Annotated in this window: 129 protein-coding genes, 1 tRNA gene and 3 pseudogenes (2 of these 133 cut by a window edge); 78 read left to right on the top strand and 55 right to left on the bottom strand. The window is 59.5% G+C overall.

Features of this window, described 5'->3' with window-relative positions:
- From AB8B33_RS05715 to AB8B33_RS05700, 4 genes are all read right to left on the bottom strand, one after another.
- Positions 1–1804, bottom strand: partial view of a bifunctional diguanylate cyclase/phosphodiesterase gene (locus AB8B33_RS05715; protein WP_310382949.1) — the 5' portion only. 323 nt of this gene lie to the left of the window's left edge; 1804 of the gene's 2127 nt are visible here — the first part of the coding sequence; the start codon lies at positions 1802–1804; its stop codon lies beyond the left edge, outside the window.
- Positions 1805–1953: 149 nt separating this feature from the next.
- Positions 1954–2298: a cupin domain-containing protein gene (locus tag AB8B33_RS05710; protein WP_439014665.1), complete on the bottom strand. Its 345-nt coding sequence runs from the start codon at positions 2296–2298 to the stop codon at positions 1954–1956.
- Between the two features lie 2 nt (positions 2299–2300).
- Positions 2301–2918: a LysE family transporter gene (locus AB8B33_RS05705; RefSeq protein WP_310382947.1), complete on the bottom strand. Its 618-nt coding sequence runs from the start codon at positions 2916–2918 to the stop codon at positions 2301–2303.
- Positions 2919–3106: 188 nt separating this feature from the next.
- Entirely contained in the window at positions 3107–5956 is a 2850-nt protein-coding gene (locus tag AB8B33_RS05700; protein ID WP_439014664.1) for an ATP-binding protein, read from the bottom strand.
- 251 nt (positions 5957–6207) lie between these two features.
- On the opposite strand from AB8B33_RS05700, the gene AB8B33_RS05695 reads away from it, so the two are divergent.
- The 4 genes from AB8B33_RS05695 (at position 6208) to AB8B33_RS05680 (ending at position 9398) form a co-directional block, all read left to right on the top strand.
- Positions 6208–7533, top strand: a complete 1326-nt coding sequence (locus tag AB8B33_RS05695) for an epoxide hydrolase family protein (protein WP_439014663.1) — start codon at positions 6208–6210, stop codon at positions 7531–7533.
- 70 nt (positions 7534–7603) lie between these two features.
- Positions 7604–8149: a hypothetical protein gene (locus AB8B33_RS05690; protein ID WP_439014662.1), complete on the top strand. Its 546-nt coding sequence runs from the start codon at positions 7604–7606 to the stop codon at positions 8147–8149.
- Positions 8150–8167: 18 nt separating this feature from the next.
- Complete coding sequence (locus AB8B33_RS05685; RefSeq protein WP_113324460.1) at positions 8168–8815, top strand: isochorismatase family cysteine hydrolase; 648 nt, start codon at positions 8168–8170, stop codon at positions 8813–8815.
- A gap of 154 nt (positions 8816–8969) precedes the next feature.
- Positions 8970–9398: an organic hydroperoxide resistance protein gene (locus AB8B33_RS05680; protein ID WP_310382943.1), complete on the top strand. Its 429-nt coding sequence runs from the start codon at positions 8970–8972 to the stop codon at positions 9396–9398.
- A 192-nt stretch (positions 9399–9590) separates the two neighbouring features.
- Here the strand turns inward: AB8B33_RS05680 and AB8B33_RS05675 are convergent.
- Positions 9591–9746 (bottom strand): annotated as a pseudogene (locus tag AB8B33_RS05675) (type 1 glutamine amidotransferase domain-containing protein); the annotation flags it as partial.
- 15 nt (positions 9747–9761) lie between these two features.
- Positions 9762–10706 carry an NADPH:quinone reductase gene (locus AB8B33_RS05670; RefSeq protein ID WP_439014661.1) on the bottom strand — a complete coding sequence of 315 codons (945 nt, stop codon included), beginning with the start codon at positions 10704–10706 and terminating at the stop codon, positions 9762–9764.
- 152 nt (positions 10707–10858) lie between these two features.
- On the opposite strand from AB8B33_RS05670, the gene AB8B33_RS05665 reads away from it, so the two are divergent.
- Positions 10859–11188, top strand: a complete 330-nt coding sequence (locus AB8B33_RS05665; protein ID WP_310382941.1) for a winged helix-turn-helix transcriptional regulator — start codon at positions 10859–10861, stop codon at positions 11186–11188.
- A 179-nt stretch (positions 11189–11367) separates the two neighbouring features.
- Here AB8B33_RS05665 and AB8B33_RS05660 read toward each other — a convergent pair whose 3' ends face one another.
- Together AB8B33_RS05660 and AB8B33_RS05655 are read right to left on the bottom strand one after the other, a co-directional pair.
- Positions 11368–12651, bottom strand: a complete 1284-nt coding sequence (locus AB8B33_RS05660) for an O-acetylhomoserine aminocarboxypropyltransferase (RefSeq protein WP_439014659.1) — start codon at positions 12649–12651, stop codon at positions 11368–11370.
- Between the two features lie 117 nt (positions 12652–12768).
- Positions 12769–13197, bottom strand: a complete 429-nt coding sequence (locus tag AB8B33_RS05655; protein WP_310382939.1) for a CoA-binding protein — start codon at positions 13195–13197, stop codon at positions 12769–12771.
- A gap of 119 nt (positions 13198–13316) precedes the next feature.
- Here AB8B33_RS05655 and AB8B33_RS05650 point away from each other — a divergent pair, with 119 nt between their 5' ends.
- Positions 13317–13640, top strand: coding sequence for a hypothetical protein (locus tag AB8B33_RS05650; protein ID WP_113324465.1), 324 nt, complete (start codon positions 13317–13319; stop codon positions 13638–13640).
- Between the two features lie 481 nt (positions 13641–14121).
- Positions 14122–14958, top strand: coding sequence for an EamA family transporter (locus AB8B33_RS05645; protein WP_439014657.1), 837 nt, complete (start codon positions 14122–14124; stop codon positions 14956–14958).
- On the opposite strand, the gene AB8B33_RS05640 is transcribed toward AB8B33_RS05645, so the two are convergent.
- Positions 14959–15792: an enoyl-CoA hydratase gene (locus tag AB8B33_RS05640; RefSeq protein WP_439014656.1), complete on the bottom strand. Its 834-nt coding sequence runs from the start codon at positions 15790–15792 to the stop codon at positions 14959–14961. It lies immediately after the preceding gene.
- Between the two features lie 349 nt (positions 15793–16141).
- Between AB8B33_RS05640 and rplM the strand changes: the two genes are divergently transcribed.
- Together rplM and rpsI are read left to right on the top strand one after the other, a co-directional pair.
- The gene (gene rplM, locus AB8B33_RS05635; protein WP_007819858.1) at positions 16142–16606 is read left to right on the top strand and encodes a 50S ribosomal protein L13; all 465 of its coding nucleotides are present in this window, start codon (positions 16142–16144) and stop codon (positions 16604–16606) included.
- Positions 16607–16608: 2 nt separating this feature from the next.
- On the top strand, positions 16609–17082 hold the full coding sequence (rpsI, locus tag AB8B33_RS05630; protein ID WP_007819867.1) for a 30S ribosomal protein S9: 474 nt from the start codon (positions 16609–16611) through the stop codon (positions 17080–17082).
- A gap of 54 nt (positions 17083–17136) precedes the next feature.
- Here the strand turns inward: rpsI and AB8B33_RS05625 are convergent, their stop codons facing one another.
- Positions 17137–17514 (bottom strand): VOC family protein, encoded by a 378-nt coding sequence (locus AB8B33_RS05625; RefSeq protein ID WP_439014655.1) that lies wholly within the window; start codon positions 17512–17514, stop codon positions 17137–17139.
- A 280-nt stretch (positions 17515–17794) separates the two neighbouring features.
- On the opposite strand from AB8B33_RS05625, the gene cml reads away from it, so the two are divergent.
- From cml to ubiA, 9 genes are all read left to right on the top strand, one after another.
- Complete coding sequence (gene cml / locus AB8B33_RS05620) at positions 17795–18982, top strand: CmlA/FloR family chloramphenicol efflux MFS transporter (RefSeq protein WP_439014654.1); 1188 nt, start codon at positions 17795–17797, stop codon at positions 18980–18982.
- Between the two features lie 91 nt (positions 18983–19073).
- Positions 19074–19442, top strand: coding sequence for an antibiotic biosynthesis monooxygenase family protein (locus AB8B33_RS05615; protein WP_310382935.1), 369 nt, complete (start codon positions 19074–19076; stop codon positions 19440–19442).
- Entirely contained in the window at positions 19432–20385 is a 954-nt protein-coding gene (speB, locus tag AB8B33_RS05610) for an agmatinase (protein ID WP_037096181.1), read from the top strand. The genes AB8B33_RS05615 and speB overlap by 11 nt, the downstream gene beginning before the upstream one ends.
- Positions 20386–20465: 80 nt before the next feature.
- Complete coding sequence (argC, locus tag AB8B33_RS05605) at positions 20466–21389, top strand: N-acetyl-gamma-glutamyl-phosphate reductase (RefSeq protein ID WP_310382933.1); 924 nt, start codon at positions 20466–20468, stop codon at positions 21387–21389.
- Positions 21390–21492: 103 nt separating this feature from the next.
- Positions 21493–22266: a sulfite exporter TauE/SafE family protein gene (locus tag AB8B33_RS05600; RefSeq protein ID WP_439014653.1), complete on the top strand. Its 774-nt coding sequence runs from the start codon at positions 21493–21495 to the stop codon at positions 22264–22266.
- A 62-nt stretch (positions 22267–22328) separates the two neighbouring features.
- A complete protein-coding gene (locus tag AB8B33_RS05595; RefSeq protein WP_439014652.1) occupies positions 22329–23093 on the top strand; it encodes a hypothetical protein in 765 nt (254 codons plus the stop codon).
- A 221-nt stretch (positions 23094–23314) separates the two neighbouring features.
- Complete coding sequence (locus AB8B33_RS05590) at positions 23315–25135, top strand: ABC transporter ATP-binding protein (protein WP_439014651.1); 1821 nt, start codon at positions 23315–23317, stop codon at positions 25133–25135.
- 204 nt (positions 25136–25339) lie between these two features.
- Positions 25340–25693, top strand: coding sequence for a VOC family protein (locus tag AB8B33_RS05585; RefSeq protein WP_310382929.1), 354 nt, complete (start codon positions 25340–25342; stop codon positions 25691–25693).
- A gap of 124 nt (positions 25694–25817) precedes the next feature.
- Positions 25818–26732, top strand: a complete 915-nt coding sequence (gene ubiA / locus AB8B33_RS05580) for a 4-hydroxybenzoate octaprenyltransferase (RefSeq protein WP_439014650.1) — start codon at positions 25818–25820, stop codon at positions 26730–26732.
- Positions 26733–27049: 317 nt separating this feature from the next.
- On the opposite strand, the gene AB8B33_RS05575 is transcribed toward ubiA, so the two are convergent.
- Positions 27050–28153 (bottom strand): COX15/CtaA family protein, encoded by a 1104-nt coding sequence (locus AB8B33_RS05575; protein WP_439014649.1) that lies wholly within the window; start codon positions 28151–28153, stop codon positions 27050–27052.
- Between the two features lie 115 nt (positions 28154–28268).
- Between AB8B33_RS05575 and AB8B33_RS05570 the strand changes: the two genes are divergently transcribed.
- Both AB8B33_RS05570 and AB8B33_RS05565 read left to right on the top strand, forming a co-directional pair.
- A complete protein-coding gene (locus tag AB8B33_RS05570; protein ID WP_037071678.1) occupies positions 28269–28478 on the top strand; it encodes a DUF2842 domain-containing protein in 210 nt (69 codons plus the stop codon).
- A 125-nt stretch (positions 28479–28603) separates the two neighbouring features.
- Entirely contained in the window at positions 28604–29839 is a 1236-nt protein-coding gene (locus AB8B33_RS05565) for a GNAT family N-acetyltransferase (protein ID WP_439014648.1), read from the top strand.
- Between the two features lie 65 nt (positions 29840–29904).
- On the opposite strand, the gene AB8B33_RS05560 is transcribed toward AB8B33_RS05565, so the two are convergent.
- The gene (locus tag AB8B33_RS05560; protein ID WP_439014647.1) at positions 29905–32055 is read right to left on the bottom strand and encodes a GumC family protein; all 2151 of its coding nucleotides are present in this window, start codon (positions 32053–32055) and stop codon (positions 29905–29907) included.
- A 187-nt stretch (positions 32056–32242) separates the two neighbouring features.
- Here AB8B33_RS05560 and AB8B33_RS05555 point away from each other — a divergent pair, with 187 nt between their 5' ends.
- From AB8B33_RS05555 to AB8B33_RS05530, 6 genes are all read left to right on the top strand, one after another.
- Positions 32243–32818 carry a polysaccharide biosynthesis/export family protein gene (locus tag AB8B33_RS05555; protein WP_007819909.1) on the top strand — a complete coding sequence of 192 codons (576 nt, stop codon included), beginning with the start codon at positions 32243–32245 and terminating at the stop codon, positions 32816–32818.
- 3 nt (positions 32819–32821) lie between these two features.
- Positions 32822–33991: a glycosyltransferase family 4 protein gene (locus AB8B33_RS05550; RefSeq protein ID WP_007819912.1), complete on the top strand. Its 1170-nt coding sequence runs from the start codon at positions 32822–32824 to the stop codon at positions 33989–33991.
- Positions 33992–34046: 55 nt separating this feature from the next.
- Positions 34047–35609 (top strand): undecaprenyl-phosphate glucose phosphotransferase, encoded by a 1563-nt coding sequence (locus AB8B33_RS05545; RefSeq protein WP_439014646.1) that lies wholly within the window; start codon positions 34047–34049, stop codon positions 35607–35609.
- On the top strand, positions 35606–36880 hold the full coding sequence (locus AB8B33_RS05540) for an O-antigen ligase family protein (protein WP_439014645.1): 1275 nt from the start codon (positions 35606–35608) through the stop codon (positions 36878–36880). The genes AB8B33_RS05545 and AB8B33_RS05540 overlap by 4 nt, the downstream gene beginning before the upstream one ends.
- Complete coding sequence (locus AB8B33_RS05535) at positions 36877–37170, top strand: helix-turn-helix domain-containing protein (protein WP_113325260.1); 294 nt, start codon at positions 36877–36879, stop codon at positions 37168–37170. Before AB8B33_RS05540 ends, AB8B33_RS05535 begins: the two co-directional genes overlap by 4 nt.
- A 62-nt stretch (positions 37171–37232) precedes the next feature.
- The gene (locus tag AB8B33_RS05530; RefSeq protein ID WP_310382923.1) at positions 37233–37382 is read left to right on the top strand and encodes a hypothetical protein; all 150 of its coding nucleotides are present in this window, start codon (positions 37233–37235) and stop codon (positions 37380–37382) included.
- 48 nt (positions 37383–37430) lie between these two features.
- Here AB8B33_RS05530 and AB8B33_RS05525 read toward each other — a convergent pair whose 3' ends face one another.
- The gene (locus tag AB8B33_RS05525) at positions 37431–37643 is read right to left on the bottom strand and encodes a hypothetical protein (protein ID WP_037096147.1); all 213 of its coding nucleotides are present in this window, start codon (positions 37641–37643) and stop codon (positions 37431–37433) included.
- Between the two features lie 187 nt (positions 37644–37830).
- Between AB8B33_RS05525 and AB8B33_RS05520 the strand changes: the two genes are divergently transcribed.
- Complete coding sequence (locus AB8B33_RS05520; protein WP_439014644.1) at positions 37831–38064, top strand: DUF982 domain-containing protein; 234 nt, start codon at positions 37831–37833, stop codon at positions 38062–38064.
- 27 nt (positions 38065–38091) lie between these two features.
- Here AB8B33_RS05520 and AB8B33_RS05515 read toward each other — a convergent pair whose 3' ends face one another.
- From AB8B33_RS05515 to AB8B33_RS05430, 18 genes and pseudogenes are all read right to left on the bottom strand, one after another.
- Positions 38092–38313, bottom strand: coding sequence for a hypothetical protein (locus AB8B33_RS05515; protein WP_439014643.1), 222 nt, complete (start codon positions 38311–38313; stop codon positions 38092–38094).
- 573 nt (positions 38314–38886) lie between these two features.
- Complete coding sequence (locus tag AB8B33_RS05510; protein ID WP_439014642.1) at positions 38887–40044, bottom strand: tyrosine-type recombinase/integrase; 1158 nt, start codon at positions 40042–40044, stop codon at positions 38887–38889.
- Between the two features lie 23 nt (positions 40045–40067).
- Positions 40068–40271: pseudogene (locus AB8B33_RS05505) on the bottom strand (helix-turn-helix domain-containing protein); the annotation flags it as partial.
- Positions 40237–40599 (bottom strand): HNH endonuclease signature motif containing protein, encoded by a 363-nt coding sequence (locus AB8B33_RS05500; RefSeq protein WP_439014641.1) that lies wholly within the window; start codon positions 40597–40599, stop codon positions 40237–40239. The gene AB8B33_RS05500 and the pseudogene AB8B33_RS05505, both read right to left, overlap by 35 nt.
- On the bottom strand, positions 40596–41129 hold the full coding sequence (locus tag AB8B33_RS05495; RefSeq protein WP_439014640.1) for a hypothetical protein: 534 nt from the start codon (positions 41127–41129) through the stop codon (positions 40596–40598). The genes AB8B33_RS05500 and AB8B33_RS05495 overlap by 4 nt, the downstream gene beginning before the upstream one ends.
- Complete coding sequence (locus AB8B33_RS05490) at positions 41122–41517, bottom strand: hypothetical protein (protein ID WP_439014639.1); 396 nt, start codon at positions 41515–41517, stop codon at positions 41122–41124. Before AB8B33_RS05490 ends, AB8B33_RS05495 begins: the two co-directional genes overlap by 8 nt.
- On the bottom strand, positions 41514–41690 hold the full coding sequence (locus AB8B33_RS05485; protein WP_439014638.1) for a hypothetical protein: 177 nt from the start codon (positions 41688–41690) through the stop codon (positions 41514–41516). Before AB8B33_RS05485 ends, AB8B33_RS05490 begins: the two co-directional genes overlap by 4 nt.
- A gap of 216 nt (positions 41691–41906) precedes the next feature.
- Positions 41907–42671: a hypothetical protein gene (locus AB8B33_RS05480; RefSeq protein ID WP_439014637.1), complete on the bottom strand. Its 765-nt coding sequence runs from the start codon at positions 42669–42671 to the stop codon at positions 41907–41909.
- On the bottom strand, positions 42668–42937 hold the full coding sequence (locus tag AB8B33_RS05475; protein WP_439014636.1) for a hypothetical protein: 270 nt from the start codon (positions 42935–42937) through the stop codon (positions 42668–42670). The genes AB8B33_RS05480 and AB8B33_RS05475 overlap by 4 nt, the downstream gene beginning before the upstream one ends.
- Entirely contained in the window at positions 42934–44040 is a 1107-nt protein-coding gene (locus AB8B33_RS05470; RefSeq protein ID WP_439014635.1) for a hypothetical protein, read from the bottom strand. The genes AB8B33_RS05475 and AB8B33_RS05470 overlap by 4 nt, the downstream gene beginning before the upstream one ends.
- Positions 44037–44573, bottom strand: a complete 537-nt coding sequence (locus AB8B33_RS05465) for a hypothetical protein (protein ID WP_439014634.1) — start codon at positions 44571–44573, stop codon at positions 44037–44039. Before AB8B33_RS05465 ends, AB8B33_RS05470 begins: the two co-directional genes overlap by 4 nt.
- Positions 44573–45154 (bottom strand): DUF1643 domain-containing protein, encoded by a 582-nt coding sequence (locus tag AB8B33_RS05460; RefSeq protein ID WP_439014633.1) that lies wholly within the window; start codon positions 45152–45154, stop codon positions 44573–44575. The genes AB8B33_RS05465 and AB8B33_RS05460 overlap by 1 nt, the downstream gene beginning before the upstream one ends.
- Positions 45154–46314, bottom strand: a complete 1161-nt coding sequence (gene dnaN, locus AB8B33_RS05455; protein WP_439014632.1) for a DNA polymerase III subunit beta — start codon at positions 46312–46314, stop codon at positions 45154–45156. The genes AB8B33_RS05460 and dnaN overlap by 1 nt, the downstream gene beginning before the upstream one ends.
- A 3-nt stretch (positions 46315–46317) precedes the next feature.
- Positions 46318–46488, bottom strand: a complete 171-nt coding sequence (locus AB8B33_RS05450; RefSeq protein WP_439014631.1) for a hypothetical protein — start codon at positions 46486–46488, stop codon at positions 46318–46320.
- Positions 46489–46492: 4 nt separating this feature from the next.
- The gene (locus AB8B33_RS05445; protein ID WP_439014630.1) at positions 46493–46864 is read right to left on the bottom strand and encodes a hypothetical protein; all 372 of its coding nucleotides are present in this window, start codon (positions 46862–46864) and stop codon (positions 46493–46495) included.
- A gap of 5 nt (positions 46865–46869) precedes the next feature.
- The gene (locus AB8B33_RS05440) at positions 46870–47001 is read right to left on the bottom strand and encodes a hypothetical protein (protein WP_439014629.1); all 132 of its coding nucleotides are present in this window, start codon (positions 46999–47001) and stop codon (positions 46870–46872) included.
- A 72-nt stretch (positions 47002–47073) separates the two neighbouring features.
- A complete protein-coding gene (locus tag AB8B33_RS05435; protein ID WP_439014628.1) occupies positions 47074–47280 on the bottom strand; it encodes a hypothetical protein in 207 nt (68 codons plus the stop codon).
- Between the two features lie 245 nt (positions 47281–47525).
- Positions 47526–47765, bottom strand: coding sequence for an Arc family DNA-binding protein (locus AB8B33_RS05430; protein ID WP_439014627.1), 240 nt, complete (start codon positions 47763–47765; stop codon positions 47526–47528).
- Positions 47766–47919: 154 nt separating this feature from the next.
- Between AB8B33_RS05430 and AB8B33_RS05425 the strand changes: the two genes are divergently transcribed.
- Positions 47920–48258, top strand: coding sequence for a hypothetical protein (locus AB8B33_RS05425; protein WP_439014626.1), 339 nt, complete (start codon positions 47920–47922; stop codon positions 48256–48258).
- Here AB8B33_RS05425 and AB8B33_RS05420 read toward each other — a convergent pair.
- Together AB8B33_RS05420 and AB8B33_RS05415 are read right to left on the bottom strand one after the other, a co-directional pair.
- On the bottom strand, positions 48255–48599 hold the full coding sequence (locus AB8B33_RS05420; protein ID WP_439014625.1) for a helix-turn-helix domain-containing protein: 345 nt from the start codon (positions 48597–48599) through the stop codon (positions 48255–48257). The two genes, AB8B33_RS05425 and AB8B33_RS05420, sit on opposite strands and share 4 nt — an antisense overlap.
- On the bottom strand, positions 48596–49102 hold the full coding sequence (locus AB8B33_RS05415) for a hypothetical protein (RefSeq protein ID WP_439014624.1): 507 nt from the start codon (positions 49100–49102) through the stop codon (positions 48596–48598). The genes AB8B33_RS05420 and AB8B33_RS05415 overlap by 4 nt, the downstream gene beginning before the upstream one ends.
- A 102-nt stretch (positions 49103–49204) precedes the next feature.
- On the opposite strand from AB8B33_RS05415, the gene AB8B33_RS05410 reads away from it, so the two are divergent.
- The 41 genes from AB8B33_RS05410 (at position 49205) to AB8B33_RS05210 (ending at position 80395) form a co-directional block, all read left to right on the top strand.
- Entirely contained in the window at positions 49205–49672 is a 468-nt protein-coding gene (locus AB8B33_RS05410; RefSeq protein ID WP_439014623.1) for a phage regulatory CII family protein, read from the top strand.
- Positions 49669–49887: a hypothetical protein gene (locus tag AB8B33_RS05405; protein WP_439014622.1), complete on the top strand. Its 219-nt coding sequence runs from the start codon at positions 49669–49671 to the stop codon at positions 49885–49887. The genes AB8B33_RS05410 and AB8B33_RS05405 overlap by 4 nt, the downstream gene beginning before the upstream one ends.
- Positions 49884–50081 (top strand): hypothetical protein, encoded by a 198-nt coding sequence (locus AB8B33_RS05400; RefSeq protein ID WP_439014621.1) that lies wholly within the window; start codon positions 49884–49886, stop codon positions 50079–50081. Before AB8B33_RS05405 ends, AB8B33_RS05400 begins: the two co-directional genes overlap by 4 nt.
- Positions 50082–50119: 38 nt before the next feature.
- On the top strand, positions 50120–52459 hold the full coding sequence (locus AB8B33_RS05395) for an MT-A70 family methyltransferase (RefSeq protein WP_439014620.1): 2340 nt from the start codon (positions 50120–50122) through the stop codon (positions 52457–52459).
- Positions 52456–52749, top strand: a complete 294-nt coding sequence (locus AB8B33_RS05390; protein WP_439014619.1) for a hypothetical protein — start codon at positions 52456–52458, stop codon at positions 52747–52749. Before AB8B33_RS05395 ends, AB8B33_RS05390 begins: the two co-directional genes overlap by 4 nt.
- A gap of 34 nt (positions 52750–52783) precedes the next feature.
- Positions 52784–52993: a hypothetical protein gene (locus AB8B33_RS05385; RefSeq protein WP_439014618.1), complete on the top strand. Its 210-nt coding sequence runs from the start codon at positions 52784–52786 to the stop codon at positions 52991–52993.
- On the top strand, positions 52990–54192 hold the full coding sequence (locus AB8B33_RS05380; RefSeq protein WP_439014617.1) for a helix-turn-helix domain-containing protein: 1203 nt from the start codon (positions 52990–52992) through the stop codon (positions 54190–54192). The genes AB8B33_RS05385 and AB8B33_RS05380 overlap by 4 nt, the downstream gene beginning before the upstream one ends.
- Entirely contained in the window at positions 54176–54832 is a 657-nt protein-coding gene (gene nusG / locus AB8B33_RS05375; RefSeq protein WP_439014616.1) for a transcription termination/antitermination protein NusG, read from the top strand. Before AB8B33_RS05380 ends, nusG begins: the two co-directional genes overlap by 17 nt.
- Positions 54833–55083: 251 nt before the next feature.
- Positions 55084–55308, top strand: coding sequence for a hypothetical protein (locus AB8B33_RS05370; RefSeq protein WP_439014615.1), 225 nt, complete (start codon positions 55084–55086; stop codon positions 55306–55308).
- A 224-nt stretch (positions 55309–55532) separates the two neighbouring features.
- Positions 55533–55736, top strand: coding sequence for a hypothetical protein (locus tag AB8B33_RS05365; RefSeq protein ID WP_439014614.1), 204 nt, complete (start codon positions 55533–55535; stop codon positions 55734–55736).
- Between the two features lie 5 nt (positions 55737–55741).
- Positions 55742–55933, top strand: a complete 192-nt coding sequence (locus AB8B33_RS05360) for a hypothetical protein (protein ID WP_439014613.1) — start codon at positions 55742–55744, stop codon at positions 55931–55933.
- A 78-nt stretch (positions 55934–56011) separates the two neighbouring features.
- Positions 56012–56497: a hypothetical protein gene (locus tag AB8B33_RS05355; protein WP_439014612.1), complete on the top strand. Its 486-nt coding sequence runs from the start codon at positions 56012–56014 to the stop codon at positions 56495–56497.
- Positions 56484–58190 (top strand): terminase large subunit domain-containing protein, encoded by a 1707-nt coding sequence (locus AB8B33_RS05350; protein WP_439014611.1) that lies wholly within the window; start codon positions 56484–56486, stop codon positions 58188–58190. The genes AB8B33_RS05355 and AB8B33_RS05350 overlap by 14 nt, the downstream gene beginning before the upstream one ends.
- 8 nt (positions 58191–58198) lie before the next feature.
- Complete coding sequence (locus tag AB8B33_RS05345) at positions 58199–59476, top strand: phage portal protein (protein WP_439014610.1); 1278 nt, start codon at positions 58199–58201, stop codon at positions 59474–59476.
- Complete coding sequence (locus AB8B33_RS05340) at positions 59454–60308, top strand: head maturation protease, ClpP-related (protein ID WP_439014609.1); 855 nt, start codon at positions 59454–59456, stop codon at positions 60306–60308. The genes AB8B33_RS05345 and AB8B33_RS05340 overlap by 23 nt, the downstream gene beginning before the upstream one ends.
- Before the next feature lie 10 nt (positions 60309–60318).
- The gene (locus tag AB8B33_RS05335) at positions 60319–61737 is read left to right on the top strand and encodes a phage major capsid protein (RefSeq protein ID WP_439014608.1); all 1419 of its coding nucleotides are present in this window, start codon (positions 60319–60321) and stop codon (positions 61735–61737) included.
- Between the two features lie 69 nt (positions 61738–61806).
- Positions 61807–62247, top strand: a complete 441-nt coding sequence (locus AB8B33_RS05330; protein ID WP_439014607.1) for a hypothetical protein — start codon at positions 61807–61809, stop codon at positions 62245–62247.
- 66 nt (positions 62248–62313) lie between these two features.
- The gene (locus tag AB8B33_RS05325; protein WP_439014606.1) at positions 62314–62862 is read left to right on the top strand and encodes a Rho termination factor N-terminal domain-containing protein; all 549 of its coding nucleotides are present in this window, start codon (positions 62314–62316) and stop codon (positions 62860–62862) included.
- 12 nt (positions 62863–62874) lie between these two features.
- Entirely contained in the window at positions 62875–63171 is a 297-nt protein-coding gene (locus AB8B33_RS05320) for a head-tail connector protein (protein WP_439014605.1), read from the top strand.
- 24 nt (positions 63172–63195) lie between these two features.
- The gene (locus tag AB8B33_RS05315; protein WP_439014604.1) at positions 63196–63606 is read left to right on the top strand and encodes a hypothetical protein; all 411 of its coding nucleotides are present in this window, start codon (positions 63196–63198) and stop codon (positions 63604–63606) included.
- Positions 63607–63609: 3 nt separating this feature from the next.
- The gene (locus AB8B33_RS05310; protein ID WP_439014603.1) at positions 63610–63993 is read left to right on the top strand and encodes a head-tail adaptor protein; all 384 of its coding nucleotides are present in this window, start codon (positions 63610–63612) and stop codon (positions 63991–63993) included.
- Entirely contained in the window at positions 63990–64445 is a 456-nt protein-coding gene (locus AB8B33_RS05305) for an HK97-gp10 family putative phage morphogenesis protein (RefSeq protein ID WP_439014602.1), read from the top strand. The genes AB8B33_RS05310 and AB8B33_RS05305 overlap by 4 nt, the downstream gene beginning before the upstream one ends.
- Entirely contained in the window at positions 64442–64858 is a 417-nt protein-coding gene (locus tag AB8B33_RS05300; RefSeq protein WP_439014601.1) for a DUF3168 domain-containing protein, read from the top strand. Before AB8B33_RS05305 ends, AB8B33_RS05300 begins: the two co-directional genes overlap by 4 nt.
- Before the next feature lie 269 nt (positions 64859–65127).
- Positions 65128–65571 (top strand): phage tail tube protein, encoded by a 444-nt coding sequence (locus tag AB8B33_RS05295; protein ID WP_439014600.1) that lies wholly within the window; start codon positions 65128–65130, stop codon positions 65569–65571.
- Positions 65571–65975 (top strand): gene transfer agent family protein, encoded by a 405-nt coding sequence (locus AB8B33_RS05290; protein ID WP_439014599.1) that lies wholly within the window; start codon positions 65571–65573, stop codon positions 65973–65975. Before AB8B33_RS05295 ends, AB8B33_RS05290 begins: the two co-directional genes overlap by 1 nt.
- A gap of 143 nt (positions 65976–66118) precedes the next feature.
- A complete protein-coding gene (locus AB8B33_RS05285) occupies positions 66119–68272 on the top strand; it encodes a tape measure protein (RefSeq protein WP_439014598.1) in 2154 nt (717 codons plus the stop codon).
- Positions 68265–68987 (top strand): hypothetical protein, encoded by a 723-nt coding sequence (locus AB8B33_RS05280; protein ID WP_439014597.1) that lies wholly within the window; start codon positions 68265–68267, stop codon positions 68985–68987. The genes AB8B33_RS05285 and AB8B33_RS05280 overlap by 8 nt, the downstream gene beginning before the upstream one ends.
- The gene (locus tag AB8B33_RS05275; RefSeq protein ID WP_439014596.1) at positions 68987–69559 is read left to right on the top strand and encodes a hypothetical protein; all 573 of its coding nucleotides are present in this window, start codon (positions 68987–68989) and stop codon (positions 69557–69559) included. The genes AB8B33_RS05280 and AB8B33_RS05275 overlap by 1 nt, the downstream gene beginning before the upstream one ends.
- A 4-nt stretch (positions 69560–69563) precedes the next feature.
- On the top strand, positions 69564–69962 hold the full coding sequence (locus tag AB8B33_RS05270; RefSeq protein WP_439014595.1) for a DUF6950 family protein: 399 nt from the start codon (positions 69564–69566) through the stop codon (positions 69960–69962).
- The gene (locus AB8B33_RS05265) at positions 69950–71998 is read left to right on the top strand and encodes a hypothetical protein (RefSeq protein ID WP_439014594.1); all 2049 of its coding nucleotides are present in this window, start codon (positions 69950–69952) and stop codon (positions 71996–71998) included. The genes AB8B33_RS05270 and AB8B33_RS05265 overlap by 13 nt, the downstream gene beginning before the upstream one ends.
- A 55-nt stretch (positions 71999–72053) precedes the next feature.
- Positions 72054–73580 (top strand): hypothetical protein, encoded by a 1527-nt coding sequence (locus tag AB8B33_RS05260; RefSeq protein WP_439014593.1) that lies wholly within the window; start codon positions 72054–72056, stop codon positions 73578–73580.
- Between the two features lie 4 nt (positions 73581–73584).
- Positions 73585–74379, top strand: coding sequence for a hypothetical protein (locus AB8B33_RS05255; RefSeq protein WP_439014592.1), 795 nt, complete (start codon positions 73585–73587; stop codon positions 74377–74379).
- On the top strand, positions 74376–74975 hold the full coding sequence (locus AB8B33_RS05250; RefSeq protein ID WP_439014591.1) for an SGNH/GDSL hydrolase family protein: 600 nt from the start codon (positions 74376–74378) through the stop codon (positions 74973–74975). Before AB8B33_RS05255 ends, AB8B33_RS05250 begins: the two co-directional genes overlap by 4 nt.
- A gap of 58 nt (positions 74976–75033) precedes the next feature.
- Positions 75034–75741: an SGNH/GDSL hydrolase family protein gene (locus AB8B33_RS05245; protein ID WP_439014590.1), complete on the top strand. Its 708-nt coding sequence runs from the start codon at positions 75034–75036 to the stop codon at positions 75739–75741.
- 16 nt (positions 75742–75757) lie between these two features.
- Positions 75758–76192, top strand: coding sequence for a hypothetical protein (locus tag AB8B33_RS05240; RefSeq protein WP_439014589.1), 435 nt, complete (start codon positions 75758–75760; stop codon positions 76190–76192).
- Positions 76193–76296: 104 nt separating this feature from the next.
- A complete protein-coding gene (locus AB8B33_RS05235) occupies positions 76297–77265 on the top strand; it encodes a glycoside hydrolase family 19 protein (RefSeq protein WP_439014588.1) in 969 nt (322 codons plus the stop codon).
- A complete protein-coding gene (locus AB8B33_RS05230) occupies positions 77265–77561 on the top strand; it encodes a hypothetical protein (RefSeq protein WP_439014587.1) in 297 nt (98 codons plus the stop codon). The genes AB8B33_RS05235 and AB8B33_RS05230 overlap by 1 nt, the downstream gene beginning before the upstream one ends.
- A 156-nt stretch (positions 77562–77717) precedes the next feature.
- On the top strand, positions 77718–78173 hold the full coding sequence (locus tag AB8B33_RS05225; RefSeq protein ID WP_439014586.1) for a hypothetical protein: 456 nt from the start codon (positions 77718–77720) through the stop codon (positions 78171–78173).
- Positions 78157–78480, top strand: coding sequence for a hypothetical protein (locus tag AB8B33_RS05220; protein WP_439014585.1), 324 nt, complete (start codon positions 78157–78159; stop codon positions 78478–78480). Before AB8B33_RS05225 ends, AB8B33_RS05220 begins: the two co-directional genes overlap by 17 nt.
- 28 nt (positions 78481–78508) lie before the next feature.
- Entirely contained in the window at positions 78509–78700 is a 192-nt protein-coding gene (locus tag AB8B33_RS05215; protein ID WP_439014584.1) for a hypothetical protein, read from the top strand.
- A gap of 9 nt (positions 78701–78709) precedes the next feature.
- Complete coding sequence (locus tag AB8B33_RS05210) at positions 78710–80395, top strand: hypothetical protein (protein WP_439014583.1); 1686 nt, start codon at positions 78710–78712, stop codon at positions 80393–80395.
- Positions 80396–80444: 49 nt separating this feature from the next.
- On the opposite strand, the gene AB8B33_RS05205 is transcribed toward AB8B33_RS05210, so the two are convergent.
- The 3 genes from AB8B33_RS05205 to AB8B33_RS05195 all read right to left on the bottom strand — a co-directional run bounded on the left by AB8B33_RS05205 (position 80445) and on the right by AB8B33_RS05195 (position 81878).
- Positions 80445–80777: a hypothetical protein gene (locus AB8B33_RS05205; RefSeq protein ID WP_439014582.1), complete on the bottom strand. Its 333-nt coding sequence runs from the start codon at positions 80775–80777 to the stop codon at positions 80445–80447.
- Positions 80778–80879: 102 nt separating this feature from the next.
- On the bottom strand, positions 80880–81188 hold the full coding sequence (locus tag AB8B33_RS05200; RefSeq protein WP_439014581.1) for a hypothetical protein: 309 nt from the start codon (positions 81186–81188) through the stop codon (positions 80880–80882).
- 375 nt (positions 81189–81563) lie between these two features.
- Positions 81564–81878, bottom strand: coding sequence for a hypothetical protein (locus tag AB8B33_RS05195; protein ID WP_439014580.1), 315 nt, complete (start codon positions 81876–81878; stop codon positions 81564–81566).
- Here AB8B33_RS05195 and ligD point away from each other — a divergent pair.
- Positions 81877–82920 (top strand): non-homologous end-joining DNA ligase, encoded by a 1044-nt coding sequence (gene ligD / locus AB8B33_RS05190; protein WP_439014579.1) that lies wholly within the window; start codon positions 81877–81879, stop codon positions 82918–82920. The two genes, AB8B33_RS05195 and ligD, sit on opposite strands and share 2 nt — an antisense overlap.
- Here ligD and AB8B33_RS05185 read toward each other — a convergent pair.
- Together AB8B33_RS05185 and AB8B33_RS05180 are read right to left on the bottom strand one after the other, a co-directional pair.
- Positions 82917–83792: a tyrosine-type recombinase/integrase gene (locus AB8B33_RS05185; protein WP_439014578.1), complete on the bottom strand. Its 876-nt coding sequence runs from the start codon at positions 83790–83792 to the stop codon at positions 82917–82919. The genes ligD and AB8B33_RS05185 overlap by 4 nt on opposite strands.
- A gap of 148 nt (positions 83793–83940) precedes the next feature.
- On the bottom strand, positions 83941–84480 hold the full coding sequence (locus AB8B33_RS05180; RefSeq protein ID WP_439014577.1) for a hypothetical protein: 540 nt from the start codon (positions 84478–84480) through the stop codon (positions 83941–83943).
- Positions 84481–84712: 232 nt separating this feature from the next.
- Here AB8B33_RS05180 and AB8B33_RS05175 point away from each other — a divergent pair.
- A tRNA-Pro gene (locus AB8B33_RS05175) sits at positions 84713–84789 on the top strand.
- A 62-nt stretch (positions 84790–84851) separates the two neighbouring features.
- Here the strand turns inward: AB8B33_RS05175 and AB8B33_RS05170 are convergent.
- Positions 84852–85094 carry a hypothetical protein gene (locus tag AB8B33_RS05170; RefSeq protein ID WP_439014576.1) on the bottom strand — a complete coding sequence of 81 codons (243 nt, stop codon included), beginning with the start codon at positions 85092–85094 and terminating at the stop codon, positions 84852–84854.
- Positions 85095–85140: 46 nt separating this feature from the next.
- Between AB8B33_RS05170 and AB8B33_RS05165 the strand changes: the two genes are divergently transcribed.
- A complete protein-coding gene (locus AB8B33_RS05165) occupies positions 85141–85452 on the top strand; it encodes a hypothetical protein (RefSeq protein ID WP_439014575.1) in 312 nt (103 codons plus the stop codon).
- A gap of 206 nt (positions 85453–85658) precedes the next feature.
- Complete coding sequence (locus tag AB8B33_RS05160; protein ID WP_439014574.1) at positions 85659–86291, top strand: outer membrane protein; 633 nt, start codon at positions 85659–85661, stop codon at positions 86289–86291.
- Positions 86292–86428: 137 nt separating this feature from the next.
- On the opposite strand, the gene AB8B33_RS05155 is transcribed toward AB8B33_RS05160, so the two are convergent.
- The 6 genes from AB8B33_RS05155 to bcsN form a co-directional block, all read right to left on the bottom strand.
- Positions 86429–87097, bottom strand: a complete 669-nt coding sequence (locus tag AB8B33_RS05155; protein WP_405049716.1) for an HAD family hydrolase — start codon at positions 87095–87097, stop codon at positions 86429–86431.
- A 174-nt stretch (positions 87098–87271) separates the two neighbouring features.
- Positions 87272–89707 (bottom strand): cellulose synthase, encoded by a 2436-nt coding sequence (locus AB8B33_RS05150; protein WP_439014573.1) that lies wholly within the window; start codon positions 89705–89707, stop codon positions 87272–87274.
- A complete protein-coding gene (locus tag AB8B33_RS05145) occupies positions 89704–90750 on the bottom strand; it encodes a glycosyl hydrolase family 8 (protein ID WP_439014572.1) in 1047 nt (348 codons plus the stop codon). Before AB8B33_RS05145 ends, AB8B33_RS05150 begins: the two co-directional genes overlap by 4 nt.
- Positions 90747–93260: a cellulose biosynthesis cyclic di-GMP-binding regulatory protein BcsB gene (locus AB8B33_RS05140; protein ID WP_439014571.1), complete on the bottom strand. Its 2514-nt coding sequence runs from the start codon at positions 93258–93260 to the stop codon at positions 90747–90749. The genes AB8B33_RS05145 and AB8B33_RS05140 overlap by 4 nt, the downstream gene beginning before the upstream one ends.
- Positions 93257–95455 (bottom strand): UDP-forming cellulose synthase catalytic subunit, encoded by a 2199-nt coding sequence (gene bcsA, locus AB8B33_RS05135; RefSeq protein WP_439014570.1) that lies wholly within the window; start codon positions 95453–95455, stop codon positions 93257–93259. The genes AB8B33_RS05140 and bcsA overlap by 4 nt, the downstream gene beginning before the upstream one ends.
- A 55-nt stretch (positions 95456–95510) precedes the next feature.
- Positions 95511–96494: a cellulose biosynthesis protein BcsN gene (bcsN, locus tag AB8B33_RS05130; RefSeq protein WP_439014569.1), complete on the bottom strand. Its 984-nt coding sequence runs from the start codon at positions 96492–96494 to the stop codon at positions 95511–95513.
- A gap of 335 nt (positions 96495–96829) precedes the next feature.
- Here bcsN and AB8B33_RS05125 point away from each other — a divergent pair, with 335 nt between their 5' ends.
- Positions 96830–97150 carry a DUF1236 domain-containing protein gene (locus AB8B33_RS05125; RefSeq protein ID WP_439014568.1) on the top strand — a complete coding sequence of 107 codons (321 nt, stop codon included), beginning with the start codon at positions 96830–96832 and terminating at the stop codon, positions 97148–97150.
- 34 nt (positions 97151–97184) lie between these two features.
- On the opposite strand, the gene AB8B33_RS05120 is transcribed toward AB8B33_RS05125, so the two are convergent.
- Positions 97185–98822 (bottom strand): response regulator, encoded by a 1638-nt coding sequence (locus tag AB8B33_RS05120; protein ID WP_439014567.1) that lies wholly within the window; start codon positions 98820–98822, stop codon positions 97185–97187.
- 190 nt (positions 98823–99012) lie between these two features.
- Between AB8B33_RS05120 and AB8B33_RS05115 the strand changes: the two genes are divergently transcribed.
- Entirely contained in the window at positions 99013–99354 is a 342-nt protein-coding gene (locus AB8B33_RS05115; RefSeq protein ID WP_310382910.1) for a response regulator, read from the top strand.
- Positions 99355–99452: 98 nt separating this feature from the next.
- Here AB8B33_RS05115 and AB8B33_RS05110 read toward each other — a convergent pair whose 3' ends face one another.
- The 6 genes and pseudogenes from AB8B33_RS05110 to AB8B33_RS05085 form a co-directional block, all read right to left on the bottom strand.
- Positions 99453–99995, bottom strand: a complete 543-nt coding sequence (locus tag AB8B33_RS05110; RefSeq protein WP_113324265.1) for a MerR family transcriptional regulator — start codon at positions 99993–99995, stop codon at positions 99453–99455.
- A 150-nt stretch (positions 99996–100145) separates the two neighbouring features.
- Positions 100146–100484 carry an integration host factor subunit alpha gene (locus tag AB8B33_RS05105; RefSeq protein ID WP_007819963.1) on the bottom strand — a complete coding sequence of 113 codons (339 nt, stop codon included), beginning with the start codon at positions 100482–100484 and terminating at the stop codon, positions 100146–100148.
- A gap of 106 nt (positions 100485–100590) precedes the next feature.
- Positions 100591–101562 (bottom strand): beta-ketoacyl-ACP synthase III, encoded by a 972-nt coding sequence (locus tag AB8B33_RS05100; protein ID WP_439014566.1) that lies wholly within the window; start codon positions 101560–101562, stop codon positions 100591–100593.
- Between the two features lie 19 nt (positions 101563–101581).
- The gene (gene plsX, locus AB8B33_RS05095) at positions 101582–102628 is read right to left on the bottom strand and encodes a phosphate acyltransferase PlsX (protein WP_007819967.1); all 1047 of its coding nucleotides are present in this window, start codon (positions 102626–102628) and stop codon (positions 101582–101584) included.
- Positions 102629–102729: 101 nt separating this feature from the next.
- A complete protein-coding gene (locus AB8B33_RS05090; RefSeq protein WP_439014565.1) occupies positions 102730–103284 on the bottom strand; it encodes a YceD family protein in 555 nt (184 codons plus the stop codon).
- A gap of 11 nt (positions 103285–103295) precedes the next feature.
- A pseudogene (locus AB8B33_RS05085) lies at positions 103296–103887 on the bottom strand (ubiquinol-cytochrome C chaperone family protein).
- A gap of 188 nt (positions 103888–104075) precedes the next feature.
- Between AB8B33_RS05085 and AB8B33_RS05080 the strand changes: the two are divergent.
- Positions 104076–104609 (top strand): outer membrane protein assembly factor BamE, encoded by a 534-nt coding sequence (locus AB8B33_RS05080; protein WP_310382907.1) that lies wholly within the window; start codon positions 104076–104078, stop codon positions 104607–104609.
- Between the two features lie 72 nt (positions 104610–104681).
- Here AB8B33_RS05080 and AB8B33_RS05075 read toward each other — a convergent pair whose 3' ends face one another.
- The 3 genes from AB8B33_RS05075 to ribH form a co-directional block, all read right to left on the bottom strand.
- Positions 104682–106820 carry a sodium-translocating pyrophosphatase gene (locus AB8B33_RS05075; RefSeq protein ID WP_310382906.1) on the bottom strand — a complete coding sequence of 713 codons (2139 nt, stop codon included), beginning with the start codon at positions 106818–106820 and terminating at the stop codon, positions 104682–104684.
- Positions 106821–107015: 195 nt separating this feature from the next.
- Positions 107016–107498 (bottom strand): transcription antitermination factor NusB, encoded by a 483-nt coding sequence (nusB, locus tag AB8B33_RS05070; protein ID WP_439014564.1) that lies wholly within the window; start codon positions 107496–107498, stop codon positions 107016–107018.
- A 3-nt stretch (positions 107499–107501) separates the two neighbouring features.
- Positions 107502–107957 carry a 6,7-dimethyl-8-ribityllumazine synthase gene (gene ribH, locus AB8B33_RS05065; protein ID WP_007819979.1) on the bottom strand — a complete coding sequence of 152 codons (456 nt, stop codon included), beginning with the start codon at positions 107955–107957 and terminating at the stop codon, positions 107502–107504.
- Positions 107958–108300: 343 nt separating this feature from the next.
- Between ribH and AB8B33_RS05060 the strand changes: the two genes are divergently transcribed.
- Together AB8B33_RS05060 and AB8B33_RS05055 are read left to right on the top strand one after the other, a co-directional pair.
- The gene (locus AB8B33_RS05060; protein WP_113324270.1) at positions 108301–108660 is read left to right on the top strand and encodes a hypothetical protein; all 360 of its coding nucleotides are present in this window, start codon (positions 108301–108303) and stop codon (positions 108658–108660) included.
- A 123-nt stretch (positions 108661–108783) separates the two neighbouring features.
- Positions 108784–109132: the 5' portion of a cupin domain-containing protein gene (locus tag AB8B33_RS05055; protein ID WP_113324271.1), read on the top strand. The gene runs 146 nt beyond the window's last position; only the first 349 of its 495 coding nucleotides appear in the window; it begins with the start codon at positions 108784–108786; its stop codon lies beyond the right edge, outside the window.

The raw sequence follows: 109132 nt of genomic DNA, 5'->3' as shown, positions 1-109132 counted from the left end.
CCTGTTTGAGGTGATCTATCGACCTGCGGGCCTGTTCCGGATTTGTCATCAGGACGCCTTCCGTGATCTCCAATGTCAAACGCTTCGGATCGAAATCGAGCTCCTGCAGAAGCGAGATCACTTCGGCGGCGAATTCCGGATTGCAGAGTTGGACCGGCGAAACGTTCACCGACAATGACAGGCCAGGCCAGTTCTTGGCATGCCCGATCGATGTTTTCAGCATATGAGCGCCGAGCGCATCGATGAGGCCGCACCTTTCGGCGAGCGGGATGAAAATCTCAGGGCTTATGTTCCCTGTTGGAACTCGCCAACGCGCTAGCGCTTCAAGACCAGTAACAGCACCTGTCGCAGCAGAGACGAGAGGCTGGAAAAAGGCTTCGATCGCACCATTGCTAATGGCGCTCTTCAACAAAGCTTCCATTTCGGCGACCCTCTGGCGTTCCAGATCCAGCTCCGGGTCGTATTCGATCGCCCGGCCTCTGCCGTTTGCCTTGGCACGATAGAGCGCCATATCCGCCCTGCGGAGAAGCTCCAAAGGCGGTACGTCTCCGTCACGTGCGGCAGCTCCGATGCTTGCGCCAACTTCGATCGTTCGCCCTTCGATTTTGAAGGGCTCGGTGAACAGCGCCAGAATAGTCTCTTCTATCTCCCCACGCGCGGCGGTTCCAATCTGCACCAGCGCAAACTCGTCGCCTCCCAGCCGGGCGGCCGCAACGACTTCAGGGTGACAGGCGATCAGGGCGTTCGAGACGATCCGGATCAGGTCATCCCCTACCGCATGCCCCCAGGCGTCGTTGACAGCCTTGAATCCATCGAGATCGACCAGATAGAGCCGGGGTGGCGCAACATCGGTATCTTCCAGCTCTTCCAGCAGTGCGAGAAGCCCGTGCCTGTTCAACAGGCCGCTCAGGCTATCGTGGTTCGCTTCGAAAATCGCCGCTTGCGCCAATTGGCGCAGGCGGCGCGCCTCTGCTGCACCCACCAGCAGAACACCACCCAGAAACATCGCAAGGATGATGACAGCAGCCGCGACGTAAGGATAGACTTCGTGAAACACGGCGGTTCCGGGCGCTTTGCTGGGCCAGACAAGATGGCCTATGACGCCACCTCCTATGTCCGTGATCGGTGTGTTCAGCAGGCCCGACTCGGGCGCGGCGGCGAGGCGCAGCCCTTCGAGTTCATGCTCGTCCGAAAAAGTGTCGAGAACCTCCGACGTGAGATCCTTGTAGAGGCTCAGCACACTCAGCTTCGGAAGCTCGCCTTCTGCGGTGAAAGGCTGGATTGCCTGTGACACGATCAGCGCGATGCCCGTTTCGGTTCGGATGAAATTGACCACCGGCGCCTGTCCGGATTCAGCAGCTTTGTCGATCTGCTGGTAAAAAGCTTCGCCGAAAGAAGCACTAGGCTGGAAGGGCTTGCCTTTGGCATATGCGGAGATGACCGAAGAGCGGTCGGGGCCGATCACGACCGCGCCGTCATAGAGCGGATAATCCGCTGTGGTCTTGCCCCAGTTCTCATAGGCCCAATCCGTGGCGTCAGGAGATGAGATCGCTTTATAGGCATCATCCCATACGGCGTTGTCCGTGGTTGTCGCGCTCAAACGATTGGCAAAGGCCGAGATCGCTGCACGGGCAGCGCGCGTGGCCCTGGCATCATCGATCTTGTTTGCAGACCGGTTCATCGTGGCGACGACATGGGCCATGAGGCCCGTCAGCACGAGAGCGACGACGAGGAAGAAGATGGTTGTCGCAATGATGGAAGACGTTTGGGTTCGAACGTGCCTACCTGCAAGATTCGACGACATGCCAATCCCGAAAAGATGAATTGCAAGGCCATGTCTATGGTGACGGCAGGAGACATCATGTCCGCAATGCGCTGCAGATAAGATCTATCATTTGATGATGTAGACACTATTAACGAGAATGATCAAAAGCCATCCATCCGGGCAGCTTTTTAGACCTTGATCACATAATCCTTGCGAGTCGTTTCAACGACTTCCCAGGTTCCTTTAAAGCCTGGCCTGAGGATTATCCGGTCGCCCGCCTTCAGATGAACCGGCTCACCGCCATCCTCGGTCACGATCGAATGGCCGGAGAGCAGGCTGAAATATTCCCACTCCTCATAGACGATCCGCCACTTGCCAGGCGTTGCCTCCCAGATGCCGGAATATAGGCCGCCCTCGGCCTCCTCCAGGTTCCAGGTGCGGAATTGCGGATTGCCGGAAATGATGCGCTCGGCGGCGGGAGCGCCGACTTCCGGTTCGACGCTGTCGATATCGAAGGAGATCATGTTTGCCATGGTTATCGCGCTGAGGTCAGAAGTTTCAGGCCGAAGCCCATGAAGATGACGCCGGCCGCGGCGTCAAGTGTTCTACGGCCGCGCGCATAGACGCCTGCAACGGCAGGGTTGCGCAATACTGTCAGCACGAACGAGTACCAGAGCGAGGAGACCAGAACCATCGTGGCGACGGCAGCAGCACCCTGCATCCAGCTATGCTCGGCCGGCAGCGTCGCCGCAAAGAGCGAGGCGACGAAGAAGGCCGATTTCGGATTGGCGAGGTTGGTTGCGAGCCCCGAATAGAAAGCCTGCTTCGGGCCGATCCCTGCCCGCACGGCTTGCGGCTCTCCACTGCCCGCCTTGCGCCAGGTGCTCCAGACGAGCTTTGCACCGAGGAAGCAGAGATAGAGCCCGCCGGCGACCTTCAGGAACAGATAGGCGAAAGGTGCGGCCGCAAAGAGTGCGCTGATGCCGAGCCAGCCGGCGAGCCCCCAGCAGAAGGTGCCTAGGATGACGCCAGCGATGACGGCCACTGCCGCGCTTCGCGAACCCTCCAGCGCCGTCCGGACGACGATGAGGAAGTTCGGACCTGGCGTGATGGCGGCCACCGCCCAGATGGCGGCGACGGAAAGCAAAAACATGAAGGCTTTTCCTCAGGTGTAGTCCGTCACATAGCTTTGACAGACTTCTCATTGAAATCAAACGATTTTAGGGATGATAGCAGCCACCATGTCCGGCAATTTCCGCGAATGATCGGCTTGGCCGCCTTCACGCCAAATCCGTCACCACCAATAAAAGATCGCTGCAATTACAGCGCGCTCCGTGCCTCTCAGCCGGCTTGCGCGAGCGCGTGCGCGGCCGCACGAAGAGCGGGCGTGTCCCTCCCCTCCGTCAGCCGCTCATAAACGGGTCGAAGCAGCCCATCGGCTTCCTCGGTCCGCCCATGCTCCGTCCAGAGCCTCGCCAGATCAGTTGCCGCCCGGATTTCCCAGGCGCCAGCGCCTTGCCTGCGGCTCACGTCCAATGACAACGTAAAACAGGTCTCTGCATCCATGTGGCTCAGTCCTGGTGCAGCCAAAAGAATGCAGCCCCTCAGCCGCAGAAGCTCCGGAAGGTAGGAATAGTAGCCCTTTTCCTCGATCAGCTGCTCGGTTTCCTCTGCGAGTTCCCATGCTTCGGCAGATCGCCCGCCGGCCAGAAGGCCCATGATGAGAACGAAGTGGAACCGCACTGTGAAGAGTTCGAAGCGTGTGGCGTGAAGATCCTCCAGCTGTTTACGCAGCGCCGTAACGCCGGCTTCGAAGTCACCCCGCCGTATCGCGATCTCGGCCTTGTAAGCATGCCCCATGGAGAGATATGGGCCGAAAGCCTGGGTCTCCGCGCGGGCGATGAAGGAAACCAAGTGTTCCTCCGCCACGTCGAAATCGCCGATCCACAGAAGCGTCGCGATCGAACTCAGCGAGATCGCGAAGGATACGGGATGGCGCATCGTCTCCGCATCCTTGAAGCATTGGCGGATCACCGCGCGAGCCCGGTCGGTATGGCCTTCCAGCCAGAGATTTGTCGACCAGCCTATCCTGGCCCAGGTGTAGTGATCGAAGCCGTAATGCATCTGCTTGCTGGCTGGCGAAAGAGCGGGCTCGACAACGGGTTTCAGCGTCGCATGTGCTTCAGCGAGGCGCCCGACCAGACAGTAAGAGAGGCCGAGAAGAGCCCTGGATAGCGTGGTCGCCGCAGGATCGCCTATTCGATCGGCGATCTCGGTGCAGCGCTCGGCGTATTCCACGCATAGCCTGAACTCGCCGCTGCGCAGATGGAAGAAGTGGATCGGTCCCAGCAGTCTTGCGGCATTGAGGTCGTCGCCGCGCGCTTCGGCTATCTCCAGACTCCTGTTCAGCGCGGCAGCCGACATCTCGTTGTGGCCTCGCATGAACATCATCGATACTCCGAATGCCGCCTGGAGCTGCATCTCCTCGCTCGTGCCACGGGTGGCATCGTCCAGCGACTGGAGTGCGCGCTCCGTCCATCGTTGGCACTCCGGCAGCAAGCCCATCGCACGGAAGACAGGAGCAACGGAGGCGACAAGGCCGACCCCGAGCGATGTGTCGCCGTTCTCTCCAAAACACCATTCAAGTGCGCTGCGAACGTTATCGACTGCATTGAAGTGCGGCGCTCGCTCCAAGGGGGTCGAGAGCGACGTCCACTCGCTGCCGTTCTGTTCGAACCAAAGGCGGCAATAGGCTGCGTGCCGCCTCGCCAGTTCCTGCCACTCGTCGTCCCTGCCGAGTTCGATCACGTAGGCGCGCGTGGTGTCGAGAAGCCGGTAACGCATCATGGCACCGATCGGGCGGGCGGCCACCATCGACTTTTCCACTAGATTGTCGATAGCCGCAAAAACCGAAGCACGATCGAGCGTGTCGTTCGTCACCACCTCCAAAGCAGCATCGAGTGGAAAATTTCCCACGAACACCGCGAGCCTGCGCAGCACCGCACGTTCGGTTTCGGACAGAAGCCCATAGCTCCAGTCGAGGGTGGCCTGCAGCGTTTGCTGGCGCGGCGGGGCTGTCCGCAAACCCTGCCACAGGTGTGTCAGCCTTTGATCGAGCAATGCTGCGGTCTGCTCCAAACCATAGGCCTCGACGCGTCTGGCGGCGAGTTCGATGGCCAGGGCGACCCCGTCGAGCTTTCGGCATATGTCGCAGACAATTGCAGCTTCGGCCTCGTTTCCGTCGAGTTGGGCACCGCTGGCTATCGCACGTTCGACGAAAAGCTGCGCTGCCGGATATTGCTGAACGGCTGCGGACGGCGCTTCATTGACTTCCGGTGGATATCCCAAAGCATCCAACCTGTAGATGCGCTCGCTGTCGATGCGCAGCGCCTCACGGCTCGTCGCAATGATATGCACCTGTGGTGCGGCGTCCAGAATGGACGAAGCAATGGTGGCGACCGTTTCCACCAGGTGCTCACAGGTATCGAGGATCAGGAGAAGGCGTTTGTCCCTGAGAAACCGCATCACATCGGGTGTCGCGTCTTCGGCCTGGACCGGAAGTCCGAGCAGGGCAGCGATCGTCGTCGCAGCAAGTTTCGGATCGGCGACCACGCCGAGATCAACGAACAGCACGTGTCCGGCAAAAACCTCGGCGGCCTGATGGGCTGCAGCAATCGCGACGGTCGTCTTTCCCACTCCGCCCGGGCCGACGATCGTGACGAGCCGGGAATCCGTCAGTTGTGCGCCCAGCTTCATGACATCGACGTCACGGCCGACCATTCGGGCGAGCCGTGGAGGAAGGTTCGCATGCGGAAACACGTCCTCGACGAGCGGGCTATCGCGATGATCGGGCAACACGGCGACAGTGGGTGCGACGAAGCAGTAGCCCCTCCCCGCAATCGTGGTGATGTAGCGCGCGCCGTCCTGGCCATCGCCGAGGGCCTTGCGTAGCCCGGCCATATGGAAGCGAAGGCTGCCTTCCTCGACGAGGGCGTCGGGCCAGACCCTGTCCATCAGCTCCTTCTTGCTGACGATTTCATTTGGGGATGTCACGAGCGCTACAAGAATGTCGAGGGCACGTCCGCCCAGTTCCACAGGGACACCCTCCCTGCTCAGAAGCCTTTCGCCTACCGCCAGCTTGAACGGTCCGAAGCGAATTCCCTTGATATCCCCGACTGCTACGATCGCCATGGCTCATCCCTCTGGCCGACGTCTGTGCGCTGGCGGACATTAGTCCAGCAGTTCGATCCGTGCCACTACCCGAAGGTATTGAAACGGGAGAAAAACAGTCGATGCGCGAATATCGGCTGTTGTTAACATGCTCCGCTTTCGTCTCCTGACAACAGCTAACAACGCATAACGGGCGCTTCTCGGCATACGGCAGTAGGTTTCGGTCAGCACAAACGTGCAACTGCAACATCCTGATCCCCGAGGAGAAAGCCATGATCAAGACCGAAGTCGCTGATGCAATCGACCAGGACCGCCGCCGTTTTCTCGCCGCCGCCTCCCTGGGCGTGGCGGTTGCAAGTTCAGGCGCGCTTCTGCCTTCCCATCTGCTTGCTGCCACAGCCGATGAGGCGATCAAGCCGTTCCACGTTCATTTTCCGAACGAAACCCTCAAAGACCTCCATCGCCGCGTCGCCGCCACACGCTGGCCGGATCGCGAGACGGTGAGCGACCACTCGCAGGGCGTTCAGCTCTCCACCATCAAGAAGCTCGCCGACCACTGGGCCAAGAACTACGATTGGCGCAAGGTCGAAGCGAAGCTCAACTCCTACCCGCAGTTCATCACGAAGATCGATGGGCTGGACATCCACTTCATCCATGTGAAGTCCAAGCACGAGAATGCGCTGCCGATCATCATCACCCATGGCTGGCCGGGATCGATCATCGAGCAATTGAAGATCATCGGGCCACTGACCGATCCGACAGCGCATGGCGGCAGCGCCGAAGACGCCTTCCATGTCGTCATTCCCTCGCTTCCCGGCTATGGTTTCTCCGGCAAGCCGACTGAGCCGGGCTGGAATCCGCCGCGCATCGCCAAGGCCTGGGCCGCGCTCATGCAGCGTCTCGGTTACACGAAGTATGTCGCCCAAGGCGGTGACTGGGGCAATGCCGTCACCGAACTGATGGCGGTGCAGGAACCGGCCGGCCTTCTCGGCATCCACACCAACATGGCGGCCACCGTACCTGCCGATATTGCCAAGCTGCTGTCGTCAGGCGCCCCCGCACCCGACAGCCTCTCGGCCGATGAAAAGCGCGCCTATGAGCAGCTCGACGATTTTTACAAGAACGGCCTCGGTTATGCGATCGAGATGAACAACCGGCCGCAGACGCTCTATGGCATCGTCGACTCCCCGATCGGCCTTGCCGCCTGGATGCTCGATCATGACATCCGCAGCTATGACATGATCGCCCGCGTCTTCGACGGAAAACAGGAAGGGCTTTCGAAGGACGATATCCTCGACAACGTCACGCTCTACTGGCTGACGAACACCGCAATCTCTTCCGGCCGGCTTTATTGGGACAACGCCCACTTCCCCTCCGGCGGTTTCTTCGATCCGCGCGGCATCAAGATACCGGTCGCGGTCAGCGCCTTCCCCGACGAGATTTACCAGGCTCCGAAGAGCTGGGCCGAGAAGGCCTATCCGCAGCTCATCTTCTACAACCTCCCATCCAAGGGTGGCCACTTCGCAGCCTGGGAGCAACCCATGTTCCTGACCGAAGATCTGCGCGCCGCGTTCAAGCCGCTTCGCAAATCGATCTGACAACAGGGCGGCGCGGTGCGCGCCGCCCGACACAGCGATCTCAACCCCTTATCGAAGAAGGAGACAGACAATGCGCGACAATCAGATCGTCGACTCCAGCTTCACCGCCATCATCAATGCGCCGATCGAGAAGATCGACATTCCCAACTGGTGCTTCACACTGCCGGAGAAGGAATATCAGTCCTGCTCGCCAGCCCATATCGCCGCCGGCTTTACGACCGCGCCTGACGGCACGCGCATGTCGATCAACGTCGAGACGATCGGCGGCAGCCTGATGGTCCAGCACTATGTCGAGACGCTCGGAGAGAAGGATCATCTGATCCTCGATTCAGACTCCGACGTCTTCACGCCGACCGGCCGCGTGACCATCCATGTGACCTGGGAATTGAGCGTCAAGGCAATCGACAAGGACCGCTGCGAGTTCACCAACCGCGTCCAGTCCTTCGCCACCGACGAAATGTTGGCGAACCTGGATCGGCAGGGCATCCCCTTCGAGGTGTTCCGCACGCAGCGCCAGCCGATGTCGATCGCCCATAACAAGGGTGAGACGCCGCTCTTTGCAGCGAGCATCGAGCGCTTTGCGCTTCGTAACCAGTCATCGTCGAGAGCCGCCTAAGCGCCAAAGGAGGATGCGATGACCGAACTGTCCTACGAACACGGCATTACCGGGCTTCTGGTGGTCGACCCGTATAACGACTTCATTTCCGAAGGAGGCAAGATCTGGCCGCGCATACAGGCGGTCGCCGAGGCCAACAATTGCGTCCCGCACATGGAGCAGATTCTCAAGGCGGCACGGCAGGTCAAACTCCCCGTCTTCTTCGCGATGCACCACCGCTTTCGCGAAGGCGACTATGAGAACTGGAAGTATATCGCCCCTATTCAGAAGCTGGCCTGGAAGCGCAAGACCTTCGAGTTCGGCACCTGGGGCGGAGAATTCAAGGCGGAGTTCGTTCCTGCTGCGGGCGAGGTCGTGGCATCGGAGCATTGGTGCTCCAGCGGCTTTGCCAACACCGACCTCGACAACCAGCTCAAAAGGCGGGGCATCCACAGACTGATCGTCATCGGCCTGATCGCGCATACCTGCATCGAGGCAACGGTCCGCTTCGCAGCCGAGCTTGGATACGACGTGACGGTCGTGAAGGACGCGGTCGCCGACTATTCCGACGAGATGATGCATGCGGCGCTGGAAATCAACATGCCGAACTACGCCAGCGCCATCGTGACGACCGAGCAAATCCTCGGAGCATTGGCGGCCATGCAGAACATGGCACCGGCGGCGTAACCGGCCGTATCGAGAGCTGAAGGAGGTCGGCCGAATGGCCGTCCTTGGCGCCCACGGCATTCGCCAGCGGTCATAGACGTCGCCGACGCCTGACCGAAGAAGTAAACACCCGCCCAACAGGGGCATCCGCAACGAAAGCAAAAAGGAGTGCGTCATGGACCAGAAAATGAACCCCAAAGTCCTCTACACCGCAAAGACACACGTCACCGGCGGTCGCGAACACGGTGTCGCCCGCAGTTCCGACGGGCGTCTCGATGTAAGGCTCGGCGTACCGGGCACGGCGCGCATCGGCACCAATCCCGAGCAGCTCTTCGCAGCAGGCTGGTCGGCTTGCTTCGAGAGTGCCATCGGGCTCATCGTGAAGAAGAAGCACATCACGCTCGGCGGTGACGTCACGATCGATGCCGAAGTCGATCTCAACCTGTCCGACACTGACGGCTACTCGCTGACCGCTCGCCTTAACGTCGGCATTCCAGGCGTAGAGCGCGACGTCGCCCAATCGCTGATCGACGAGGCGCATCAGATTTGCCCGTACTCGAAGGCAACGCGCGGAAATATCGACGTCACGATCAAGCTGGTCTGACGAGGCCGACTGGCCGCGACCGGTGCCAAGAAGGAGCGCCTGCAGTAACGTCAGGCCTTCGTGATCGCGTTAACGCAGTCGCTCAACAAGGACAGTCTGGAAGCGGTCCACGCTTCCAGACTGTCCTCCGAACAACTCGATTGCCCGCCTGCCACAACGGATCGACGTACTGGCGCCGTCTACTTCATCGGCTTACGCCAGCTTTTTCAAGGCGGCGACCGGTTCCTTTGCCAGCGGTCTCGCCGAGGCAGGGTTCTGGCCGGTGATGAGGCGGCCATCAACGACGACATGGGGCTCCCAGTTGGCCACGGACGAGTACTGGGCACCCTCCGCCGTTAAGGCGTCCTTGGCCCAGCCGGCAGATCAAAAGCCGATCAGAATCTTTCCGACAATCTTGCCGCTTTCCTGCAGTTCATGCGCCTCGGCGATCTGATCCAGCACGAGCGTCACCGCGATCTTCGGAACGTAGGCTCCCGAAGCCGCGCAGGCAGAGACTTCCTCGGCCGCTTCCCGCATCGCTGGTTCCGGCATGGTGTAGACGTAGACGAAACGGAAAGCGAAGCCACCGAGCAGCGCGGGGAAGAAGGGGATCGAGAGCGTGGCTTGCGGCGACTCCGTGGAATAGGCCGAGACAACGCCGTCACGCGCGAGACAAGCGACTGCGGTGTCAATATTGGCGGTGATGTCCACGTCGACAATACGGTTGACGCCCCGGCCGTCGGTTGCCGATCTCACCGCCTGCGCGACATCCTCCCTATACCTGTTGATGACGAGATCGGCCCCTGCCGCACGCGCGACGTCCGCCTGTTCGTCTCGACTGACAGTCGCCGCCACCCATGCCCCGGCCCACTTGGCGAGAAGAATGGCGGCGTTGCCAACCGAACCCGCGCCTCCCTGGACGAGAACCCGCTTGCCGCGCAGGTCCCCATCGGCGAACAGGCATCGATGCGCAGTCATCGCAGGGACTCCGAGCGATGCTCCGGTCTCGAACGACACGTTGGCAGCAAGTCCGACAGCCTGCCCGGACGGTACCAAAACGAACTCCGCCGCGGTACCAAACGCCCTGCCCGTCTGCGCCATATAGACCCACACCCGCTCGCCGATACGGGCGTCGGGCACGCCGGGACCGACGCGGTCGATGATGCCCGCTCCATCCTGGTGCGGGACGATCCTCCGGAACGGCATCGCCTTTCCGCCAAATCCGGTTCTCGTCTTGATGTCGGAAGGATTGATGCCCGACGCGAGAACCCTGACCCGGACTTCCCCGGCCCCGGGTTGCGGATCGGGAAGTTCGCCGATGGTCAGCACTTCTCTCGCAGTCCCTTGTCTTTCGTAGAACGCAGCTCGCATAACGCACCTCTCACAAAAAGCTCGCTTCCAGCTAGGTGCGACACACGCGAACTTGCAAGTAGGCAATAGTTTTGCTTATAGGGATACAAAGTACACTATTGGAGCGCAGGATGGACGTCGATTATAAATGTCCGGTCGAGATCACCGTGGATGTCACAGGCGGCAAGTGGAAGCCGATGATCATCTACCGTCTCCTCGACGGCCCGCGTCGGTTCGGCGAGCTACGCCGCCTGGTGGGAGACCCGAGCCAGCGTTCGCTCACGATGCAGCTGCGCGAACTCGAGGCCGACGGGATCGTCACCCGCAAGGTCTTCGCGGAGGTCCCTCCCCGTGTGGAATATTCCTTGACCGAGTTCGGGCAGACCCTCGCGCCCGTGCTGATGGCGATGCGGGATTGGGGCATGTCTTTCCGGGACCAGCGCCGTTCGACATCAAGGTGACCTACCCCGTCCGCGACTACAGCTGTGGCCTGCAATGATCTGTTTCGCCCGTCCTGTCTTCTTTCCATGTTGAAGTCTCTCATCTCTACGATACGCAAACCAATAGAGGCGATGTCGATGATGTTCGATGGAAGTCAGGCAATTGACTGGATGATGAGCGAATATGAAGCGATCCGCAGTCAGATCTTCGACAGCGACTGTTCGAGATCGGCGATGATATCCTTAACGTCTTCGATGCCGACGGAGAGGCGCACGACATCAGGCCCAGCGCCGGCCGCAATCCTCTGCTCATCCGTCAACTGCCGGTGCGTAGTGGACGCCGGGTGGATCACCAGGGAGCGCGTGTCGCCGATATTGGCAAGATGCGAGAAAAGCTCCAGCCCTTCGACCAGCGCCTTGCCGGCCTCGTAGCCGCCCCTGACGCCGAAGGTGAAGACCGAGCCTGCTCCCTTGGGCGAGTAGCGCTGCTGCAGGGCGTGGTTCGGGTCATCCTCCAAGCCGGCATAATTCACCCAGGCGATCTTGGAATGGGCCTTCAGCCATTTGGCCACATCAATCGCATTGTCGCTATGGCGCTGCATGCGCAGCGGCAGCGTCTCGATGCCGGTCAGGATCAGGAAGGCGTTGAAGGGCGAGAGGGCCGGGCCGAGGTCGCGCAGGCCGAGCACGCGGCAGGCGATCGCGAAAGCAAAATTGCCGAAGGTCTGGTGCAGGACAACGCCATTATATTCCGGCCGCGGGCTGGAGAGCATCGGATAGTTGCCGGTCTTCGACCAGTCGAAGGTGCCGCCATCGATGATGATGCCGCCCATGGAATTGCCATGACCGCCGAGGAACTTGGTCAGCGAATGCACGACGATATCGGCGCCATGTTCGATCGGCCGGATGAGATAGGGTGTCGCCATGGTGTTGTCGACGATCAGCGGCAGATCGTGGCGATGGGCGATTTCGGCGATCGCGGCGATATCGACGAAGGTGCCGCCGGGATTGGCAAGGCTCTCGATGAAGATCGCCCGCGTCTTGTCATCGATCTTGCTCTGGAAATCATCAGGGTCGTCGGAATCGGCCCAGCGCACCTGCCAGCCGAAATTCTCGAAGGCATGGCCGAACTGGTTGATCGAGCCGCCATAGAGGCGGCGGGCGGCGACAAAATTCTCGCCGGGACGCATCAGCGTGTGGAAGACGATCATCTGCGCGGCATGGCCTGAGGCGACGGCGAGCGCTGCCGTGCCGCCTTCAAGGGCCGCGACGCGTTCCTCCAGAACCGCCTGGGTGGGGTTCATGATGCGGCTATAGATATTGCCGAACTGCTGCAGGCCGAAAAGGGCTGCGGCATGGTCGGAATCGTTGAAGACGAAGGCCGTCGTCTGGTAGATCGGTGTAATCCGCGCGCCGGTCGCCGGATCGGGCTGCGCGCCCGCATGGATTGCCAGCGTGTTGAATCCCGGATCGTTTTTGGCCATGTCGTCCTCCCGTACAATTGTTGACGGGCGCGATCATAGCCGCTCGAATGTGAAAGTTAACCGCGATCTTTTTCAACCGCGGCGCGTTCCGAGGAAAATCCGTTCTGCCCGACCGCGTCAACCAAAAAGACGCGGATACTCGATCGCCGGGCAACGGTTCATGACGACCTTGATGCCGCCGGCTTCGGCCTTGGCGGCGGCCGCGTCGTCGCTTACGCCGAGCTGCGCCCACACAACCTGCGGGCGGGGCTCGAGTGCCAGCGCTTCGTCCACCACCCCATCAAGATATTCGGATGCGCGGAAGACATCGACCATGTCGACCGGTTCGGGAATGTCGGCGAGACGTGCGTAAACGGTCTGGCCCTGGATCTGCTTGCCCGCCTGCCCCGGATTGACGGGAATGACCTTGTATCCGCGCGACAGGAGATAGCCCATGACACCATTGCTCGGCCGGGCCGGATTGGGCGAAGCCCCCGTCAGCGCGATGGTTTTGACGGATTTCAGAATGCCGGAAAGATAGTCGTCGGCGTAGGCATCATGATCCATATCTGGTGTCTCCGGTCTGGTGCCGCAGGAGGCGGATTTGACAGTCGCGATTCATTGAAACCGGGCGGCTCGTTTCGACGTATATATAGGTGCCGGAAATATCAGGGAGAAATTATGCCATGAAAAAAATAATCCTTGCGCTCGCGCTCGTGCTAGCTGCCTCGCCGACGCTTGCGATCTCACGCTACAATCCGCTTGCCATGAGCTGCCAGAGCGTGCGGGCGGCGATCCACAACGAAGGCGCCGTCATCTTTCGCTATACCTCGCCGCGCGGCCTTCCTCTCTACGACCGCTATGTCCGCAACAGCTACTATTGCGACGCGACCGATTATGCGGAATGGACGAGCATTCCTTCCAAGGACAACCCCAAGTGCCGGGTGCTGAACTGCCAGAATATCGACAACCTGGACGGGATGCTGTTCATTCCACACTATAGTCTCTAACTCTGCATTTATTCGGAATTGTGAATATTATCGATCCTTTCGCACCTGCGAAAGGATCGGACGATCAATCTAGGGATACAAAATATCGGCGACACCTCTCCCGGTTGTTAATTTATAATCATTTCAAAGTTATAGAATAATGTCTATATTTCAGCATCATAGGATTGTCGACACTCTCTTTCTACAGATGAATTTCACCTTTCATACATAATTTGATCACGATATGTTCATGCGTCCATTAGCGACATCTCATAGTTGTGTGAGCTGAGCGTAATTGAACGTATTTCGAGCGCACGCAGAAATTGCTACAACGATGGGCAATTGTTCACCTGATCAATCCATGCTATTGAAAATTCGACCGTGCGGAGTACACCTTCCGGGGCAAATCACGCAAACCCAGGTTGTTATTTCAAGGCAGGTTCAAACGGGAAAGCTGTGATGTTTTCCCCAATTTTGTTGCACTGCTCCTGGACCATCCACCTTGCCCCTCGATGTTCTTCTTCTCGTCCTTTTCGGTGCTCTTCTGCATGCGACATGGAATGCCATCATCAAAGCCGGCAAGGACAAATCGCTTGATGCGGCGCTGATCTCTGCAGGCGGCGCGGTCGCCTCGCTACCTTTCCTACCGTTGCTCCCCCTGCCGCAGCCACAGGCCTGGCCCTTCATCGGCGCTTCCGCCATCCTGCAATTTGCCTATTTCCAGCTGGTCGCCGCCGCCTACAGGGCCGGCGATATCGGCCTGGTCTATCCGCTGATGCGTGGCGGCGCGCCCCTGCTCATCGTCGCCACCAGCGGCTTCATCCTGGGAGAGCATCTGACGGGTGGAGCGCTTGTCGGAACCATGACGATCTGCGTTGGCATCCTGACGCTCGCCTTCGAAGCCCGCCACGGCAGCCGTCACGCGATCATGCTGGCGCTCATCAACGCCTGCGTCATCGCCACCTATACCTATGTGGACGGCATCGGCGCACGGCTTTCGGGCAATGCGATTTCCTACACGCTGTGGATGTCGCTTCTGCCGCCGGTTCTGCTCTTTGCCTGGGCGCTTTCACAGCGCGGTCTGTTGACTGTCGCCACTCACGTCAGGCGCAACTGGTGGCGCGGGCTGATCGGCGGGGCGGGCTCGATTGCCTCCTACGGGTTGGCGCTCTGGGCGATGACGAAGGCTCCGGTTGCGACGGTGGCGGCGCTGCGGGAAACCGCCATCCTGTTTGCGCTTGTCATCTCGGTTCTGGTGCTGAAGGAAAAAGCCAGCATCTGGCGTTACCTCGCCGGCATCATCATCGCGCTCGGCGGGCTGATCCTGAAACTTGCCTGATCACTCGCCCTTCCATTCGGGCGTGCGCTTGCCAAGGAAGGCGCCGATGCCCTCTTGCGCATCATCGGTCAGCATGCTGTCGACCATCACGCTTGCGGCATAATCATAGGCTTCCGCGACGGGCATTTCGAGCTGCTTGTAAAAGGTTTCCTTGCCGATCCTCAGCGCCTGCGGCGACTTCGAGGCGATGACGGAAGCGTATTTGTTGACCACCTGCGTGAGGTACTGCTTCGGCACGATACGGTTGACCAGACCGAAATCCTTTGCAGTTGAGGCGTCGATCGTCTCGCCCGTCAGCAACATCTCCATCGCCTGCTTGCGGTGGGCGGCGCGCGAAACGGCGACAGCCGGCGTCGAGCAGAAAAGCCCGATATTAACGCCTGGCGTGCAGAAGGTGGACGTATCCGTGCAGATCGCGAGATCGCAGCTCGCGACGAGTTGGCAGCCCGCTGCGGTCGCGAGTCCGTCGATCTCGGCGATGACCGGCTTTGGCAAGCGATTGATCTCCAGCATCAGATCGGCGGCCAGCGCAAAGGCCTCTTCGAAGAAGGCGACACCTTCGTCCTCGTCGGCGCGATGAGCGGTCAGCTCCTTGAGGTCATGACCGGCGGAAAAGACATTGCCGGTCGAAGCGATGACGACGATGCGGACGTCCTCGTCCTCGGCTGCACCCTGCAGCTCGCCCATCAGCGTTTCCATTGTCGATATCGACAGAACATTGGCCGGCGGATTGTTGAGCGTCAGGCGCAATATGCCGCCGGAAAGCTGACGGAGCACGAGGGCGCCCTCGCCTGAATTGTTGTTGTCCTTGCGGAAGGATACGATCTCGGCCATTGCATGTTCCTGTGTGCTGTCTAAATCCCGCTTTTGTGCCACAAGGGTGGGGCGATTTCGAGCCGAATACCGCAATGCGACGGCCTTGAAGGGCGAAACTTCCTGTTTTCAGGCACCCTAAGATGGGGTATTCACATACCGCACTGTTAAGATATTGTTTTTATTTACTTATTTTTCCGATCGTCAAAATGGCTTGTATTGACCGGCTAATCGATTGTCGCTATAAGCCGCGCCGGAAATGCAGCCTTTGCGGGCTGCTTTCTTTTTGGTCTGTCTTACGGCCGACCAACCAAGCAACAAGAAACGCCCCTCGCCTTCGGGCATGGGGATCCAAGAGAGAGTAACAATTATGGCAACCTTCTCCCAGAAGCCTGCAGAGGTGGAGAAGAAGTGGGTCGTCATCGACGCCGAAGGGCTCGTCGTTGGCCGTCTCGCTTCCGTTATCGCTATGCGTCTGCGCGGCAAGCACAAGGCAACTTTCACGCCTCACGTTGACGACGGCGACAACGTTATCGTCATCAACGCCGACAAGGTCGTTTTCACCGGCAAGAAGTATTCCGACAAGGTTTACTACTGGCACACCGGTTATGCCGGCGGTATCAAGGAGCGTACGGCTCGCCAGATCATCGAAGGCCGCTTCCCGGAGCGTGTCCTCGAGAAGGCTGTTGAGCGCATGGTTCCCCGCGGCCCGCTCGGCCGTCGCCAGATGAAGAACCTGCGCGTCTACTCCGGCCCGAACCATCCCCACGAAGCCCAGCAGCCGTCCGTCCTCGACGTCGCCTCGCTGAACAAGAAGAACGTAAGGAGCGCCTGATAGTGGCTGACCTCTCTTCCCTGAAGGATCTCGGCACGTCGTCTGAAGTAGCTGCTGCTGCTCCGGCTCACGTCCGCAAGGTCGACTCGCTTGGCCGCTCCTACGCGACCGGTAAGCGCAAGAATGCTGTTGCCCGCGTCTGGGTCAAGCCGGGCTCCGGCAAGATCATCGTCAACGGCAAGGAATTTGCGGAATACTTCGCTCGTCCGGTTCTGCAGATGATCCTGCGCCAGCCGATCGTTGCTGCTGCCCGCGACGGCCAGTTCGACATCGTAGCAACCGTTGCCGGCGGCGGTCTTTCCGGCCAGGCCGGTGCCGTTCGCCACGGTCTTTCGAAGGCCCTCACCTACTTCGAACCGGGCCTGCGCTCGGTGCTGAAGAAGGGTGGCTTCCTGACCCGCGACAGCCGCGTCGTCGAACGTAAGAAGTACGGTAAGGCCAAGGCCCGCCGTTCGTTCCAGTTCTCGAAGCGCTAATCGCTTTCGGACATGCTTTCATGGAAAGGCCGGGTTTTCGCCCGGCCTTTTCGTTTATTCGGGCTTGTTGAAGAAAGCCTCAAGCCGATATCCATCAGGATCGATGATAAAGGCGGCATAATAGAACTGGCTGTAGTCGGGACGGATGCCCGGCGCACCATTGTCCTCTCCGCCATTGGCAAGTGCTGCGGCATAAAAGGCATTGACGGCCTCCTCACTCGTGGCGACGAAGCAGAAATGCAGTCCAGAGCCGCGATCGGCCGGCACCGGGCGCTCTACTTCACTCACCCAGAAGGCAGGCCTCTCGGCGCCGTATCCCATCGTTCCGTCGAAATTCGACAGACGCTCATAGCCGAGCGGCGCAAGTACCGCATCGTAAAACTGGCGCGATCTATCGAGGCTTTTTACCCCGATTGAAATGTGGTCGAACATTGCCCGTGGCTCCTTCCTGGTTCCGTCGGCGCAGCTTCTTGGAAGCGGTTTGCGAAGTCAACGCGCCACACTCACCTATTGTCGCCGGTACTGCCGGCTGCTAAAGCCGCATCAGGTTTCAAATCGGACAAGACAGGACCTCACATGGGAGCCACCCCGTCCGCAGACAGATAGGCCGCAGCAACCTTTTGAAGTTGTTGCGGCATCTGTCCGATCAATCCAGACTGCGATGAGAAGGCAGATCGCCGACGGATGAACTCATTCGAGCGGATGAATACCTATGCCTTCCCAAAACAGGAACTGGACTTGCTCCCTGCCGGCAGCGCTGCTGCTTCTGGCGCCCTTCGATATCCTGGCCTCGCTTGCCATGGATATCTATCTCCCCGTCGTCCCGACGATGCCTGAAGCACTCGGCACATCGGCGACAGTCGTTCAACTGACGCTCAGCCTCTACATGCTGATCCTCGGCGCCGGACAGATGCTCTTCGGCCCTCTGTCTGACCGGATCGGCCGCCGCCCGGTGCTGCTTGGCGGCGCGCTGCTGTTTGCGGCCTCTTCGCTGCTGCTCGCAGCCACGTCGTCGGCCGCACTGTTCGTCGTGCTGCGTCTGCTGCAGGCGGCCGGCGCGTCGGCAGCACTTGTGGCGACCTTTGCAACGGTTCGCGATGTCTATGCCGTAAGGCCGGAAGGCGCCGTCATCTACAGCCTGCTTGGCGCGATCCTCTCCTTCGTGCCGGCGCTCGGACCGATCGCCGGTGCATTGATTGCCGATCATGCCGGGTGGCGTGCCATCTTCCTGCTGCTCGGCGGACTGATGCTTGCGGCAACCCTCAATGCATTTAGAGGCTGGCACGAAACGAGACCTGCGGCGGCGGCCAATGTCACGATCAGCATGCGCGCGATCCTGACGAATGCGCATTTCTGGACCTACACGATTGGCTTCAGCGCGGCGATGGGAGCCTTCTTCGTGTTCTTTTCCACTGCACCTCGTGTGCTGATCGATCATGCCGGCTTTTCCGGTCTCGCCTTCAGCCTTTCCTTCGCAACGGCCGCAGCGGTGATGATCATGTCCGCACGCTTCGCCGGCCGCTTCGTCGCGCGATGGGGAATGGCCGGCAGCCTTGCCCGCGGCATGGGCCTGCTTCTTGTGGGCGCATTGCTCCTCGGTCTCGGTGACGTGTTGCTTGCTCCCTCATTCGCCAGCTTCGTCCTGCCGATGTGGGTGATTGCCGTCGGCATCGTGCTGACGACCGCAGTCACAGCGAACGGTGCGCTGGCGGCCTTTGGCCAAACAGCCGGAACGGCGGTTGCGCTCTATTTCTGCATCGAAAGCCTGATCGTCGGCTGCGTCGGTACGCTCTTCGTGCTGCTATTGGATGGCAATACGGCATGGCCGCTCGCCGGCTATTGCGCGTTGATGGGTATCGTCACTCTACTTGCGTTGCGCCATATCCGCGCTCACTGCTGAGATCAAAGGGCGGCGGAGAAGATCCGCCGCCTTAGCTTGAAATCTGTCGGAAGCTCGCCTACCCCTTCCTATAGAGACAAGGAATCCGAGCATGTCCTCCACCCAGCCCTCGCCCTTCGCCACCACGCCCGAACCGCCCTATTACGTCGTGACCTTCTCCTCTGTTCGTACCGAGGGCGACAATGGTTACGGCGCGATGGCCGACCGGATGGCGGAACTGGCGCTGCAGCAGCCGGGCTGTCTCGGGGCCGAAAGCGCGCGGGATGCCGATGGCTTCGGCATCACCAATTCCTACTGGGCCGACGAGGAAAGCCTGAAGGCGTGGAAACAGGTGGCAAACCATCTTGCCGCCCAGCAGCTCGGCCGCAAGCGCTGGTACAAGCAATATAAGGTTCGCATTGCGCGGGTAGAACGCGCTTACGAATTTACCGCAGAGGAAGGAGCCTCCCATGGCGAATAAGACCATCGACCATGCCTTCACGGCACAGAGCCTGACATCGGCTGCCTCCGACCCGACCTTTGCCGGCGCGCTTTCCTTCATGCGCCGCCGCTTCACCAAGGATCTGACAGGAGCCGATGCCGTCGTATGGGGCATTCCTTTCGATGCCGCGACCTCCAACCGGCCGGGCACGCGTTTCGGGCCGCAGGCGATCCGCCGGGCTTCCGCAATCTTCGACAATGATCCGCAATATCCGTTCCAGCGCGATCTCTTCGCCGAGATGGCCGTCATCGACTACGGCGACTGCCTGCTCGACTACGGCAACCATCAGGACACGCCCGCAGCCATCGAGCGGCAGGCGAGCGCCATTCTCGACAGCGGCGCCTTCCTGCTGACCCTCGGCGGCGACCACTATGTCACCTGGCCGCTCTTGAAGGCGCATGTCGATCGCCACGGCCCGCTGGCGCTCGTGCAGTTCGACGCGCATCAGGACACCTGGCTGGACGACGAGCGCCGCATCGACCACGGCTCCTTCGTGGCCCGTGCGGTCCGCGCCGGTCTCATCGATCCTGACCGCTCGATCCAGATCGGCATCCGCACTCATGCGCCAGAGGATTTCGGTATCCATCTTCTCTACGGCCATCAGGTCGAGGAAATGAGTGCGACGGACATCGCATCGATGATCATCGCGCATACGAAGGGTTCGCCTGCCTACCTGACCTTCGATATCGACTGCCTGGACCCGGCCTTTGCGCCCGGCACCGGCACCCCGGTCGCCGGCGGTCCTTCCAGTGCGAAGATCCTCTCCGTGCTGCAGCGACTGAAGCAACTCGACATCCGCGGCGCCGACGTCGTCGAAGTCTCTCCGCCCTATGACCATGCCGACATCACCGCCATTGCGGGGGCGACGGTCGCAATGTATATGCTGGGCCTCCACGCCGAACGGCGCGCGACGGCAGGATGACTGCTGTTATCAAATTGATTCAACTTCATGGCAAACTGATTCCGGAAACAACCAGAACTCACTGAAAGTGCAGGATAATCATGGCAGCAAAGATCTTCATCGATGGCGAGGCTGGAACGACGGGTCTGCAGATCCGCGAGCGTCTGGCGGAGCGCCGCGATCTTGAGCTGCTGTCTATCCCGACCGAAAGCCGGAAGGACAAGGCGGTGCGTGCTGCACTGCTCAACGAGGCCGATATTGCCATACTCTGCCTGCCTGACGATGCGGCCAAGGAAAGCGTCAGCCTGATCGAGAACGACGGTACGAAGGTTATCGACGCTTCTACGGCGCATCGCGTCGCCGAAGGCTGGGCCTATGGCTTTCCGGAAATGAGCAAGGAGCAGGCCGGCGCCATCGCCTCGGCCAAGCGCGTCGCCAATCCCGGCTGCTGGCCGCAAGGCCCGATCGCCACGCTGCGCCCGCTGATCGAAGCCGGCCTCGTACCGGCCGATTTCCCGGTCACGGTCAACGGCATTTCCGGTTACACCGGCGGCGGCCGCACGATGATCGAGGATTATGTCGCCAAGGGCGAGGATGCGCCTGAATACATGCCCTATGGGCTGAGTTTCAAGCACAAGCACCTGCCAGAGCTGCAGCGCTACGCCAAGCTTGGACGCGTGCCCTTCTTCCAACCAGTCGTCGGCAATTTCGCGCAGGGCATGGTCGTGACCGTGCCGCTGCAGCTCTCGCATCTGCCCAAGGTGCCGAAGGGTGCTGACCTGCATGCCGCGATCGCCGACTATTATGCCGGCATCAAGGGTTTCGTCGAGGTCGCTCCCTTAGAGGTATCGGAGCGCACGCCGGAACTCAACCCGGAAATCTACAACAACACCAACCGCATGCGCCTGCACGTCTTTGCCAATGACGATATCGCGCAGGCGCTGCTCGTCGCCGTCTATGACAATCTCGGCAAGGGCGCTTCGGGCGCCGCCGTGCAGAACATGGACCTGATGCTTGGCGTATAACGCCCAGCAATTGCCTGTTATCAGGCGCCTGCGTTAAGACAGGGCCTTCCGCCCTGTCTCTTCCCGAGATACGGAGCCCCGATCGATGACGCTGTAAGCGCTGATGGCCGGCCTGCGCGCCTGGTTTGATGCCGCTCTCCCCGATCACGGCATCTCCTCGCTGATCATATTTGCTTTCGTCGCCGGGCTCGCTCGCGGCTTCTCCGGTTTCGGCGCAGCACTCATCTTCATTCCGCTTGCCGGCGCCGTCATCGGGCCGAAGCTCACCTCCCCTGTGCTGCTCGTCATCGACGGGCTTGCGACGCTCGGCATGATCCCCGCCGCATGGCGCGGGGCGGACAGGCGCGAGGTCTTCACGATGGCAGCAGGTGCCGCCCTCGGTGTTCCGGCCGGAACGGCGGTTTTGGCGCTTATGGACCCGCTTTTGTTGCGCTGGATCATCTCGGCGATCGCCATCTGCCTATTGGTGCTGCTTGTCTCCGGCTGGCGCTATCATGGCAAGCCGGTCGCTCCGCTCAGCGCGGCGATCGGCCTCATTGCCGGTCTCTTCAGCGGCGCGGCACAGCTCGGCGGGCCGCCTGTCGTCGCCTACTGGCTCGGTGGCAAGAGCAATTTCACGCGCGTGCGCTCGAACGTCATCCTCTACTTCTCGATCTCCACCGTCTTCAGCTTCGTGGGCTATTATTTCGGCGGGCTGTTCGTCTCCACGGTCTTCGCGCTCACCATCGTCACGCTGCCCGCCTATGCCGTCGGCCTCTGGGGCGGCTCAAAGCTCTTCGGCCTCGCCAAGGAGAGCACCTTCCGCATGACCTGCTACATCCTGATCGCGGCCTCGGCGATCGGTGGCATGCCTGTCTTCGACAGTCTGCTTCGTTAGTCCCCGACACGATTGCCCGCCTGCTATGAAAGCCTTACACTCCCCCATGTGAGGGGAGCTAAATGGCGTCGGTTCTGATCGGCATTGCCATCATTGGAGGCACGACCGCAACGGTGCTTGCGGCCTATTATTTCATGCATCTGCTCATGGGCGGTGACCCGGGCGGGCGCGACAGGGAGCTGGCAAGTTCAGTCATCACCCGCATCGCCAGCCTGCATGCCCTCATCCTCGCTCTCGTTTTTGCGCAGGAAATGATCGAATACCAGGCGCTGCGAACGGAAAGCGCGGTGGAAAGCAATGCGGTCGGCGATGTCTTCTATGATGCCGAGCGCTATGGCCCGGAGGCGCAGGCGCCAATCCAGAAAGCCCTGAAAGATTATGTGCGCATCGTCATCGAGCAGGAATGGAACGAACTCGGGCGAACCGGCGAACTCTCTTCGGCGGCCTGGGATCAATGGAACAACGCCTATCTGAAAATTCTCGAACTGGCTCCCGTCAGTGCCAAACAGCAGAGCCTGCGCGGCCACATGCTCGATGAAATCCATACGATCTCGGAATCCCGAGACCGGCGGGAAAACAGCGGTACCGATTCCATCAGCCTGATCTTCTGGTTTGCGGCGGTTTCGGGGGTGATCTTTACCGCCATCGGTTACTACCCTTATCCGCCTGATGGCCGCAACCTGCTGCTATTATCGATCTTCGGTGTTTTTACCGGCATCATCCTCTTCTTCATCTACGCCTTCTCCAATCCCTACAGTCCGCCCGCCACGCTATTTCCAACAGCTTTCGAGCGCTTGCAGGAGGAAATCAGCGGGCCGGATCCGTAAGTGGAAATGGCCCGAAGACCTCGCCCAAGCCTATTGCCGTCATGCGCCAAAGCAAAAGACTGTCGCTTTTCGCTGCGTTTTGCGGTAAAAGCGGCACGCTGTCAGCAAGGCCGTGCTGCTTGAACGGCGCGCAGCCCCTGTTTCACGCCGATGGGAGGCACTCATGAAAACGATCCTGAGCAACCAGAAGAACAAGATCAACACTCAGGATATCCGTCTTCATGTCCAGTTTGCTTTCACGCGCGAGGAAAAACCCGCCGCGTCTTAACCGCAGCTTCTCAACAGCATCGCAATCCCACGACAGGCGCCGGCTGCGCCTGCGCAAGTTCCTGTCCTACTTCCGGCCGCATCTTCCGCTGCTCATGGCCGATACTGCCTGTGCCGTCGTCGTTGCTGCTGCCGCAGTAGCGTTGCCGCTCTGCGCCAACATCGTCATGAGCCATCTCATCGGGCTCGCCGATTCGGCTTCGGCCTATTGGCAGATCCTCGGCATGGGCGGCGTCATGCTGGCCATCGTGGCAGCCGAGACAGGTGCGATCTTCTTCGTCGATTATCGCGGCCATATGATGGGTGCGCATATCGAGGCGCATATCCGGCAGGAACTGTTCGACCACTGCCAGAAACTCTCCTTCGGCTTCTACGACCGGCACCGCACCGGCCAATTGATGAGCCGCATCGTTGGCGATTCGTTCTGGCTGGGAGAACTTTTCCATCACGGGCCGGAAGACCTTCTGATCGCTATTCTCAAATATAGCGGGGCGATGGCAGTCCTGTTCTTCATCGACCCGCAACTGGCATTTCTGATCCTCCTGCTGACGCCTTTTGCCGTGGCTTATGCGCTGCACTTCAACAGGCGCATGAACCGTGCCCTCGAGGCGAGCAAGCAGGAAATCGCCGCCGTCAACGAAAGGGTCGAGGATGCGCTGGCCGGCATCCGCGTCGTCCAGTCCTTCGCCAACGAGGATCTGGAGCGGAAACGCTTTGCCGCCCTGAACAGGCGCTTCCTCGAAAGTCGCGCCGATGGCTACCGCAGCGAAGCCTGGTTTTCCGCTGGTGCCGAGACCTTCGCCCAGATCATTACGCTTCTGGTCGTCATCCTCGGCGGATTGCGCATCCTTGCGGCGGAACTCACCATTGCCGATCTCCTGACCTTCCTGCTCTGCGTCGGCGTCCTCGTCGATCCGGTCAAGCGGATGGCCAACCTCGCCCGGCTCTGGCAGGAGGGCTATACGGGCTTCGTGCGGGCCATGGAGATACTGGAGATCGACCCAGACGTCGTGGATCGACCTTCGGCTCATGCGTTGCATACCCCGAAGGGAGAGATCCGGCTCTCGAATGTCGATTTCAGCTATGAGGACGGAGCGGACGTGCTCAGCAACCTGTCGCTGACCATCCGCCCCGGCGAATTCGTGGCACTCGTCGGCCCCTCCGGCGTGGGGAAAAGCACGCTCTGCGCGCTGCTGCCCCGCTTCTATGATGTCACCGGCGGCTCGATCGAAGTCGATGGCACCGATATCCGTGATGTGACGCTCGCCTCGCTGCGCCGGCACCTCGGCGTGGTGCAGCAGGATGTCTATCTCTTCGCCGGAACTGTGGCGGAAAACCTGCGTTACGGCCGACCGGATGCGACAGACGAAGAGGTGGAGGCCGCAGCCCGTGCTGCCCATGCGCATGAGTTCATCATGGCGTTGCCGCAGGGCTATCAGACCGATATCGGCCAGCGCGGCGTGAAGCTGTCTGGCGGGCAGCGCCAGCGGCTGACAATCGCTCGCGCCTTCCTCAAGAACCCTGCCATCCTCATTTTCGATGAGGCGACGAGCGCGCTCGACAATGAAAGCGAGCGGGCCGTGCAGAAGGCCTTCCTGACGCTCGCCAAGGGACGCACGACGTTGGTGATCGCCCATCGCCTTTCGACGATCCGCCACGCCGACCGCATTCTGGTGCTCACCGGCGACGGTATCGTCGAAGAAGGCAATCATGACAGGCTGATGGAGAGCGGCGGCATTTATGCCAATCTCTATGGGCTGCAGGCGAGCATCTGAGGTCCTGGGATTATGAGATGCGGAACAGTTCGGCAGACAGGGCCTGAACTGTTCCGCAGATCGACCAAGTGCTATTTCTCTTCACGCCTACAGCATCGGCCCGAAAATCGGAACGATTTTCGGAAAGCCTGATGCGTAGATTCCAAGAGTTAGAGCGTCCTTAGTGCGTCCGAATGGACGCACGGCGCTCTAGGGAGGAACACCATGACAGTGCTGCGCATCGTTCCGAATATCGCCGCCGCTTCCATCGAAGACGTGCGCAATTTCTATTCCGGGCTGTTCGATCTCGACATCGTCATGGATCATGGCTGGATCGTCACCCTTGCATCCGACAGGCGCGCAATCACCCAGATCGGTATTGCAACGGAGGGTGGATCGGGAACCGCAGTGCCCGACATTTCGATCGAGGTCGATGATGTGGACGAGGTCCATCAGCGCGCTGTGACGGGTGGGCATCGGATCGTCTACGGGCCAGCCGACGAGCCCTGGGGCGTACGGCGTTTCTATATTCGCGACCCCACCGGCAAGCTGCTGAATATCCTCTCTCACGCAGGCTAAATGGGTTTGCCTGAGACGGGACGATCATTGCAATGCCACCGAAAGCCTCTATTCTGCGACAGCCAATCCAAGGCACGAAATAACTGCTTTCATTGAGAATTTTCGAAAATATCCGGATCACGCCATGAACACATTAAACCGCCCGGACTTGAGCGATATTCATCAGGGTGACTGGGTGGACCGGCTGTTGCCGGGCGCATGGCGACCTTACACAAGGCTCGCGCGGCTCGATCGTCCAGTCGGAATATGGCTGACGCTGTTTCCATGCTGGGCGGCGCTGTTTCAGGCCGCCCATGGCCTGCCCGATATCCGGCAGCTAGCCGTCTTCACGCTTGGCGCCCTGCTGATGCGAAGCGCCGGCTCCACGATCAACGATATCGCGGACCGGAAATTTGACGGCCATGTCGAGCGAACCCGTTTTCGGCCTCTGGCGAGCGGGCAGATCGGCGTCAGTCAGGCGTTGACCTTTCTGGCCGTCGAGCTCGCCTTGGCGGCGTCTCTCCTGTTGTTTCTGACACCCTATACGCGGCTGGTCGCCCTCTGCGTTCTGCCGCTTGTGTTCGTCTATCCGCTCTGCAAACGCTTCACCCATTGGCCGCAGGCAGTGCTGGGCGCAGCGTTCAACTGGGGCATGCTCATGGCCTGGGCCGAAATTGCCGGCCATATTCCGGCCGGAGCCGTGCTTATGTGGGCTGGAGCCATCGCGTGGCAGATTGGCTACGATACCGTCTATGCCTATGTCGACGTGAAGGACGACAGAAGCCTCGGCCTGAAATCTACTGCGATCCTGTTCGGTCGGCATGGCAAGCTCATGATTGACCTGTTCTACGCTTTGACGATCGCCGCATGGTCGCTCGGCGGCTGGCTGTCGGGCATGTCCTTGCCTTATGCGTTCGGAATGCTCGTGATTGCCGCACACCTTGCCTCGCAGACCTGGCGCATCGATCTCGCCCGTCCTGAGGTGAACTACCGCCTGTTCCTGGCAAACATTCTGACCGGGCTATTACTGGCGGCCTCTGCGCTCACCGGAACTTGGTGAGCCCTATTGGCTCAATAAGAGCAGGGCCGATTATCGCTGGGACGGAAACCGCCGGCGCAGGCCGGATTCAGGGACGTATCCTCGCCATAATCATATCTCCCCGTCGATGTACAGCCCGAGGCGATTGCGGAAAGCGTGATCAGAGCGCCGGCCATTACGAATGTACGAAATCTGTTCATGTGAACATCCCCCTTCATAGGATCGCCCATGCGCCAAGCCGACAATCTAGCATGTCACGGCAAATCCATGCGAGGAGCATCGCATTGATCCCATTCACTCTTCCGCGAGCCAGGGGATAAGGACGTCTCTATTCCTGCTCAGTCGCGCTCGGCGATAACAGTTGCGCGGGGATATTCGCCGTAATAGCCGCGCCAGTTGGCGACCGCAAAACCGAATACCACCAACGCACCTGCCTGATGCAACAGGGCCCAATGCAACGGCACCTCGAGCAGCAGCGTGGTGATGCCGATTGCCGCCTGGATCGTGACGAGCACGAAGAGCACCACGGCGCGGCGTGCATGGGTGGTCGAGGCAGCCGCGCGCAGCGTGATCACCATGTTGATGAGGGCCAGGGCGAACAGCGTGTAGGCGCCGAAGCGGTGGATGAACTGCACCGTCTTCGGGTTCTCGAAGAGGTTGATCCAGAAGGGCTGCTGGATGAAGAGATCGCCGGGCACGACGGCGCCGTCCATCAGCGGCCAGGTATTGTAGGCAAAGCCGGCATCGAGGCCGGCGACCAGTGCGCCGAGATAGATCTGGAAGAGGGAGAAGATGGCGATCGCTGCCGCCCAGCGGTGGGAATTCTTCGTCGGGGCAGCATCATCGGAATGCGGCGAAAGCCCGCGCATGATCCACATGCAGGAGGCAAATATCAGGCAGGCCATGACGAGATGGGTGGCAAGCCGGTACTGGCTGACATCCGTGCGCACAGACAGGCCGGAGGAGACCATCCACCAGCCGATGAAGCCCTGCAGGGCCCCCAGAGCCAGGATGCCGGCAAGCGGCCAGCGCAGGCGCTTCTCGATCCTGCCCGTCACCCAGAAAAAGACCAGCGGCAGCGCGAAGATCACGCCGATGCCGCGCGCAATCAGCCGGTGCGCCCATTCCCACCAGAAGATGCTCTTGAACTGATCGACCGTCATGTCGCTGTTCAGCTGCTGGAACTCGGGAATGCGCTGGTAGAGCTTGAATTCCTCTTCCCATTCGGCGGCATTCAGCGGCGGGATGACGCCGTGGATCGGCTTCCATTCGGTGATGGAAAGGCCGGAATTGGTGAGCCGCGTGGCACCCCCCACAAGCACGAGACAGAAGAGCGCCAAAAGCACGAAACCCAGCCAGATGCGCACGGCGCGGCGATTGTTATCCTGCCTGCGCACTTCAGTGCGGATCGCCTGCTCCGGGCTCAAGTTCGCGACGGCCATGATGTCTCCTTTTATCCGGCAGTTGATTTGCCCCAGCGGCTGATGCAAAACAAGCCCCGAACCTTTGCGGCATGCCGTCGCGCCGGCTCAGTCCCATCCGTTCGAAAGTTATACGATGCCCGTCCGCCTTCGCAAATTCATCGGCACGATCCTGATCATCATCCTCGTGCTTTTCTATGCGATCGTGGCGAATACGATCGCGGTCGCGACGCTCGGCAATGCGCCCTGGTGGGGGCATCTCCTTTACTTCGCGCTCACCGGCCTGCTCTGGGTGCTGCCGGCGATGGTCATCATCAAGTGGATGGCCGGTCCGAGACAGCGGTAGGGGCCGATTAACGACGGAATAACCCTGATTTGTGGAAATCCTCACTGAGGGGCGGCGGTTAAACCAAATATACGTCTGGCCGCCTTACCTTCCTCTGCAGCAATCTCTCGATCGGAGAAAGATACGTGCAGACGCAGAGGCTCGATGCTCCTGAACAAAAGTTCGACGCTGTGGCGCAAGCTGAAGCCGGCATTTCCCGGCTGCGGCAACTCAGCGTGAAACTTGCCATGGCCGAACTCGATATCCAGCTTTTCGACAGGATGGAGCCCCTGGAAGAGGAATGGCGCGCGCTGGAGCGTGACAACCTTTCCTCGCTGCACCAGAGCTATGATTGGTGTGCCGCCTGGGTGGCGGCTTTCCGCCGTCCGCTCGCCATCCTGCGTGGCAGCAGCGGCAACCGCACCGCCTTCATCCTGCCGGTGGAAATTGTCGCTTCACGCGGCATGCGGATCGCCAAATTCATCGGCGCCGACCACAGCAACATCAATACCGGCCTGTTCTCACAGGACTTTGCCGCAGACAGCGATACGGTAGACAGCCATCATCTTGCTGCCCGCCTTCGTGCAGCACTCGCCGGCAAGGCCGATCTGCTTCTTCTGCAAAATATTCCACTGGAATGGCGCAGCCGTCGCAACATGCTCTCGGGCCTGCCCATGGTGCAGAACCAGAACCACGCCTATCAGCTTCCGCTCTTCGATACGTTCGAGAAGACGCTGCAGCAGTTGAACGCCAAGAGCAGGCGCAAGAAATTCCGCGCGCAGAGCCGGCGGCTGGAGGCGGTTGGCGGCTTCGACTATATCGCGCCTGAAGCATCCTCGGAGCAACACGAACTGCTCGACATGTTCTTCCGTCTGAAAAGCGCCCGCTTCGCCTCGCTCGGCCTGCCCGATGTCTTTGCGGATGCGGAAACCAAGGCCTTCCTGCACGGCCTGATCGACAAGCGGAATGGCGACAATTTCGGCCTGCAGATGCGCGTCCTGCGCCTGAAGGGCGACTATGAGGGACGCATCGCCGCGCTGTCGGGGATTTCCCGCAAGGGCGACCACGTCATCTGCCAGTTCGGCGCGATCGACGAGGATCTGGTTGCGGATGCAAGCCCCGGCGAATTCCTCTTCTGGCAGATGATATCAGGTCTGCACGGCCAGGGAGTTGCGCTCTTCGATTTCGGTCTCGGCGACCAGACCTACAAGCGCTCCTGGGCGCCAGTCGAAACTGACCATTACGATGTGGTCCTGCCAATCTCCGGCATCGGCATCGCAGCCGGCACGGCGCACCGGGCAATCACTCGTGGCAAGGCCTTCATCAAGGCCCGCCCTGGCCTTTATAAATTCGCCCAAAATATCCGTGCCAAGGTCGGGTAAGCATGTCGCGCAAAAGTGTGCAGCGGTTTTGCGACAATGACATGCGTAAAACAAAGATTTAAAGATCAGGCGGCGTGACGCGCGGGGCTGCGCATGGCAGCCTCTTCGCCACCCGACATCAGGACGACGCGCTCGTAGCCGGCGCTCTGGAAATCCTGCATCATGCCGACGAAAGTAGCCTCGTCGATCTCGGGCAGCGACAGGATGATCTCGATTTCCTTGCTGCGCGTCAGCCGCGAAACACCGGCGACATCGGCCGCGCCACATTCGACAATGACGATATCATAGGCCGAAGTCAGAGCATCGAGCAGTAGCGAAAGCCTGTCGACGCCCCGCATGGCGTGGCGCACATCGCTCACACCCTGCGGGATCAGATGTGCATCGGACATACGGTCGCCATGGATCGTCTCGCCGAAGGCGGCCTCACCGCAGAGAAGATCGGTGACGCCCAGTGCCTCTTGGTTCTCGGCCATCAGTTCGCTTGGATAGCCGGAGCCGGTCATGTCGATCACGATTACGCGGCGTCCGGTATCGGCGAGCACGCGCGCCAGGGCAACGGTCGCGGCCGAACCATTGTCACCAGTCGGAGATATGGATACGGCAAGCGGAGCGCGGCAGTCGGTGAGATAACGCGCGACTGACGAAACGGAGAATTCGTTGTCGTCGGCAGGCGCTTCCCCTACCAGCTCGGCTTCCGGCTCCTCATCCTCATCAATGGCAGCCGTCAGCATGCTCGGTTTGGCGACCTTCAAGGCGGGAACGGGTGCTGCGTCGCCCTGCCCTTCTTCCTCGACCCTGTCCTCGACATCGGGGGCTTCCACCGGGCGCAGCGCACGGCCGCTGAAGAGTTCGGAGAGCATGATGACAATCGCGCTCATGATGAGTGTTGCGACTGCGGCAACGACGACGATCGGCACGACCTTCGGGAAATAGGGATCGACCTGCTCGATCGCCTTCGAAACAATGCGGGCGTCCGCAGGACTGGAATTCCGGTCGGCGCGGGAAGCGGCCTCGCGGTAGCGGACGAGGTAGGTTTCGAGAAGCTGGCGCTGGGCATTCGCCTCCCGCTCCAGTGCGTTGAGACCCACTCCGTCCTCACCTGCTCTGGCGCTGTTGGCCTGCAGCGTATCGGACTGCTGTTCCAATTCCTGTTCGCGCAGATCGGCAACCTTCGTCTCGTTCTCGATGCTGGCAAGGATCTTCTGCGTTTCCTGGCGGATTTGCACGCGGATATCGGCAAGCTGAGCGCGCAGGCTCTTCAGCCGCGGGTGGTTGTTCAGCAGGCTCGTCTGCAGGTCGGAGATCTGCGATTGGAGGCCGGATTCCGTCGCCTTCAGCCGCTGGATCGCCTGCGACGACATAATATCACTTAGCGTGTCTGAGGCTTCGCCCGAAGAGAGCGCGTTGCGCACGGCCTGCGCCCTCGCCTCGGCATTCGCCTTGTCGGTGCGCACGCGGGTCAGCTCGACGGAGATGTCGTTGAGCTGCTGCGCGGTAAACGTCGTGGTGCCGTTGGTCTGCAGCAGGCCATGGGTGGTGCGGTAATCGGCGACCTTCTTCTCGGCCTCGCTCACCTTCTGGCGCATGCTGTCGATCTCCGGCTCGAGCCAGCGCGTGGCTTCGGTGTTGGAGTCGAGCTTGGCGCCACTCTGGATAGCCAGGTAGACCTGCGCCATGGCATTCGGAATGCTGGCGGCGAGTTTTGGATCCTTGGAGGTGAAGGTGATGCCGATGACGCGCGAGCCCGGCACCTGATAGACTTGCAGGCGCTGAGTGAAGGCGTCGATAACGCGCTCTTCCGGCGGATTTTCCAGCGGGTTTTTCTTCAGGTGCAGCGCCACGAGGATATCGGTGAGCGCAGAGCCGTTCGCAGCCGCATCGAATTCCGGCAGATTATAGAGCTTCAGATTGTTGATGACCTGCTTGATAAGGTCCGCCGACTGCAGGATCTGCACCTGGCTCGCGATATTCAACTCGTCGAGCAGTGGCCCGGCACTGGCGTCGTTTGTCTGGGTATTGGCGAATGCGGGAGCGCGCGGCTCGATAAGGAGACGCGTCTCGCTGCGATATTGCGGTGAAACTATCTTGGCGCCGGCAAAAGCGACAGCCGCACCCAATGCGGTGATCGTCAATATTCTCAGACGACGGGCCCAGACCGCGCGCACAAGCTGGCCGAGGTCGATGTCCACATCCTGATCACTCGCTACGCGGGACATACTCATTACTCCAATACGAACTGCCCCAAGCGTAAACGACCATGGTAACTCAACGGTTAATGGCAATTCCCTCGCAAACAAGACGCTCCTGATAAAGGAATTGCGGAAATCGGCGGATTTTTTACCGGGCATTAACCCTAATAGATCGATAACGGCTCGACCGATTTATCTTCCTGTGAGCAAGCGGATGCCCTTCGTCCAGCCCAAGACCTTGATGGCTATGAGCCTTGTCGCCATGATGGCTGCACTGGCGGGCTGCACGACCTATCGGCCGGCGCCGAAGGCCTTCAACCAGGCGACGATCCAGCCCTATTCGCTCGATAGCGGCGACCGCCTGCGCATCACCGTCTTCGATCAGGCAACGCTGACCAATACCTATACGGTGGATCAGGCCGGTTACATCGCGTTCCCCCTTATCGGCCAGGTCCCTGCCCGCGGCCGCACCCTGCAGCAGCTTTCCGGCCAGATCGCGCAGAAGCTGCAGCAGGGATATCTTCGCGATCCTGATGTCACGATCGATGTCGACCGCTATCGCTCCGTCTACATCATGGGCGAAGTCGGCCAGCCCGGCCAATATGCCTATGTTCCCGGCATGACCGTGCAGAACGCCATCGCAGTTGCCGGCGGCTTCACCAGCCGCGCCAACCAGAGCATGGTCGACGTCACGCGCAAGATCAACGGACAGGTGCTGACGGGCCGCGTCAATATTTCCGGCCCGATCATCGCCGGTGACACGATCTATGTTCGTGAACGGCTCTTCTAGCTTATGGAAGAACAAAGGCCCCTCCGCATTCTTCACTGCTTCCGGTCGCCGGTCGGCGGAATTTTCCGCCATGTCCGCGACCTGGTGGAGGAACACAGCCGGGCGGGCCACGAAATCGGCATCATCTGCGACAGCTCGACCGGCGGCGAATATGAAGACCGTCTCTTCGACGATATCCGTCCTTATCTTTCGCTCGGCCTGACGCGTATTCCGATACGGCGCTCCATCAGCCCGGCTGATGCCATGGTACTCTGGAACACATTCAAGGAAATCAGGAGTTTGCGGCCGGATGTGCTGCACGGACACGGCGCCAAGGGCGGTGTGCTTGCGCGACTTGCCGGCTCAGCCTTGCGGGTCAATAGGTATCGCGTAGCCCGCCTCTATACCGCGCATGGCGGAAGCCTGCATTATTCCCGCGCCTCCATGCTCGGCCAGTTCGTGCTGCGCATGGAGCGGCTGCAGGAATATTTTACCGATGCGCTCGTCTTCATCTGCGAATATGAACGCCAGACCTATGCGACCAAGGTGGGGCGGCCGCGGGTCACCAACCGTCTGATCTATAACGGCATCGGCGCGCGGGACTTTTCAGACATCCCGACCCGCTCCGATGCCGTGCACTTCATTTATGTCGGCATGCTGCGCGACCTCAAAGGCCCGGATCTCTTCATCGATGCCTTCGCCAAGACCGAGCGCCTGCTCGGCCGACCGCTTTCGGCGCTGATGATCGGCGACGGGCCGGAACGCGACCGTTATCGCGAGATGATGGTGGAGCGCGGCCTCGGCAAGCGCATCGGCATGCTGCCGGCCATGCGCGTGAAGGATGCCTTCTCCATGGCGCAGAACCTCGTCGTTCCCTCCCGCGCCGAAGCCATGCCCTATATCGTTCTGGAGGGCCTCGGCGCCGGCAAGACCGTCATCGCGTCGCGCGTCGGCGGTATTCCCGAGGTGCTCGGTGCCGATAGTCCCGCACTGGTGGCACCGGGAGATTCCGACGATCTGGCGCGGGTGATGGCGGAAGCACTGACGGTACCCGGCTGGCACGACAAGGTCATGCCCTCTCCCGACACGGTCAAATCGGTCTTTTCCGCGTCGGTCATGGCGCGCGAAGTGCTGAAACTCTACGGCGAACTCGTCAATCCCGCTGCGGCACAGGCGATCCCGGCCGCCTCGTAAATGTTTCTTAGGGGCTTTCTGTTATCCCGCTCACATCAACGAGCGATGAAGCCCCATGAACAAGCTGGAAAAGAGCGGACAGTTCGACGTCGAAGCCCTGCGCAAGCAGGTCTCCGATACGGAGACGCGCAACGACGCCTCCAGACATGCTGCCGGCGAGACGCCTGGTATCAATCCCTATGCACGTCAGATCGCCGAACAGTTCCGAGACGGAACCTATTCGCCGACGATCATCATCGGCCAGTTGCGGCTGCTGGAATTCCTGACACAGTTCGTCATCGGCCTTGCCGCCTTCTATTTCGCGCCTGGCGACGGCAGCGACAGCATACTGATGCGGGCCGTCATGGCGGCAATCGTTTCGGCGTTGACCGTCGTAGCGCTTCAGCTTGCCGATACCTATTCCATTCCGGCTCTCAGAGCTCGCGTCCGGTATCTGCCGCGTGCCTTCGCAGCATTCGCCATCATCTTCGTGCTGACAACAGGCGCTTTCTCGCTTCTGCGCGGTCTCAGCGCTGCAACCGCGGAATCCTACGGCATCTGGTTTATTGCAGGAGCGCTCTTTCTGGTTATCGAGCGTTTCCTCGTGGCACAGGGCATGCGCAACTGGGCGCGCAACGGTATCATGGAGCGCCGCGCCGTCATCGTCGGCGGCGGCGAGCCGGCCAAGGAACTGATCCGTATGCTGGAGCAGCAGGCGGATAACGACATCCGTGTCTGCGGCATCTTCGACGACCGTGGTGAGAAGCGCTCTCCGATCATGGTCGCCGGCTATCCGAAGCTCGGCACGGTGAGCGAACTCGTCGAATTCGTGCGGATGACGCGCATCGATATGCTGATCATCGCACTGCCGCTTTCTGCCGAAGCGCGCATCTTCGAACTTTTGAAAAAGCTCTGGGTGCTGCCAGTCGACATCCGCCTTGCCGCACATGCCAATCGCCTGCGTTTCCGCCCGCGTGCCTATTCGCATGTCGGCGCGGTGCCGATGCTCGACATCTTCAAGAAGCCGATCCGCGACTGGGATTCCGTTGCCAAACGCGCTTTCGACATCTTCTTCACCATCATCGCACTCTGCCTGCTCTGGCCCGTCATGGTCGCGACGGCGATTGCCGTGAAGGCGACGTCGGAAGGACCTGTTTTCTTCAAGCAGAAGCGCCATGGCTTCAACAATGAAGTCATCAATGTTTTCAAATTCCGCTCCATGTACACCAACATGAGCGATCCGACGGCGAAGGCCGCCGTCACCAAGGGCGATCCGCGCGTCACCCGTGTCGGCCGCTTCATCCGCAAGACCTCGATCGACGAGCTACCACAGCTCTTCAACGTGCTGAAAGGCGAGCTTTCGCTGGTAGGCCCGCGTCCGCACGCCGTGCTCGCCCAGGCGCACGACCGCGCTTTCGCCGATATCGTCGACGGCTATTTTGCCCGCCACCGCGTCAAGCCCGGCGTTACCGGCTGGGCGCAGATCAATGGTTGGCGCGGCGAAGTCGACAATGACGAGAAGATCAAGTTCCGCACGGCTTACGACCTTTACTACATCGAGAACTGGTCGCTCTGGTTCGACCTCAAGATCCTGTTCCTGACGCCGATCCGGCTGCTCAACACGGAAAACGCCTATTGAGCGCGATCGACGCCTCCCCTGCGCGCGTGGCCCAGCCGCAACGGCTGACGCTCCGCCTCATCGGTTCGGCGGCGGTCGCTTTCGGGGTTTTTCTTTCCGGCTTCGTCATCGACGAGCCCGCGCCTTATGAATTGTGGATGGCAGGGCTGATCGGCCTGTGGTTCATACTCGGCCTAAAGATATCCCGCACCACCGCGCCGTTGCTGACGCTGCTGCTGACCTTCAACATTGGCGGCATGCTGTCGCTCACCCAGATGCGGGATCTGGCGACCGGCCCGATGTATATCGCCGTCTCGACGTTCCTGGCGCTGACCTCCATCTTCTATGCCGCGATCATCGAGGACAGCCACAAGCGGCTGCCGCTGATCTTCAATGCCTGGAGCTTTGCGGCTGTTATCACCTCCCTGCTCGGTATCCTTGGCTATTTCCACGCCTTTCCCGGCTCGGAAGTCTTCACGCTTTACGACCGCGCCAAGGGCGCCTTCCAGGATCCGAACGTTTTCGGCCCCTTCCTCGTGCCGCCGGCGCTTTACCTCGTGCACGGCATTCTCGCCGGAAATCTCAAGACGTCACCGATCAAGGCGGGAGCACTGCTCATCCTGGCGCTAGGCATCTTCCTCTCTTTCTCACGCGCCGCCTGGGGTCTCTTCGCCTTTGCCGTGGTGGTGCTGATCTTCATCATGCTCTTGAAGGAGCGCAGCGGCGCCTTCCGGCTCAGGGTGCTGATCCTGTCGCTAGGCGCGATCATCCTGATGGTGGCCTCGCTGCTGGTCGCGCTGCAGGTTCCCAAGGTCAGCGAGCTCTTCTCCGCCCGCGCCCAGCTCGTGCAGCAATATGACGGTGAGCATCTCGGCCGCTTCGACCGCCATCGCATCGGCTTCCAGATGATGATGGAACGGCCGCTCGGCATCGGGCCGCTGGTCTTCGGCACCATGTTTCCAGAAGACGAGCACAATATCTGGCTGAAGTCGCTGACCACCTACGGCTGGCTGGGTTTCATCAGCTATGTCGGCATGCTGTGCTGGACGCTCTATCTCGGCTTCCGCAACATGCTGCTCGACCGGCCATGGCAGCCTTTCCTTATGGTCGCGTGGATCTCCGTTCTCGGCCATGCGGCGATCGGCAACGTCATCGATATCGACCACTGGCGCCACGTTTACTTGCTGTTCGGCATCGTGTGGGGCTGCGCGGCGCTGGAAGTTCGCCACAAGCGCTCGACCCGCTCACAAACACTTGAGAAGTTCCGCAAAGGCGCTAGATTTCAGGCATGATTACAGGGACACAGATACGCGGCGCACGCGCCATGATCGGCATGAGCATCGAGGAACTCGCAGCTCATGCCGGACTTTCCGTCGAAACAGTCCAGGCGCTGGAAAATGGCGAATGGGCCGGCGAGACGCGCGCCACGATCGACGTGCGCAACACGCTGGAAGCCCACGGTATCATCTTCATCGCCAGCGGCAATCAGGATGAGGGCGGCCCCGGCATACGCATGCGCGCCCGCAGCTCCAACGATGACGGCATCCGGCCGGAAAATCTCAACGCTGCGAACGACGATTGACGGAACCAAGCGCCATCTCAGGCGTTTGGCCTGTCCTGTCAATGTGTTGGGGGTAGCCTATCTTGAATCGCAATAGCGGTCTTTATCTTGTCATCGGCGCGCTCGTCGTCGTGGTCGTCGGCCTCGGCGCCTACATCTTCCATGAGGAGAGCAAGCCTGAGGGCATCGAGATGAGCATCGGAAAGAACGGTGTCTCGATCGAGCAGAACTGAGCTTAGAGCCCTTTCTGCTCAGCGCAAAGCACTCTGGATCGGGGAGCTTTAGAGATAGGTCTTGGCGAGAATGGTCAGCTTGCCGCTGTCCTTCACGCCTTGCTTGTAAAGCTGAATGATGGCTGCGCCGATCCTGTCGGCCTCCGGCGTGCGGGGGGCGATGCCGCTGTCATCGCAAATCTGGCTCAGAACCTGCGACAGCAGGTCGATATCTTCCGAAAAGAGCGGTAGATCCTGGGGATGAACTGACGATTTCAACATCGCGCCGCATTTCCCTCAGAGGGCAATAACGCATCGTTCTGCGCAGCCGACGCCCTCCCTGCCAGCCATGTTCTTATTATGCGCGTGGCCCAAAACTTTAGCAACTGCGCAAATCAAAATCGTCGGGAACAATCTCTTGTCTCGCGCGTTACAGGGCCGTTTGGAATTCATATGGAATGAGAGAGCCGTGAGCGAAAAACGCTTCCCCTCGCCCGTGAGGGTCAAATCTCCAAGCAGCAGCTTCATCGTTTCAACTGCCTGGGAAGCTGTCGAATATCTCAAGCGCTGGCCGGCCAAGCGCGGCCGCGAATATCGCATAGCACTCCAGCACTGCCTCGACGCAACGGACGGGCTGAGAAGCCCGCGCGCGGCACAGGTGTCTTTCGCGATGGCTGCCAGGACAGCTGGGCTGCTGCTATGAGGATTGATAGGCCGGTCAGAATTCAGCTCAGAATTTCAGCCGGCCGCTCGCCTGATGAAACTGATACTGACTGAAGCCTTCGACAATCACCTTGGCGCCAACCTCGGCGACATGCTCTTCGGCAAGCTCCGCGAGCGCAAGGGCAACATCCCCTTCCGGCCAGCCGGCTTTCACGGCTTCGTCAGCGAGAGCCTTGAATGCAGCGGTAAGGCTCTGCCGGCAATCCTGTGTCTTATTGTCGATCGTCATAAGCCCGAAACTACACTTTTCTACGATTTCTCTTCACTACACCCTCAGCAACAAAATTGCGAATAAATTTCAATTTTCAGATAATCCAAAATTGGGACGATCGCGTAGATCAACTTCAATCATAGGTAGATTTCGTCCCGATATGAAATAAATCCCCCGCTCCACGCGGGGATATTTGACAGAAATATTAAAGAAATAGTTTACCGAAAATTTAGTATATCAAAAATTACAACCTAAACCTCATATTATTCCGGCAAAGGTCGACGCAGCTTGTCGTCGCGTTGCTTATGGGCGGGAGGATTTCCATGCTGCTCCGTCGTATGCAAGGATTTTTGCCGCTTTGCGCGGACTTTTTTCAACAGTCAGCGGCGAGTTGTGTGGCCTCTGGACGGCTCCAGCGAGGCAGGACACAAGCTCCTCAGAAAACATTCCCCAGGACAAGTTCCGTTTTATGATCACGGCGGCATTTTTCCCTTGCGTCCAAAAACCGAAAAGTCTAACAGAAGCAAGCCGTTTCGGCAGGTCGGGGCGTAGCGCAGCCCGGTAGCGCACTTGACTGGGGGAACGATTCCCTCACTCCTGATTTCCCTTCTTCTTCAATACATTAGCTCCATGCTGCCCGATGTCCGTGGGATTTTTGGTGGGACTCGATGTCGCCTCCAAAGCTGCCCTCAGGTCATCGTCGAGCGCGTGGGCATACTTCGCCGTGGTGGCAACATCGGTATGTCCGAGCAGCCGTTGGGCAACGCGCAGGTTCGATTTCCGAAGCACTCGCGTGGCCGCCGTGTGGCGTGTGTCGTGGAACCGGAAATTGACGACGCCCGCCGCTGGCACGGCTCTACGCATAGCGCTCTTCAGTCCGGATTCCGTCAACGGATACCTTTTCCCGCGTACCTGCTTAATCGTCTTTCGCGTGCGCCAGGCAACGAAGGTGAAAACCTTGACCGGGTGGTTATGGCGCTGCGCCCAGAGGATTTCATAGGTTTCCTCCGACATCGGTATCGTCCTGGATTTGCCGCCCTTCCCAGTCACCGTGAAGCGGCGGGAAAAGAAGTCGACGTGCGGCCATTCGAGGCCAAGGATCTCCATGCGTCGGCAACCGTTCAGGAAGGCAAAGCGCACCGCGTCTTCGTAGCCGCGCCCGAGCTGCTCCATGATCGCGCTTTCCTCGTCGGCCGACGCCTCCCGCACACGCTCCTGCGGCTCCTTCAGCATGTGCTCGCCGAAGCTCACCTCTCCTACCTGAATTTTCCAGACGTTTTTGGCGCGGAGGATGATCTCGCGCAGCGGCTGCGTGCAGGTTCGGTTGACGGTTGCGGGGCTGACGAGCTTGCCTTCGTGGATCTTGCCGTCTTTGTGCTTGCGGCGCACCCGTTCGCCTCGTCGCTTCGCTACCAGGCTCGCAACGCGCGGATCGTCGATCGCGCGCAGATCGGTGGCTCCGCCGATGTTCTGCTGTAGCCAGTCAAGATTTTTGAGAACAGTGTCACGGTTCTTGTGGTGCTGACCGATCTCGTGAAACCAGCGCAGCGCAGCCATTTCGAACGACATAGTGTTGGCTTCGACGGTCGAAGCCGCAGCCATCAACGCCTTGGCTGATGCCCGTTCCCGCTCTTCGAAGGCTTTTGCGTCTCTCTTCTTAGTTTCTCCCGTATCGCCAGAAAATCGACGGCCCCCGACGATGAAATCGTAGGAGTATGTTTCCTTACCGGGACGTTTGTAGACGGACATGATGTCTTAGCCTGCCGTTCCTTAAATTCGTTCAGATCATCCTGGGTGTAGCGGCGGGTCGCGCGTTTTGTACCGCGCCCGACGTTAATCCACCGCACAAGACCGTCATCGGTCAAGTCCCGCAGCTGGCGCACGGAGATCTTGAGTTGCGCTGCTGCCTCATCTGGGGTGAGAAGATCGAGCGGGCTCACGTCACGCCTCCTCGCACACGAGCACCGGGCCGCCATTGTGGCCGAGCATGCCTCGCCTGGCCTTCTCGCGCCGCCTGGCGTTCTCCTTGCGGGTCACCATCTCCACGTGACGAGGCTCCGGACGGATGCAAAGACGGTTGCGGCATGAGTGGTCCAGTTCCTTCTTGCCGGGAACATAGCCGTGCTCGTTGGTCCACATGACGATGTGCACCGCTACGGTCTGCCCCCCCAGGCTCATGCGCGGATAGCCAGCCCCGCGACCTTTCGTTCCTGAGGTAGGACCGGTCCAGATCCAGCACCCGGTCTCCTCGTCGACACGGACGCGCGCCATGATCTTTTCGCGGATCTTGTCGCGACGGCTCATGCTTTCGACCTCGCCCGATACCGCGCTTCGGCCTCACCCTTCAGTTTAAGGCCAGCTGCGCAGGTGCAGAACCAGTAGTCATCTCCGTCGAAAACCTCGCCGTCGCCGACGCAGGATCTGCAGGCCGCGTCCTCCGGCTCGTAATCGTCGCGATCGTCGTAATAGCCCATGGCGTCGAGTTCTGACTCGGCTTCGTCGTTGACGCGCTTGATGCAGGCACCACAGACGCGGTAAACGGGCCCGCACATGCCTTCCTCGTAATCACGAGCGTCGCGGAGATCATCGGCATGGCCCTTGCACCATTCGCAGGTTCCGATCCGCATTTCCTTCGCTTCGTCGGAGTTGCGCCATGCGCGAAGCTCGTCCAGGCACTCCTGGCACATGTCGAGCATTTCGCAGCCGAATGAATCGGTCTCGCCTTGTATGCGGGCAACGGCGGCGCGTTCCGGATGGTCATCGCACATCATGCCGTCAGGAACTTCATGCGACGTGCCGGCTAAAGTGGAGATTGGTCCGGTAACATCAGCCATCGCTACCCGCCTCCGCACCCTGAACCGATGAGATGCTGTCCAGCATGGACAGCCTACCCCGCAGAAAGGTGAACTCATCTTCGAGCGGACGCATATGGTCTGAACAGTATCCTTCGTCGCGCATCTCGTTGAGCACTTCGATAATCTGCTCCATGCGAAGATGTATCCACGTGCACTCGTCGACCATCCCAAATACAATAGGGTTCTCTGCGGCGGACGGCATCTGATCTGCCGTGCATGCCGCGATCAGCGCGACCCGAACGATTGACATTCGTATCCGCCGCTGCTCGTCGCTGGACACCTTGAAGTAATTTTCAGGCGGGCTGTATCGTTCGAAAACTTCGTGGGCCGCCACGACAGCGGCAGCTGTGATGCGAGGCTTGCTCATCTCCCCACCTCCTGAGGTGGCCGCGCCGCTTTCGTTCTCGCGGAATGGATTTCGTACGCCTTGGGCAGCGAGTAGCCCAATGCCTCGATCGTCTCCTCGTCCCACTCCGGACCAGCGAACATGACGATCCACTGCTCTTTCGTGAGAGGCCTGTTGTCGATCTCGTGCGTCATCACGACCCCACCTCCCCCTGTGAGGGCGGTGGGGACAGCGCGGCGCGGCCAGCTTCCGTGATAACCCATCGGATAGTCACTTCCGCTCGGACGTTTTTGATGCGTCGGGCAAACCCGCGTTTTTCCAGTGCCAGCATGGTCCGGTTACCCATGGGGAGGACGTCGCCGACTTCTCCACGACGCCTCAAGAGATCCAAGGCTTTTTTCATGGCTGGACTAAGCATCGCCGCTGCCCTCCGTTGCGGAGGCGGCAAAGATCGGCGTCAAAGCATCAATGTCGAATTGATCGACGCCGGAAGCCTTCAACTCATCGAGCGTGGTGAACCCGGCCGTGGTGAGGATTTCATGGGCATAAACTTCTTGTCCCCACACACGCATGATGATGCCGGCGGCAATCGCCATGCCTATACCAATGCCGCGCTCTTCGGTCCCAACCACATGATCGGCGGGAGCGGGATTTTTGTTCTGGCTCTGGAGCAGGCTGATACTTTCCCACGCCGCGAACGGGTCGTCTGGCTCACCGACATCACTGGCAATTTTGATCATCTCACAGGCAAGAGCGGTGACCTGTTCGGGTGTCGTGTGGCCCTGGCCTTTGCAGACACCACACAGCAGCGAGGGATAGCCAACCGGGCAATCCTCATCCTGCTCTATCAGGGTGCAGGGGCAAGGCACGGTCACCACCAATTGTGGTGAGGGCGATGGGATGTCTGCCAACCGGATCCGGTCGCACATGATGGCAAAGACTTCCTGCGCCGTGCGGTTCTCGATTCCGATGATTGGCCGTGTCAGGGCCTCCGCATTATCGCAGACCTTGCGAGGGCTGAGTGTGGTGTGCGGGATGAGCGCGACAACAGATGCCCCGGCAGTTACCCATTGCTTCGCCTGTCGCTCGTCCATGGTTATATGTTCGCAACCGGTCGAGTCGGTGAACGTCCATGCTACTGCGGCATCCAAGCCGCGCTGTTCGTTGCTGGTCATGGGCGGGGCTCCTTCACACCTAGAACTTCGCGGATTTCGCGTTTTGCAGCGGATCGGCCCAGTTCGTAGACCTTCTCAAGGAAGGAGATCAGGGCGGCCATCCGGTAATTATCCTGGTCGGTATTCGCGAAGGTCTGCTCGCCGTATGTATAGGCACCAAGCGGCGTAACCTTGCACTCGGTCCAATCCTCGTCGGCTTTTGCTGCGGAGTGATCCGTCCAGTAGGAGACGCGGCAGAAATCGTAGCGTTGATCGTGGGTGCTCATTGGCCGCTGCCCTCTGTTGCGGTCAGGGCGCGGTAGCGGTTTAGAAACGCGAGCTTCGCGCCAGCCGGTGACAGGCCGATGATCCGCACGCCAAGCGGCGGCTCCGGCAAAATCCAGTCTTTCGGCTTAGTCCCCATGATCTGCGCCGCCTCGTCTGCGAGGATGGCGTTGTCGGCGCGCTTGACGCTTGGCGGCTCGATGTAGGGCAGATCGAAAGCGCCACAGACGGCGGCCATGATGTTGGCCTCCATCTGCTTGTAGCCGTCGATGAACCGCTTTGCCGGGCGAACGATGTCCGCGATGTATGCTTCGGAAGCATCATGCAGCAGAGCCCAAAGGGCATCCTCCGGCGGCACGTTCTCGCTCACCAGGACGCTATGCTCGGCGACCGAATAGAACCGCTCGCAGTGGCCGTTAAACCGACACATCATCGAAAGCGAGTGGGCGATATCCTCAATGAAGACATCTTCCGGGCGAGGATCTAGCGGCCAGAACTGCCGGCCGGAAACGGTCTGCATCCAGTCGCCGCGCCGCCCTTCAGTCCCAAGCACATGTGATGAGGGCGATGGGGTGACGGCCTCCGGCAACGGAGAATGCTTCGGTTTCGCTGCCTGCTTAGCCCTTATCTGCGCGACCTTCGTCCATATGCGAGCCAATTCGGTTTCCGCCGCATGGTGCATGTCGAGCCCGTTCGCGAGACATAGCGCCGCAAGCGTTACCATGACGCCACCGACCTCCTGATGAGGCTCGCCGACCGCGCGTCCATAAACATAGTTGACGAGCTGGTGGGCCTCGCCGATGGTGCAGCCGGTGGATTGGACAAGTTCCAGCGCCTCTTCAAGGAAGCGGTGGTTTCGTTCTTCCCGATCGCCGGCGATCATCTCGCCGAAGCAAGCCATCATCCATGGCTGAACACGCTCCTGAAAAGGCGCTAGTTCCGTAGGTGGTGAACTGTCGCCGTGGTCTATGACCGCAATCTCACCGGCACAGAAGGCGCGGATCATCTGCTTGTGCTCATAGAGCGGCTTGCCCGAGACACGGGTATGAACAGGCTGGCGGGACACATAACGCTCCGCCGCCTCGACAACCTTCGGTGTGGTCATGCGTAATCCCTCCAGGCTTCGAAATCCGCCCGCAGCGAAATCCATCGCTGGCGGGCATTTTCGTCTGTGTTCAGATCTGATCGTGACTTGATGTTGAGGATCGACCGGACGCGCGAGGCGATCCGGATGTTGTCGCCGGCATCCTCAAGACCGTGCTTCTCGATGAGGTAACGCCGGAAGACCTGCTCGTTGCACTTCATCGCGCATTCGGCGGCGTGATCCTTCGGCTTCTGCTGCTCCTGCTGTCGCTGCTGCCGGCGCGGATCTTGCGGCGGCTTGAGGCGGCGGATCTCGGCGAAGGCTTCGCGCAGGAGCTGGAGCAGGAAAGCAACATCGTCGTGGGCATGACTGACGAATTCGAGATCCTGCCAGCCGCAATCGTCCGTCGAATTGAGCACGACAAGGACCGGCGTTCCGGGCACCACGCGCGCAAGGATCTGCAGACCGTTCTCAGACAGAGACCAATCGGTGCTGGCCTCATCGTGGCGCTGGCGGATCTTCTGGAGACGGGTGGCGTCGGCAGGGGTAGCCATCAGCGCGCCACCTCGATCGCCCGTTGAAACATAATTGGCTGCTGGTCGCGCGGGACGCGGTGAACGCCGCGCGCCATAGGGTGCTTCGGGAACCCTTCTTTGGTCTTGCCGAGGCACACAAGGTCGACGAGGTGGTGCGCGGCTCGACCGCGAAACCAAGCGTCACGGTCCAGATGGCCGCCGTCTCTTCCCCACGCGACAAGCACAGGTGTGCCCTGCGAGCGCGCAAAGGTAAGCGCTTGGTCGATATACTGCAGGCATTTGCCGCTGAGAGGATCGGCGCATTTCATCATTTCTTTCGGAGACGATGTCCGGCGATCGAAGAGATTGACGACGATCAGGCCGCCATAGCCCCAGAGCTTTGCGAAACCGATCAGCATGAGGATCGTCGGATCGTTTCTGCGGTGATCGGCTGTCGATGGGTTCAGCATGCAGACGACGAGCAGGCGCTTTGTCTTGTCCCAGATGCGTCGCAGCTCAGGGCGGAATAGCGGCTCGGGCTGCTCGTCGGAAAGAACGGCGGTCATGAGCATCTCGGGGACGCTCATCGACGGCAGTTCGCCAGACAGAGACACCTGCATCACGCGGCCTCCCCTTCCGGCTGACTGTTAGCAGCGACACCACGCATCGACATCACGCCGATCATCATCACGGTCCTGTCATCTCCAACGGAGCGGATGAAGGCCGGGTTCCGCGCGTCGCCGATCGATATTTCGATCTCGTCGCGGTCCAGATGTTCCAGAGCCGCAATGACGAACCGGCCATTGTAGCCCTGGCGGATCTCACCGCTGCAGCTAATGGCGATCTCGTCGTCGGCCTCGCCATTGGCGTCATCGCGCGAGTTGAGAACAAGGCGATTGACGCCGAAGTCAAAGACGACACCGCTCATCTTATCGGAGTTGACGGCAAGTACCCGCGCCAGCGCAGCTGACAGCGCCTGAGCACTCAGTGTCGCGGTGACCGCGTTCGGGCTTGGCCGCAGACCCTTGTAGGCAAGGAACCTCTCGTCGATCAGCTTCGAGGTGAGTACGACATCGCCGCTGCTGACGCGGATGCAGTGCGTCGATAGATCAATGGTCACGTCTTCCTGCTTGTCGAGGAGGCGTACGATGGCCTGAACGGCTGCGTTCGGGACAGTCACCGCCGGAATGCCGGCCAAGTCATCGTCGAATTCGATCGCAGGGAGGAAGCGGCGCGCCAATCGGTTCGTGTTGGTCGCGACAACCGAGAGGCCGTCTTCGTCGGGATCGAGCCGAACGCCGCAGTTCGCCGGACGCTGCTCGTTGGTCTCTGCAGCGAAGGCAACTGTCTTGAGCGCCTTGGCAAATGCCGGCGCATTCAGGCTCATCTGAAACGGCAACTCGGTCTGCGGCAGAACCGGGAAATCCTTCGCATCAAGAATGGGCAGCTTGGTCTGGAAGCTGCCCGCCCTGATCCGGATATCGTTGAAGCGCCCGGCGCTACGAACCGCCTCGAACCTGATATCGAGGCCATCGGAAAGGGCCTTGATCACATCGACGAGCAACTGCGCGGGACACGCGAAGGCCTCGAAATCGCGGCCGATCTCCGCATCGAAGCGGGCGCAGATCTCCTGATTGAGGTCAGTTCCGGTGATCGTCATGCGGTCACCATCCCGATCGAACAGGACATGCGTCAGGAGTGGGATCTTGGATTTGCCGTCGACTGCATCCTTGGCGATCGACAGTGCGGCGAAGATGGCGGGCTTTTCCGTGACGAACATCGATCAAGCCCCCGCCTTCGGTTTGCAACGATCGGCAAGCCGGATCTCCGCCGAGGGGGGGCGCAGATCAGAATGAACCGCAAACAGGTCGTAGATCATCGTCAGCACGTCTTCGCGCGGCCGCTGGTCGGCAACAGCTCGATAGATCGCCTGAATTTCTTGTGTTGCGTCCATGCTCCTATGCATTGGTCAACTCCGTAATCTTGAGCTTCCGGTCGACGAGCGCCGCCAGGTGCATGCTGTTGCGGGGAAGCGAGAGCGGCCGGATTTCCATGCCGCCGGATTCGAGCGTGCGCTCACGCACGAAAATGAGGCGGTCCTCCTTCAGGAGGATGCTGCGCTTGCTGCGGATGCGCGGTCCCGGCCCCTTGCCGGCCATATCAACCGGCACCTCTTTCGGCCTTACCGGGATGAGGCCGAGCGCCTGCAGGCGATGGCGAACGCTGTCGCTCTGGCATTCATAGGTTTCAGCGATGTGATCGATGGTCATGCCCGACGCGCAGTGAGACGCCAGCGTATCGCGATCAGGAAGTTTGCGGCGAAACGGCATGGCGGTCACCGGCAGAAGGTGACGACGGCGGCCCACATGGCGGCCAAGTCGATGAAGGCGAGGATACCAACGACCCAAACGAGGAAGACCACGTCTGGCGTGTTGCGCTGCGTGCGCAAATGCAGAACATTTCTCATGGGAAAGCGACCTTTCGTCCGTTTCGGAACCCGCCGCGTTCCTGGTCGCGGCGGTGACCGAAATCGGACCAGTCAGGCCGCTTCGCGGAACTTCACTTGCTCGGCGACCCACGCCACGTTACGCGCTTGGCTTTCAAGGCTGATGCCAGCAGCAAGCAGGGTGTCCTTCGTCTGCGGCCCACGCTCTTCGAACAGCTTCACCATGACGGCGCGGTCGAACGCGTCAGCGACGCTGATGGTTTCATCGGTGGCGGGTGCGGTGATCTTCTTCTTCGGCATGTTGCTCTCCTCGCCTCCCTCCGCGGCTGTCTCGGGAGGAGGTGAGACAGCCGCGCGCCCTCATGGCGATCCGGCATGGGAGGAGGAGAACCGGACGAGGGAAAGCGTTGCATATCATGCAACTTCCGTCAACGGCCAAAATTGCAAGTAATGCAACAAACATGTTGCATGAAACGAATCGTCTCTGCACCAGATAGGGAAATTCGTGGGGTAAGTTGGACTGCGCGGCTAATGGCCAGCTGCCGCTATAGCGATCCGGAACCTGCTGTGTCGTCTTCGAAGGTTTTCAACAGTGCGCTCGCGCGATTGATTATATCGCGTAGGACAGCTGCGGGTTCTCCACCCGTCGAATGCGCGAAGGTCGATTCGAGCCGCGACTTGATTTCAGCATTCATCGAACGCCTGTTGGCCCTGGCAGCTTCCAGGACCTTTCTTTTCAGATCAGGGGTAATTCGAAGCTTAAAAGTGGGGTCATCGCGGGACATAATTCATTGCTGACATAAAAATTGATAGCCTCAAATGACCCACAATGACCCCACGGTCGACTTGCGCGTGACCGGATATCTAGTAATAGTTGATTAAGGTCGGGCTGATCTGCCTAACCTAAAATGGTTAGGCCTGGGTGGGGAATCTGTTGAGTTGGTAAAGGAAATGGTTGAAAATGCGGGCTCATCCGTCAGAAAAGACGAGAATATCCGCTGTGCCGATCCGATCTTGGAGGCCGTGAATAGACTTCAAGCAGCAATGGCGGATTACAACAGCAATGCGCCTATGCACAGCAACGACGCCGCGAACGCCTACGCAATGCTGACATACGCGGAGCCGCTGATGATTATCCGAGAGTGGCGTCTGCCGGCGCGCTCCATGGAAGGAGCGATCGCCGCTTTGAGAATGGCGAAGCAGGCCGACGAGGATGGTGATTACACGATCGTCGGGCCCATGCTAACGGCTGCCTTGGCTTACCTCGACGAGCTTTAATCGTTCGTTCCGGTTTTGTCGTCGTTTTTGAAAAGAAGACGCAACATCTCGATTGCTCGTTCTTTTTGCTGGTCACTTTTGTCACGAAAGAACCTGGCTAGCCAGTCCTCGTCGGGGTGACGAAAGATACCGTGAACGTCAGTTCCGAACAGTGCCGCGAGCTTCTCCAGGTAGTCGGGCTTTGGAACGGTGCCCTGAAACCATCGTGACACCAAGCCCTTATCAGCACCCACCTCTCGAACGATGTCGGCCTGTTTCAAGTTCCGCTTTTCCGCCCACTCGACGATGAAGTGCACGCGAATCGGCGTCTTGTCAGTGTGGATCTGCGTCACGTTGTTCATTTCGCAACCATACAAGCGAGCGGACTTATTTTCGTTAGTGCATCGTACAGCATTTCCGCTTGCCATAAGTTGCAAGTTATGCAACCACTGGCGACATGCGCAAGAAATCGGAAATCACCAGATATCGCGAAGAGCATGATCGGATGTCCCTTGAGGATTTCGGCAAGCTCTTTTCGCCGCCGGTTGATAAGTCGACTGTCATGCGATGGGAGCGAGGCAACATAACGCCGCGCCGCGCTATACAGGTCGAGGCCGTGACTGGTATCGAGCGCCGAAGGCTCCTTCCGGAATTCTTCGAGGTTTCGGAGGCTTCGCCATGATTTCACGAGTCGGGATGGCGATAAGCCTGATCGCGCCACCCCGATCCGCGCCGGGCGCAGCCGCATGCGTCCGGCGCAATCGTTCCACACGCTGCCTGTCTCATCGATCGGGCCGCGTAACTTCGCGCCGGGCTGGCGGACTGCGTAATTCGCCCGGCGCGTCTTTTCTTCTGTTGCGTTCATGCGGACCTCCGTTGTGACCGCAGTCTGAGTAAGGCGCCGGGGCGCGCCTGACACCGAATCCAATTCCGTTCTTGTTTCCTTGCTTTTCGAGGGGGGTTTCGCATGCGCACAATTTCCGAGGTCGATATCCGCGCCATCAAGGCCGCGACGGAGGCGGCCTACACGCTTGGCGGCGGCGTCACCGCCTTCCCAGACCTGACGCGCGTCAATGTGTCGACGCTGTCGAAATACGCATCATTCAACGACGAGTACCGGGAAAGCGTGATCCCCTGCGATATCGCAGTTGAGGCTGATCGGCGCGCGAAAAGCCCCGTGATTGTCTCGGCAATGGCGCGACAACTTGGTTTCCGCCTGGTGCCCGACGCGCCGGAGATCGCAGAGACCGGATCACCATCCGAAAACGATGCTCTTCGCGTCATGTCCGAGGCGAGCGATGTGCTCAAGGAGATCCTGAGGGCGCGCGAGGACGGGAACGTTGATGCGCTGGACAAGAAGCGCATCGCCAAGGAGCTGCATGAACTGATCCGTGCGGCCGAAAGCGTTCTTGCAAAGGTCGAGGTGACGGCATGAGCAATGAACCCGCAATCGGGCCGTCTGGCCGCGCCATTCTTCGCCATATCCGCCTTTGCGGCATGGGCTGCGTGGCAGGTGAAATCGAAGATCGCCCCACTCTCCTGCAACTAGTGGCGCTCGGACATGTCCGCCGCTTCGGACCTGCGCACTCTTTGCTCAGTCTGACGGCCAAGGGCGAAAGGCATCTTGATAGCCTGATGAGGTGCGAATGATGGTCGCCTCCCCAACTTCATCCGTTCAACGCATGCAGGCGTTCGACAGCCTTCCCGCCGCACTGCGCCGCGCCATCGCCTTCGGCCAGCGCGTTTACGATCCCGCCGAAATCGCAGCGCGGATCGCCAACGGCCGAAATCCCGAAACGATTTTGCGCGGGCTTGTACGATATGACCGGAGGGCGCACCGATGAGCACTCACGCCAAATCCCGCGCGACGGAAGAGCGCGTTATGGAGATCGCGGCGCGCGACGGGTTCGTTATCAGCCAGACGAAGGCGGAGCAGAACGCGTGCATCCGCATGAATGTCACCGGGCAACTGCGCCGCGACCCCAAGCAAGGCACGAAATGGTGGTTGCCGGAACGGTTCCCGGCGGCCCCGCCGAAAACGGATTGGCACAGTCCGGAGCTGGTCGCCCGGATCGCCAATGGCAGCGCGAGCTATTTCGAAGAAAAGACTGGCAGCACCGATCTGCCGGTTGCTCTGCGGGTGGATCAGATCGACGTTTCCAACCGTTTGCGCACAGTTGACCAAGACAAGGTCTCAGCTCTGAAGGCGTCGATCGAGTTGATGGGATTGCGCACGCCGATTTCCGTCTACGGTGACTGGCGGGCGCACAATGATCCATCTGTTCGGGTGCGGCTGTCTGCCGGCGCGCACCGGTTGGAGGCCATGCGCCAGCTCGGGCGCGAGCATATTACCGCGATCATTCGGAGCGAAGACGAGGTCGACGCCGAGCTTTGGGAGATCGACGAGAACCTGATCCGCGCCGAGCTTACACCAGCAGATCGGGCGATATTCATTCATCGCCGCAAGCAGCTTTATGAGCTGAAGTTTCCGGAGACCGTGAACGGCGCAACTGGCATCGGGCGGCCAAAGCTTCGCCAAGTTGGCGAAGCTATTTCGGAAGAACCGAAAAGATTCAGCGCAGCAACGGCAGAGGCGACCGGCCAGAGCGAACGGGCCGTGCAGCGCGATGCCGAGCGCGGTGAGCGAATATCCGACAAGGCGCTGCGCATGCTTCGCGGCACGCGGCACGACAAGGGCACGGTGCTCGATCGACTGAAGACGCTCTCGGAGGAGCAGCAACAGGTCTACGTCTCCGCCCTCTTCGAAGCGGACAAGGCGACAGAGCAGCAATCAAAGCAGATCCGCACCGATAAGCTGGCAACCAAGCGCCTTGTGCGGATGGACATGATCAACGCCATTGCCGATCGCGGAAAGCTCGTCACCGGCAGGATGCCGATTGCGGCCGCGCCGGTGGGTTATTGCGATTGCCCATGGGAGCAGGAAGCGTGGAGCGACGAGACCGGCCAAGACAAGGGATTGCCGTATCCATCCATGACTGTCGAGGAGTTGAAGGCCCTCTGCGCTGGGTCGAACAGCCCCTTCACGCCAGATGCCATCTTGTACTTCTGGTCGACCACGAACCGGCTGCGCGACGCGATGGCGATCATCGAGGCGTGGGGCTTCAAGTTCGTGACCATGATGACGTGGGACAAGGTCAATATCGGCATGGGCCGGTGGGTGCGAGACCGGACCGAACATCTTCTGATCTGCAAACGCGGCGATTTCCCCGGTATCGATCTCTATACCGAGAAGCCGGAAAGCCTCTACAGCGAGGTCAAGAGCGAGCATAGCCGCAAGCCGGCGTGGTTTGCCGAGCAGATCGACCGACTGTACCCAACCATGCGTAAGCTTGAGCTTTTCCAGCGCAAGGAGAGCCTTGCCGAGGGCGATATCCGGCTGAACGGCAACTGGATATTCTGGGGCAACCAAGCGGGCGAGCCGGAGGCGGAAGAGACGCCACCAGCTTCATCAATCCTTGCTCGCGAATTCTTCGGCGACGAGCCGCCGGAACCTATCGAGGATCCGGCGAAAAAGGCTGTCTTGGATGCAGGTCTGGCGCATAACAATTATCTGCTGGAGCTCGACAGGAGCTTTAACAACGGCCCCGCGCTCGATACCCCGTCGCGGTTGCTGCGGAACCCTATCGAATTTTTCGACAGGCAAAGGTTCGGCGGTATCGCAAGTGAATTGCGACTAAGGCACCCTCGTCTGCGGGAGCACCCCCAAATTGCCGCCTATATCGCGGAGGTCGAAGAGCGGACCGGATTGCCGGTTGTGTGGAAGCCAGAGGATGAGTTTGGCCGCGATTTTGGAAGAGACTATCGCTACTTCCACGCCCTTGATCTGGCGACCGACAAAGACTGGCAAGTCCTGATCGAGACGGACTTTCTGACAGATCGGGAAGCGATTTGCAGCGGCGTCCTGTTCGGTCTTCAGTACAAAGGCATCTCAGTCAAAAATGCCCGCGCCTTGATGGCACACATCGGCAGCAGCGAGCCCGAAGACCGCAGCGGAACTCTGTTGATGTCGTCGGGGCTCAATCCGTTCAGGAACGGGAAAGAAAAACTCTGCAGCCCCAACATCAGTCCGCGCGGCGAGGCCGGAGCGTGGGTCGCTATCCATGGGCTTGAGGATGGGTGGCTGAATTATGCAGGCCACTTCCTGAGCGTGACTAGCAATGGGCTTCAGCGTCGTTCCGGTAATCCTGCGGAGGCCACATGATCTCCGATCTCCGCGATGACTTCGACGAATGCGCCAACGACGCCGAACGAGCGCGGTGGCTGCTAACCTCGTCCATCGAGTGCCTTTTACAAAACCAGAGTTTCATCCGCATTGTTTCGCGTCAGTCGGGGTTTCTGGCCGGTATCGAATATCTCGATGCCGAGCTGGCGCATTTCCGTGCGCCACGAACTGACGACGGCGAGACCGTCGATCTCATCACCATCAAGACCGCCAGAGGGCGGATGGATCGAATTGCATGCGGCCTCGCGCCGCGAAGACTGGGGATATAACGGCGTGGATTGGCGGCAGGAAACTTATAGATCCGTGCTGCAGCGTGGAAAGGTCGATATCGGGGCGATCTATCCACCAGCTGCGGGCGGACGCATGTGGCGTTGGCGCATATGGGTGACTACTAGCGGCCACCCGAACGCCGGGCGCGATGTTAGCGAGGAAAAGGTCAAGGCGCACGTCGAGCGCCGTTTTCAGGCGTTCATGGACGCTGCGCGGCTGATTCCCGCAGGCGGTGATGCATGATTGAGCCGGAACGCCACAACAGCTCGCGTGCATGGTCATGGCGGCACGCGGTCAGCATGTCCGGCCTGCAGCCGATCACGCGCCTGGTGCTGCATACGCTTGGCCTGAAAATGGATGAGACGGGTGGCTCCTGCTATCCGTCTGTCGCGGATCTCGTATCCATGACCGGCCTCGATAAGAAAACCGTCATGAAGCACCTCGATATCGCCGAGGAAAAAGGCTGGATCGAGATCACAGAACACGGCTTCCGAGGGCAGAAATGGAAGCGCGCCGAATACGTCGCTCGCTGGCCGGGACGCGATCTTACCGGAGCTGTTGCCGTCGCCACCGACGAGGAAGGTGGTGGAGCAGTTCCACCACCTTCTGAGGCGAAGGTGGTGGAAATGGTTCCCGAAGGTGGTGGAAATGGTTCCCAGAAGGTGGTGGAGCAGCTCCACCAAGATAAGAATCTTCCAGCTAATTCTTCCACTCATCTTCCAGCGGCTGGCGCCGCAGAGGGAGTGATTGGAAAAGCTGATCGGAAAAAGATTGAGGCCGCTTTCGTGCTCTGGTTCGCCAGCTGGAAGAAAGGCGATATCGATTTTGCTCGCAATGCCTGGTTCGCCCTCTCGGCGGAAGAGCGTGCCGAGTGCATCGAACGGACGCCGGACTATCTGCGCTGGGCCAAGCCATCCGACATTATGGCGGCTGCCGTCTATCTCAAACAGCGGCACTGGCGGGACATCCCGGCCGAATTTCTGGAGCGCGAACGAATGGTGGTTCACAACCCGTTCAGTCGCGCTTGGACTGCACTTGCGCTCTTCGAGCTGCTGAAGCCTGTCGCAACGGCAATGCCTGCGCCATCCCGCTTTCAGCAGATGCAGATCGACCAAGGAGGCGCGGTGGGTGCTGTGATCGTACGTGAGCGCCAGCAGACATACGGTTGGCCGAAGGTAGCCACGATGTTCCAGCGAGCGCAGATGGCGCAGGGCATGACCGTACCGGCCTCGCTGGTTTTGATCTCCGAAGGCTTCACGAGGGTGCGACGTGGCAGCGCCGACGAGGCTGCGTGGAAGGCGGCGTTCGATCGGCGCAATTGGCCCTGGCTACCTGTCACCGGGCATGAGTGGTTCTTCTTCCCTGCTGGTGAGCCTGAGGAAGCGTTAGCGAGTTTCGGCGAGGCAATTGCGAGGGAGCGAGGCGATGACGATGCAGCATAGGCGCAGTGACTTCGACGGCAAAGTCTCGATCAAAGGTCTCCTGAAGCTCGACAAGATCGCCGACGAGCAGCGAATCAGGATCAGCAATCTCGCCATGGCGAGCCGTCGAATCATCGCCGACTATCCCGATCTGTGTTCGTGGTACTGCCTGAAGGTTATGACCGGTCGCGAATTCGCGGTGGAAAAGTACCTCTATGAAGAAAATGTTGAGGCACTTGTTCCTTCGCGACTGGGTGAAGAACGTCGGACTAGGCATCGCATCATCCCTGCTCCTCGCCTACCTGTCATGCCCGGTTATGTGCTTGTCCAGTGCATCAACAGGGCTGAGTGCTTCGTAGCCTTGAGGCAGGTAAAGCACGTCATAGGCATCATCGGTGGCGGTGAGATGCCTTACCGTATCCCATTCGAATACGTGGAAAAATTCAGAAAGCGGGCTCACGAAGGCGCCTACGACAGCCGAGAAGTTCTTCTCACTTACAAGTTGGAGGAGCGGGTCAGAATCATAGACGGGCCGTTCGCGGCGTTCGATGCAACCGTGACCGCTATCGATGGCGAGAAGCATCGGGTTACTGTCGAAGCGAGCATCTTTGGTCGCAGCACGCCGGTCGAATTGGATATTGCGCAGATCGAAAAAGTGTGAGTAGAAATCACTCCATGGACAAGCTGATGATCCTGCAGTGAGCCTCTGAAAACGCAGTAACATGCGGGGACGATAGTCCTGAGGTCGGTACGCCGGTCAGCCCCAGCCCTGACAGCCTCACATGCGAGGCCATCGATTCAGGGTCAGTGCGCAAGCTATGAGCAGACGACGGGCGGCCTTCGGGTCGCCTTTTGCATATCTAGTATGGGCTGTCGTGCTGGGCCCATGTCACCTGAAAATAGGAGCGTGCAATGGGTATCCGTTGCAAGATGACGTTGGAGAACGTCTACGCGAATGCATGGGGCGGATCGAAGGCGATCTTCCGTTGCATCTACGACAAGGCCATTGCTGAGGACGTTTCGTTCTCGAAGGCCACGCCATCCGGGTTCGCCGAGTACAACATCGACAACCCAGCAGCTGCTGAGCAGCTCGTGATCGGCAAGCAATACTACGTTGACTTCACTCCCGTCGAGTGAGGATGCTGAGGCGGCCTTCGGGTCGCCTCTTTCGTTTAAGAGGTATGGGCAAGCTCACATCACTCAAGCCAAGGCTGAAGACGATAGGCAGTCGCCTCGCTCCAGCAGCTCCAGCCACACGGCAGGAAGCGGAAGCACAGCGTCACCACGAGCGTGATAGGTCGCAACACTGGCGTGCCTGGTACAAGACCACGCGTTGGCAGAAGCTCAGACAAGAGGTGTTGGTGCGTGACGCCTACATTTGCCAACGTACCGGTGTCGTCTGCATCGGCAAGCATCCCGCCCCCAACAGTCCCGTAGCTGACCACAAGAAGCCGCACCACGGTGACGAACAGCTGTTCTGGGACATCAACAACCTGCACTGCGTGAGCAAGGCGTATCACGACAGTGAGAAGCAGAAAGAGGAGCGGGCTCAAGCTCGTTGGTGATGAGCATGGCAGAAGTGAAACTGGATGGCGGAGAGCTTGTTGAACATCTGACGATCTCCTTGACCATGCCACGGGCCTTCGGACCCCGCTTATGGGTGGTTGGCAGGTTGATCTGGCTCGCCGGACTGATCAGCCCGGTCAAGATCGATGCAAAGCTGATCGACAATCAGGACCCCAACCCGACCCCTCAACGATGACAAGGGGGGGTGGGTCAAAAGTCTGAAAACCCCTTCCGGCCTAGACCCGCGCCCCTCTCATTCAGGGATTTTTTTCTCGTGAGTACGAATTTTGACCTCCTCGGAGACCCGATCCCGGACGGCTGGGGAAAGCGCGGAAGGCCTGCGCATATAGCCACAGAGAAAAACCGTAACAAAGTCATGCTGTTGCTGGCAATGGGCTGGAGCAATTCGCGGATTGCGAACGCCATAGGCATCACGCAGCCTACTTTGCGGAAGAATTATTTTCAGCAGCTGAAGCAGAGAGATCTGGCACGCGATCGCCTTGAAGGGGCACGCATCGATCTGGCTTGGGAGCTTGCAAAAGGCGGCAACGTCGGAGCGCTGCGAGAGTTCGGGAAACTGATGGAGCGCAACGATCGGATGGAGGTCGAACGCGAGCTTGGTTCTCAGAAACAGGACGAGAAGCCCGCTGCATCGGAGCGGGTTGGCAAGAAGCAACTCGACGAGATACGGGCGCGGGATGCGGACGCGGATCTGATGGCCGAATTGGAGCAAGAGGCTTCCCAGAATGCTCGCCACTGAGGATCTTCCTCGCTTCGCCTGCCCGGACTGGTGGGATCGGCTGCTTGACGGCCGCACTCCGATGGCGGACGTGCCATATGACAAGGTCAAGGCCGGAAAGGCTATTGCGTTCTTCAACCGCCTGCGCTTGCCGGATGTTCCCGGTAACCCTCCCCTAGTCGAGGCTTGCGGAGATTGGTTCCGGGACATGCTTGCGGTTTTCCTCGCAAGTGAAGATCCGGAGACGCTGCTTCCAACGGTGTGGGAGCTTCTCTGCATGGTCCCGAAGAAGAACTCGAAGACCACTTACGTTGCCGGCCTTGCCCTGACTGCGCTTTACATCATTGAAGCGCCGAACCGGCAGATGCTCCTCGTCGGTCCAAGCCAGAACATTTCGGAGCGCTGTTTCGACCAGGCGCAGGGCATGATCCGCTTAGACCCGAAGCTTGAGACAATCTTCAAGGTTCAGGATCATACGAAGACGATCACCCGATACAAGACGGGAACCTCACTCGATGTGAAGACCTTCGACACATCGATCGTGACTGGCGAAATCCCGATAATGACGATCATCGACGAGGTTCACGAACTCGGAAAGAAGGCGAAGGCCGCAGCCGTGATGCAGCAAATTCGCGGTGGTGGCATCACGAAGCAGCGAGGCCGCTTGTTGATGATCACGACGCAGTCAGACGAGCCGCCTGCCGGCATCTGGCGCACCGAGTTGGACAAGGCTCGGAAGATCCGCGACGGCAAAGGTGGTAGGTCGCCGATCATGCTGCCCGTTCTCTATGAATTTCCAGTTGAGAAGCAGATCGATCAGGAATTTTGGAGAAATCCAAAGAACTGGGACTTGATCCTGCCGAACATGGGGCGATCAATCGATCCGCAAGCGCTGATCGACGATTACGAGAACAATGGAAAGGTCTCGAAAGAGGCGGAGCAGATTTGGGCCAGCCAGCATCTCAATATTGAGATTGGCGTCGGTCTCGGCGGTGACGGATGGTCGGGTGCGCTGCACTGGTCCAGCTGCATTGACAACAAGCTCACTGATCTGGATGAACTCCTGAGAAGGTCAGAGGTTTGTACTGTCGGGATCGACTGGGGTGGCGCTGACGATCTTGCTGCTCTCTATGTCATCGGCCGCGAGAAATTCACCAAGCGTTGGTTAGGATGGGGGAAGGCCTGGGCACGACAGACCGTCTTCGAGCAGCGTAAAAGCATCGCTCCGCAACTTCGGGCCTTCGAAGAAGATGGTGATCTAATCATCTGCAAGTCAGGTGAAGAGCAAGCCGCATCCGCCGCCTCTATCTGTCGCAAGATCGCCGATAGCGGCCTCCTTCCGGAGGGTGACGGTATTGGCCTCGACAGCGCCGGCGTGGCACTTCTCCTTGATGCTCTTGAGGATGAAGAGCTCGTTGACCCTCTTGTTTGTGCGGTTCTTCAGGGCTGGAAACTGCAGACGGCAATCTCGTCTGTGCCATTGAAATTGGAAGACTCGCGTTTCGTGCATGGCGACCAGGCGATCATGAATTGGTCGGTAGGCAATGCCAAGCAGACCCTAAAGGGCAGCAATTACGTCGTTACCAAAGAGGTTTCCGGCGCTGCGAAGATCGACATGCTTATGGCCTTGTTCAATGCGGCCATGTTGATGTTCCGAAATCCTGAAGCGGTTGGCCGCTCTGTCTACGAAACTCGCGGCATTCGAACCGCCTGAGGAAAATCATGGCATTTTGGTCAAACTGGTTTGGCCGCGGCGACCGTCAGGCTCCGCAGGCTTCCTCCGGCTATCAGCCATCAGGCGGCGGGACGCTGATAGTCTCGCCGGAGCAGCTCGAAGAGGCTTTGCGCACCGGCAATACCAGCGAGGCAGGTATTGATGTCACCCCAGACCGGGCGATGCGGTCGGCTGCCGTCTCCGGTTGCGTTCGCATCATCTCTGGGGCCGTCGCGAACATGCCGCTCGACATCAAGCGGCGCAAAGGCGAGAGGCGAGAGGATGCCTCTGACACGAGGCTTTGGAAGGTTCTGAGGCGCAAGCCGAACGGGTGGCAGACTCCATCGCAGTTCAAGCGAATGATGCAAGTGCACCTTCTCCTTCGAGGCAACGCTTATGCGTTGATCGTCAGATCGGTCTCGAAGGAAGTTCAGCAACTTATCCCGATGCATCCTGATCGGGTGAAGTGCACACAGAACGAAGACCTTTCGCTGACATACACCTACACCTCAAAGACCGGCCGCACCGTGACGCTGCCGCAGGCAGAGGTTTTTCACCTTGTAGGTCTCACCTTGGACGGCGTCCACGGCGTTTCGGTTCTCACCTACGCTCGTGAAAGCATCGGTGAGAACCTGGCGATGACCGGATACGGTGCGAAGGTTTTCAAAAACGGCGCTCGGGCATCTGGCGCACTCTCGACAGAGGGGAAGCTAAGCGATGAGGCCTTTGATCGACTGAAGAGTAGCCTTGAGGAGTATCGCGCCGAGGGCGAGCGCGAAGGCAAGGTGATGATCCTCGAAGAGGGGATGAAGTTCGAACGTATCGCCATGACGGCCGCCGATGCCGAATGGGTTGAAAGTCGCAAGTTCAGCCGCACTGAGATCGCCATGTTCTTCGGCGTTCCCCCGAGCATGCTCGGAGACAACACGGGAAGCGATTCCAACTGGGGAACGGGGCTTGAGCAGAAGTCGAATGGCTTCGTCGCCTATACGCTCGAAGACCACCTGACGATGTGGGAGGAGACTATCTTCCGCGATCTGATCGTCGATGAATCGAGCGACCTGTATGCCCGTTTCAATCGGGCGGCCCTCGTCAAAGGCGACATAAAAACACGATGGGGCGCCTACGTGCAGTCGCTTCAGTGGGGCGTTTTCAGCCCGAATGAGGTCCGTGCCCTCGAAGACATGAACCCAAGAGAGGGTGGCGACATCTTCTATCCGCCGCCGAACACCGCCGGCAAACAGGATTCCAAGGAGCCAACCGATGACGCTCAGAACGCTGCCTGAAGCGCGTACATTTCCGCGCCCACAGAATTACCAGTGGGATGCGCCATCCGATGTATTGGCGCAGTGGGCGGAGCGTCCCCTCGCTGCGGCGAGTGAGGATGCCGACACGATCACGATGTTTGACGTGATCGGCGAGGATTACTGGTCCGGTGGCGGCGTAACCGCCAAGCGGGTCTCGGCTGCTCTTCGCTCTATCGGCGACAAAGATGTTCGTGTCCAGATCAATTCCCCTGGCGGAGATCTTTTCGAGGGGATCGCGATCTACAACATGTTGCGAGCCCACAAGGCAAAAGTGACAGTTGAAGTCCTTGGTTGGGCGGCATCGGCTGCATCGATCATCGCTATGGCTGGTGATGAGATCCGGATGGGTCTCGGAACGTTCATGATGGTCCACAACGCATGGGGTCTTGTCATCGGCAATCGCCATGATCTCGCCGACGCAGCGACCCTATTCGAAGGTTTCGACAGCGCGATTGCCGACATCTACGAGGCTCGCACCGGCGCCAAGCGCAAGGATATCGTCGCCCTGATGGATGCGGAGACCTTCATGGGTCCGTCCGAGGCTGTGAAAAACGGCTTTGCGGATCTCGTCGACGACAATCTCAGCGCCGGTGACGGCGGTGCGAAGAATATGGACCGGAGCCTCATGGCCCGGCGCCAGGCTGAAGCTGCGCTCGCGAAGGCCGGCTTCTCCAGAGACAAGCGTTCCGACATCCTGGCGGAAATCGGAACGAAGACGGCCCCGCGTGATGCAAGCCGTCGCCATGCCGCGCGCGATGCAGGCGTTCCCGTAGCTGCGCTCCAGCAGCTGATCAATACCTTCAAAATCTGAGGATTACTCCATGACCAAGCGTCATTTGCTCTGCGGCGCGCTGCTCGCGTTGACCGCCGTATTCGCAATCATGCTCACTTTCGGCGACGTCGTTTCGCCGATGATGCACGCCTTCAATACCCCGCACGCCGTTGGTGTGTCGGTCGCAATGTCCTTCATGCCGCAACTTAACTCCCGCGCACGAGGCGTTATCGGCTTCGTCCGTGCCGATGCCGGCGGTCAGCAGGAAATTTTCGAGGAACTGAAGCGAACCGTCCAGGCGTTCAAGGATGCCCATACCGAAGAACTGAAAGGCATCAAAGCCAAGTTCGCCGATGTCGTCCAGGCCGAACAGGTGCAGCGAATCAATGCTGAGATCACCAATCTCACGAAGGCGCTCGACGACTGCAACGCCATGATCGCGGCGCTCAAGATTGGCGGCGCTGGCGACGACGATGAAAACGGACCGGCCAAGAAGGAACACGCAACGGCGTTCGATAAGTGGTTCCGAAAGGGCGTCGACAACGGCCTGCACGATCTCGAAGTGCAGGCAGCACTCACGACGCAGTCCGACCCCGATGGCGGCTTCCTGGTTCCCAAGCAGACCGAAACCACGATCGATCGTGTTCTTGGTCTGATGTCGATCATGCGCCAGCTGGCAACCGTCATGCCGATCGGCACCAAGAGCTACAACAAGTTCGTCAGCATGGGCGGCGCTGGCGCCGGCTGGGTTGGCGAAGAGGACGCCCGCCCTGAAACGGCGACGCCGAAGCTCCGCGAGCTCGTCTTCACTGTCATGGAAATGTACGCCAATCCGGCGACGACACAGACCATGCTGGATGATGGCATCATCGATATCGCGGCCTGGCTCGCCGATGAAGTCCAGCAGACGTTTGCTGAACTCGAAGGCGCTGCTTTCGTGGCTGGCTCCGGCGTGAAGCAGCCCCGCGGCTTTCTCAACTATGACACAGTCGCGAATGGCAGCTGGGCATGGGAAAAGCTCGGTTACATCCCGACTGGTGGCGCGGCAGGTTTCGCATCGTCCAATCCGATCGATGCTCTGATCGGCCTCTACTACTCTCTCAAGCAGGGCATGCGTAACGGCGCGTCCTGGCTGATGAATGACCAGGTCATGGGCGTCGCCCGCACCTTCAAGGATGCCGGCGGCAACTATATCTGGAAGGAGCCGAGCGAGGCGGCCGAAGTCGCCACCATCCTCGGCAAGCCGGTCTATACCGACGACAACATGCCGGCGCTCGGCGCCAACGCATATCCGGTCGCCTTTGGTAACTGGAAGCGCGGTTATCTGATTCTCGATCGTACCGGCATTCGTGTCCTGCGCGATCCTTACACCAACAAGCCGAAGGTACACTTCTACACCACGAAGCGGGTTGGCGGCGGCGTCGCCAATTTCGAGGCGATCAAGCTCCTGAAGTGCGCCACCAGCTAATCCCAGCAGCACCGATCTAACCGCGAGCGGGCGACAGTGCCCGCCGCAAACCTTTTTGAGGACGCTTCGATGAAAGACCTTCACTCCAAAATCAAGCTCGTCAGCTTGATCGGCAACTCCGTCCTGGCGGCGGATAATACACCGGCGGCACTCGATCTTCAGGGCTATGAGGCGGTTGAAATCGCGCTTGCCATCGGCATTGGCGGCATCACGTTCGACGCAACGAACAAGATTGAGTTCAAGCTCACCGAGTCCGATGACAATGTCACTTACTCGGCCGTCGACATTTCGGACATGCTCGGCCTTCAGTCTGTCGGTGCCGGCGGCATCATCAAGTCTCTGGTCGCCGCTCACGCTGCGGCTGCGGTGTATCGCTTCGGCTATAAAGGCGGCAAGCGCTACCTGAAACTGCTCGCCGATTTCTCCGGTACGCATGGGACCGGCACGCCGATCGCCGCCATGGCGATTTTCGGAAGCGGGTTCAGCAACCCGCAGCCCGATCAGGCTTAAGCCATCGCGGGAGCGCCAACGCGCTTCCGCCCCTCTCTTCCCAACCCTCAATTTGGAGGCGCCACCATGCGCGCAAAAGTTCTGACGCGGTTTCCGGGTGCGACAGATGACAATCCTGTCACCCGTTACATCGAAGCCGGAGAAGTTATTTCGGGCGATCTGGCAAAGGTTGCCGTCGATAACGGATGGGCCGAAAAGGTCGAAGGAGACCTGGAGGTCGAAACGCTATCGGATGATGATCGTGAAACTGCATTCTCGTCGATCGACGCCGAAATTGCGGCCCGACGCGCGGCTGCGGATCGTATCATTTCCGACATTCAGGCTCAGGTCGACGCCGCTCGCCAGTCTGCCGACGCCGAAATCAAGAAGATCAACGGGGATGTCGGCGCGGCTCGCCAGCAGGCTGAGGCGGACATCGCCAAGATCAACGCTGATCTCGATGCAGCAAGGAATGCCGCCAATCAGGGTGGCGAAGCAACGCCAAAGCTCGACGATATGACGGTCGACGAGCTGAAGGCTTACGCCAGCGATCGTGGCATCGATCTCGCATCGGCGCACAAGAAGGCGGAAATTATCGCCGCAATCGAGGGCGCGGCAAAGCCGGCCAAGCAGTAATCGGAGCGGGCTATGGGAAACGTCGTCATCACTCAAACTGGACCGCTTTACACCTTGGGAGAGGTGAAGATGGCCCTGCACGTCGATCACAGTGATGACGACGTTCTTATCGAATCCTACATGGATGCTGCCGAACAGGCGGTTCTCCAATATTGCAACATTTCGCTCGTTCCACTCGGCAAAGAGGCCACCTTCAAGGCGGCGGCAATGCTCGTGATCTCGCAGCTCTATGACAATGGGCTTGACTGCGACAGCATTCCGAACGGGGCGAAACTTCTCATCAACCCTTACCGCTGGCTGCGCGTCTGACGCCGCAGAGCTGGGAGAACTTTCATGGCAAACCTTTCCATCACGCCTGCGAACGTTGTTGCCGTCGATGGCGCGGCTACCGAAGGCGGTATCGCCGGTGAAGCGATTTCTGCTGGGCAGATCGTTTACAGGAGCAGCGCTACCGGGAAATACATGCTGGCGGATTCCAATTCCGCAACTGCAGAAGCCCGCCGTGCGCGCGGTATGGCACTGAACAACGCGGCGCTCAATCAGCCGATCGATGTCGAGCGCTCCGGAGATGTGGCGATCGGCGCCGTGTTGACGCCTGGCATCGCCTACTATCTGTCGGACACGCCTGGCGCCATCTGCCCTATCGCCGATGTAGGCACCGGGGAGTATGTCTGCCTGCTCGGCCTCGCCAAGTCGACGAGCATTCTCGCCCTTGATATCCAGTTCCCGAACGTGGCGCTCTGATCAATGGCCGGCCGTTCCTCATCTAGCGATCTTTACGAGCGCGTTGCTTTCGATGAACGCGCTACGGTGCAAGACGGGTACGGAAACGAGCAGGCCAGCTTCGTCGAGCGGTTTCAGTGCCGCGCAGGTTTCACGCCCTTGCGTGGTGGAGAGACGGTCATTGCGTCGAGATTGCAGGGACGCCAGCCAATAGTCGTTCGAATACGTGCCAGTCGCCAGAGTCGCATGATCACGCCTGATTGGCGGATGCGCGACGCTCGAAATGGTGAGTGGGCCGGCGATGATGTCCAGTACTGGACTGGACCGATCTATGCGATCCGTTCGATTATAGAGACGGATGACCGGATGTTTCTTGACCTGATGGTCGAGAGTGGCGTGGCGGCATGACAGTCGAAGGCCTCAAAAGTCTGGAGCGAAAGCTCAAAAGGACTATTCCTGCGAAGGCGGTCGAGTTCACACGCGCGGCGATGGAAGCCGGGGCGGATGAAGTTGTTGCCCTGATGAAAAAGCTTGTCCCCGTCGAGAGCGGTGCACTGCGAGACAGTATCGCATGGACCTGGGGAAATGCTCCCAAAGGTGCGCTGGTGATCGGAAGGACCAAGCCTGCAGGCGATGGCATGCGGATTACCATCTACGCCGGCGGCGGCGAGGAATATTACGCGTGGTTTATCGAGTTCGGCACTCATCCTCATCTCAACAAGGGCCTTTTTGCCGGAAGCCAGCATCCAGGAACAAGCGCCCAACCTTTTTTCTTCGTTAGCTGGCGGGCGCTCAAGCGTCGCGTGAAATCAAGAATAACCCGCCAGATGCGCAAAGGTATCCGGGAAGGTGCGAAATGAGTGCTCAAGCTGAATTGCAGAAAGCGATTTTCGGCACTGTTACCGGAAGCTCTTCGGTCATGGCCCTGGTAGATGGGTTCTACGACCGCGTTTCCGAGGATGCATTTCGGGGGAAGCAAGCTTACATCAGCTTCGGCAGTTCTGATGTCGTCGACGATGATGCCGATTGCATCGTTGCCGGTGAGCACACATTGCAGATCGACGTTTGGTGCAGGCAGGTGGGCCTCGCTCCCTGTAAGAAGATCGTCGACGCGGTCAAATCCCTGCTTCACGAGGCTGAAATTGAACTTGAGACGATGGGTCTTGTCGAGATCAGGTGCAGTTTGCGGCGTGTGTTCACTGATGCGGATGGGCTGACAGGTCACGGCGTTCTGCAGTTCAGCGCTTTTGTCGAAGAAGAGGTTTACGATTGATGGCTCAGATGATCGTGCATCGCGAAGGAACGTTTCGCAGGCCGAAGTCTAGGCTTTCCTTCACCTTCAAGCCATCTCCCGATCCGCAGGCGTGGCCGGAGGATGTCGTGGCTTTCGCCGTATCCAAAGAACTGGCTGAGCGCGTAAAGCGCCCTTCGAGAAACGCCCGAAGGGGCGCAGCGCGGGCCTAAGGGCCATTCACCTGAAACCGGGCCACGTGCCCTCATTTGGCTGGTGTCGACCGGCCTGATTTCTCATGGAGAAATGAGATGACGAGAGCAGTCACAGCGAATTTTCACGAAGTCGTCGTGGAGATCGAAACTGAAACGCCTGGCGTTTGGAGCAAGATTTGCGGCATCACCACGCGCGCGATCAATCACACCTCTAATATGCAGACTTCCGAAATTCCGGACTGCGACGACGAGAGCCTGCCTGCCGCCGTGGAGCGCGCAGTCCAGTCGCAGGAAGTGACCATTTCCGGCACGGCTTCGTGGGCCAAACAGAACCACGGCACGATGATGCGCTGGTGGAGATCTGGCGCAACGAAGAATATCCGCGTCGGTTACCTCAAAGCAGAGGTCGGCGATACCGAATACGAGACGGGCCCCGCCTATCTCGTCACGCTGAACATCACGGCCGAGCGCGGTCAGAAGGTAACGTCGGAAGTCGAGATCCAGTTCGACGGTCTCCCGACTGAAACGGCGGCCGCATAATGAGGGCTTCGACGTTAACCTGGCCGGGCGGCGAGCATGATTTCATGCTCACCATCGATCTGTTGCGAGCGCTGCAGGATCGTTGCGACGCGGGGCCACCTCATATCCTCGAACGGCTTTCCACGCGCCGGTGGATGGTCAGTGACGTGACCGAGACCATCCGCCTTGGGCTAGAAGGCGGCGGCCTCTCGAAAGAAGAGGCGCGGAAGCTTGTCCGCCAGTTCGTCGAGGAAAGGCCGTTGACGGAATCCGTCATGACCGCACAGGCGGTGCTGATGCTTTCGCTATTCGGCGCAGCGGATGATCAGCCGGGGGAGATGAAAGCGGGAGAGGAGAGCCAGATCCCGACCCGCTCCCAAGAGGAAAATGGCGGTTCTCCCACTTCTATCGATGGGGCGGTGTAATTCCTCGCGACATCGGCGCGATGACGATGTGGGAGTTCGCGTGCATGACGAGCGGGTATCGTCATGCGCATAAAAATGAAGAAGATCCGGCGCCGGAAATGGACGATGGCCGTCTGGCTGATCTGGGGATCGAGGGCTTTTAAGTGGCGACCGACGTTGAAAAGCTGATCGTGGCACTTGAGGCCAGAACGAAGGCGTTCGAAAACGCTCTGAACAAGGCTAATGGCGTCGCCAATAGTCGGGCAAGGGCCATTGAGACGCGCTTCGCGAAGATGAACAAAGCGCTCAGCTCAAGCTTTTCACAGTTTGCTGGAGCTGCTGCTCGTGCCTTTGCCATTGTCGGTGGCGCTGCTGGTGCGCGAAATCTGATCGATACAGCAACAAGGATCGACAACGCTCTTAAGGTTGCCGGTCTTTCTGGCAAGGAGCTAAACGACGTTTACGACGCGCTGTTCGCGTCTGCCCAGAAGAATTCCGCGCCGCTTGAGTCTCTTGTCACGCTTTATAGCCGCGCGTCCGGATCTGCGAAGGAACTTGGAGCTAGCCAAGCAGACCTCCTCAACTTTACCGACAAGATTGCCTTAGCCTTGCGAGTTTCAGGGCAGTCTGCCGAGGAATCGTCGGGCGCACTCCTGCAGCTATCTCAGGCGCTCGGCAACGGCACAGTGCAGGCCGAAGAATACAATTCTCTGCTCGATGGTGGCCGACCTATTCTTCAGGCTGTTGCCGCTGGCCTGAAGGAAGCAGGTGGATCGGTATCGGAGCTTACGAAGCTGGTGAAAGACGGAAAGATTTCGTCAGAAGCCTTCTTCAACGCCTTCCTTGCCGGCTCGCCAGTTCTTGAAGATCAAGTTGCCGGCTCTGTTCTTACGATCGACCAGAGGCTTGGCAATCTGCAGAACAGCCTCATTGATGCGGCACGGCGCTTCAATGAATCGTCCGCTGTCGCCAACGAATTCGGTTCCGCGATCGATGGCGTAGCAAAATTCGTCGCAGGGATAAATTTCGATACGCTGGTCGCTGAAATCGTCAATGTCACGAACGCTCTCAACTCTGGCATTGCCACTGCGAATTCGTTCGCGCAAAGCCTAGGTCAGCTCTCGGGTCTCAATAATGTCGGAAAGACCATCGTTGGCATGCTGCCCGGCGATACGGTGAAGAACTTCGACATTCCGGGCCTGCCAGGGCATGCCCTTACGATCAAGCAGGATGACTTGATCACGGATCGCATCAACGGCGCGTTTGCCGATAGCGTCGAGAATGCCGTCCGACAGACCGGGGATCTGACTGAAAAGGCAATCAAGAACAGCGTTATTGGTCAAGGCGAAGGGCCTGCACCGAAAGGCGGTCGATTGCCTGCCGCTGAAACTGTCAAACCAGTCTCCATAAAGGATTTCAAGGCGCCCACAGGATCGAAGTCTGGTGGTGGTGGAAAGCGATCGAAGCAGGACAGTTATCAGCGCGAGGTTCAGCAGATCAGGGATAGGACTGCTGCGTTGCAGGCAGAGACTGCAGCGCAGGCACAGATTAATCCGCTGATCAACGATTTCGGATACGCGGCCGAGTTCGCTCGCTCAAAGCAGGAGCTTTTGAACGCAGCGACGAAGGCCGGTATCAAGGTCACGCCTGAGGTTGAGGCGAATATCGAAAAGCTGGCGTCCAGTTACGCGGGCGCAACAGCGGCCGCCGACAAACTCGCAGCGACACAGGACAAAGTTCGAGAGAGGTCAGAATTTCTCGGGGACGCACTTTACGATGCGTTCTCAGACCTTATTCCCCAGATCGAAACCGGAAACGCTGCGCTCGACAAATTTCTAAACACGCTCATTGAGGCCGTGGCTCAATCCGTTCTTCTCGGCAAAGGTCCATTTGCGGCGGCGGGAGGCGGAGGCGCCGGCGGATTGCTGGGTGGGCTTCTATCCGTCTTCGGATTTGCCAAAGGGGGCATCGCAGCGCGCGGCAAGCCCGTTAAGACATTCGCGAACGGGGGCGTTTCCCGCTCTGCCGCGATATTTGCCGAGGCCGGCCCAGAAGCGGCTGTGCCACTGCCTGACGGGAAAAGGATACCGGTCGATCTGCGCGCACCATCGAACGCAGGTTCGGGTAAGAGCAATCTTCATGTGACCTTTGGCGTCGATGTCGATGATAGCGGAAACATCATGCCGTTCGTTAAATCTGTAAGCGACGCGCGGATCAAGAATGCCGCACCATCGCTGTTGTCGGCGGCTCAAAGTCAGGTCGTGCCGACTATGTCCAAGTTTCAGATCATGAAGGCCGGGGCTGATTATCGTGGCTGACATCATTCTCTGGCCCCGATGCCTTCTTCGCCCATCGCAGGTTCAGGCCAATGTCGTGCCGTTTACGCGATCGAGCGGCCGATCCCTAGGGGGCGTGGAGCCCGTCGCAAGAACAGACCTCGGGTTCTGGTCGATCGAATATACGAATGTCGTGATGCAAAGTCGCTATCGAGACCAATGGCGAACATGGCAGGCCATTCGCTCCAAATTAGGTGGTCGCTCCGGTCTCGTTGCCGTTCCGGTTCCATCGTCTCTTTCGGCGCCCTACGCATCGGGAGGGTTTGAGCCGAGTGCGGATATCCCGTTCGATGACGACAGCGTCTTTGATGACGATAGTCCGCTCGATCAATCTGCGATTTCGATCGTGTCGGAAGGGCTTGTCGATATCGGCGCGGCGACGATGAGGTTGCGGATCATCAACGCGGCTCCCGATCTTGCCGGCGTGCGATTTTCCTGCAACCACGCGCTCTATGAAACGGGTCCGGTCATCGATCAGGACGGAGACATCTGGACCGTGTCTCTCAGCACGACCATTCGTGAGGCAATTCCTTCCGGAACTACGCTCGAATTCGATCATCCAACCTGCCTGTGTCACCTGTCCGACGATCTCGGCATGGACGTTTCTCAGGATGCGATTTCGAAGGGTTCCCGGCCCACGGTCAGCTTCGTCGAAGCGACCGACTACTGGAACCTTCTTGCTGTGGGAGCGGCATAATGGCTTCACTTCGAGTCCTTTGCCAACTGGATTTTCCATCGAAGACCGTTCGGCTCTGGGATGGATCTGGCGGGCCCTTTATCGATCAGGATGGCAACAGATGGCGCGCCTGCACGCTGAAGGACGATGCGCTCGACAATATCGAGCTTGCGATCAATGCCGAAGCCTTCATGCTGCCGCTGACGCTCTCTGAGATCGATACGGAAACCTACACTACGATCTGGACGGACTTTGAAGCCGGAGAGATCATCGGGACGCGTGTCCAAATCATGCTGCTCTACCTCGACGATTTAGAGCAGCCGGTCGGAGCTCCGGAGATCAAGTTCACGGGTGCGATCGATGACGTTATTTTCGATCGCGCCGCCTCCGATGACGGAATTATGGCCTTCGTGACAATCGAGATCACCAACCGGTTTTCGCTTCGCACCCTGACGAACGGGTCGGTGCTTTCCGATGTCGATCAGAAGGCGCGGTCCAAGGTTCTTAATCCTGCAGGGGCGCCTGATCGTTTCTGTGAACGAATTCCGCTGCTGATCGACAAGACAATTGCCTGGCCGAACTGGACGGTCTGATTTCATGGAATCGTTCTTTGCGAGCCATAGCGCATTGGCGTGGTCGCCAGGCGCCATAGACTGCTGCCTTTTCCTTGCTGATTGGGCCGTTTTCCTTGGCCATCCAGATCCTGCTGACCATCTGCGCGGGACCTATGAGGACGAGGAAGGCTTTCGCGGGATCGTCGAAGCGGCGGGCGGCCTTGTTCCTGTTGTCGGCTTCTGTGTCGAGAAGATCAGGGGGAAGCGAGTGCAGCGGCCCGCCGCCGGAGATATCGGCGTGATCGGCAGCCCGAAGAGCATTCACCGGCAATGGGGCGCGATCTTCGACGGCGCGCGCTGGAACATTCGTTTCGAAAACGCCATCGGGCCCATGACGGCCTCACCGCTTGCAATCTGGAGCATTCCGAAGTGCCGGGACTAATCGAAATTCCAGCATTGATTATCTCTTCGCTCGCGACCACCACGCTCGCAGCGAACGCGCTCTATCTTGGCACGTATGCGCTTGCCTATGCCGGCCTGGCGTTTGGTTCGATCGCGCTGCAGGGGCTGTTCGTCAAGAAGCCAAGCGTGCCGAGGCCTGAGGACGGCAACTATAATCTGAAGCAGAGCGTGCCCTCGCTTTGCCACGTGCTCGGCCGCGTCAAGAAGGCGAGTGATTATGCATTCCTTGAAGAGCATAGCGGCAATGCCTGGCACGTTCTTGTTACCGCAGGTCACCGTATTCAAGGCTACGTGCAACACTACCTTCACGATGAGGCGGTCACGCTGAACAGCGAGGGTTATGTCGTTTCTCCGTCGCATTTTGTCCTTGACGGCCAGTCGCGTGTTTCTATTGCGGAACGCTACGGGCACGACATCGAGACGCCCTATTTCGATGTGGTATCGACATTTCCTTCTATCTGGACGGGAGACCATAGGGGCGACGGATTGGCAAGCATCAGGATGGCCGCCGCAACCGTCTCCACAGAGGACTTTTTGACCGTTTTTCCGAACCAGATGCCACAGCATTCTGTCGTTATGGATGGAGCGTTGCTTTACGATCCGCGAACCGGTCTGACGCAGTTTTCGAGCAATCTGGCTTTGATGAGGTTGTGGCATCTGACGCATCCGGTTGGCGGTAAGTTGTCCCTGTCGGATATGTATCTGCCTGACTGGATCAACGCCGCAAACGTCTGCGACCAGAACATCATCGACCGCAATGGCGTCGCTCATCACAGGTATCAGGGCGGTATGTGGTTCAGGGCTGAGAACGATCCGGTCGAGGTTGGGCGGATCATGGACCAGGCCGCCGAACTGGTGGTTTACGAACGCCCTGATGGCCTGATCGGCGTGCACGCCGGCGAATATGTCGAACCGGATATCCGGTTGACGGAAACAGAAATCAAGAGCGTGTCGTTCGATGCCAACCAGCGGCGCTCATCGACGGTTCTCGCCGTGCGCGGCCGCTGGACTGATCCCGACCAGCGGTACAATACGGTCGATGCGGCGATCTATGGCGATCCATACATCGGCGAGGACAGCGAGCGGACGAAGACCCTCGATAACCAGGCAGTGCAGCTGCATAACCATATGCAACGACTGCAGAAGCTCGCCTTCATCAGGGCAAATGCACCAAGGGCCTCGATCGAGGCGCACTACGAGAAGGCAAAGAACGTCGCTTATCGGCGTTTCGTGCGGGTGCATCTGCCGCCGGAGATGAATGAGGCGCTTGTGGAAATCACCTCTTCGCCCAAGGTATCGTTGCGCAACATGACCATTCAGTTTTCCGGGATTGTCGTGCCAGATGATCTTTACGCGTTCAATGCGGCAATTGAAGAGGGAATGCCAGGCCAAAACGCCACGCCCTTGCCGCCTTCTGCCGTTCCGGAGCCCGTCAACTTCGATGTTGTCATTCAAACCGAGACGCTGGCTGGCGGGCAGACCGCGGCCTATGCGTTGGCGAGCTGGGATCACCTATCAGCGAGCCTGATCTATCAGTTGGAATGGGAGCCAACCTCTGGCACGGAGCCGGCGCGATCGGTGAACTCCAAGGCTGGGGATGACGAGGTCCGATCGAACTATCTGTCAGACGGCGTGCAGTATCGTTTCCGACTGCGTGCCTGGTCGAATGGCCGGCGTTCCGAATGGACGGACTACGAGATCCGGACGGCCACGGCCGATCCGATAGCGCCAGGCGTCGTGACAGGGGCCGGTGTTGCTGGTGGCTCAGGACAGGCAACGTTCAGCTGGGCCGCACCAAACAGCCCGAACTACGGCGCGGCAAGGATCTACATCAATACCGTCAACAGCTTCTCTGGAGTCACGCTGGTCGGCACGGAATACGGCGCACCGTCGACGGCAGACTCGCGATTGATTAGCGGCCTGTCTGCCGGAACGAAATACGGTTTCATAGAAGCCATCAACAGGTCGGGCGTACCCGCGCCGGCAGTCGCTACCGGCGCTTTCACGGTAACCTGACCGCTCGTCTTCTCTAACGTCCAGCTCTTCAGCAAGCAGCCTTCACGAGGTTAACATGCCCTTGCCGTTTATACAGATCATGCGCGATTTCGTCGTTGACGGCGTCTCATCCTCGGGCCGGTGGAAGCCGAAGAAATCCGAAATGCGAAGCTGGGGCGCGTGGGTCGAGTCCCTCCTCAACGCGATTGGATCAAACAGCGGCACGGTCTACCAACAGCGCGCGCTGTTGTTTGCTGAACTTGCCAAGGCGGCAAACACTATGGCGTGGGTCATTAATGACCCCACCGTTGCCTACAACGGCATTTACCAAAAGGTTGGCGGGACCGGCACTGGATCGTGGACGCGCGTCGCCGATTTGCCGTATTCGTTCATCACGGCGGTAGACGCTGGCGCTGGAACTCCCAACGCAATTCAGGCGACGAGCACCATTCCCATTTCCGGTTCTGCTCTCGTCCTGCTGAATATCTTCGAGGCCAATACTGGGTCACCGGTGACGCTGTCATTTAATGGCGGGGCTACGCTTGCCGTAAAGACGAACGCTGGCAATGATGTCATTGCGGATGGTCTCAAGGCAGGCATGCAGGTGCTTGGCGTTGTTTCCGGGGCGACTTTCCGGCTGGTGACTGACATGGATATCAGTGCCGCGGTGGCGCAGGCCGAAGCGGCGGCATTGGCGGCGGCGGATTCGGCTGCTGAGGCTGCGGGTTATGCCGCGATGGCGCGCAACGATAAAGTCGTCAAGCGCTTTGCGGGCGACGGTGTGACTGTTGCCTTCGATCTGACCGTCGACCCCGGCAGCAAAAACAACATCGATCTATTCATTGACGGCGTCTATCAGCAGACCGATACATTCTCCCTGGCCGGCACTGTTGTGACGCTTTCTGAGGCGCCGCCTGTCGCGAATGACCCGGCCAAACCGAATAATATCGAATTCAAGCTCGGCTTCGCAGTAACTGTGCCGACGCCTGGCAACGGAACCGTATCGACGGCCAAGATTGTCGATGACGCGGTAACATTTGCAAAGATCCAAAACATCCCTACAGCATCACTGCTCGGCCGCACCACGGCAGGCTCAGGGGACGTAGAGGTCCTGTCAACGGGCGGCCTGTTCAACGCAATCGCACCAAACGGTGCCATGGTCGACAGCGGATATGCGGAATATACCGCCAACACTAGCCTCAGCAACGTCATTCCGGTCGATAATACAACTCCTCAAAACACGGAAGGAACGGAAATCCTCTCCGTTGTTATCACGCCGAAGAGCACGACGAACAAGCTTCGAGTACGCTTCAGGGGTGATGCGCAGTCGAGTACGGGCCCCGGTTACCCATCTTGGGCGATCTTCAGGAACGGTGTCGCGAACGCAATTGCGAGTGGCTACGAAACGCAGACATCGGCCGGGCAATCGATCTCGATCGGCGGCGAAGTCGAGTTTGTTCCGGGATCGACATCAGCCATTACCATCTCCGTTCGAGCTGGCCCGGGAACGACTGGCAATATGACGTTCAACGGCGGTGTCGGAGCGCCCATCCATGGCGGATCTATGCGTGCCACCCTCACTGTCGAAGAGATAAAGGCTTAACCTCATGACGCTGACAAAAGTTTCACCTGCGCTCATGCAGGAGGGTTCCGGAGCGAGTGGACCCGGTTTCATCCGTGGATTGTGGGTGGCAAACGACGTAAGCACGCCGGCGACAAAGTTCACAGTGGCTGCTGGCGTTGCCAGAGATGACGCAGACACCACCACGATAGAGCTACCTGTCGGGTTGTTGAAGCGCCTGAATTCGGCGTGGGCCGCCGGCAATGATCAGGGGTGTCTGCAATCTGGTCTCACCATGACCGCGGGCACATGGTATCACCTGCTTCTGATCTATAATCCCACCACGAATGCAACTGACATCCTTGCCTCAACATCATCGACGGCGCCGTCTCTGCCCAGCGGGTACACAGAGTTTCGCTGGTTTTGGTCGCTACTCACTGATGCGTCAAACAACATCAAGCTATTTGTCCAGACCGGAGACGACTGCAATTGGAGGGTCGCGGACACGACTGTTTCGAGTGCAAATGATGGCGGCTCAACTGGACGAACGCGCGCTGTACAAGTCCCTCCTGGTTCGAAATTCAAGGTCCGCCTTCTCCATTTCGTGCAGGGAGCGACTGGGTTTTTCGCTGGTCTTTCCGACCCCGACCTGAGTACGGGTGTTATCTACGTCGCCGTAACGCGCTATCACAATGCGGGCGAGACAACGACTTATGAGGTTAGCTGTTACACCAATAGCAGCCAACAAGTTCTCAGCTACTCAAACGTCGCCGGTGTTCCTGATTCTGTGATCTCAATCGCAAATCTCGGGTTTACACATCATCGGGGAAAACGCGTATGAGGCGGCCGATCACTGTTGCTACCTGCGGGACCAGCCTGACTTACGGCGTCGACAACGGCGATCCCTGGCAGGGCTGGGTCGAGCGCATGCTAACGGGGCGGGCAAGCAGAGAGGTTCGCGTCTTGAATTTTGGCGTCGCTGCGCAGGATTCAGTCATGCGCCTAGCTGAGCTTGAAGCAGGCCTCTACCTGCCGATTCAGCCCGATATCGTCGTTGTCGAGTTCACAATGAATGACGCCTATACACCTAGATCGATCACGACTGCCCAATGCAAAGCCAACGCGCTTGAGATCATCCAACGGTTTCAAGCGGTCAATCCTTTGTGTCGTGCCTTTGTTATGACGATGAACCCTTGCGTTGCGGGTAGTGAGCAAGCCGCTCTCCGCCCGAGCCTTCACCTTTACACTGACAAATACCGAGAAATCGCCGCGGAGAATCCGCTAATCGGACTGATCGACAACGAGCCGGACTGGGGCGCGGCTGACTACGGGCGAATCCCGGACGGCGTGCATCCAACAAGGAATGCGGAGCGCCCGATCATCGTTCCGAACATGGTGGCAGCTCTCATGCCGGTCGTTAATGCCATGGCTGGTTGACCGGCCAGCAGGCGATTGTATAGATGACGGCCAGTTTTCAAGGTGAGACAGCCGCCAGATGATTTTCAGGTTCTTCCTTTCGGTGCTTGTCGCAATCTTTGTCTCCACTGTTGCAAATGCGTTCGAAGGATCGTGGGAAGGTCATTGGGTGGCCCGTTCCAATACCATCATGCTGGAGTCGGCAATCGTCGGCGAACGGCAGGTGATGATATTCGGAGACTCCAATACGGAGCAGTTTTGGTGGAATGAGGTGGGCGGCTGCAAAATCCTTAATGCCGGGTTTGGCGCTGCGCAGATATCGGATGTCGTAAGCTATGCAGAGCCTTTGGCTGAAACCGCAAAGCCAGCCATCGTCCACATCATGCTTGGCTCCAACAACTTGCGGCCCGGCTCAAATTCAACTGGCGACTGGCGCAAGAGGTGGGACGCGATGTCTGCCGGTCTTGAAAAGATCGTCCGGACGTTCAAGGCCGTAGGCTCGACTGTAGTATTGTGGGAAATACCGCCGACCAGCAGGGATTTTGGGAGCGCATCTGATAGAGATCTGATCAACGCAACCATCGAGAAGGTTGCTCTCGACACGGGTGTCTATCTTGACAAGGCGTGGGACAAGGGGCTGGTCGCCGCTGACGGCTACGCGGTTTCCGGCTCTGTTGTGCCAGATGGTGTGCATCTTACAGCCGAAGTTCAGCATAAACGCCTGCTGGCGATTGACGAATGGGACCGCAAGTTGCAAGAAAAAGGTGAGGCTTCTTGTAAGCCCTAAAATCTGAGGTGGAACGATGAAACGCCGTCATCTCTTGAATTTTGCTTTGATCGGCCTGTTTGCGGGCGAAGTTGCAGCACAAGAGCAAGGGCACTTTTACTGGCGGAATGTCGCGATCGGCGCGAAAGCGGAACAGGTGGCAAATTTGGAGCTGCCAATTTACGTCTTTGCCGGTCGGTCTATGGCTGATGAAGCTGTGGTTTTGCCGGAAGTCTGCAGTCTGGCCGTTCTCAACGCCAGTATCTATGATGCTGACGAGGAATCTGCAAAATCCGTCCTGCTAGACGTGGCCGCAAAGACCAAGGCCAAGGTTATCGTCGTCTCAGGGATTGATATCGGCGATAGCCTTAATGGTACGCCTGTAGTGAGCGTTGGTGACAGTTCTTCTAGTGACCTTGCCCAGTCCATCGCTGAGAAGGTTCGCGGCCAGATCAAGTGTGCTGCGCCTTAATGGCAAGCAACTAATTCCTCGCGTCTAAACATCGCACATTTCTAATCCTGTGGTGGGCTTGCTTCGGCGGCCCTTTTTATCGTTTCAACATCGGAGAATTCGCAATGGGCAGCCTGACCGCTCAGCAAATTCGCGCGGCCGCGAAAACCCGCGTGAATGAGAGCAACCTCAATTCCGTGCTCGTGGCGCTCGATCGCTACGGCTACATGTTCGGCCTCGATCGGCTGCACCGCCAGGTGCAGTTCCTGGCGCAGCTGATGCACGAGAGCGGCGACTTCCGTTATGATCGCGAGATCTGGGGTCCGACTCCGGCCCAGAAGCGCTACGACACGCGCACCGACCTTGGCAATACGCCGGATGTCGATGGCGACGGCAAGAAGTATATGGGCCGCACGGCCATGCAGCTCACCGGGAAGGACAATTACATCGCTTTCCACGAGTGGTGCGAGGACAACGGTCTCAACCCGCCTGATTTCGTCGCCAATCCGGATCTCGTGAATACCGACCCGTGGGAAGGTCTCGTGCCGATCTGGTATTGGGACGATCGTCACTTGAACCGGTGGGCGGATCAGGGCGATGTCGAAACCATTTCCACGAAGATCAATGGGGGCAAGAATGGCCTCGTCGACCGCATCGAGCACCTGGTGCGCCTGTCGCTCGTGGCGCTCAGCCTTGCGCCTGGTGCCCTGAAGCAGTTTCAGGCATCCAAAGGGCTTGAGGCCGATGGCGATCCGGGGCCAAAGACCCGCGCGGCGCTGCATCAGGCGCTGCTCGATGCGGCAGGCCTCGGTAAGACAGCCGGCTTCGTCTCGGCGCCTGTCGTCGAAGAGAAGGCCGTCGTTCCGACTGCAGTCGAAGGGGAGGTCAAGAAGAAGTTCAGCCTGCTCGGATGGGCGGGCAGCGTCTTCGGTGGTGGTGGCGGCCTCGGCATCGCGGCCCTGACCGGCTTCGACTATCGGGCGCTGATCGTGATCATCGTCGCCATCCTTGTCGTGGCGATCGGCGGCCTGGTGGCGCGCCATTACCTCATCGCCGCTATCCGGGACATCCGGCAGGCCGTGGAGCAACGTTGATGTTCTCCGAGATCTCGGCAGGCGTCAAAATCGCGCTCGGCGCGGCCGGTGGTGCGGTTGCCACCTTTCTCGTCTTCACCGCACTCAATCAATTCCTGTGGCTCCCGGCCGCCGAGCAGCGTGGCCGGGATCTCGAAGCGGCCGAACTGACGGCCGCCACCACAAAGGCAATCGGAGAATTGAGCAATGCAGCTGATCAAGCTCGGGTTAATCGCCGCCTATGCCGTGAGCGCGGCCGCGTGTACATCAACGCAACAGGTCAGTGCCTCGAAAGAGACCCTGTCATCAACCGCTAGGTCGATCATCGGCACATCGCTGATCGGCGCTCGCGGGAAGACGGCGAAGGACCAGGACGCGATCGACGACACGGTGGCGGGCGTTTGCGGCGCTCGTGCCTGGACCGTTCAGGAATGCCGCGCTCATGATGAGATTTCAGGCGGGGGTGCCTTCTGATGGCCGCCACGCCCCATGCCGGCGTCGGCATCTGGATACGCGTGCGCCACCGCTTCGGCCCGCGCACCGGCGAATGGCTGCTCGCAGGCCACACGGTCGCGTGGGGCTATGTGCTGCTATCCCTTCCAAATCTCTTCGATCAGCCGGAAATGGCCGGCTTCAAGGCCATATTCGGCGACGAAACAGTTCTCGGTTGGGTGATGATCTTTCTGGGACTCCTTCGCTTCGGCGGGCTTATCGTCAACGGCGCTCGCAAGAACGTGACGCCGGCGATCAGACAAGTGTCGGCCGGCATAGGTTGCCTGATCTGGGTCGGGATCAGTTATTGCTACGCATCCTCAGCAATCATGAGCGCCTGGCTCGCCATCTACCCGATATTTGCAGTTGGCGAGATCATCAACATCCACCGTGCCGCTCATGACCAAGGGGAAACGCGATATGGACAAACTGGCTGAACTTCCCCCTGCTGCGCTCGTCACCCTCGGTGTCACCCTCGCTGTTATCATCGCCGCTCGCTACATGGGCCTGCTTTCCGGTGAAAGGGCTGGACCGGAAAACAAGGCTCCAGTCGCAGCTGTCATCGTCGATCCGACTGCTCTGCTGAAGGCTACGGCGGCCGTCGAGGAGCACACGGCCGCAATCAAACAAATGATCAGGGTCGGCGATGAACTCGCCAAGCACCTCGATCACCTGGGAATTGAGATGGACCGCATGCGGGAAGAGCTGCGCATCCGTCGCGAGATCGAGCGAGCAGCTCGGTAATCACATCAACATCATGAAAGGTATCCCGATGGCTGACACCGCCACGAGGAAACACCGCGTCGCCAGCTACATCGGCGCCGGGGTTGCCGACCCTATCGGCTGGACACGTGTTGCGCCGAGCGGATCGCCGCCGGCAGGCAAGGCATACATCACCGATGGCGGCACACCGCTCCGCTACAAGCTCGACGCAACGGGCGCTTACGCTCTCAAGGACGCATAGGGGAAAGACATGGTTTCTGCAGCTACACGAAAGCGCCGGGTGGCGAGCTACATCGGCGCCGGCATCATCCCAGTACAGGGCGGTGGGGGACAGCAGCAACAGCTCGCCTTTGGTTCTTCTCGCTTGAGGGTGCCGGATCGGACGGCACAGCTCAACGTCGCCTCATCCTTCAAGGGTGCGATCAATACGCTTTCGGCAGGTTCCGCACCGTTCGACATCACAAACATTCGAGTTTTCCTGCCCGGTTTCGCATGCAACAACGGCGGAGCAACGCCTTCCGAGCAGCAGATCCCCGCCACATTCCAAGCTGGCTATAGTCTAGAAGTCGGCGGTGTTCGTTATCCAGCAACTTTCGGCGGCCAGCAGTTAGCCACCTTGGGCGGCCCAGGCTCCACGAACGGCAGGTCAACACTTTTCGACTGCGGCAAGTGGTCGGACGTCATCATGAATGGGGCGATCCCACTCACGGTCACTGCCAACAGCAACATTCGCCACGTGGCATTGCTTTCAATGGCGGCGGTTGGCGATCTATTCCCGGCTTCGCAGTATCTCGCGACGCTAGTCGGCGATCAGTGCAAAAACGCAGCCGATCCCACCACCCTTCTTTCGCTCCTGGCGAGCGGCACAATTACTTCCTCGGGCTCGGCTCCCACCAAGCAGTTCTGCCCAATGTTCATGGTGGGTGAGCGCACGGACGGTAATCGCTCCCCGGTGGTCTTGATCCATTCCGATAGCATCGGCTACGGCGTGGGCGACTTCACCACTGGCATACCGGCATCGGAACCGCGAGGTGCCATTGGCTGGATGGAACGTGGTCTCGATGACCCGACGAATGGTCGGATTATGAGTGGCCACATCGGTCTGCCGGGCTCTTTCTCGACCCAGAACACAAATGGCGTTTTCGGGAGCGTCGATTATACGCCAGGCATTGCGCACCGTGTCACGCCATTGCTGGAACTGAAAAGCCTCTACGGCGGACGCCTGCCTTTCACGTGCATTTTCGATCAGCACGGCAACAATGGCGATGCGAATTCCGGCAGCATGACGATGTCTGCGCTCTACCAGGGCGTAAGTGTGCTCAAAGGCTATTTCCCCGGTATCCGATATGTGAAGGCAACCCTGCCTGCCCGCATCGGAACAGGCGGCGATTATCGCGACCCGACGCTGCAGACCCCCGGCGTGAACGATGTTTACCCCGCAGCATCCTATCAGAACGGCTATCGCCAGTACTACAACGACCAGATCATGGCAGATGCCGGCGCGCACTTCGATGCAGTCTTTGATGTCGGGTACTACGGCACAGCGGCATATCAGCCTGGCTACCATTCCGGAGATCCGAACTACAATCAATACCGCTCGGCGGCACCTGTGTTCGATAGCGTGACATTGGCCGGTTCCGGCTACGCCAGCAGCGCCACGACGTTCCAGCTAAACGAGGATATACCGCTCGGCGCTCTCTTGTCGTTTGATGGTGTCCGCGCCAACATTCTCGGGCCCGTCGTCAGCAAGAGCGGATCAGGGCCGTACACATACAACATTCAATCTGGATCAGGGAAAGCAGTTACCTATGCCGCCAGCACGGCCGGCAAGGCTGTCGGCAATAACGATGGCACGCATCCAGGCCCGCAAATGGCAAAGCAGATAGCCCTTGGTGTCATTGCCATGAAGCAAGCTTCAATGTTCGGAACTGGTTAATACCAAACGCCTATAATCGAGCGGCGCTTAAAGCGCCGCTCGGGTGCCCTTATTTCGGAGTTGCTGCGAATTGATCGTGCAATTCCTCTTTCTTGATCGTGAGCTTCATCTGCAGCAGTTCGGTAGCCAGCTGCATGTAGATATTCACCCGCGCGTTTCGACTATCCCCGGCATTCGCAGCGACCCACTGATCGACGCCGCGCAGCGCATACTTCAGAGCCTGCTCGTGCTGCAACTTAAGCACTTCTTGCCGCTTACTGGTGATGGCGGGAAGAAGCTGATCTTCTTCCAATACCCCAACATTTTCCCTCTCAACTCCCTGCCACACCAGCATGTCAGATTCCGCATTCCGAACAGCCTCTAAATATTCATCACGTGTCACTTGGCGCCTCCAATGGCCTATAGTTCCGACAGCTTTGTAAATAATATCCCGGCCTGCAGAAACAACCAGACACCCCACCGCCCCATCATCAAATGATGGGGTCTAGCGCCCGTGCAGCGCCTTCGATCGATCATGGTGTTCTTCAGCCCTGCGCGACGCCTCGCGCGGGGTTTCTTCCCATCCGCCCTGCGGCATCAGGCGTTGGCGCACCCACGTCTGAAAGCCACCACTCCACTTCCACAGGCCAATTCGGTTGTGCGTGGTGGTATCGAGTCGGATGCGGCCGACGATTTCATCGTCATCGTAGCCGATGAAATCCTGACGGCCTTCACCCTCCCACGTTTCGCGCCATTTATATCGAGGCCGGTATTCTTCGTTACTGGAGGTTTCGCCGGCCGTTGATTCTGTCACTCTGCGCCCTCACCGATGCACTCATTACGACCACACCTAGGGCCTCGCTGAATTCCTCGGTGCTCGGGCCGCCTGAAGTCCATTTCCGGATAGGCTCACCAGTGACAGACAAGAGCAATTCACCGCCAGTCGGGATTCGATAAGCGGCAATTTCCCAGCGGTTTTCTCGATCGAGAAAACGCCAACGCACGACCTGCTTGCTCGGCAGGCGGATTTCATCAAATCGCTTCATGTCCACTTAGTTTTTACGGTGGGATAGGCGAAGCCGCGCAGGTCTCTAGCGGTTAACAAGGAGGTTGCCGCGCGGCTCCGTTCACCTTGCAAGGTGTTCTTATTATGTTCTCATTGTTTCGAGAGTCAAGCGGAGTCTGATTCCTAGAACATGCCCTTGCGCTTCAGGATCTTTAGAGCCGCCTCGACCTCGGCGTTGGCTTCCATCATCAGCGCCTGATTATCCGCAAGCTCGATGAGCGAGACTAGGACCTCCTCTGGCCGCCAGCCCGCTTTAACTGCGCTGTCCACCAGATCTTGAAAGCCTACATGCATTGCATCCTGGCAGTTCAAAAAACGATCCGGATGCTTCTCGGGGACCTTAGGCGGCGGGATCTTGCTCATAGCCGAAAACTGGTCCCCCTTGCTGGATCTGTCAATAGACGGCATTTTAAGCATTTGCTGATGGAGTGGTCTCATGACCAAGCCTCCTAAGACTAAGCCGCTCCTGCTGATCGACAAGCCGCTCCGCTCCCGAGCGCGCAAGCCGCGAGATCCTTCGCAGCCAAATCTCCCCCTCGACCCTATGCCGGCGCGCGTCGATCCGTGCCTTGCCCTCCTCAAGTCAAAACCGCCGAAAGGGCCGCAATGGGCCTTTGAGGTGAAGTGGGACGGCTACCGGATTGCGGTGCATATCGAGCCTAAGGGTGTTCGCATCCTGACGCGCGGCGGCCATGACTGGACACATCGCTTCCCGGCGATCGCGGCGGAGGCAGAGCAGCTTGACGCGGCGACGGCGATCCTCGATGGCGAGGCCGTGGTTCTCGATGAGAAAGGGCGCTCGGATTTCGGCCAGCTGCAGCAGTCGCTAGGCGGTCGAGGCGGGAAGCTGAACTCCGGCGCATCCGTACTGATGGCCTTCGATCTTCTGTATTTCGACGGTCACGATCTGACGAAGACGGAACTTTCGACCCGCAGGCATCTGCTCGAAAGCCTGATCGCACCAAGTCGGGAAAGCGCCATCCGGCTATCGGAGGAAGTCGAGGCAGAAGGCGAGCAGCTCCTGCGTCTGGCGTGCGAGCACGGGCTCGAAGGGATCATCGCGAAGGACCGCGCTAGCGCCTATCGATCTGGCCGGCTCGGCGACTGGCTGAAGATCAAGTGCATCCAGAGCGACAGCTTCTTCATCGTCGGATGGGAGCGATCGAGCGTAGCGCGCGGGCAGATCGGCTCGTTGCTGCTCGCGGCCTATAATGGCAATGACCTGGTCTATGTCGGATCGGTCGGGACGGGCATTAAAGACAGCGAGGCATGGAAACTACGTGGCCTGATGGAAAAGCTTGGCACGAAGCGGCCGCCTGTCGCCTATGAAGGGCGTCGGAAGGATCTTACGTGGCTCAAGCCGACGTTGATTGCGGAGACTGAATATCGCGCGTGGACGCATGACGGAAAGCTTCGACACGCCTCCTATAAGGGTCTTCGGGAAAAGCAGGACAATGCAGAGGTCTACCGGCTCGATTAGATGGACGCATCGAACTGCACCGCATTGAAGCGATCGGCGACCATTCGGCCGGAGTTCAGTCTCGGGTGCACGTAGATGCCGAGGAACACCGATGCGCTCTTCCAATCTCCGGCCTCCATAGCTGTCCTGATATCAGTTCCCATCTCGATCGCGGTTGTGGCGAAGGTGTGCCGGCCGCAAAGGTGGCTGGATTTGTAGCTGATCTCAGCTCGCAGACAGACGGCCCTGATTCGCTCATTGACCGAATGACGGTTGGTGAAGCGGAATACGCGGTCATCGTCTCCAGCCTGTCCCTTCAGATCTCGAAGCCGCGCGGCCATCTCGTCAGTCAGATGGCGCACGGAATTTGCTCCTGTCTTCGTCTTCAAAAGCAGCGCTCGACGGGCCGCGATATCCACATCCTTCCATCTCAGATTGATCGCCTCGCTCACTCTGGCGGCCGTCTGCGCCATGAAGAGCACGAGCGCCGCCAAATGCGGTAGCCGGTTCTTCGCGCATTGCCGGACGAAAGCGTGCATCCAGACGGCTGAAGCCGGTTGCTTCGGCTTCGCCGGATCTTCCTTCATCTTCTTGATGCGGATGAGGTTGCACCATCCCCTATCGTATCCGTGATTGATTACGGCGCGTGCCGGCGTGAGTGCTTGGCGGTTCCGCGTCGCGTTACTCTGGGTTGGGAAAAGCGTCATCGCCATCTGCCGAATGTCGAAAGGAAAGATCGAGGCCATCGGCTGGTTCCCGAAATACTCTATGATCGGATCTAGGAAGCGGCCATCGCCGCCGTGCTCGATGTAGCTGGCGGCCGCTTCGGCGAATGTCTTCTCACTGAGGATTGGCGCGGTCGGCACCCATGTCTGAATGATTTGATGCGTCATGCATGCTCCAACTCATTACATCTGGAGATTTTCGGCTGGACACATTGCCGAAAAAGCTAACGATTACGTGGAAAAGTCCATGGTCCAGAACAGACCTAAGTGGATTGAATTGTCTCGCTTTTCGCTTCCCGGTCCTTAGTGCAATCTTTTATGTCCACTTCTTCAATTCTTCGTCCGCTTGATCGCAAAACCGAATAATGCTTTCGTTTAGCAGTTTAAGATGGCTTGCCTTGGCAGCGGGAAACTCGACAATTATGCGGCCTTTTTGAGCGAACGGTGACGGTTTGGAGCCCAACATGATTAGAGAGTCGACGTACTGATCCAGTACAGCATGCAGTTCGGAGACCTTCTTCACACTGGCAGCGTCAAGGAGGTGGATTTCACCAATCAACTTTGGAAAGATCTTCATAATCATCGACGGGTCCGCAACTATGATGCTGCCCGACCCTGAAGATTGAAGTGTCTTGTTATTGTTTGCGAGGCTATCTCGCAAAATAGAGATCTCCGCAGCAAACGCCGCAGCGACTGCCTTAGCCCTTTGCCGTAGCAGATAGTCGTCTCTCGCCCTGTTGAGCTTTGCGTTGACCATCGCGCCAATCAACAGCGACATTAAGCCCAAGAACGAACCGACCGCCGACCCAACCACAGCCGGGGCACCACCTGTCAAACCCTCAAGCCAGCACCACATTTAGTCTGTACTCCCGTTGTTTCGCTTCCGAGCATAAGCGCACAACCTTGTCGCAGAGAGAAGCCCCGCATCATGGAACATGAAGAGAACAGCCCGTGGGACTTCCGTGGGACTATTTGCGCCAGGGGCCGCACTTTCGCGCCTTATGTTCCATATTTATTCCCACCTCCCCTATTTTCCTCTTGCGCTCTGATTGGCGATTACATAAAGGAAACAAGCCGTTTCGGCAGGTCGGGGCGTAGCGCAGCCCGGTAGCGCACTTGACTGGGGGTCAAGGGGTCGCTGGTTCGAGTCCAGTCGCCCCGACCATTTAATCCCTTGAAATCTCAGTCTTTCCGCATCTCGCAAGAGTGAGGGCGCGCGGCGCGGCCTCAGCGCGATTCATCCGTCCATATGCGGCGCTCGCCGCGGTAGATGTACCGGCCCGAGCCCTGGCGGGTGTTGTCGCGGTAATAATCGCGACGATTGCGGTTGCGGTCGTCACCGGCGCAACGCTCGGGAAAGCGGCGGCAATCCTGGTAGGTTTGCCGGTCGACACGCGGATTTCTCGGATCGACAGCCATTGCATTACCGGCAACCACTGCTAAAGCTAAGGCAAGAACGATCCTGATCATTTCACTCTCTTCAATTTCCCGCAGACCATTGCCTGGAGTTTACCACATGCTGCCAAGCCGCTCACTTCTCATCGGCATGATCGTGACGCTGGCCTCCTCGCATATCGCATTGGCAGAAAACGTCCGGTTCCGGAACGCCAAGGAAAACGAAATCCGTCAGATGCTGAAAGGCGCCAGCGACTTGCGGAAGGCCTCGAACGGCTATGAATACCGTCCAGGCAATAAGAACGGCTATAAAATTTCAGACGGTCAGATCTGCGTTCTTTTCCCCAACAAGCAGACTGACTGCATTTCAATCAAGACGGACGGCAACGTACTGCAGATGCTCGACAACAAGGGCAATCGCATCAAGCTCTAAGCCTTGCCGGCTTCTGCTCTGCCGATTGACCATCCAGTCGGGCCGTAACCCCCTCCCGGAACCTTTACCCAAAAACCGCGTTGGAAACCATGATTTTGCGGGTCGCTTGCCCGTAGCCGCGATGTGCCATGCGTCGATGCGGTTTCTGTCCGAGGCAGTCGGATCTCAACGAGTTTTCGGCCGGCTCTTGCCGGCAGGGGGAAATCATGAAACGTCATCTCGTATCGGCCGCAGTCGCCAGCTTCCTCGTCACCGGCCTCGTTGCCGGCTCGGCCATGGCGGCTGATGCCATCGAAGAGGTGCCGGCCGCACCGGCAGCCGAGATCGCGCCAGTCTTCACATGGACGGGCTTCTACGTCGGTGTCGGTGGCGGGCCAACCTGGGCCAATGGCGATTTCGACGTCTTTTCCGAAGACATGAATGGTGGCCTGATCACTGGCTTCGTCGGCTATAACTGGCAGCTCGACAACAATTTTGTCTTCGGTATCGAAGGTGACGTTTCCTATAACTGGGACAAGGCCGATGTCGGCCCGTTTGAAGTCGGCCTCGAAACTGCCGGCTCCGTCCGAGCCCGGCTCGGCTATGCGATCGATCGCGCTCTGATCTATGGCGCGGCAGGCTGGACGGGTGCGCAGGCCCATATCGACGGCCCCGCCGGCAACGACAGGGATACGCTATCAGGCTGGACGATCGGCGCGGGCGTCGACTACGCCTTCACCAATAACGTCTTCGGCCGGCTGGAATATCGCTACAATGATTACGGCAGCGCCGATCTTCTCGGGCTCGACGGCGACATCGACCAGCATGTCGTGATGATCGGCGTGGGCTATAAATTCTGAAGCCCTCTGCCTTCAAGACTATTCAGGCTGCCAGACTAAAGCACGTCGCGATCTTTCAGATTCGCTTGTCGCGCTTTAGGTTCTTGTTTTCGCATGTCGCTATCGCAAAACCGCTGCACACTTTTGCGCGACACGCTTTAAGCGGCTGAGAGCGCGAGCTTACCATCCGCCGCCACATGCGGTTGCCATGCGGCATAGTTGGCGATGGTGAAATGCGGTGTCTCGAAGGGCGTCGCATGGGTTTCGGTGATGACAGTGACATCGGCTCCGGCACCCTCGCCGGCGAGAATGCCTGCAACCGCATCCTCGAATACCAGGCAGCGGGTGGGATCGACGCCAAGGCGGCTCGCGCCGAGCAGATAGCATTCCGGGCTCGGCTTGCCTGACGAGACTTCCTCGCCGCTGACGATCATTTTCGGCATGGGAATGCCTGCCGCCGCCATGCGGCGGACGGCGAGTTCGATCGGCGCCGAAGTGACGATCCCCCAGCGATCCGCGGGCAGTGCATTCAGGAAGCGGATGGAGCCCGGAATCTCGACGATGCCCTCGAAATCCTCCATCTCCTCTTTCAGAAGCAACTTTGCCTCAGCAATCGGATCGACACCGGGAAGGCCGAGTTGGCGAATGGAGTCAGATGCACGAACACCATGGATGGTCTTCAGAAGAACCTCAGGCTCGAAACCATGGCGGAGCCCCCACTCGCTCCAGACGCGCTCGACGACGGCGATGGAGTTCAGCACGGTGCCGTCCATATCGAACAGGAAGGCATCGTAGGTCTTGTCGAGAACGCGATGGGAAGTGGACAAAGGAGGGTTCCTTGCGAAGCGGAAAGCCGTCAGGCCTTCCGCGACTAGCCGAGCACAGGAGCGGCGTCAACCTAAAGCATCTCGCGCAAAAGTGTGCAGCGGTTTTACGATAACGACATGCGTCAAACAAAGACCTAAAGCGTGGCGCGCGAATCTGAAAGATCGCGACGCGCTTTAGTCGTTGACCTCCGGATGGGTGATGCTCCTCACATCCGCAAGGCCGCGTGTGGCATCGCGATTGCCAGTGGCAGCCGCAGCCTCGAAAACGCGCGTGGCGTCACCATACATCTTCAGATTCATGTAGCTGTAGCCACGCAGTACCATGAGATCGACGCGCTCCTGCTGCAACTGGGCGCGCTGGTCGAGAAAAATGAGCGCTTCGCGATAGCGTCCGCCTTCGAAGGCGGCAAGCGCGCGATCGGCAAGGATCGCCACCTGCAGTTCGGAGGCGCGGTCGCGGTTCTGCGGCGCCTTGGTGGCCGCGACTGCGGCACTGTTGGAAAGGCCGGCGCGCAGATAGGCAAGGCTCTGGCCGTAGGCGGCATCCTCACGCTCCTTGCGCACAGGACTTGCAAGCGCCGCCTCGAAAGCCTTCACCGCCTCCATAGGCCTGTTGATGTCCATCAGGCACCAGCCGCGTGTCAGCGCATCGCCGGGATTGAGGCGGGTGGGATCGATGGTTGTGGAGCATCCGCGAAGCTGGCGCGGACCACGTTCGACCGCAACCGTCTGCATGACCCTGGCGGGCCTTGCCGGCGCAACGGGCTGGGCCTGCACTTGGGACTGCTGGGATTGGAATTGCGCGGGGGGCCGAGGCTCTGGCTGGAAGGCTGCACTGCGTTCGGTCGGCGCAGACTGGACTTGCGGTGCTGTGGGCTGAATTGGAGGCTGCGGCTCTATCGCAGAACCGGGGGCCGGCAATGGAGCGTTGGCTCGCGAGCCGGCAGACGTATCGTTCAACGTGGCAATGCGGGGCGAACGACCGGCCCAGAGACGCTGGATCTCGGCAACTCCGGCACGATCGTTCAACTGCTGCCGGGTAACGGCAAGGCCATAGGCTGAGGGTTCGTCATCCGGCTTCCAGCGCAGTCCCGTCTCGAACCAGCGAGCGGCCGTCTGGAACTGGTTCAACGAACGGGCATACCAGCCGAACTGTTGAGCCGTCGGCACGTATTTCTGCTCGATGATCGTGGCGGCGATGCGACCGAGCACGTCCTCGCTCAGATCGGCCGGCGGCTGCAGGGCCATCAGATTGGCGGTCGCGGCAAGATAGGTGGCGGTCGCATCCTTGGAATCGTCACGCCATTTATACATGACGTCCTCCGCTTCCTGCGGCGACTTGCGGGCAATCAGCGCCAACGCCAGGCCCTGCGAGGCAACAGCGGAATCCTGCTTCTCATGGGCGATGCGGAACCATTTTTCGGCATCCGCCTCGTTGTTGCGGCGAAGCTGATACCAGCCAAGCAGCAACGCGTCCGAGGGTAGCCCCTGCTCTTTGGCAAGCCTCTCGACGCGAGAGATATAATCGGGAGCGACTTCGAGCTTTGCATCGTCGTTGCCATCGGCAACAAAGCGGCGGGCAAGATCATCGCGCAGGCTGTCAAATTCTCTGACACCATTGGCATCTGCAGGTTTTTCGAGAGAAAGCAGCGCCTGCATCGAACCATATGGCAGAAGAGCGGCAGCCTTCTGGATCGTCGCCACGCGTTCGGCCGGCTCGGTGCAATTCTTCAGGATGTAGGTGTAGGCATCCTGCCCGCGCTGCTGCCTGTTCGTCTCAACGAATGCTTCGGCGACGCGCCAGAGCACATCGATCTCAGCACAGGTCAGCAGGCTCGGCGTTTCGGCCGCGATATCGATGACCGTCGCATATTGCTTGAGATCGGAGGCATTGATGAGCCGGGTTCGGGATTCGGCGACATCGAGACGGTCGAGCAGGTCGGCCGGCGGCTGCCAGCTTTCGGCGGCCTGGCGATCGGCGATCGCCTTGCGCAGCTCGGCATAACGACCCTCGGAATAAAGCCGCCACATGTTTTCGAGTTGCCGGTCGCCGTTCTGTGGAATGGCGAGCGGATCGGCGGGCGGCACCCAATTCGGATAGAGCGCCTGAAGGCGGGAAATTTCCGCCTGAAGGCGAAGCTTGTCGCCGCGGCTGGCGAAATAACGAAGGGCACTTACGTCAACGACCGGCTGCTGGCCTGCTGCCGTGCCTGCTGGCGGCGGATTGGCCGGCGTGGTGGCGGCACCGGCGGGAGTCGCTGATGGTGTGGTCTGCGGGACGACCGGAACCGGAGCCGGCTGCTGGGGCTGATTTGTCTGCGCCTGATTTGTCTGGGCTTGGCTTGTCTGGATCAGATCCGTCTGCGCCGGGCTCTGGGGCTGATCGCCGGAATTATCCTGTGTCGCGGCCTGGATTCGTTCCGCCACGGTCTGCACGTCGATCGGCTGATTGGAAGGAGTATCCGGCCCCTTTATGCGCCCCATCATCATGAGTTCGGGGGTCCTGCCACCAAAGCCGAAACGTTCCTGCAATGCTTCACGGTCCTTCAGCCCGGCGATGAGAGTCGCCACCAGGACTGCTGCCGTTATCGCCACAACAGAAGATTTCACAGACACTCTGGATGCTTCTCCCCGACATAGGCCAGCCCCAGAAGCTGAAGCGTTGATGGATAATAATAGGCGGGCGCAAATTGCAGCGCTTCGGCAGGTAGTTTGGTTCCGTCTAATACACAGGCCACAACGTGGTTAACAATTTCATAACCAGGGTCGGAAAGCTCGGTCTTCGGCTGCCCGGTAGTAAGATCGATGGTGGCGGGCACACCGTTTGCGGTCATGCCTTCTTTGAGACGCGTCAGCAACGCCCTGTCGGTCACGCCGCCTCGCGCCAGATAGAGCGGGATACGGATCGCATTGTAGCCGAATTCAATGTCAAAACCTTCTGCCGGCTGCGGCTGGCGCTTCAGGCTCACCCATTCGGCGGGCAGCTTGCGCGGACCGAACTGCATGGCCTTGAGCAGTGAGAGACCATCATCCGCGAGTTTCTGCCACTGATTGGACGGTGCAAGTGCTGCCATGACGGGAAGCGCTTCATAGACCCAGTAGGATGGGTTGATGACGGGGCCATCGTCGCGATCCGCGCCGGAGAAGCCTTCCGCACCGGGCATCAGCAGGGTGCGGCCGGCAAAATCGGCTACGGTTTCCGACAGCGTCGACTGCGCTATGCGGGTGGCCGCGGTGATATAGTCGGCTCGGTTCCAGGCGGAGCCCGCCAGCGCAAGGGCATAGGCGATCAATATGTCGCCGTCGGAAGCATTGTTGGTGTCGGTCACATGCGGCGTGGCTGACGGATCCCATTTCCAGACGGCAAGGCCGTCATTGCGCAGCAGCAGTTCGGTGCGGGTGAAATACCAGATCTGCTCGAAATCGGCCGGGCTTGCGGCGAGATAAGCGAGCAGCAGGCCATAGCCCTGCCCTTCGCTATGGCTGATATTGCCGTTGCCGTTATCGACGATGCGGCCGCTCGGATCGAGGAACTTCGCCTTATAGGCAGCCCATGCCTCGCTGCTGATCCGCGGCTGCTGGGCAGAGGCCGGCTCACCGGCGAGCGCCAGCATCATCGTGCCTGCGAGCAATGTGGCGATCCAGGTCTTCATTTCGACCTGCCGAGCCTTGAGAGCATTCTGGAAGTGGCCAGACCGATCAGCAGCGACAACACGACCAAAAGGAAAGAATAGGAGAGAATATTCGTCGACAGCCAGTTGGCGGCGATCAGGCGATAGTTGGCGATCGACAAGCCGTCAGTGGGCACGAAATCGAAGCGCGTGACCGGAATGCTCTCGATCTCGCCAGTGCGGCTGGAATAAGTGGTGATATGGCCTGCGATTTGCGGCCAGTTCATCTGGGTAGTGAGCGCATTCAGCCCCTCGCGCAGGTCTTTGGCCGAGGGCGACGTCACGACGGTCCAGGCACCGCCGCCATCCGGGCTCTTGCCTTGCGCGATCATCAAGGTCGCAGCATTCGACGGCGTGAATACCTGTTCGGCATTTGGGACGAACTGCAGCGAGCTGGCAGTGATGTCGAAGTTGCGGCGCAGCCATTCGCGGAACGCCTCTATGCGGCCCTGTAGTGCGCCGCCGGTGATGCGCGAGCGCCATTGCTCCAGCGCCTCGCGATTATCGATTTCCGTCGGCTGTGAATCCGTCACCGGCCGCCAGGAAGCCTGGCTGGCGGTTGCGACATTGACCTGGGCGAGCGCTGTTGCCGGCATCTGCGAAATCGAGCCGATGAAAATGGCGTTGCGGTCACCGACCACGCCCGGAGAGGCGACGGGTTCGATTGCGATCGGGTGACCGGCCATGATGGCGAGCTGACCAAGCAGGGTCGCCGCGGCCGATAGCGTGCCGGCATCGGTACGGTCGATGAACAGCGGCGTCGGATCGGGATTGCGCCCATAAGGGTAGGATGTGCCGGCCATGGCCGCGAGGTTCGGACGCTGCCCGACGCGGGCGAAATCCGGCATATGAAATTCGGACGTGTCAAACAGTGCAAAGCGCGGCGCCTGCGAGGCCGTCGCACCGGGGACGCAGGCCGCATCGTCCTCAGTCATCAGAACTGCCTCGATGGCGATCGAATTCAGGCCAGGCTTGAAGTGCCGCATGGTCACGCGGATCGGAAGCTGGCGGAAAATACCGCCGTTGGTCGTGGCGATCGGCACGGTGGAGGCGATGTTGCCGTTTACATAGACGTCGATATGGCTGCCGGGGAGCACTTTGCTGGAATAGGCGGCATCGAGCAGGATTTTCGCCTCGCCATAGGCATTGGCATAGAAATCGGCCGGCACGGCGACATTGAAGCCGGTGCGGAAGCGGCGGCCGGAGAAGTCGACGGTGCGTATGCCGAGCTGCGAAAGCGGGATGCGCGTATCGGCAAAGAGAAGCGGCGCGTCGGGCGCCGTCCAGCGCTGCGTGGTCAGCACGTCGCGGCGTATTTCGGGGGCCCGGTCGGTCGGAGACACGATGGTATCGATCGCTGTCGAAACCGCCTGCCAGGATGGACCGCTGATCAGCAGGATGGGCGAACCACTGCGCGGATCAGTGACAAAGGCGGCAAGTGGGGCGCTTTCAGCGCCCTGGGGAAGGCTGGGGAAGATCGGCCGCAGCTCGGCCGTGGTACCAACGAGCACGCCCATCTTGCCGGGACCAGCTGCAGGAAGCGTGCCGGTACTGAAGGCAAAGACCTGGTTCGGCATGCCGCTCAGGAGCGACAGGCCCTGCGCCAGACGCAGGAGCGGCTTGGTGGTACCGGGCTGTTCCATTGCCGGAACGACCAGATCGAATTGCGTCTTGCCGGTGCCATCGACGCCGATAGCGCGGATTGCATCCGTGCCGGAAAGCTGGCCGGCATCGCTGCCGGCAAAGCTCAGATAGGTGCCGGCCGGATCAATGTTCGACCAGAGTTCATAGGTGGAGTCGATGCTGCAATCCGTGCGGTGACGCTGATTGGCTTCGAAGGTGATGAGGTTGGCGCCGGGTTGCAGCAGGCCCTGAGGAACCTCGAAGCTGACCGCCGATGGGCTGTCGGGTGAACCGACCTGCTGCTGGCCGATGGCACGATTGTTGATGAACACGGTCAGCTGCGACACTTCGGGAGCGACGACGATGGCGTTCTGATAGGTGAACGTGAACAGCGCTTTCGCCGCCGCCTGCTCCGTTGTCAGATAGATCGACCATGACCTGCGGTCGTATTCACCACTGAGGGCGAGTTCGGAGAAGGGCACGATATAGCGCCTGAAATCACCGGATTGCGGAGCAGACGCGACAGCACGGACGGCAGGCGGCGTGGCCGGCTGCGGCTGGGCCTGCGCCGGGGCGGAAGGCGTTGCCGACGCCGGTGCGGGTGCCGCGGGGATGGCGCTGATCGGCGGCGCGGCCGGCGCGGGCGCCTGCGTCTGCGCCGGTGCGGGAGGCGGCACCGGCTGCGGGGCAACCGTCTGCGGCACGACGGGAACAGGAGCCGGCGCGGGCTGGGTGGGCAGTCTCAGGCGCGGAGCGACTGGCGGCGCACCTGCCGGACGCTCGCCAGACATGTCGAAAGGGCTGATCTGCGCATAAGCGAGAACCGACGTGCCGACCAGAAAAAGGGAAGCGGCGAAGAGCTTTCTCATCCGGCGTTCACCTTTGCCGCCTGCTGCTGTCGATGCGCTTCGCGCTCCGGCCGCATGCTGCGGAAGAAATACACCAGGCCACGGCTCGTCTGGTAGAGCGAGAGGCCGAGGAACCAGACGGTGCCCCTGATGAGGCCGGGATTACGGCGGCGAGAAGCCTGGAACTGCGTCCACTGATCGGAATTGGCGAAGATCAGGTCGGCGATCAGGCGGTGATCCAGCGCGCTCTTCGGCTGATACTGGCAGCCGACATTGGTGATATCGCCCGAGGGTTCGATGTTGCGGACGATGAGCGGCAAGGTTTCGAGATCGGCGCCGCTATAGGGACGGAAGCGGATTTCGCCGAGGGCGCCGACCTGCACTGCATCGAAATGCTTGCTGAAGATGTGCAGGCGCGCGCCGTGGACGGAGACATCCTCGATGGAGGCCGTGTACCACTGGTCGCCGACGCCGAATTCGCAGCGCCGGTTGACGCGCACGCGACGGGAGGACGCCCTCTCCCCGCGCTCGGAGACGACGCCGAGCGCGCAGCCGGCAAGGATGAGGTTGATGATGTTCCAGCCGCCAACGACGAGGGTGACATCCGCCTTATAGGGTTCGGCGTAGATCTTGTAGATGGTGATCGCCACAGCGATGATCTGCACCGCGAAGATGACGAAGAAGGGCCTGCTGATTTCCGACAGGCGGCTGACGGCAATGGATTCGTCCTTCGCTGTGACCTTGAAGGTCGGCTTGCGCGGATTGAGCATGACCGAGACGACAGCCGGCAACAGGTGCACCGTCTGCACATATTCATAGAGTTCGGAAATCCATGGCCAGCGGAACGATCCGTAGAGATAGTTCTGCATCATCAGGTTCACGATCATGTAGGCGAGCGTATAGGCTAGGAACTCGCCGCCGGAAGCCGTGAAGATTTCCAGATCGAAGAAGAGATAGAAGAGCGGCGCGAAGAGGAAGATCGTGCGCGGGAACGGGAACAGCCAGAACAGCGACGAGGACATATAGCAGAAGCGCTGCGGCAGGGTGAGGCCGCGCTTGAGCAGCGGAAAGCGAAAGCGCAGGATCTGCATCATGCCCTGCGCCCAGCGGCTGCGCTGGCCGATGAAGCTTGCGAAGGTGGCCGGCTGCAGCCCGGCGATCAGCGGCTTGTCGAGATAGATGCTGTTCCAGCCCGCACCGTGAAGGGCAAGCGCGGTCTCGCAATCCTCGGTGATGCTGACACCGCTGAAACCGTTGGTGGATTGCAGCGCGCGGCGGCTCAGCACCGCTGCCGAACCGCAGAAGAAGGCGGCGTTCCACTTGTCGAGGCCGCGCTGGATGATGCCGTAGAACATTTCGTTCTCGCTCGGCATCTTTTCGAAGGTGCGCAGGTTGCGCTCCAGCGGGTCAGGATTGATGAAGAAGTGCGGCGTCTGGACGAGGAAGAGCTTCGGGTCATCGTCGAAATAACCGACGGTCTCCAGAAGGAAATCGCGCGCCGGCGCATGGTCGGCGTCGAAAACGGCAATCAGCTCGCCGCTCGAATGCTGCATGCCGTTATTGAGGTTGCCGGCCTTGGCGTGCTCGTTGCGGTCGCGCGTCAGGTAATTGACATCGAGATCGATGCAGAGCTGCTTGAGCTCGGCGTGGCGGGCTGCGGCGGCCTGCGCTTCGATCAGCTTGCCGGAATTGCGCTTCTGCAACGTGCCGCCATCGTCCAGCAGCCACACATGCAGCTTGTCGGCCGGATAATCCATCGCCTTGGCGGCGGCGAGCGTATTGGCAAGCAGGCCGGCATCTTCGTTGTAGGACGGCACGAAGACATCGACATGGGGAAAGCGCTCGAGCTTGCCGGCGCGCGAGGGGCGCGGCGGCAGCGGGGTCGCGACAATGAAGAGCGACAGCGCCAGCATCATCACGCTATACATTTCAGCAAGATAGAGCAGCAGCCCGGGAATGAAGTTTGCGAGCTGGTTGACCGGCGGCAGCGTATTGGTCGTGCGCCAATAGACATAGCGCAGGACGATGGCCGTACCGAAGGCGAGCGCCACGAGACGCCATGTGCCCTCACCCTTCAGCACCTTGATGAGCGCCATGACCGTGACGACGGTGATGCTGGCGATGAGTTGGGTCTGCAGATTGACGGGCAGCGTGATCAGGGCGATCACACAAAGCGACACCAAGGCCCATATGACAACACTGCCAGCTTTACGCATGAACGTTCCTTCGAAATGGCTCAACCGCTGCGCGTCGGCGCATTGGGCATATTTGCTATTTCCGGCAGGCGGCTGTCATGGCCGCATCGCCTATGCAATCAGGCGAAGGCACGGTCACACCGATCGGCCTTGCCGTTTGTTGGATCGGCGCCGGCGCCTCTACCGGCGGCTCTATCGCATTCGTCTGCGTGTCGTCATTCGGCAACGGCACGCGAGGGCCGACAGGCGGCTGCAGGACCGGCGCGACGGGTGTCGGCTGCACCTGCACGCGGCGTACGGATACGGTCCGCGACTGGCGGACCGCGGCCGGAGCGGGCTCGTAACCGATCGGCATCGTGGTCGGACGATAGCCGCCTTCATCGGGATAGATTGGCGCGCCGGTCTGGCCGAGCGCCGGATTGGCCGGTGGCGGAGCGCCATAGGGATTCCAGATATCGCCGTCGAAAGTGCCGGTGACGGTGTAGCCGTAGACTATACCGAGAAGCTGGCGCTCGGTAGCGCGGGCATCGCAAAGGCGCAGGCGGATCTGGATCATGCCGAAGTTGCGCGCCTGCGTGTGCGCGGACCGGCTGGAGCGGATCTGCTGCCAGGCATAAATGCAGGTATCGCCAGCGCGGCTGCTGCCCGAGGCATAACCGAAGGGACCGTAGCTGTTCTGCAGGAAGGTCGCTGATGTCGCCATTGGAACGCCGGGAACCGAGCGCGCCAGCTCGCGGGCGATATCCCCTTCCCGGATCATCCTGTAGGAGGCGCTGCCGGCCCCGGAATTGGTGCCTGACCCGCCAAGGAATTGAGCTTTCAGGAAATTCTGGCCCTGAACAGATGAGGACGTGAAGAGCGATATCGTCTGCTCCACACCGTTTCCGCGCTTTTGTTCTACGACGCTGACGATCGACGGACCACCGGGGGGCGGCAGCACAAGCGCCTTTTCCGGCTCTACTGTCTCAGGCCCGGCAGGCTGACGCACTCCACCCGTCGACGTGCAGCCGGCTATCATGGCAGCAACGGCCACCACCGATATCGTCTTAGGAAAATGCATGTCCTGGCCGTTGCTATCGTATTTTTAATCTCTGTCTGAAGGGACAAAGCGCGACGAATTTCCGAATCAACAACCCCTATGTCGTTCATTAGGAATAAACGATGCTTATGGTTAACAAATGGTCAACATCTCGACCACAGTTGTACCGGGTAAAGTTGGCAGACGCTCCACCTTTGCGGGCACAGCCACACGAGAGGAAATGAACGCCGTCTGGCAAAGGATGGTCCGGAGGCTCTCAACCTTGCCGGGTTCTGCACTTCTCGCTGCTTCGCCGGCGGAACCATGAAACATGGCTGGCGTTTTCCCAATGGCTGGGTACGAAAAGGAGAATATCCATGCGCAAGACCATGCTGGCCGCGGCCGCCCTCATGCTGACCGTAAGCTCCACCGCCTTCGCGCAGAGCAGCGTCATCATAACCGATCCGGCGCCCACCGGTTCGACCGTCGTGCTCCCGGGGGAAGTACGCACCTATGTGATGGAACAGAGCGTCCCCTCCGTCGTCTATGACGGCGACATCGCCGTCGGCACGACGCTTCCCAACACAGTGGAAATCCATACCGTTCCCAACGTGGACGGCTATGGTTATACCGTCATCAACGAGCGCCGCGTGATCGTCGAGCCGCAGACACACCGCGTCATTCAGGTTCTGGAATAGGCTTGCGGCACGGCAATGAGGCTCTTCCCGGGCCTCACGCCTGTTCCGCAGGAGGCTTGCTGTTCAGCACTTCGCGGACCTTGTGGGCGAGCTGTTCCAGGCTGAAGGGCTTGGCAAGCAGTGAGACGCCGTGGTCCAGCACACCATTGTGAACAATGGCATTGCGGGTGTAGCCGGTCGTGTAGAGTATCCGGATTTCCGGCCACTTCTCCATGACGGCATCGGCAAGCTGGCGGCCGTTCATCTGCGGCATGACGATATCGGTGAAGATGAGATCAACGCGTTCGTTCTGCAGAACGTCCAGCGCCTCGGGACCGCCTGCGGCTTGCAGCACGCTATAGCCGAGTTCCCGCAGGCTTTCGGCTGTCATTTCCCGCACACTCTCGTCATCCTCCACCACGAGAATGGTATCCTCGATGCTCCCCTGCGGGATCGGTGTCATCGACGGCACCGAAAAACGTACGTCGCCCGAACCGACATGGCGCGGGAGATAGATCTTTACCGTCGTGCCACGATCGATCTCGGAATAGATCTTGATGTGTCCCCTGCTCTGCTTGACGTAGCCATAGACCTGGCTGAGGCCGAGGCCCGTGCCCTTGCCGGGACCTTTCGTGGTATAGAAAGGATCGAAGGCGCGTTCCAGAACCTCGGGCGACATGCCGATGCCGGTATCGGTGATACTGATCATCACGTATTGGCCGGCCTCCACCTCCTGGTGCATGCGCGCATAACGGTCGTCCAGTTCCGTATTGGCCGTCTCGATGGTCAGATGCCCGCCATCGGGCATGGCATCGCGCGCATTGACCGAGAGGTTGAGGATGGCATTTTCAAGCTGGCTCAAATCGGCGAAGGTCGGCCAGAGGCCACCGGCCAGAACAGCTTCGATCCTGATCTGCTCACCCAGCATCCGGCGCAGCAGGTCCGACATGCCGCCGACCAGCTTGTTTGCATCTATGATTTCCGGCGCCAGCGGCTGCTGACGTGAAAAGGCGAGCAGGCGCGCGGTCAGCACCGCCGCGCGCTGCGCCCCGTCCCTTGCACTCTGGATCGAGTTCAGGAGGCGTGGATCCTCCTTACCGTTCAGCCGCCTCTGGGCAAGATCGAGGCTACCGACGATGATCGCCAGCATGTTGTTGAAGTCGTGAGCGACGCCGCCGGTCAGCTGGCCGATGGTTTCCATCTTCTGCAACTGGCGTACCTGCGCCTGGGCGGCGGCATGTTCCGCCATCTCTCGTTTCAGTTCGCCGGTGCGTTGCGCAACCGTCTCTTCCAGTTTCCTGTTAAAATCGTTGAGTTCTCTACGCAGGCGCGCCTGCCGGCCGTGCGAGACGACGATCGCCTGCATCAGTCCGACGATGATGAATGCATTGACGACGAAGGTCGACAGGCCGATCCACTGGCCGAAGGTAACGGGCCAAAAGATATCGTGCGGCTCGACGAAGAACTGCTGGACGACGAAACCTGACAGAATGGCGGCGACCGCCCCTGGCCCGGCACCGCCGATGAAGCTTGCGATCAAGACGGCGGGCAAGAAGCTCAGAAAGGGAAAGCCGGAGAGATAATCGCCGGCAGCAACGCGCAGCAGGAAGGTGAATGCAACGGCGGCGACAGCGAGCGGATAGGTCAAACCCGGCCTATGACGCAGCCAGTCCGTGGCGCTCAACAAATCCATTTCCCAGCCTCATCCCTTCCGTTGCGAAAACGGCTCTCCAGCTTTTGCATATCGAATCCGGCCGGGCAATATGTCGTTTCTCGCACTACGGCGATCCAGCCTTGACGAGCAGCCGGCTCGGGACAGATAAGCCCTGATACCCAGCAAAGGGCCTGGCATGGTCTACGCAAGGGTAGAGGGTGAAAAAACCATGAAAGACATATTCATCGTCGAAGACGATGCGCTGATCGCCATGCTCCTTGAGGAGATGCTCGAGGATCTCGGCTACCGCGTCAGTGCGAACGTTCCGGATCTGGAGCAGGCGCTCGATGCAGCCCAGAACAAGGAATTCGACGCGGCTATCCTCGATGTATCATTGGCCGGAAAGAGTTCGCTGCCGGTCGCAAAGCTGCTCGAGGCGCTCGGCAAGCCCTATGTCTTTGCAACGGGATATGGCAGCGCGCCCGAAGGCAGCAATTCAAGCCAGCCTATCCTGCGAAAACCGTTCCAGCTCGCCGATCTCGAAAAAGCGCTCAAGGGCATGCAGGCCTAAAGCGAATCGCGATCTTTCAGGTTCGCTGCCGCGCTTTAGGTTCTTGTCTCACACAAATCGCTATCGCAAAATCGCCGCGCACTTTTGCGCGATGTGTTTTAGCGCACCTGATCGAGCAAGCGCTTGCATTCCAGGAGATCGTAAAGCGCTTCCTGGAGAAGCGCACGATCCTCCTTGCCGACACTCGACTTGCCGACCGAAATTTCCGGCTGATCATCCTCGCCGCTGACGAAATTGAAGAAGCGGCGCGTGATCGGCGGCTTGGCGCGGCCGACGATCTGGTCCTCTTCCGCCATGGCGACGCGCGGTTCGCCTGCGACGGTATCGTTCAAGTTGCCCGAGAGCGCTTCGACGCTTGCAAGATCGCCGTGACCGACCGCGACGACAAACTTGTTGCCGTTGGTCTTCAGGAGCTTCTGCACGCCCTTGATCGTATAACCGTGATCATAGAGCAGATGGCGGATGCCTTTCAAAAGATCGACATCCTCCGGCCGGTAATAACGCCGGCCACCGCCACGCTTCATCGGCTTTATCTGCGGAAAGCGGGTTTCCCAAAAGCGCAGCACATGCTGCGGCAGGTCGAGATCATCAGCAACTTCGCTGATGGTGCGAAAGGCATCCGGGCTCTTGTCCAACGTCATACTGCTACGCGACCTCGCGGATCGATCCAAACGGCGACTCATCATATTTCAACGGTTTGGAGCCGCGAATTCAAGTCACGTCTTCGCGTTGCGCACAGCCAGAGGAGCTACGCGGCAAAAAACTTTTCCGTTCAGCGGAGAAAAAGATGATCAGGCAGCCGGATTTTGCGGCTTGGTTTTGCCCTTGCGGGCAACATGGGATTTGAGAATGCGCGTCTTGAGCACATTCGAGGCCTTGAAGGTCATGACGCGGCGGGGAGAAATCGGAACTTCCTCGCCGGTCTTCGGGTTGCGGCCGATACGCTCGTTCTTGTCGCGCACCTGGAAGGTTGCAAAGGAGGAAAGTTTGACGGTTTCGCCGCGCACGATGGCGTTGCAGATTTCGTCGATCACCGTTTCAACCAGCTCAGCAGATTCCGTCCGGGAGAGACCGACCTTCCGAAAAACGGATTCCGCCAGGTCTGCTCGCGTCACTGTCTTTCCGGTCATGGTTTCCCCGCCCAATAGAAAATATTTTGTGAAAGTGGACGAAGATTATTTGTCTTGTGCCTCACGGTCAAGCTCTTGTTCGCCGCCAGTTTTTTAGGATTTGCGCCTACCAGCGCAGCAAAACCGCACCCCAGGTGAAGCCGCCGCCCATGGCTTCCAGCATCACGAGGTCGCCCTTCTTGATGCGTCCGTCGCCGGCAGCCGTCGCAAGTGCCAGCGGAATGGAGGCAGCAGACGTATTACCGTGCAGATCGACGGTAATGACAACCTTTTCCGGGGCAATGTTCAGCTTCTTGGCCGAACCGTCGATGATGCGGCGATTGGCCTGGTGGGGGACCAGCCAGTCGAGATCATCTGAAGTCGTTCCGGTCGAATCGAAAGCGGCCTGGATGACGTCGGTAATCATGCCCACGGCATATTTGAAGACCTCGCGGCCTTCCATGCGCAGCTTGCCGACCGTACCCGTCGAGGACGGACCGCCGTCGACATAGAGTTTTTCTTTGTGCGAGCCGTCGGAGCGCAGATGTGCGGTCAGCACGCCGCGGTCTGCCGTCGTCCCCTCGCCTTCGGCTGCTTCCAGCACGATCGCGCCGGCGCCGTCGCCGAAAAGCACGCAAGTGGTGCGGTCATTCCAGTCGAGGATGCGGGAGAAGGTCTCAGCGCCGATGACGAGCACGCGCTTGGCAAGACCGCCACGGATATAGGAGTCAGCCGTCGTTACCGCATAGACGAAACCCGTGCAGACGGCCTGAACGTCGAAGGCGAAGCCATGCGCCATACCAAGACGATTCTGGATGTTGACAGATGTCGCCGGGAAGGTGTTGTCGGGCGTCGAGGTGGCACAGATGATCATATCGATATCATCAGGCGTCAGCCCGCCATTTGCGAGCGCGGCACGCGCTGCAGCCTCGCCGAGCGACGCCGTCGTTTCGTCATCGCCGGCAATGTAACGCTGCCGGATGCCGGTACGCTGGACGATCCATTCGTCCGACGTATCGACGACACCTTCCATTTCGCGGTTGGTCATCACGCGTTTCGGAAGTGCAGCTCCGAAGCCACGAACCACTGATCGGATCATATTGCTTGAACCCCGTCGCTCACGCGGCTTCCGGCCCCATCGGGGGCAGCCGCTTGGCATGATATTTTTTGAGATCGTTTTCTATTTTCTGGGTCAGGCCATTCTTGGCCATGTCATAACCGACTTCGATGGCCGCGGCTATGCCTTCGGCATTCGCTCCACCATGGCTCTTGATGACGATGCCGTTCAAGCCAAGAAACACGCCGCCGTTGACCTTGCTCGGATCAAGCTTCTCACGCAGCATGTCGAAGGCGCTCTTGGCAAAGAGATAGCCGATGCGGGCAAGCAGCGTGCGCGACATGGCGGCGCGCAGATAGGCGCCGATCTGCCGGGCCGTGCCTTCGGCCGCCTTCAGCGCGATATTGCCGGAAAAGCCTTCCACCACCACGACGTCGACCGTACCCTTGCCGAGATCGTCGCCCTCGACGAAGCCGGAATATTCGAGCGAATCAAGATTGGCCTCGCGCAGCAGGCGCCCGGCTTCCTTGACCTCTTCCTGGCCCTTGATTTCCTCGACGCCGACATTCAGCAGGCCAACGGTCGGACGCTCCACCTCGAACAGGGCTCGCGCCATGGCGCCACCCATGAGAGCGAAATCCATGAGCTGCTGCGAATCGGCGCCGATCGTGGCGCCGACATCGAGCACGATGCTTTCGCCCTTCATCGTCGGCCAGATGGCGGCGATCGCCGGGCGTTCGATATTGGCCATCGTGCGCAGACAAAACTTGGCCATCGCCATGAGCGCGCCGGTGTTGCCGGCGGAAACGGCGACATCGGCCTCGCCCGACTTCACCGCTTCGATCGTGCGCCACATGGTGGAGACATAGCGGCCGCGGCGCAGCGCCTGGCTCGGCTTCTCTTCCATGCTGACGGCAAGTTCGCAATCATGAAAGGTCGACTTTTCCCTGAGCTTGGGAAACTTCGCCAGAACCGGGTCGCACTGTTCCTTGATGCCGTAAAAGACGAAGGAAATATCCGGGTGCCTGTCCAGCGCCTTGGCAGCACCGGGGATGACAACCTGGGGACCAAAGTCGCCACCCATGAGGTCGAGAGATATTCTGATCACGCGTCCCTGATCCTTCTCTTTCGCCTCAAGGACGAAATTTCGGCCAAAATACCGGTTTTGGCGTCGCTTACAACTGAATTGTGGCAAATGCCGGAGATGCTTCAGTCCTTTTTCCAGTCCTTGAGCGCGGCGAATGCAGAGGGCTTCCGGTCATTTTCCCCCGTATCCTCGATATGGGCCGCGAACTCCACGCCTTCCTTGCGCGGATAAGGATCGATGGCAAGTGCTGCGAATTCTGCGACGACCTCACCGGCATCGATCGTATCGCCGGTAAAGATTTCCGGCAGGTCCGGGCCATCGGGATCCAGCACCATTTCACCGGTATCATTAGCCGGATGGCGGGCGAGCTTGGAATTTTCAGGCACGAAGATCTGCTCGAAGGTCTCGTCGATCTCGGATTCGACGGGCTCGAGGGTGACGATACAGGATTGGACGATCTTCGCCTGCACGCGTCCCTTGACGCGGATACCGTCGCGCTTCCATCTGTTGATCTGCAGTTCGGCACGGAGATTGTCCACCGACACGACGTTCCAGCTTTCGGCCAGCGCCTTCAGCTCATCCTTGTCGGCGCTCACGCGGACCTCGACCGGATTGGCGGAGATGTGTCCGACCTTGACCGGATAGGAAAAGGAAATCTCGCTCGGATCTTTCTTCATGATTCTACTCCTCAGGCGACCTCGGGAATCGTCGCCGAACCGGTGGCGATCGCCTCTTCGGGAATGGCCGACAAGTGGGCTTCCGCCGCCATCATCCATTGCGCGAGGCCGCTCATGTCGGCGGCCCCGGCGGTTTCGGGATAAATATTGCGCTGAAGCGCTGCGGAAAGAGCGGCGGCATCACCGGCATCCATAGCCTTCGAATAGGCTTCCAGCCGGCCATAGAACATGCCCGCGAGCTTCTTCATGCGCTTCGGCACGCTGTTGTCGCCGATGCCGAGTTCGCGAATCGAATAGTCGATATCCTGAAAGAAGGCATCGACGATTTCCTGGGCGATCTCCTGGCCGCTCGTCCCGGAGGTGCGGGTGCGGCGGAAAAACAGGATCATGGCGATCGACAGCATCTCGAAGCGGCCCATGACGGTATCGGGCACGTCAAGGCGCTCATAGAGCTCCGGCATGCGGGCAGCGGCCGTAAGAGCCGCATATTGCCGCTCGACGATGGTCTGGTTGCTGTTTCTCTTACCGAAGAGCCCGAAGATCATTTGTTTTTTCCGGAAATGCCGCATTCTTGGCGCCGAGCGGCACCGGGCCTTGTTGCATGATTTCGAAAGCTGGTTTACCGAAGCAGGCGCGAATTGCAATGCTGTTCGTGGCCGGTTTCGGGACAGGTGCGCTCCGGTGCACAACGAGGCGGATCGGGAGAGTTCGACCCCGGAATGGCCACAATGGTTTTGCAGGAGGAAGCACGCAGTATTTGGAATGGCTGCTATCGATACTCAAGGGAGTAGATGTCGTTGAAGAAACGGTATTTCAAGTCAGACATGAAATTCTTCAGCAATGCGGCCATAGCCATCATAATCGCCTCCACCACCGCCCTTTCAGGCTGCCAGACGAGCACCGTGCTGAACGGCGGCTATATCGTCGACCAGCAGTCGCTGGCGCTGGTGCCTGAGGGTTCCAGCCGCGAGCAGGTGCTGCTGTCGCTCGGTACACCGTCCACGACAGCAACCTTCGACGGCGAAGTCTTCTATTACATCTCGCAGCGCCGCCAACGCTCGATGGCCTACCAGAAGCTGCGCGTCACCGAGCAGAGCATTCTCGCCATCTATTTCGACAAGGACGGCGTCGTGACCCGCCGCGCCAACTACACCCTGCAGGACGGCAAGGTATTCGACACGATTGCCCGCGTTACGCCGACGGGCGGGCGCGAACTCACCTTCCTGCAGCAGATGCTGTCCGGCGGCAGCGCGGCCAATGCAGCCAAGAGCCTCTTCGGTGGCGGTGCCGGCGGCACACCGCAGAACCCGTCCAGCCTGCGCTAAAGCAAGCTGTTTCCCATACAGAAAACCCGCCGGAACGATCCGGCGGGTTTTTGTTCTGTTGGCTAGCGCGTCTTAATGCGCAAGAATCGCCAGCAGCAGCAACGCCACGATGTTGGTGATCTTGATCGCCGGGTTGACGGCGGGACCGGCCGTATCCTTGTAGGGATCGCCGACGGTATCACCCGTCACCGATGCCTTGTGAGCCTCCGAGCCCTTCATATGGCGCACGCCGTCCTTGTCGACGAAGCCGTCTTCGAAGCTCTTCTTGGCATTGTCCCATGCGCCGCCACCCGAGGTCATCGAGATCGCGACGAAGAGACCGTTGATGATGACGCCGAGCAGCGATGCGCCAAGTGCTGCAAAGGCCGACGCCTTGGAGCCGGAGATGATGAGCACGCCGAAATAGACGACGATAGGTGCCAGCACCGGCAGCAGCGACGGGATAATCATTTCTCGGATCGCGGCCTTGGTCAGAAGATCGACGGCCTTGCCGTAATCCGGCTTTTCCGTACCCTGCATGATGCCGGGCTTTTCCTTGAACTGCCGTCGCACTTCTTCGACGATCGCACCAGCCGCACGGCCGACGGCAGTCATTGCGATCCCGCCGAAGAGGTAGGGAATGAGACCTCCGAAGATCAATCCCGCCACCACATAGGGGTTGGAAAGATCGAAGGAAATTTCGCCGATGCCGGCAAAATAAGGAAACTTGTCGCCATTCGCCGCAAAATATTTGAGGTCATAGGAATAGGCCGCGAAGAGAACCAACGCACCGAGACCAGCAGAACCGATGGCGTAGCCCTTCGTAACAGCCTTTGTCGTATTGCCGACAGCATCAAGCGCATCAGTGGACTTGCGTACCTCTGGTGGTAGATGGGCCATTTCGGCGATGCCGCCGGCATTGTCCGTTACCGGTCCGAAAGCGTCGAGTGCTACGATCATGCCGGCGATACCAAGCATGGCTGTGACCGCAATACCGGTACCGAACAAACCGCCGAGCTGATAGGTGGCAAGAATGCCGCCGACGATGACGATTGCCGGAAGTGCCGTCGATTCCAAGGATACCGCAAGGCCCTGGATGACGTTGGTGCCGTGGCCGGTGACCGATGCCTGGGCGATCGAAACGACCGGGCGCTTGCCGGTGCCGGTATAATATTCGGTGATGACGACGATCAGCGCTGTGACGACGAGGCCAACGAGACCGCAGAAGAAAAGCTTCGTGCCGGTGACGTCGAAACCAGCGACCTGCCCGAGCGACCCCCAACCGACCGTCATCGAGGTCGCGGCACCAAGACCAATGATGGATAGAAGGCCCGTCACGATGAGGCCCTTGTAGAGGGCGCCCATGATCGAGCCATTCGAGCCGAGCTTGACGAAGAAGGTGCCGATGATCGAGGTGATGATGCAGGCGCCGCAGATTGCCAGCGGATAGATCATAGCCGACTGCAGGATGGGTGCGCCGGCAAAGAAGATTGACGCAAGAACCATAGTGGCGACGACGGACACTGCGTAGGTTTCGAAAAGGTCGGCCGCCATGCCGGCGCAATCGCCGACGTTATCGCCGACGTTATCGGCAATGGTTGCGGGGTTGCGTGGATCGTCTTCCGGAATACCGGCCTCAACCTTGCCGACGAGGTCGCCGCCGACGTCGGCACCCTTCGTAAAGATGCCGCCGCCGAGACGGGCGAAGATCGAAATCAGCGATGCGCCGAAGCCCAGCGCTACGAGGGCGTCGATGACCTCACGCGAGCCGGCCTCGTGGCCGAGCACGATCGTCAGCACATAATAATAGATGGAGACGCCGAGCAGTGCGAGCCCGGCAACCAGAAGGCCGGTGATCGCACCCGACTTGAAGGCGATGTCCAGACCGGCCGAGAGGCTGGCTGATGCGGCCTGGGCGGTGCGCACATTGGCGCGGACGGAGACATGCATGCCGATGAAGCCGGCAGCACCCGAGAGGACGGCGCCGATCAGGAACCCGATCGCTGCCGTGGCGGAAAGGAGCAGCCATGCTGCAATGAAAACGACAATGCCTACGATGGCAATGGTTCTATACTGACGCGTCAGATAGGCCTGGGCGCCCTCGCGGATATAGCCCGCGATCTCCTGCATGCGGCTGTTGCCCTGGTCGGCAGCAAGCACCGACCGGGTTGCCCAGATGGCATAGACCACCGAGAGCAGGCCACATGCGATTACCAATAAAAGAATGGTCATTCGCTCTTTCCTCCCATAAGCCGGAACTCACTCCTTCTCCGGCGACGAATGCTGCTGAATCGACTCCTCTCCATAGAAACGCTCAGCTGGCGAGCGGAGATTGCGTGGTCGATAACGTCGCGTCAAGACTGCAAAACTTCAAAAGCCTTGCAGTTCCGAAGAAAGAAAGGGAGGGATCGTTTGGCGGCTAAGTGCCTATTTCTTCTGGTCGCCGCGCACCTGCTTGGCGATGCGGTCCAGAACGGCGTTGACGAGCTTCGGCTCATCGTCGTCGAAGAAGGCATGAGCGATCTCGACATACTCGGTAACGATGACGGCGACCGGCACGTCCTTGCGGTCGACGAGTTCGAAAACGCCGGCACGCAGGATGGCGCGGACAGTGCTGTCCAGGCGCGACAGAGCCCAGTCGTCCTGTAGGGCAGAGGCAATCAGCGGGTCGAGGCGGAGCTGGTCGCGCACGACGCCTGAGACGATCGAGCGGAACCAGCCGGCATCGGCCTTCAGATAGGTTTCGCCGTCAAGTTCCTGGCCGAGGCGATGCGCCTCGTATTCCGCCACGATTTCCAGAACGCCGGTGCCGCCGATATCCATCTGATAAAGCGCCTGCACAGCCGCGAGGCGTGCAGCGCCCCGCTGGTTGGCAGCCTTGACCGGTCGTTCGGTATTTTCGTCAGTCATTCTTTATGCACCCAACTTCTTCTTCAGCTCGATCATGGTGAGAGCTGCACGGGCGGCGAAACCGCCCTTGTCCTTTTCCGAGCGGCGCGCGCGCACCCAGGCCTGTTCATCGTTCTCGACGGTCAGGATGCCGTTGCCGATGGCAAGGGACTCGCTGACGGCGAGATCCATAAGCGCGCGCGAGGACTCGTTCGACACGATGTCGAAATGATAGGTCTCGCCGCGGATGACCATGCCGAGTGCGACGAAACCGTCATACTGCGTGCCGTCATTATCCGCGCCATCGAGCGCCATGGCAATCGTCGCCGGAATTTCCAGCGCGCCGGGCACAGTGACGACGTCAAAGGTGGCGCCTGCTTCTTCCAGCGCGAAGGTCGCGCCTTCCAGAAGAGCATCGGCCATGTCGTCATAGAAGCGTGCTTCGACGATCAAAATATGGGGAGCGGTCTCTTTCGGCATGGTTCACCTTCGGTTGGAGGGGCATTTTCCACTCGGGCAGGCCGCGGTCAAAACATGCCTTCGAACGAATGGCAAGCAAATTCGGGTGGCGCTCTGAAGGAAAGACAAAATATCTGCAATGGGATAGCTCAGGCGCGCTTCGTCGGGTGCAACGACGCAAAAAACATGCTTAGCCGGCTGACGCAATAACGGCAAATCCAAGGCAGAATTCATGAACAATTTGTAATTGATTTTCAGTAGCTTAATCCATTGAAAGAACAATGCTGCAGCGCCAAATCTCAGTCGTAACGCAGACGATCCCCTGTTGACAGCCGACCGCCGCTGCAGACGAAAGGATACCATCATGAACCGCCTTGCTAAAATCACCATTGCCGCCGCTTTCTCCTCCCTCGCATTTGCCGGCGTCAGCCAGGCTGAAAGCCTTGGCATGAATAGCGCAGAGGGCATCGAACAGACGCTCCGCACCTTCCAGGGCAACAACTTCGACATCCAGCCCGTCTATAACTGGCACAACCTCGACGACGAAAGCACCGGCCCGCGCTCCGTCCTCCAGCGCTCCCAAAGCGCTGTCCACGCCATTCAGGCTTCCATTGATGCCAATAGGTCGCTGGCACACCAGCTCAACAATGATGGCGTCAATATCCGCAATGTCGTGAACGCCGAACAGGCAGCCGACGGCGGCATTACGTTCTACGTTCGCTGAGGCTGCCAGCTTGGAAGGCGGCATGGGCGGTTGATCTCCTCACCGTCCGTTCCGCCTTCTATCGAAATCGCTGTTGCATTTTCCGCCGGATTGGATTGTCTTCTCGCCAAAGCGGAGGACCCCATGGCGACGAACGCAACACCGGTCATCAACACGGCCGATCTCTCCCTCGAACACTGGACGAGGGGAAGGCTCTTCGAAAGCCGCGACACGTCTTTCGGAAAAGATCTGGGGCTTGCCAATCTCGGCATCAGCTACAGTGAAGTGCCGCCCGGCAAATCCGGCTGCCCTTTTCACAACCACCATGTCGAGGACGAGCTCTTCTATATCATCGAGGGTACCGGAGAATATCGCTTCGGCGACCAGCGCTATCCGATCAAGAAGGGCGATGTGCTGGGCGCCCCCTCGGGCGGGCCGGAAACGGCCCATCAGATCATCAATACCGGATCAACGCCGCTTATCTATTTGGGCC

It is taken from the genome of Rhizobium sp. 768_B6_N1_8, from assembly GCF_051811225.1.
Lineage (GTDB): Bacteria > Pseudomonadota > Alphaproteobacteria > Rhizobiales > Rhizobiaceae > Rhizobium.
Note: the sequence above shows the minus strand (reverse complement) of the source record. Positions and strands in the feature narration are given on the sequence as shown.

Excerpts from the sequence above, each read along its gene's own strand:
- AB8B33_RS05485 (WP_439014638.1), bottom strand. The coding sequence starts at position 41,690 with ATGACGCACGAGATCGACAACAGGCCTCTCACGAAAGAGCAGTGGATC.
- AB8B33_RS05585 (WP_310382929.1), top strand. The coding sequence starts at position 25,340 with ATGACAGTGCTGCGCATCGTTCCGAATATCGCCGCCGCTTCCATCGAA.
- AB8B33_RS05460 (WP_439014633.1), bottom strand. The coding sequence starts at position 45,154 with ATGCAGGTGTCTCTGTCTGGCGAACTGCCGTCGATGAGCGTCCCCGAG.
- AB8B33_RS05475 (WP_439014636.1), bottom strand. The coding sequence starts at position 42,937 with ATGAGCACCCACGATCAACGCTACGATTTCTGCCGCGTCTCCTACTGG.
- AB8B33_RS05660 (WP_439014659.1), bottom strand. The coding sequence starts at position 12,651 with ATGGCCAAAAACGATCCGGGATTCAACACGCTGGCAATCCATGCGGGC.
- AB8B33_RS05275 (WP_439014596.1), top strand. The coding sequence starts at position 68,987 with ATGGCTTCACTTCGAGTCCTTTGCCAACTGGATTTTCCATCGAAGACC.
- AB8B33_RS05180 (WP_439014577.1), bottom strand. The coding sequence starts at position 84,480 with ATGTGGTGCTGGCTTGAGGGTTTGACAGGTGGTGCCCCGGCTGTGGTT.
- nusG (WP_439014616.1), top strand. The coding sequence starts at position 54,176 with ATGACGATGCAGCATAGGCGCAGTGACTTCGACGGCAAAGTCTCGATC.
- rplM (WP_007819858.1), top strand. The coding sequence starts at position 16,142 with ATGGCAACCTTCTCCCAGAAGCCTGCAGAGGTGGAGAAGAAGTGGGTC.
- ubiA (WP_439014650.1), top strand. The coding sequence starts at position 25,818 with ATGAACACATTAAACCGCCCGGACTTGAGCGATATTCATCAGGGTGAC.
- AB8B33_RS05245 (WP_439014590.1), top strand. The coding sequence starts at position 75,034 with ATGATTTTCAGGTTCTTCCTTTCGGTGCTTGTCGCAATCTTTGTCTCC.
- AB8B33_RS05360 (WP_439014613.1), top strand. The coding sequence starts at position 55,742 with ATGGCAGAAGTGAAACTGGATGGCGGAGAGCTTGTTGAACATCTGACG.
- AB8B33_RS05550 (WP_007819912.1), top strand. The coding sequence starts at position 32,822 with ATGGAAGAACAAAGGCCCCTCCGCATTCTTCACTGCTTCCGGTCGCCG.
- AB8B33_RS05115 (WP_310382910.1), top strand. The coding sequence starts at position 99,013 with ATGAAAGACATATTCATCGTCGAAGACGATGCGCTGATCGCCATGCTC.
- AB8B33_RS05270 (WP_439014595.1), top strand. The coding sequence starts at position 69,564 with ATGGAATCGTTCTTTGCGAGCCATAGCGCATTGGCGTGGTCGCCAGGC.
- AB8B33_RS05305 (WP_439014602.1), top strand. The coding sequence starts at position 63,990 with ATGACAGTCGAAGGCCTCAAAAGTCTGGAGCGAAAGCTCAAAAGGACT.
- ribH (WP_007819979.1), bottom strand. The coding sequence starts at position 107,957 with ATGCCGAAAGAGACCGCTCCCCATATTTTGATCGTCGAAGCACGCTTC.
- AB8B33_RS05105 (WP_007819963.1), bottom strand. The coding sequence starts at position 100,484 with ATGACCGGAAAGACAGTGACGCGAGCAGACCTGGCGGAATCCGTTTTT.
- AB8B33_RS05555 (WP_007819909.1), top strand. The coding sequence starts at position 32,243 with ATGCCCTTCGTCCAGCCCAAGACCTTGATGGCTATGAGCCTTGTCGCC.
- AB8B33_RS05470 (WP_439014635.1), bottom strand. The coding sequence starts at position 44,040 with ATGACCACACCGAAGGTTGTCGAGGCGGCGGAGCGTTATGTGTCCCGC.
- AB8B33_RS05195 (WP_439014580.1), bottom strand. The coding sequence starts at position 81,878 with ATGAGACCACTCCATCAGCAAATGCTTAAAATGCCGTCTATTGACAGA.
- AB8B33_RS05250 (WP_439014591.1), top strand. The coding sequence starts at position 74,376 with ATGAGGCGGCCGATCACTGTTGCTACCTGCGGGACCAGCCTGACTTAC.
- AB8B33_RS05445 (WP_439014630.1), bottom strand. The coding sequence starts at position 46,864 with ATGCCGTTTCGCCGCAAACTTCCTGATCGCGATACGCTGGCGTCTCAC.
- AB8B33_RS05340 (WP_439014609.1), top strand. The coding sequence starts at position 59,454 with ATGACGCTCAGAACGCTGCCTGAAGCGCGTACATTTCCGCGCCCACAG.
- AB8B33_RS05120 (WP_439014567.1), bottom strand. The coding sequence starts at position 98,822 with ATGGATTTGTTGAGCGCCACGGACTGGCTGCGTCATAGGCCGGGTTTG.
- AB8B33_RS05110 (WP_113324265.1), bottom strand. The coding sequence starts at position 99,995 with ATGACGTTGGACAAGAGCCCGGATGCCTTTCGCACCATCAGCGAAGTT.
- AB8B33_RS05465 (WP_439014634.1), bottom strand. The coding sequence starts at position 44,573 with ATGGCTACCCCTGCCGACGCCACCCGTCTCCAGAAGATCCGCCAGCGC.
- AB8B33_RS05080 (WP_310382907.1), top strand. The coding sequence starts at position 104,076 with ATGTCGTTGAAGAAACGGTATTTCAAGTCAGACATGAAATTCTTCAGC.
- AB8B33_RS05215 (WP_439014584.1), top strand. The coding sequence starts at position 78,509 with ATGGCTGACACCGCCACGAGGAAACACCGCGTCGCCAGCTACATCGGC.
- AB8B33_RS05090 (WP_439014565.1), bottom strand. The coding sequence starts at position 103,284 with ATGAAGAAAGATCCGAGCGAGATTTCCTTTTCCTATCCGGTCAAGGTC.
- AB8B33_RS05300 (WP_439014601.1), top strand. The coding sequence starts at position 64,442 with ATGAGTGCTCAAGCTGAATTGCAGAAAGCGATTTTCGGCACTGTTACC.
- AB8B33_RS05345 (WP_439014610.1), top strand. The coding sequence starts at position 58,199 with ATGGCATTTTGGTCAAACTGGTTTGGCCGCGGCGACCGTCAGGCTCCG.
- AB8B33_RS05315 (WP_439014604.1), top strand. The coding sequence starts at position 63,196 with ATGGCAAACCTTTCCATCACGCCTGCGAACGTTGTTGCCGTCGATGGC.
- AB8B33_RS05145 (WP_439014572.1), bottom strand. The coding sequence starts at position 90,750 with ATGAAGACCTGGATCGCCACATTGCTCGCAGGCACGATGATGCTGGCG.
- AB8B33_RS05380 (WP_439014617.1), top strand. The coding sequence starts at position 52,990 with ATGATTGAGCCGGAACGCCACAACAGCTCGCGTGCATGGTCATGGCGG.
- AB8B33_RS05230 (WP_439014587.1), top strand. The coding sequence starts at position 77,265 with ATGTTCTCCGAGATCTCGGCAGGCGTCAAAATCGCGCTCGGCGCGGCC.
- AB8B33_RS05440 (WP_439014629.1), bottom strand. The coding sequence starts at position 47,001 with ATGAGAAATGTTCTGCATTTGCGCACGCAGCGCAACACGCCAGACGTG.
- AB8B33_RS05330 (WP_439014607.1), top strand. The coding sequence starts at position 61,807 with ATGAAAGACCTTCACTCCAAAATCAAGCTCGTCAGCTTGATCGGCAAC.
- AB8B33_RS05395 (WP_439014620.1), top strand. The coding sequence starts at position 50,120 with ATGGAGATCGCGGCGCGCGACGGGTTCGTTATCAGCCAGACGAAGGCG.
- AB8B33_RS05430 (WP_439014627.1), bottom strand. The coding sequence starts at position 47,765 with ATGTCCCGCGATGACCCCACTTTTAAGCTTCGAATTACCCCTGATCTG.
- AB8B33_RS05165 (WP_439014575.1), top strand. The coding sequence starts at position 85,141 with ATGCTGCCAAGCCGCTCACTTCTCATCGGCATGATCGTGACGCTGGCC.
- AB8B33_RS05350 (WP_439014611.1), top strand. The coding sequence starts at position 56,484 with ATGCTCGCCACTGAGGATCTTCCTCGCTTCGCCTGCCCGGACTGGTGG.
- AB8B33_RS05075 (WP_310382906.1), bottom strand. The coding sequence starts at position 106,820 with ATGACCATTCTTTTATTGGTAATCGCATGTGGCCTGCTCTCGGTGGTC.
- AB8B33_RS05060 (WP_113324270.1), top strand. The coding sequence starts at position 108,301 with ATGAACCGCCTTGCTAAAATCACCATTGCCGCCGCTTTCTCCTCCCTC.
- AB8B33_RS05700 (WP_439014664.1), bottom strand. The coding sequence starts at position 5,956 with ATGGCGATCGTAGCAGTCGGGGATATCAAGGGAATTCGCTTCGGACCG.
- AB8B33_RS05160 (WP_439014574.1), top strand. The coding sequence starts at position 85,659 with ATGAAACGTCATCTCGTATCGGCCGCAGTCGCCAGCTTCCTCGTCACC.
- AB8B33_RS05600 (WP_439014653.1), top strand. The coding sequence starts at position 21,493 with ATGGCCGGCCTGCGCGCCTGGTTTGATGCCGCTCTCCCCGATCACGGC.
- bcsA (WP_439014570.1), bottom strand. The coding sequence starts at position 95,455 with ATGCGTAAAGCTGGCAGTGTTGTCATATGGGCCTTGGTGTCGCTTTGT.
- AB8B33_RS05570 (WP_037071678.1), top strand. The coding sequence starts at position 28,269 with ATGCCCGTCCGCCTTCGCAAATTCATCGGCACGATCCTGATCATCATC.
- AB8B33_RS05260 (WP_439014593.1), top strand. The coding sequence starts at position 72,054 with ATGCCCTTGCCGTTTATACAGATCATGCGCGATTTCGTCGTTGACGGC.
- AB8B33_RS05295 (WP_439014600.1), top strand. The coding sequence starts at position 65,128 with ATGACGAGAGCAGTCACAGCGAATTTTCACGAAGTCGTCGTGGAGATC.
- AB8B33_RS05100 (WP_439014566.1), bottom strand. The coding sequence starts at position 101,562 with ATGATCCGATCAGTGGTTCGTGGCTTCGGAGCTGCACTTCCGAAACGC.
- AB8B33_RS05665 (WP_310382941.1), top strand. The coding sequence starts at position 10,859 with ATGGACGTCGATTATAAATGTCCGGTCGAGATCACCGTGGATGTCACA.
- AB8B33_RS05705 (WP_310382947.1), bottom strand. The coding sequence starts at position 2,918 with ATGTTTTTGCTTTCCGTCGCCGCCATCTGGGCGGTGGCCGCCATCACG.
- AB8B33_RS05290 (WP_439014599.1), top strand. The coding sequence starts at position 65,571 with ATGAGGGCTTCGACGTTAACCTGGCCGGGCGGCGAGCATGATTTCATG.
- AB8B33_RS05680 (WP_310382943.1), top strand. The coding sequence starts at position 8,970 with ATGGACCAGAAAATGAACCCCAAAGTCCTCTACACCGCAAAGACACAC.
- AB8B33_RS05225 (WP_439014586.1), top strand. The coding sequence starts at position 77,718 with ATGGCCGCCACGCCCCATGCCGGCGTCGGCATCTGGATACGCGTGCGC.
- AB8B33_RS05650 (WP_113324465.1), top strand. The coding sequence starts at position 13,317 with ATGAAAAAAATAATCCTTGCGCTCGCGCTCGTGCTAGCTGCCTCGCCG.
- AB8B33_RS05435 (WP_439014628.1), bottom strand. The coding sequence starts at position 47,280 with ATGCCGAAGAAGAAGATCACCGCACCCGCCACCGATGAAACCATCAGC.
- AB8B33_RS05325 (WP_439014606.1), top strand. The coding sequence starts at position 62,314 with ATGCGCGCAAAAGTTCTGACGCGGTTTCCGGGTGCGACAGATGACAAT.
- AB8B33_RS05480 (WP_439014637.1), bottom strand. The coding sequence starts at position 42,671 with ATGACCAGCAACGAACAGCGCGGCTTGGATGCCGCAGTAGCATGGACG.
- dnaN (WP_439014632.1), bottom strand. The coding sequence starts at position 46,314 with ATGTTCGTCACGGAAAAGCCCGCCATCTTCGCCGCACTGTCGATCGCC.
- AB8B33_RS05335 (WP_439014608.1), top strand. The coding sequence starts at position 60,319 with ATGACCAAGCGTCATTTGCTCTGCGGCGCGCTGCTCGCGTTGACCGCC.
- cml (WP_439014654.1), top strand. The coding sequence starts at position 17,795 with ATGCCTTCCCAAAACAGGAACTGGACTTGCTCCCTGCCGGCAGCGCTG.
- ligD (WP_439014579.1), top strand. The coding sequence starts at position 81,877 with ATGACCAAGCCTCCTAAGACTAAGCCGCTCCTGCTGATCGACAAGCCG.
- AB8B33_RS05235 (WP_439014588.1), top strand. The coding sequence starts at position 76,297 with ATGGGCAGCCTGACCGCTCAGCAAATTCGCGCGGCCGCGAAAACCCGC.
- AB8B33_RS05240 (WP_439014589.1), top strand. The coding sequence starts at position 75,758 with ATGAAACGCCGTCATCTCTTGAATTTTGCTTTGATCGGCCTGTTTGCG.
- AB8B33_RS05575 (WP_439014649.1), bottom strand. The coding sequence starts at position 28,153 with ATGGCCGTCGCGAACTTGAGCCCGGAGCAGGCGATCCGCACTGAAGTG.
- AB8B33_RS05595 (WP_439014652.1), top strand. The coding sequence starts at position 22,329 with ATGGCGTCGGTTCTGATCGGCATTGCCATCATTGGAGGCACGACCGCA.
- AB8B33_RS05710 (WP_439014665.1), bottom strand. The coding sequence starts at position 2,298 with ATGGCAAACATGATCTCCTTCGATATCGACAGCGTCGAACCGGAAGTC.
- AB8B33_RS05515 (WP_439014643.1), bottom strand. The coding sequence starts at position 38,313 with ATGACGATCGACAATAAGACACAGGATTGCCGGCAGAGCCTTACCGCT.
- AB8B33_RS05655 (WP_310382939.1), bottom strand. The coding sequence starts at position 13,197 with ATGGATCATGATGCCTACGCCGACGACTATCTTTCCGGCATTCTGAAA.
- AB8B33_RS05695 (WP_439014663.1), top strand. The coding sequence starts at position 6,208 with ATGATCAAGACCGAAGTCGCTGATGCAATCGACCAGGACCGCCGCCGT.
- AB8B33_RS05560 (WP_439014647.1), bottom strand. The coding sequence starts at position 32,055 with ATGTCCCGCGTAGCGAGTGATCAGGATGTGGACATCGACCTCGGCCAG.
- AB8B33_RS05405 (WP_439014622.1), top strand. The coding sequence starts at position 49,669 with ATGAGCAATGAACCCGCAATCGGGCCGTCTGGCCGCGCCATTCTTCGC.
- AB8B33_RS05640 (WP_439014656.1), bottom strand. The coding sequence starts at position 15,792 with ATGGCCGAGATCGTATCCTTCCGCAAGGACAACAACAATTCAGGCGAG.
- AB8B33_RS05500 (WP_439014641.1), bottom strand. The coding sequence starts at position 40,599 with ATGAGCCGTCGCGACAAGATCCGCGAAAAGATCATGGCGCGCGTCCGT.
- AB8B33_RS05410 (WP_439014623.1), top strand. The coding sequence starts at position 49,205 with ATGCGCACAATTTCCGAGGTCGATATCCGCGCCATCAAGGCCGCGACG.
- AB8B33_RS05590 (WP_439014651.1), top strand. The coding sequence starts at position 23,315 with ATGTCCAGTTTGCTTTCACGCGCGAGGAAAAACCCGCCGCGTCTTAAC.
- AB8B33_RS05125 (WP_439014568.1), top strand. The coding sequence starts at position 96,830 with ATGCGCAAGACCATGCTGGCCGCGGCCGCCCTCATGCTGACCGTAAGC.
- AB8B33_RS05690 (WP_439014662.1), top strand. The coding sequence starts at position 7,604 with ATGCGCGACAATCAGATCGTCGACTCCAGCTTCACCGCCATCATCAAT.
- AB8B33_RS05525 (WP_037096147.1), bottom strand. The coding sequence starts at position 37,643 with ATGTTGAAATCGTCAGTTCATCCCCAGGATCTACCGCTCTTTTCGGAA.
- AB8B33_RS05170 (WP_439014576.1), bottom strand. The coding sequence starts at position 85,094 with ATGATCAGGATCGTTCTTGCCTTAGCTTTAGCAGTGGTTGCCGGTAAT.
- AB8B33_RS05310 (WP_439014603.1), top strand. The coding sequence starts at position 63,610 with ATGGCCGGCCGTTCCTCATCTAGCGATCTTTACGAGCGCGTTGCTTTC.
- AB8B33_RS05320 (WP_439014605.1), top strand. The coding sequence starts at position 62,875 with ATGGGAAACGTCGTCATCACTCAAACTGGACCGCTTTACACCTTGGGA.
- argC (WP_310382933.1), top strand. The coding sequence starts at position 20,466 with ATGGCAGCAAAGATCTTCATCGATGGCGAGGCTGGAACGACGGGTCTG.
- AB8B33_RS05420 (WP_439014625.1), bottom strand. The coding sequence starts at position 48,599 with ATGAACAACGTGACGCAGATCCACACTGACAAGACGCCGATTCGCGTG.
- AB8B33_RS05220 (WP_439014585.1), top strand. The coding sequence starts at position 78,157 with ATGGACAAACTGGCTGAACTTCCCCCTGCTGCGCTCGTCACCCTCGGT.
- AB8B33_RS05255 (WP_439014592.1), top strand. The coding sequence starts at position 73,585 with ATGACGCTGACAAAAGTTTCACCTGCGCTCATGCAGGAGGGTTCCGGA.
- speB (WP_037096181.1), top strand. The coding sequence starts at position 19,432 with ATGGCGAATAAGACCATCGACCATGCCTTCACGGCACAGAGCCTGACA.
- AB8B33_RS05415 (WP_439014624.1), bottom strand. The coding sequence starts at position 49,102 with ATGAACGCAACAGAAGAAAAGACGCGCCGGGCGAATTACGCAGTCCGC.
- AB8B33_RS05140 (WP_439014571.1), bottom strand. The coding sequence starts at position 93,260 with ATGAGAAAGCTCTTCGCCGCTTCCCTTTTTCTGGTCGGCACGTCGGTT.
- bcsN (WP_439014569.1), bottom strand. The coding sequence starts at position 96,494 with ATGCATTTTCCTAAGACGATATCGGTGGTGGCCGTTGCTGCCATGATA.
- AB8B33_RS05210 (WP_439014583.1), top strand. The coding sequence starts at position 78,710 with ATGGTTTCTGCAGCTACACGAAAGCGCCGGGTGGCGAGCTACATCGGC.
- AB8B33_RS05685 (WP_113324460.1), top strand. The coding sequence starts at position 8,168 with ATGACCGAACTGTCCTACGAACACGGCATTACCGGGCTTCTGGTGGTC.
- AB8B33_RS05615 (WP_310382935.1), top strand. The coding sequence starts at position 19,074 with ATGTCCTCCACCCAGCCCTCGCCCTTCGCCACCACGCCCGAACCGCCC.
- AB8B33_RS05400 (WP_439014621.1), top strand. The coding sequence starts at position 49,884 with ATGATGGTCGCCTCCCCAACTTCATCCGTTCAACGCATGCAGGCGTTC.
- AB8B33_RS05625 (WP_439014655.1), bottom strand. The coding sequence starts at position 17,514 with ATGTTCGACCACATTTCAATCGGGGTAAAAAGCCTCGATAGATCGCGC.
- AB8B33_RS05450 (WP_439014631.1), bottom strand. The coding sequence starts at position 46,488 with ATGGACGCAACACAAGAAATTCAGGCGATCTATCGAGCTGTTGCCGAC.
- AB8B33_RS05390 (WP_439014619.1), top strand. The coding sequence starts at position 52,456 with ATGATCTCCGATCTCCGCGATGACTTCGACGAATGCGCCAACGACGCC.
- AB8B33_RS05510 (WP_439014642.1), bottom strand. The coding sequence starts at position 40,044 with ATGTCCGTCTACAAACGTCCCGGTAAGGAAACATACTCCTACGATTTC.
- nusB (WP_439014564.1), bottom strand. The coding sequence starts at position 107,498 with ATGACTGACGAAAATACCGAACGACCGGTCAAGGCTGCCAACCAGCGG.
- AB8B33_RS05495 (WP_439014640.1), bottom strand. The coding sequence starts at position 41,129 with ATGGCTGATGTTACCGGACCAATCTCCACTTTAGCCGGCACGTCGCAT.
- AB8B33_RS05185 (WP_439014578.1), bottom strand. The coding sequence starts at position 83,792 with ATGACGCATCAAATCATTCAGACATGGGTGCCGACCGCGCCAATCCTC.
- AB8B33_RS05535 (WP_113325260.1), top strand. The coding sequence starts at position 36,877 with ATGATTACAGGGACACAGATACGCGGCGCACGCGCCATGATCGGCATG.
- AB8B33_RS05490 (WP_439014639.1), bottom strand. The coding sequence starts at position 41,517 with ATGAGCAAGCCTCGCATCACAGCTGCCGCTGTCGTGGCGGCCCACGAA.
- AB8B33_RS05545 (WP_439014646.1), top strand. The coding sequence starts at position 34,047 with ATGAACAAGCTGGAAAAGAGCGGACAGTTCGACGTCGAAGCCCTGCGC.
- AB8B33_RS05370 (WP_439014615.1), top strand. The coding sequence starts at position 55,084 with ATGGGTATCCGTTGCAAGATGACGTTGGAGAACGTCTACGCGAATGCA.